The organism is Micromonospora sp. ZG13 (genome assembly GCF_059359355.1).
The window spans coordinates 1-113,612 of sequence record NZ_JCADBQ010000013.1 but is presented as its reverse complement, the minus strand read 5'-3'; the positions used below and the strand labels follow the sequence as shown (position 1 = coordinate 113,612).

Annotated in this window: 102 protein-coding genes and 2 pseudogenes (1 of these 104 running past the window's edge); 26 read left to right on the top strand and 78 right to left on the bottom strand. The window is 73.6% G+C overall.

Translation table 11 applies throughout. The features are described from left to right. The 9 genes from mihF to pyrR all read right to left on the bottom strand — a co-directional run. On the bottom strand, nucleotides 1-160 hold the 5' portion of the coding sequence (gene mihF, locus AC5L34_RS23320; protein WP_007458370.1) for an integration host factor, actinobacterial type. Its footprint begins 158 nt before the window's first position; the window shows 160 of its 318 coding nt (coding positions 1-160); the start codon lies at nucleotides 158-160; its stop codon lies beyond the left edge, outside the window. A 175-nt stretch (nucleotides 161-335) separates the two neighbouring features. Beyond that, entirely contained in the window at nucleotides 336-1,175 is an 840-nt protein-coding gene (gene pyrF / locus AC5L34_RS23315; protein WP_494826957.1) for an orotidine-5'-phosphate decarboxylase, read from the bottom strand. A gap of 109 nt (nucleotides 1,176-1,284) precedes the next feature. Continuing rightward, nucleotides 1,285-2,559 (bottom strand): adenosylmethionine--8-amino-7-oxononanoate transaminase, encoded by a 1,275-nt coding sequence (locus AC5L34_RS23310; protein ID WP_494826955.1) that lies wholly within the window; start codon nucleotides 2,557-2,559, stop codon nucleotides 1,285-1,287. After that, nucleotides 2,556-3,575, bottom strand: a complete 1,020-nt coding sequence (locus tag AC5L34_RS23305; protein WP_494826953.1) for a quinone-dependent dihydroorotate dehydrogenase — start codon at nucleotides 3,573-3,575, stop codon at nucleotides 2,556-2,558. The genes AC5L34_RS23310 and AC5L34_RS23305 overlap by 4 nt, the downstream gene beginning before the upstream one ends. A gap of 97 nt (nucleotides 3,576-3,672) precedes the next feature. After that, nucleotides 3,673-7,056 (bottom strand): carbamoyl-phosphate synthase large subunit, encoded by a 3,384-nt coding sequence (gene carB / locus AC5L34_RS23300; RefSeq protein ID WP_441177282.1) that lies wholly within the window; start codon nucleotides 7,054-7,056, stop codon nucleotides 3,673-3,675. Beyond that, a complete protein-coding gene (gene carA, locus AC5L34_RS23295) occupies nucleotides 7,049-8,212 on the bottom strand; it encodes a glutamine-hydrolyzing carbamoyl-phosphate synthase small subunit (RefSeq protein WP_494826950.1) in 1,164 nt (387 codons plus the stop codon). Before carA ends, carB begins: the two co-directional genes overlap by 8 nt. Further along, nucleotides 8,209-9,486 carry a dihydroorotase gene (locus AC5L34_RS23290; RefSeq protein WP_494826948.1) on the bottom strand — a complete coding sequence of 426 codons (1,278 nt, stop codon included), beginning with the start codon at nucleotides 9,484-9,486 and terminating at the stop codon, nucleotides 8,209-8,211. Before AC5L34_RS23290 ends, carA begins: the two co-directional genes overlap by 4 nt. Next, nucleotides 9,483-10,409 carry an aspartate carbamoyltransferase catalytic subunit gene (locus AC5L34_RS23285; protein WP_210834604.1) on the bottom strand — a complete coding sequence of 309 codons (927 nt, stop codon included), beginning with the start codon at nucleotides 10,407-10,409 and terminating at the stop codon, nucleotides 9,483-9,485. The genes AC5L34_RS23290 and AC5L34_RS23285 overlap by 4 nt, the downstream gene beginning before the upstream one ends. After that, the gene (gene pyrR, locus AC5L34_RS23280; RefSeq protein WP_441177279.1) at nucleotides 10,406-10,990 is read right to left on the bottom strand and encodes a bifunctional pyr operon transcriptional regulator/uracil phosphoribosyltransferase PyrR; all 585 of its coding nucleotides are present in this window, start codon (nucleotides 10,988-10,990) and stop codon (nucleotides 10,406-10,408) included. The genes AC5L34_RS23285 and pyrR overlap by 4 nt, the downstream gene beginning before the upstream one ends. Before the next feature lie 284 nt (nucleotides 10,991-11,274). On the opposite strand from pyrR, the gene bldD reads away from it, so the two are divergent. Further along, nucleotides 11,275-11,763 carry a transcriptional regulator BldD gene (gene bldD, locus AC5L34_RS23275; protein ID WP_013285505.1) on the top strand — a complete coding sequence of 163 codons (489 nt, stop codon included), beginning with the start codon at nucleotides 11,275-11,277 and terminating at the stop codon, nucleotides 11,761-11,763. Between the two features lie 132 nt (nucleotides 11,764-11,895). Here the strand turns inward: bldD and nusB are convergent, their stop codons facing one another. From nusB to AC5L34_RS23250, 5 genes are all read right to left on the bottom strand, one after another. Continuing rightward, on the bottom strand, nucleotides 11,896-12,306 hold the full coding sequence (gene nusB, locus AC5L34_RS23270; RefSeq protein WP_172896683.1) for a transcription antitermination factor NusB: 411 nt from the start codon (nucleotides 12,304-12,306) through the stop codon (nucleotides 11,896-11,898). A 23-nt stretch (nucleotides 12,307-12,329) separates the two neighbouring features. After that, nucleotides 12,330-12,887, bottom strand: coding sequence for an elongation factor P (efp, locus tag AC5L34_RS23265; protein WP_089000969.1), 558 nt, complete (start codon nucleotides 12,885-12,887; stop codon nucleotides 12,330-12,332). A 716-nt stretch (nucleotides 12,888-13,603) separates the two neighbouring features. Next, nucleotides 13,604-14,035: a type II 3-dehydroquinate dehydratase gene (aroQ, locus tag AC5L34_RS23260; RefSeq protein ID WP_494826942.1), complete on the bottom strand. Its 432-nt coding sequence runs from the start codon at nucleotides 14,033-14,035 to the stop codon at nucleotides 13,604-13,606. Next, on the bottom strand, nucleotides 14,032-15,108 hold the full coding sequence (aroB, locus tag AC5L34_RS23255; RefSeq protein WP_441177276.1) for a 3-dehydroquinate synthase: 1,077 nt from the start codon (nucleotides 15,106-15,108) through the stop codon (nucleotides 14,032-14,034). Before aroB ends, aroQ begins: the two co-directional genes overlap by 4 nt. Nucleotides 15,109-15,214: 106 nt before the next feature. Then, complete coding sequence (locus tag AC5L34_RS23250; protein WP_494826940.1) at nucleotides 15,215-16,180, bottom strand: helix-turn-helix transcriptional regulator; 966 nt, start codon at nucleotides 16,178-16,180, stop codon at nucleotides 15,215-15,217. Nucleotides 16,181-16,260: 80 nt separating this feature from the next. On the opposite strand from AC5L34_RS23250, the gene AC5L34_RS23245 reads away from it, so the two are divergent. Beyond that, a complete protein-coding gene (locus tag AC5L34_RS23245; RefSeq protein WP_494826938.1) occupies nucleotides 16,261-16,989 on the top strand; it encodes an alpha/beta fold hydrolase in 729 nt (242 codons plus the stop codon). A 9-nt stretch (nucleotides 16,990-16,998) separates the two neighbouring features. Here AC5L34_RS23245 and AC5L34_RS23240 read toward each other — a convergent pair whose 3' ends face one another. Continuing rightward, nucleotides 16,999-17,502 carry a shikimate kinase gene (locus AC5L34_RS23240; protein WP_441177273.1) on the bottom strand — a complete coding sequence of 168 codons (504 nt, stop codon included), beginning with the start codon at nucleotides 17,500-17,502 and terminating at the stop codon, nucleotides 16,999-17,001. 46 nt (nucleotides 17,503-17,548) lie between these two features. Continuing rightward, complete coding sequence (gene aroC / locus AC5L34_RS23235; protein WP_089000974.1) at nucleotides 17,549-18,727, bottom strand: chorismate synthase; 1,179 nt, start codon at nucleotides 18,725-18,727, stop codon at nucleotides 17,549-17,551. A gap of 146 nt (nucleotides 18,728-18,873) precedes the next feature. Here aroC and AC5L34_RS23230 point away from each other — a divergent pair, with 146 nt between their 5' ends. Then, nucleotides 18,874-20,139 (top strand): cation:proton antiporter, encoded by a 1,266-nt coding sequence (locus AC5L34_RS23230; RefSeq protein ID WP_494827006.1) that lies wholly within the window; start codon nucleotides 18,874-18,876, stop codon nucleotides 20,137-20,139. A 62-nt stretch (nucleotides 20,140-20,201) separates the two neighbouring features. Here the strand turns inward: AC5L34_RS23230 and AC5L34_RS23225 are convergent, their stop codons facing one another. The 20 genes from AC5L34_RS23225 to AC5L34_RS23130 all read right to left on the bottom strand — a co-directional run bounded on the left by AC5L34_RS23225 (nucleotide 20,202) and on the right by AC5L34_RS23130 (nucleotide 45,248). Next, nucleotides 20,202-21,122, bottom strand: a complete 921-nt coding sequence (locus AC5L34_RS23225) for a glycosyltransferase family 2 protein (RefSeq protein ID WP_441177271.1) — start codon at nucleotides 21,120-21,122, stop codon at nucleotides 20,202-20,204. Continuing rightward, a complete protein-coding gene (locus AC5L34_RS23220) occupies nucleotides 21,119-21,733 on the bottom strand; it encodes a glycosyltransferase (protein ID WP_494827004.1) in 615 nt (204 codons plus the stop codon). Before AC5L34_RS23220 ends, AC5L34_RS23225 begins: the two co-directional genes overlap by 4 nt. Nucleotides 21,734-21,807: 74 nt before the next feature. Next, entirely contained in the window at nucleotides 21,808-22,290 is a 483-nt protein-coding gene (locus AC5L34_RS23215) for a glycosyltransferase family 28 protein (RefSeq protein ID WP_089000977.1), read from the bottom strand. Between the two features lie 226 nt (nucleotides 22,291-22,516). Continuing rightward, entirely contained in the window at nucleotides 22,517-23,779 is a 1,263-nt protein-coding gene (locus AC5L34_RS23210; protein WP_494826935.1) for a hypothetical protein, read from the bottom strand. Next, nucleotides 23,776-24,678: a sulfotransferase domain-containing protein gene (locus tag AC5L34_RS23205; protein WP_089000979.1), complete on the bottom strand. Its 903-nt coding sequence runs from the start codon at nucleotides 24,676-24,678 to the stop codon at nucleotides 23,776-23,778. Before AC5L34_RS23205 ends, AC5L34_RS23210 begins: the two co-directional genes overlap by 4 nt. Nucleotides 24,679-24,685: 7 nt before the next feature. Beyond that, nucleotides 24,686-26,311, bottom strand: a complete 1,626-nt coding sequence (locus AC5L34_RS23200) for a lipopolysaccharide biosynthesis protein (RefSeq protein ID WP_494826933.1) — start codon at nucleotides 26,309-26,311, stop codon at nucleotides 24,686-24,688. Next, entirely contained in the window at nucleotides 26,308-27,546 is a 1,239-nt protein-coding gene (locus tag AC5L34_RS23195; RefSeq protein ID WP_494827002.1) for an O-antigen ligase family protein, read from the bottom strand. The genes AC5L34_RS23200 and AC5L34_RS23195 overlap by 4 nt, the downstream gene beginning before the upstream one ends. A 117-nt stretch (nucleotides 27,547-27,663) precedes the next feature. Then, entirely contained in the window at nucleotides 27,664-29,283 is a 1,620-nt protein-coding gene (locus AC5L34_RS23190; protein WP_441177266.1) for a lipopolysaccharide biosynthesis protein, read from the bottom strand. After that, complete coding sequence (locus AC5L34_RS23185) at nucleotides 29,276-29,827, bottom strand: acyltransferase (protein WP_089000983.1); 552 nt, start codon at nucleotides 29,825-29,827, stop codon at nucleotides 29,276-29,278. Before AC5L34_RS23185 ends, AC5L34_RS23190 begins: the two co-directional genes overlap by 8 nt. A gap of 94 nt (nucleotides 29,828-29,921) precedes the next feature. After that, nucleotides 29,922-31,850, bottom strand: coding sequence for a hypothetical protein (locus tag AC5L34_RS23180; protein WP_494827000.1), 1,929 nt, complete (start codon nucleotides 31,848-31,850; stop codon nucleotides 29,922-29,924). 221 nt (nucleotides 31,851-32,071) lie between these two features. After that, nucleotides 32,072-33,772, bottom strand: coding sequence for a CBM96 family carbohydrate-binding protein (locus AC5L34_RS23175; protein WP_441177265.1), 1,701 nt, complete (start codon nucleotides 33,770-33,772; stop codon nucleotides 32,072-32,074). A 153-nt stretch (nucleotides 33,773-33,925) separates the two neighbouring features. Further along, nucleotides 33,926-34,750: a shikimate dehydrogenase gene (locus AC5L34_RS23170; protein ID WP_494826930.1), complete on the bottom strand. Its 825-nt coding sequence runs from the start codon at nucleotides 34,748-34,750 to the stop codon at nucleotides 33,926-33,928. Continuing rightward, nucleotides 34,750-35,952: an endolytic transglycosylase MltG gene (mltG, locus tag AC5L34_RS23165; protein ID WP_441177263.1), complete on the bottom strand. Its 1,203-nt coding sequence runs from the start codon at nucleotides 35,950-35,952 to the stop codon at nucleotides 34,750-34,752. Before mltG ends, AC5L34_RS23170 begins: the two co-directional genes overlap by 1 nt. Further along, a complete protein-coding gene (gene ruvX, locus AC5L34_RS23160; protein WP_357662721.1) occupies nucleotides 35,949-36,410 on the bottom strand; it encodes a Holliday junction resolvase RuvX in 462 nt (153 codons plus the stop codon). Before ruvX ends, mltG begins: the two co-directional genes overlap by 4 nt. 73 nt (nucleotides 36,411-36,483) lie before the next feature. Next, complete coding sequence (gene alaS / locus AC5L34_RS23155; RefSeq protein ID WP_494826927.1) at nucleotides 36,484-39,162, bottom strand: alanine--tRNA ligase; 2,679 nt, start codon at nucleotides 39,160-39,162, stop codon at nucleotides 36,484-36,486. Then, the gene (locus AC5L34_RS23150; RefSeq protein WP_101409215.1) at nucleotides 39,159-39,464 is read right to left on the bottom strand and encodes a hypothetical protein; all 306 of its coding nucleotides are present in this window, start codon (nucleotides 39,462-39,464) and stop codon (nucleotides 39,159-39,161) included. Before AC5L34_RS23150 ends, alaS begins: the two co-directional genes overlap by 4 nt. Before the next feature lie 27 nt (nucleotides 39,465-39,491). Continuing rightward, complete coding sequence (locus tag AC5L34_RS23145) at nucleotides 39,492-39,953, bottom strand: DUF948 domain-containing protein (protein WP_089000990.1); 462 nt, start codon at nucleotides 39,951-39,953, stop codon at nucleotides 39,492-39,494. 150 nt (nucleotides 39,954-40,103) lie between these two features. Continuing rightward, nucleotides 40,104-40,727: a hypothetical protein gene (locus AC5L34_RS23140; RefSeq protein ID WP_441177320.1), complete on the bottom strand. Its 624-nt coding sequence runs from the start codon at nucleotides 40,725-40,727 to the stop codon at nucleotides 40,104-40,106. Between the two features lie 2,708 nt (nucleotides 40,728-43,435). Beyond that, the gene (locus AC5L34_RS23135) at nucleotides 43,436-44,950 is read right to left on the bottom strand and encodes a replication-associated recombination protein A (RefSeq protein ID WP_494826925.1); all 1,515 of its coding nucleotides are present in this window, start codon (nucleotides 44,948-44,950) and stop codon (nucleotides 43,436-43,438) included. 76 nt (nucleotides 44,951-45,026) lie between these two features. Next, entirely contained in the window at nucleotides 45,027-45,248 is a 222-nt protein-coding gene (locus AC5L34_RS23130; RefSeq protein ID WP_089000992.1) for a hypothetical protein, read from the bottom strand. Nucleotides 45,249-45,412: 164 nt separating this feature from the next. Between AC5L34_RS23130 and AC5L34_RS23125 the strand changes: the two genes are divergently transcribed. Then, the gene (locus AC5L34_RS23125; protein ID WP_441177259.1) at nucleotides 45,413-46,153 is read left to right on the top strand and encodes a GNAT family N-acetyltransferase; all 741 of its coding nucleotides are present in this window, start codon (nucleotides 45,413-45,415) and stop codon (nucleotides 46,151-46,153) included. A gap of 110 nt (nucleotides 46,154-46,263) precedes the next feature. Here AC5L34_RS23125 and AC5L34_RS23120 read toward each other — a convergent pair whose 3' ends face one another. The 5 genes from AC5L34_RS23120 to AC5L34_RS23100 form a co-directional block, all read right to left on the bottom strand. Beyond that, entirely contained in the window at nucleotides 46,264-47,613 is a 1,350-nt protein-coding gene (locus tag AC5L34_RS23120) for an MFS transporter (protein ID WP_441177258.1), read from the bottom strand. Next, nucleotides 47,610-48,236, bottom strand: a complete 627-nt coding sequence (locus AC5L34_RS23115) for a helix-turn-helix domain-containing protein (protein WP_441177257.1) — start codon at nucleotides 48,234-48,236, stop codon at nucleotides 47,610-47,612. Before AC5L34_RS23115 ends, AC5L34_RS23120 begins: the two co-directional genes overlap by 4 nt. 92 nt (nucleotides 48,237-48,328) lie before the next feature. Next, the gene (locus tag AC5L34_RS23110) at nucleotides 48,329-49,141 is read right to left on the bottom strand and encodes a sugar nucleotide-binding protein (RefSeq protein ID WP_494826922.1); all 813 of its coding nucleotides are present in this window, start codon (nucleotides 49,139-49,141) and stop codon (nucleotides 48,329-48,331) included. 88 nt (nucleotides 49,142-49,229) lie between these two features. After that, nucleotides 49,230-51,035 (bottom strand): aspartate--tRNA ligase, encoded by a 1,806-nt coding sequence (gene aspS / locus AC5L34_RS23105; RefSeq protein ID WP_357973834.1) that lies wholly within the window; start codon nucleotides 51,033-51,035, stop codon nucleotides 49,230-49,232. 146 nt (nucleotides 51,036-51,181) lie between these two features. Further along, nucleotides 51,182-52,051, bottom strand: coding sequence for a hypothetical protein (locus AC5L34_RS23100; RefSeq protein WP_494826920.1), 870 nt, complete (start codon nucleotides 52,049-52,051; stop codon nucleotides 51,182-51,184). 200 nt (nucleotides 52,052-52,251) lie between these two features. Between AC5L34_RS23100 and AC5L34_RS23095 the strand changes: the two genes are divergently transcribed. Then, nucleotides 52,252-52,923 carry a hypothetical protein gene (locus AC5L34_RS23095; protein ID WP_494826918.1) on the top strand — a complete coding sequence of 224 codons (672 nt, stop codon included), beginning with the start codon at nucleotides 52,252-52,254 and terminating at the stop codon, nucleotides 52,921-52,923. Between the two features lie 7 nt (nucleotides 52,924-52,930). Here AC5L34_RS23095 and AC5L34_RS23090 read toward each other — a convergent pair whose 3' ends face one another. The 3 genes and pseudogenes from AC5L34_RS23090 to AC5L34_RS23080 all read right to left on the bottom strand — a co-directional run bounded on the left by AC5L34_RS23090 (nucleotide 52,931) and on the right by AC5L34_RS23080 (nucleotide 55,212). Continuing rightward, nucleotides 52,931-53,581 (bottom strand): MFS transporter, encoded by a 651-nt coding sequence (locus AC5L34_RS23090; RefSeq protein WP_494826916.1) that lies wholly within the window; start codon nucleotides 53,579-53,581, stop codon nucleotides 52,931-52,933. A gap of 51 nt (nucleotides 53,582-53,632) precedes the next feature. Next, nucleotides 53,633-54,047, bottom strand: a pseudogene (locus AC5L34_RS23085) (MFS transporter); the annotation flags it as partial. 115 nt (nucleotides 54,048-54,162) lie between these two features. Then, on the bottom strand, nucleotides 54,163-55,212 hold the full coding sequence (locus AC5L34_RS23080) for a S1 family peptidase (protein ID WP_363902307.1): 1,050 nt from the start codon (nucleotides 55,210-55,212) through the stop codon (nucleotides 54,163-54,165). A gap of 252 nt (nucleotides 55,213-55,464) precedes the next feature. Between AC5L34_RS23080 and AC5L34_RS23075 the strand changes: the two genes are divergently transcribed. Continuing rightward, entirely contained in the window at nucleotides 55,465-56,295 is an 831-nt protein-coding gene (locus AC5L34_RS23075) for a GDSL-type esterase/lipase family protein (RefSeq protein WP_494826914.1), read from the top strand. Between the two features lie 65 nt (nucleotides 56,296-56,360). Here AC5L34_RS23075 and AC5L34_RS23070 read toward each other — a convergent pair whose 3' ends face one another. Next, nucleotides 56,361-56,837, bottom strand: coding sequence for a winged helix-turn-helix transcriptional regulator (locus tag AC5L34_RS23070; protein ID WP_494826912.1), 477 nt, complete (start codon nucleotides 56,835-56,837; stop codon nucleotides 56,361-56,363). A gap of 56 nt (nucleotides 56,838-56,893) precedes the next feature. Here AC5L34_RS23070 and AC5L34_RS23065 point away from each other — a divergent pair, with 56 nt between their 5' ends. Next, nucleotides 56,894-57,415, top strand: coding sequence for a PaaI family thioesterase (locus AC5L34_RS23065; protein WP_101409204.1), 522 nt, complete (start codon nucleotides 56,894-56,896; stop codon nucleotides 57,413-57,415). A 97-nt stretch (nucleotides 57,416-57,512) separates the two neighbouring features. Here AC5L34_RS23065 and AC5L34_RS23060 read toward each other — a convergent pair whose 3' ends face one another. From AC5L34_RS23060 to AC5L34_RS23050, 3 genes are all read right to left on the bottom strand, one after another. Further along, nucleotides 57,513-58,445 carry an acyl-ACP desaturase gene (locus AC5L34_RS23060; protein WP_494826910.1) on the bottom strand — a complete coding sequence of 311 codons (933 nt, stop codon included), beginning with the start codon at nucleotides 58,443-58,445 and terminating at the stop codon, nucleotides 57,513-57,515. A gap of 69 nt (nucleotides 58,446-58,514) precedes the next feature. Continuing rightward, nucleotides 58,515-59,843, bottom strand: a complete 1,329-nt coding sequence (gene hisS, locus AC5L34_RS23055) for a histidine--tRNA ligase (protein ID WP_441177248.1) — start codon at nucleotides 59,841-59,843, stop codon at nucleotides 58,515-58,517. Nucleotides 59,844-59,928: 85 nt separating this feature from the next. After that, nucleotides 59,929-60,645, bottom strand: a complete 717-nt coding sequence (locus AC5L34_RS23050; RefSeq protein WP_089001006.1) for an MBL fold metallo-hydrolase — start codon at nucleotides 60,643-60,645, stop codon at nucleotides 59,929-59,931. A 325-nt stretch (nucleotides 60,646-60,970) separates the two neighbouring features. Between AC5L34_RS23050 and AC5L34_RS23045 the strand changes: the two genes are divergently transcribed. After that, on the top strand, nucleotides 60,971-61,858 hold the full coding sequence (locus AC5L34_RS23045) for a peptidylprolyl isomerase (RefSeq protein WP_494826908.1): 888 nt from the start codon (nucleotides 60,971-60,973) through the stop codon (nucleotides 61,856-61,858). Between the two features lie 64 nt (nucleotides 61,859-61,922). Next, on the top strand, nucleotides 61,923-62,759 hold the full coding sequence (locus AC5L34_RS23040; RefSeq protein ID WP_441177246.1) for a peptidylprolyl isomerase: 837 nt from the start codon (nucleotides 61,923-61,925) through the stop codon (nucleotides 62,757-62,759). Between the two features lie 96 nt (nucleotides 62,760-62,855). On the opposite strand, the pseudogene AC5L34_RS23035 reads toward AC5L34_RS23040, so the two are convergent. The 8 genes and pseudogenes from AC5L34_RS23035 to ruvC all read right to left on the bottom strand — a co-directional run. Further along, a pseudogene (locus AC5L34_RS23035) lies at nucleotides 62,856-65,186 on the bottom strand (RelA/SpoT family protein); the annotation flags it as partial. 353 nt (nucleotides 65,187-65,539) lie between these two features. After that, a complete protein-coding gene (locus AC5L34_RS23030; RefSeq protein WP_441177245.1) occupies nucleotides 65,540-66,106 on the bottom strand; it encodes an adenine phosphoribosyltransferase in 567 nt (188 codons plus the stop codon). A 101-nt stretch (nucleotides 66,107-66,207) separates the two neighbouring features. Beyond that, the gene (gene secF / locus AC5L34_RS23025; RefSeq protein ID WP_441177244.1) at nucleotides 66,208-67,401 is read right to left on the bottom strand and encodes a protein translocase subunit SecF; all 1,194 of its coding nucleotides are present in this window, start codon (nucleotides 67,399-67,401) and stop codon (nucleotides 66,208-66,210) included. Nucleotide 67,402: 1 nt separating this feature from the next. Further along, nucleotides 67,403-69,334 carry a protein translocase subunit SecD gene (gene secD / locus AC5L34_RS23020; RefSeq protein WP_441177243.1) on the bottom strand — a complete coding sequence of 644 codons (1,932 nt, stop codon included), beginning with the start codon at nucleotides 69,332-69,334 and terminating at the stop codon, nucleotides 67,403-67,405. A gap of 258 nt (nucleotides 69,335-69,592) precedes the next feature. After that, the gene (gene yajC, locus AC5L34_RS23015) at nucleotides 69,593-69,937 is read right to left on the bottom strand and encodes a preprotein translocase subunit YajC (protein WP_172896543.1); all 345 of its coding nucleotides are present in this window, start codon (nucleotides 69,935-69,937) and stop codon (nucleotides 69,593-69,595) included. Between the two features lie 138 nt (nucleotides 69,938-70,075). Beyond that, nucleotides 70,076-71,146, bottom strand: coding sequence for a Holliday junction branch migration DNA helicase RuvB (ruvB, locus tag AC5L34_RS23010; protein WP_441177242.1), 1,071 nt, complete (start codon nucleotides 71,144-71,146; stop codon nucleotides 70,076-70,078). Further along, nucleotides 71,143-71,745, bottom strand: a complete 603-nt coding sequence (gene ruvA / locus AC5L34_RS23005) for a Holliday junction branch migration protein RuvA (RefSeq protein ID WP_089001017.1) — start codon at nucleotides 71,743-71,745, stop codon at nucleotides 71,143-71,145. Before ruvA ends, ruvB begins: the two co-directional genes overlap by 4 nt. Further along, a complete protein-coding gene (ruvC, locus tag AC5L34_RS23000) occupies nucleotides 71,742-72,269 on the bottom strand; it encodes a crossover junction endodeoxyribonuclease RuvC (RefSeq protein WP_089001018.1) in 528 nt (175 codons plus the stop codon). Before ruvC ends, ruvA begins: the two co-directional genes overlap by 4 nt. A 193-nt stretch (nucleotides 72,270-72,462) precedes the next feature. Between ruvC and AC5L34_RS22995 the strand changes: the two genes are divergently transcribed. Both AC5L34_RS22995 and AC5L34_RS22990 read left to right on the top strand, forming a co-directional pair. Continuing rightward, nucleotides 72,463-73,245: a 3-hydroxybutyrate dehydrogenase gene (locus AC5L34_RS22995; protein ID WP_363902274.1), complete on the top strand. Its 783-nt coding sequence runs from the start codon at nucleotides 72,463-72,465 to the stop codon at nucleotides 73,243-73,245. Between the two features lie 14 nt (nucleotides 73,246-73,259). Beyond that, a complete protein-coding gene (locus AC5L34_RS22990) occupies nucleotides 73,260-75,179 on the top strand; it encodes a helix-turn-helix domain-containing protein (RefSeq protein WP_494826903.1) in 1,920 nt (639 codons plus the stop codon). A gap of 81 nt (nucleotides 75,180-75,260) precedes the next feature. On the opposite strand, the gene AC5L34_RS22985 is transcribed toward AC5L34_RS22990, so the two are convergent. Beyond that, nucleotides 75,261-75,869: a TetR/AcrR family transcriptional regulator gene (locus tag AC5L34_RS22985; protein ID WP_101409189.1), complete on the bottom strand. Its 609-nt coding sequence runs from the start codon at nucleotides 75,867-75,869 to the stop codon at nucleotides 75,261-75,263. A 10-nt stretch (nucleotides 75,870-75,879) separates the two neighbouring features. Further along, nucleotides 75,880-77,448 carry an MFS transporter gene (locus AC5L34_RS22980; protein WP_494826901.1) on the bottom strand — a complete coding sequence of 523 codons (1,569 nt, stop codon included), beginning with the start codon at nucleotides 77,446-77,448 and terminating at the stop codon, nucleotides 75,880-75,882. Between the two features lie 827 nt (nucleotides 77,449-78,275). Here AC5L34_RS22980 and AC5L34_RS22975 point away from each other — a divergent pair. The 3 genes from AC5L34_RS22975 to AC5L34_RS22965 all read left to right on the top strand — a co-directional run bounded on the left by AC5L34_RS22975 (nucleotide 78,276) and on the right by AC5L34_RS22965 (nucleotide 80,174). After that, the gene (locus tag AC5L34_RS22975; RefSeq protein ID WP_494826899.1) at nucleotides 78,276-78,875 is read left to right on the top strand and encodes a hypothetical protein; all 600 of its coding nucleotides are present in this window, start codon (nucleotides 78,276-78,278) and stop codon (nucleotides 78,873-78,875) included. A gap of 198 nt (nucleotides 78,876-79,073) precedes the next feature. Further along, nucleotides 79,074-79,436, top strand: a complete 363-nt coding sequence (locus tag AC5L34_RS22970; protein ID WP_494826898.1) for an antibiotic biosynthesis monooxygenase — start codon at nucleotides 79,074-79,076, stop codon at nucleotides 79,434-79,436. Between the two features lie 105 nt (nucleotides 79,437-79,541). Beyond that, nucleotides 79,542-80,174 (top strand): DsbA family oxidoreductase, encoded by a 633-nt coding sequence (locus AC5L34_RS22965; protein ID WP_494826896.1) that lies wholly within the window; start codon nucleotides 79,542-79,544, stop codon nucleotides 80,172-80,174. A 27-nt stretch (nucleotides 80,175-80,201) separates the two neighbouring features. Here AC5L34_RS22965 and AC5L34_RS22960 read toward each other — a convergent pair whose 3' ends face one another. From AC5L34_RS22960 to AC5L34_RS22935, 6 genes are all read right to left on the bottom strand, one after another. Then, nucleotides 80,202-80,831 carry a transcriptional regulator gene (locus AC5L34_RS22960; RefSeq protein WP_441176485.1) on the bottom strand — a complete coding sequence of 210 codons (630 nt, stop codon included), beginning with the start codon at nucleotides 80,829-80,831 and terminating at the stop codon, nucleotides 80,202-80,204. Between the two features lie 76 nt (nucleotides 80,832-80,907). Next, entirely contained in the window at nucleotides 80,908-81,924 is a 1,017-nt protein-coding gene (locus tag AC5L34_RS22955; protein WP_441176484.1) for a branched-chain amino acid ABC transporter permease, read from the bottom strand. Further along, nucleotides 81,921-82,802, bottom strand: a complete 882-nt coding sequence (locus tag AC5L34_RS22950) for a branched-chain amino acid ABC transporter permease (protein WP_441176483.1) — start codon at nucleotides 82,800-82,802, stop codon at nucleotides 81,921-81,923. Before AC5L34_RS22950 ends, AC5L34_RS22955 begins: the two co-directional genes overlap by 4 nt. 7 nt (nucleotides 82,803-82,809) lie before the next feature. Then, nucleotides 82,810-84,066, bottom strand: coding sequence for an ABC transporter substrate-binding protein (locus tag AC5L34_RS22945; protein WP_441176482.1), 1,257 nt, complete (start codon nucleotides 84,064-84,066; stop codon nucleotides 82,810-82,812). A 40-nt stretch (nucleotides 84,067-84,106) separates the two neighbouring features. Beyond that, nucleotides 84,107-84,799 (bottom strand): ABC transporter ATP-binding protein, encoded by a 693-nt coding sequence (locus AC5L34_RS22940; protein ID WP_089001027.1) that lies wholly within the window; start codon nucleotides 84,797-84,799, stop codon nucleotides 84,107-84,109. Next, nucleotides 84,786-85,547 carry an ABC transporter ATP-binding protein gene (locus tag AC5L34_RS22935; RefSeq protein WP_441176481.1) on the bottom strand — a complete coding sequence of 254 codons (762 nt, stop codon included), beginning with the start codon at nucleotides 85,545-85,547 and terminating at the stop codon, nucleotides 84,786-84,788. Before AC5L34_RS22935 ends, AC5L34_RS22940 begins: the two co-directional genes overlap by 14 nt. Before the next feature lie 225 nt (nucleotides 85,548-85,772). Here AC5L34_RS22935 and AC5L34_RS22930 point away from each other — a divergent pair, with 225 nt between their 5' ends. Beyond that, on the top strand, nucleotides 85,773-86,633 hold the full coding sequence (locus AC5L34_RS22930) for an SPFH domain-containing protein (RefSeq protein ID WP_441176480.1): 861 nt from the start codon (nucleotides 85,773-85,775) through the stop codon (nucleotides 86,631-86,633). A gap of 39 nt (nucleotides 86,634-86,672) precedes the next feature. Here AC5L34_RS22930 and AC5L34_RS22925 read toward each other — a convergent pair whose 3' ends face one another. The 5 genes from AC5L34_RS22925 to AC5L34_RS22905 all read right to left on the bottom strand — a co-directional run bounded on the left by AC5L34_RS22925 (nucleotide 86,673) and on the right by AC5L34_RS22905 (nucleotide 91,110). Next, nucleotides 86,673-87,710, bottom strand: coding sequence for an aminotransferase class V-fold PLP-dependent enzyme (locus AC5L34_RS22925; RefSeq protein WP_441176479.1), 1,038 nt, complete (start codon nucleotides 87,708-87,710; stop codon nucleotides 86,673-86,675). A gap of 72 nt (nucleotides 87,711-87,782) precedes the next feature. Next, nucleotides 87,783-88,694, bottom strand: coding sequence for a DUF2268 domain-containing putative Zn-dependent protease (locus AC5L34_RS22920; protein WP_441176478.1), 912 nt, complete (start codon nucleotides 88,692-88,694; stop codon nucleotides 87,783-87,785). A gap of 65 nt (nucleotides 88,695-88,759) precedes the next feature. Further along, on the bottom strand, nucleotides 88,760-90,001 hold the full coding sequence (locus tag AC5L34_RS22915; protein ID WP_441176477.1) for an RNA polymerase sigma factor: 1,242 nt from the start codon (nucleotides 89,999-90,001) through the stop codon (nucleotides 88,760-88,762). A 59-nt stretch (nucleotides 90,002-90,060) separates the two neighbouring features. Beyond that, nucleotides 90,061-90,432, bottom strand: coding sequence for a YciI family protein (locus tag AC5L34_RS22910; protein ID WP_441176476.1), 372 nt, complete (start codon nucleotides 90,430-90,432; stop codon nucleotides 90,061-90,063). A gap of 42 nt (nucleotides 90,433-90,474) precedes the next feature. After that, the gene (locus AC5L34_RS22905) at nucleotides 90,475-91,110 is read right to left on the bottom strand and encodes a DUF998 domain-containing protein (protein ID WP_441176475.1); all 636 of its coding nucleotides are present in this window, start codon (nucleotides 91,108-91,110) and stop codon (nucleotides 90,475-90,477) included. Nucleotides 91,111-91,260: 150 nt separating this feature from the next. Here AC5L34_RS22905 and AC5L34_RS22900 point away from each other — a divergent pair, with 150 nt between their 5' ends. Then, the gene (locus AC5L34_RS22900; RefSeq protein WP_441176474.1) at nucleotides 91,261-91,686 is read left to right on the top strand and encodes a hypothetical protein; all 426 of its coding nucleotides are present in this window, start codon (nucleotides 91,261-91,263) and stop codon (nucleotides 91,684-91,686) included. Between the two features lie 22 nt (nucleotides 91,687-91,708). On the opposite strand, the gene dnaE is transcribed toward AC5L34_RS22900, so the two are convergent. After that, on the bottom strand, nucleotides 91,709-95,239 hold the full coding sequence (gene dnaE / locus AC5L34_RS22895) for a DNA polymerase III subunit alpha (RefSeq protein WP_441176473.1): 3,531 nt from the start codon (nucleotides 95,237-95,239) through the stop codon (nucleotides 91,709-91,711). A 266-nt stretch (nucleotides 95,240-95,505) separates the two neighbouring features. On the opposite strand from dnaE, the gene AC5L34_RS22890 reads away from it, so the two are divergent. Together AC5L34_RS22890 and AC5L34_RS22885 are read left to right on the top strand one after the other, a co-directional pair. After that, complete coding sequence (locus AC5L34_RS22890; RefSeq protein WP_089003569.1) at nucleotides 95,506-96,069, top strand: RNA polymerase sigma factor; 564 nt, start codon at nucleotides 95,506-95,508, stop codon at nucleotides 96,067-96,069. Continuing rightward, nucleotides 96,066-96,635, top strand: coding sequence for a hypothetical protein (locus AC5L34_RS22885; protein ID WP_441176472.1), 570 nt, complete (start codon nucleotides 96,066-96,068; stop codon nucleotides 96,633-96,635). Before AC5L34_RS22890 ends, AC5L34_RS22885 begins: the two co-directional genes overlap by 4 nt. Nucleotides 96,636-96,644: 9 nt before the next feature. Here the strand turns inward: AC5L34_RS22885 and AC5L34_RS22880 are convergent, their stop codons facing one another. Next, nucleotides 96,645-98,246 (bottom strand): serine/threonine-protein kinase, encoded by a 1,602-nt coding sequence (locus AC5L34_RS22880; protein WP_441176471.1) that lies wholly within the window; start codon nucleotides 98,244-98,246, stop codon nucleotides 96,645-96,647. Between the two features lie 196 nt (nucleotides 98,247-98,442). Between AC5L34_RS22880 and AC5L34_RS22875 the strand changes: the two genes are divergently transcribed. The 7 genes from AC5L34_RS22875 to AC5L34_RS22845 all read left to right on the top strand — a co-directional run bounded on the left by AC5L34_RS22875 (nucleotide 98,443) and on the right by AC5L34_RS22845 (nucleotide 104,697). Then, entirely contained in the window at nucleotides 98,443-99,045 is a 603-nt protein-coding gene (locus tag AC5L34_RS22875; RefSeq protein WP_441176470.1) for a hypothetical protein, read from the top strand. Between the two features lie 132 nt (nucleotides 99,046-99,177). Beyond that, nucleotides 99,178-99,519, top strand: coding sequence for a PadR family transcriptional regulator (locus AC5L34_RS22870; protein WP_089001033.1), 342 nt, complete (start codon nucleotides 99,178-99,180; stop codon nucleotides 99,517-99,519). Next, nucleotides 99,516-100,466: a permease prefix domain 1-containing protein gene (locus AC5L34_RS22865; RefSeq protein ID WP_441176469.1), complete on the top strand. Its 951-nt coding sequence runs from the start codon at nucleotides 99,516-99,518 to the stop codon at nucleotides 100,464-100,466. Before AC5L34_RS22870 ends, AC5L34_RS22865 begins: the two co-directional genes overlap by 4 nt. Nucleotides 100,467-100,661: 195 nt before the next feature. Beyond that, entirely contained in the window at nucleotides 100,662-101,948 is a 1,287-nt protein-coding gene (locus tag AC5L34_RS22860; protein WP_441176468.1) for a sensor histidine kinase, read from the top strand. Further along, complete coding sequence (locus AC5L34_RS22855) at nucleotides 101,945-102,664, top strand: response regulator (RefSeq protein ID WP_441176467.1); 720 nt, start codon at nucleotides 101,945-101,947, stop codon at nucleotides 102,662-102,664. Before AC5L34_RS22860 ends, AC5L34_RS22855 begins: the two co-directional genes overlap by 4 nt. A gap of 81 nt (nucleotides 102,665-102,745) precedes the next feature. After that, entirely contained in the window at nucleotides 102,746-103,639 is an 894-nt protein-coding gene (locus AC5L34_RS22850; RefSeq protein ID WP_441176466.1) for an ABC transporter ATP-binding protein, read from the top strand. Beyond that, a complete protein-coding gene (locus AC5L34_RS22845) occupies nucleotides 103,636-104,697 on the top strand; it encodes an ABC transporter permease (protein WP_089001036.1) in 1,062 nt (353 codons plus the stop codon). The genes AC5L34_RS22850 and AC5L34_RS22845 overlap by 4 nt, the downstream gene beginning before the upstream one ends. Nucleotides 104,698-104,921: 224 nt before the next feature. Here AC5L34_RS22845 and AC5L34_RS22840 read toward each other — a convergent pair whose 3' ends face one another. From AC5L34_RS22840 to pgsA, 7 genes are all read right to left on the bottom strand, one after another. Next, nucleotides 104,922-105,671 (bottom strand): YebC/PmpR family DNA-binding transcriptional regulator, encoded by a 750-nt coding sequence (locus AC5L34_RS22840; protein WP_101409175.1) that lies wholly within the window; start codon nucleotides 105,669-105,671, stop codon nucleotides 104,922-104,924. Nucleotides 105,672-105,979: 308 nt separating this feature from the next. Continuing rightward, nucleotides 105,980-106,588, bottom strand: coding sequence for a pyridoxal 5'-phosphate synthase glutaminase subunit PdxT (gene pdxT, locus AC5L34_RS22835; protein ID WP_357661594.1), 609 nt, complete (start codon nucleotides 106,586-106,588; stop codon nucleotides 105,980-105,982). A 107-nt stretch (nucleotides 106,589-106,695) separates the two neighbouring features. Next, nucleotides 106,696-107,613, bottom strand: coding sequence for a pyridoxal 5'-phosphate synthase lyase subunit PdxS (gene pdxS, locus AC5L34_RS22830; RefSeq protein WP_363896040.1), 918 nt, complete (start codon nucleotides 107,611-107,613; stop codon nucleotides 106,696-106,698). Nucleotides 107,614-107,835: 222 nt separating this feature from the next. Continuing rightward, on the bottom strand, nucleotides 107,836-108,336 hold the full coding sequence (locus AC5L34_RS22825; protein ID WP_441176464.1) for a hypothetical protein: 501 nt from the start codon (nucleotides 108,334-108,336) through the stop codon (nucleotides 107,836-107,838). Nucleotides 108,337-108,338: 2 nt separating this feature from the next. Then, on the bottom strand, nucleotides 108,339-109,499 hold the full coding sequence (locus AC5L34_RS22820; RefSeq protein WP_089001041.1) for a glycosyltransferase family 4 protein: 1,161 nt from the start codon (nucleotides 109,497-109,499) through the stop codon (nucleotides 108,339-108,341). A 15-nt stretch (nucleotides 109,500-109,514) separates the two neighbouring features. Continuing rightward, complete coding sequence (locus AC5L34_RS22815) at nucleotides 109,515-110,447, bottom strand: phosphatidylinositol mannoside acyltransferase (RefSeq protein ID WP_441176463.1); 933 nt, start codon at nucleotides 110,445-110,447, stop codon at nucleotides 109,515-109,517. A 43-nt stretch (nucleotides 110,448-110,490) separates the two neighbouring features. Next, entirely contained in the window at nucleotides 110,491-111,123 is a 633-nt protein-coding gene (pgsA, locus tag AC5L34_RS22810; protein WP_334608672.1) for a phosphatidylinositol phosphate synthase, read from the bottom strand. A gap of 252 nt (nucleotides 111,124-111,375) precedes the next feature. Here pgsA and AC5L34_RS22805 point away from each other — a divergent pair, with 252 nt between their 5' ends. Continuing rightward, nucleotides 111,376-113,538, top strand: a complete 2,163-nt coding sequence (locus AC5L34_RS22805; protein ID WP_494826884.1) for an elongation factor G-like protein EF-G2 — start codon at nucleotides 111,376-111,378, stop codon at nucleotides 113,536-113,538. The last annotated feature ends 74 nt before the right edge of the window (nucleotides 113,539-113,612 follow it).

Sequence of the window (113,612 nt, the reverse complement as noted above, 5' to 3'; positions counted from 1 at the left end):
TGCCGACGACGTCGTCGGACTCGGCACGCTCGAGGACGGCTCCGAGGGTGGTCTTGCCCTGCTTGAGCTGCTCCTTCAGCTCAGCACGGGCCTTGCGGATCTCCGCGGCCTTCTCCAGCGCGGCAGCACGCTGTTCGGGGGTCAGTGACGGGAGCGGCACCAGTTCTCCTCAGGTCCCTATCGCGACGGGCGGGACGCACCGCCGCATCTGTGAAACGTGGTGTCGCTGTGAACCAAGGGGTCCGTGGTTCCCAGCGCGGGGAAAACTAGCGTTCGTCGGCGCATTCGGCAACGTGGACGCGCGATGATCTTTACAAAGGTGACCGAGCCGTCAGTCAGTCACCAGTGGCGAGGGCGGCCCGACAGTCGGTCAGCGCCCGGTCGGCGGCGGCGCGCAGCGCGTCCGGATCCGGGCCCGCGCCCAACACCTCGCGCGAGTACGAGGGCAGCACCGCGGGCAGGGCGGAGCCGAAGACGACGCGCAGATCCGCCGCGGTCCCGCCCTGCGCCCCGAGGCCCGGGGCGAGCAGTGGACCGTTCACCGCGGAGAGGTCGTGACCGGTGTCACCGATGGTCGCGCCGACCACCAACCCGAAGCTGCCGAGCGGCTGCGCACCCGCGTTGAGCTGGGAAATCTCGTCGATGACGGCCTGCGCGACGGTGCGCCCGTCGGCGGTGCGGGCGCGCTGCACGGCGGCGCCCTCGGGGTTGGAGGTGAGCGCCAGCACGAAGACCCCGCCGCCGTGCTCGGCGGCCAGTTCGAACATCGGCGCGAGCGCGCCGACACCGAGGTACGGGCTCGCGGTCACCGCGTCCACATGGACCGGGCTGGATGGATCGAGGTACGCGGAGGCGTACGCGGCGACCGTCGAGCCGATGTCACCGCGCTTGACGTCAAGCAGAACGAGCGAGCCGGCCTCGCGCAACTGTCGGATAGTTGACTCAAGAATCTCCATGCCCTTCGAGCCGAACCGCTCGAAAAAGGCCGACTGGGGCTTGACCACCGCGACCCGGTCACCGAGGGCTTCCGTGACCGTCCGGGCGAACCGGTCAAGGCCCCGTACGTCGTCGTCGAGCCCCCAGCGGGCCAGCAGCCCCGGGTGCGGGTCGATGCCGACGCAGAGCGGTCCCCGCTCGGTGACGGCCCGGTGCAGGCGGGCGCCGAAGCTCTCCATCCGGTTCTCTCCCTCTCCTCGGCGCCCCGGGGCGTCCGCCGCCGGGGCACGCTCCTGTCGCGGGCGGCGCGCGCCGCCCGCGTACGGCCGCCGGACCGTGACCGGCGGCTCAGCCGGCGCGCACCGCGGCGGCGACCCCGGCGGCGATCCGGGCCAGGTCGGCGTCGTCGGTGACGTACGGCGGCATGGTGTAGACCAGGTCGCGGAACGGCCGCAGCCAGACCCCCTGGGCGACCGCGGCGGCGGTGGCGGCGGGCAGGTCCACCTCGTGGTCGAGCTGGACGACGCCGATCGCGCCGAGCACCCGCACGTCGACCACCCCCGGCGCGCCGTGCAACGGCTCCAGGCCGGCCCGCAGGCCCGCCCCCACCTTCGCCACCCGCCCCGCCCAGTCCCCGGCCCGCAGCAGGCCGAGGGAGGCGTTGGCGACCGCACACGCCAGCGGGTTGCCCATGAACGTCGGGCCGTGCGCCAGCACGCCGTCGGCGGAGATGCCCCGGGCGACCTCCGCCGTGCAGAGCGCGGCGGCCAGCGTGAGGTAGCCGCCGGTGAGCGCCTTGCCGACGCACATCACGTCGGGCACGACCCCGGCGTGCTCGGCGGCGAACATGGTGCCCGTCCGGCCGAAGCCGGTGGCGATCTCGTCGAAGATCAGCAGCACCCCGTGCGCCCGGGTCACCTCGCGCAGCACCCGCAGGTAGTGCGGGTGGTGGAAGCGCATGCCGCCGGCGCCCTGGACCACCGGCTCCACGATCACGGCGGCCAGCTCGTGGGCGTGCCGCTCGACCGCCTCGACCAGGGCGGCCTCGTAGGCCGCATCGGGCGGGGTGTCGAAACCGCCGGGCGGCACGGGGGCGAAGACCTGCCGGGGCAGCACGTCGCCCCAGAGGTGGTGCATGCCGCCCTCGGGGTCGCAGACGCTCATCGGGTGGAACGTGTCGCCGTGGTAGCCGCCCCGCCAGGTGCCCAGCCGGCGGCGCTGCGGCCGGCCGGTGGCGCGCTGGTACTGAAGGCACATCTTGACCGCCACCTCGACGGCGACCGAGCCGGAGTCGGCCAGGAAGACGTGCTCCAGCCCTTCCGGGGCCAGCTCGACCAGGGTGGTCGCCAGGCGGACCGCGGGGGCGTGGGTGAGCCCGCCGAACATCACGTGGCTCATCCGGGCGAGCTGGTCGGTCACCGCCGCGTCGAGCACCGGGTGCCGGTAGCCGTGGATCGCCGCCCACCACGACGACATCCCGTCGACCAGCTCCCGGCCGTCGGCCAGCCGCAGCCGTACGCCCCGGGCGCCCTCGACCACGTAGGGCGCGCTGGCCGGCGGCAGGGCCGCGTACGGATGCCAGACGTGCGCCCGGTCGGCGGCCAGGATCTCCTCGGGTGTCACCCGTTCGACCCCGCGGCGCGGGCGGCGGCGCGGACCAGGGCCGGGCCGCGGTAGATAAAGCCCGTGTAGAGCTGCACCAGGGCGGCGCCGGCGTCGAACATCCGGGCCGCCGCGTCCGGGTCCACGATGCCCCCGACGCCGATCACCGGCAGCCGGCCGCCGGCCTCGCGGTGCACGAAGGCGACCACCTGGCGGGCACGGTCGGCGAGCGGGCGACCGGACAGCCCGCCGGTCTCCGCGCCGCGCGCCCGGTCCGCCGGGGCGAGACCGTCGCGGGCCAGCGTGGTGTTGGTGGCGATCACCCCGGCGGCGCCCCGGGCCAGGCAGACCTCCAGCAGCTCGGCGATCGCCGGCTCGGTGAGGTCCGGGGCGATCTTCACCAGCACCGGCTTCTCCCCCACCAGCGCCGCCAGGATGGCGTCCAGGTGCGCCCGGTCCTGCAACGAGCGCAGGCCCGGGGTGTTCGGCGAGGAGACGTTGACCGCGAAGTAGTCGCCGTGCGCGCGCAGCGCCCGGTACGAGGCGAGGTAGTCCTGCACCGCCTCGTCCAGCGGGGTCACCTTGGACTTGCCCAGCGAGATGCCCAGCGGCACCCCGAGCGGGCGGGGCAGCGCCGCCAGCCGCGCCGCCAGGGCCTGCGCGCCGGCGTTGTTGAAGCCCATCCGGTTCACCACGGCCTCGCTGTCGCGCAGCCGGAACAGCCGGGGCCGGGGGTTGCCCGGCTGCGGGTGCGCGGTGACCGTGCCGACCTCGACGAAGCCGAAGCCCAGCGCCGGCCAGGCCGGCAGGGCCGCGCCGTCCTTGTCCATCCCGGCGGCGAGCCCGACCGGATTGGGGAACTCGACGCCGAAGACGGTGCGCGGCGCCCGGACGGCGTAGCGGGCCCGCAGCACGGCCAGCGCCGCCGGCCGGCGGGACAACCCCGCCAGCCGGCGCAGCGTCCACTCGTGCGCGGCCTCGGCGTCGCCGCCCCCGATCCGGAACAGCCCCGGCCGCACGGCGCGCTCGAACATCACGACCGGCCACCCCCGTCGATCATGAAGCCGCCGCCGCGACCCGCAGTGCCGGCCGACAGCAACTTCATGATCGACGCGTACGGGCGGGGGCGGCCGGTCACTGCGCGGCCCGCAGGGCGGCGTGCAGCGCGGCGTGCAGTTCCTGGAGCGGGCGCACCTGCATGTCGCCCCGCATCCGCGCCTCGATGCCCATCACCGCCGCCGCCGCGCCCGGCACCGTGGTGATGCACGGGATGTCCGCCGTGACGGCGGCGCTGCGGATCTCGTAGCCGTCGGAGCGGGCGCTCGCCCCCGAGCCCTGCGGGGTGTTGATCACCAGCGCCACGTCGCCGCCCAGGATCAGCGACACCGCGTCCTCGCCCCCGCCGGACTCGTAGTGCTTGCGGATCTGCTCGCAGGCGATGCCGTGCCGGCGCAGCACCTCCGCCGTGCCGGTGGTCGCCACGATCTCGAAGCCGAGGTCGGCCAGGCGCATGATCGGGAAGATCATGCCGCGCTTGTCGCGGTTGGCGACCGAGACGAAGATCTTCCCGGTGGTCGGCAGCGAGCCGTACGCGGCCGACTGCGACTTGGCGAAGGCGTGCCCGAAGGCGGTGTCGATGCCCATCACCTCGCCGGTGGACTTCATCTCCGGGCCGAGCAGCGAGTCCACGCCCTTGCCGGTGGGCGTACGGAAGCGCTTGAACGGCAGCACCGCCTCCTTGACCGCGATCGGGGCGCCGGCCGGCAGCGAACCGCCGTCCCCGCTCGCCGGGAGCAGCCCCTCGGCGCGCAGCTCGGCGATGGTGGCGCCCAGCGCGATGCGGGCGGCCGCCTTCGCCAGCGGCACCGCCGTGGCCTTGGAGACGAAGGGCACCGTGCGGGACGCGCGCGGGTTCGCCTCCAGCACGTAGAGCATGTCGTCCTTCAGCGCGTACTGCACGTTGAGCAGGCCGCGCACCCCGACGCCCCGGGCGATGGCCTCCGTGTAGCGGCGCACCTGGGCCACGTGCGAGCCCGCCAGGGTGATCGGCGGCAGCGAGCAGGACGAGTCGCCGGAGTGGATGCCGGCCTCCTCGATGTGCTCCATCACCCCGCCGAGGTAGACCTCGCCGTCGGCGTCGCAGAGCGCGTCCACGTCGATCTCGATGGCGTCGTCGAGGAAGCGGTCGACCAGCACCGGGTGGTCCGGGGAGATCTCGGTGGCCCGCCCGATGTAGTCGCGCAGCGTGGCGTCGTCGTAGACGATCTCCATGCCCCGCCCGCCCAGCACGTACGACGGACGCACCAGCACCGGGTAGCCGATCTCGTCGGCGATGGCCTTCGCCTCGTCGTACGAGGTCGCCATGCCGTGCGCCGGGGCGCGTAGCCCGGCCCGGGCCAGCACCGCGCCGAACGCGCCCCGCTCCTCGGCCAGGTGGATCGACTCCGGGGAGGTGCCGACGACCGGCACGCCCGCGTCCTTCAGCCGCTGCGCCAGGCCCAGCGGCGTCTGCCCGCCGAGCTGCACGATCACCCCGACCACGCCCGGCCCGCCGGCCGCCCGGCCGGAGGAGTCCTCGGCGTGCCAGACCTCCAGCACGTCCTCGAAGGTGAGCGGCTCGAAGTAGAGCCGGTCGGCGGTGTCGTAGTCGGTGGAGACGGTCTCCGGGTTGCAGTTGACCATCACCGTCTCGTAGCCGGCCCCGCCCGCCCCACCGAGCGGCGCGCTGCGCAGCGCCTGTACCGCGTGCACGCAGGAGTAGTCGAACTCGATGCCCTGGCCGATCCGGTTCGGCCCCGAGCCCAGGATGATCACCTTCGGCCGGGCCGACGGGACGACCTCCGTCTCCTGGTCGTACGTCGAGTAGTGGTAGGGCGTGGTCGCCTCGAACTCGGCGGCGCAGGTGTCCACCGTCTTGTAGACCGGGCGGACGTCGAGGCGGTGCCGCAGCGTCCGTACGCCGTCCTCGGCGGCCAGCTCCGGGCGCAGCGCGGCCAGCTGCCGGTCCGACACCCCGGCCCGCTTGGCCCGGCGCAGCAGCTCGGCGTCGAGCACCGGGGCGTCCACGATCTCGGCGCGCAGCTCGACGAGGGCGGCGATCTGGTCCAGGAACCAGGGGTCGATCCCGCCCGACGCGGCGGTCACCTCGGCGATCGAGGCGCCGAGACGCAGCGCCCGCTCGACGGTGTAGAGCCGTCCGTCGTGCGGCATCCGCAGCGCGTCGAGGGTGTTCTCCTTCGTCGCGCCGGCCGGGTCGGGCAGCGTCCAGAACCCGCCCGCCTTCGTCTCCAGCGAGCGCATCGCCTTGTTCAGCGCCTCGCTGAAGTTGCGGCCCAGGCTCATCGCCTCGCCGACGGACTTCATCGTGGTGGTCAGCTCCGGGTCGGCACCCGGGAACTTCTCGAACGCGAACCGGGGGATCTTCACCACCACGTAGTCCAGGGTCGGCTCGAACGCCGCCGGGGTCTTCAGGGTGATGTCGTTGGGGATCTCGTCGAGGGTGTAGCCGATGGCCAGCTTCGCGGCGATCTTCGCGATCGGGAAGCCGGTGGCCTTCGAGGCCAGCGCCGACGACCGCGACACCCGGGGGTTCATCTCGATCACCACGATCCGGCCGTCGGCCGGGTTGACGGCGAACTGGATGTTGCAGCCGCCGGTGTCCACCCCGACCTCGCGCAGCACCGCGATGCCCAGGTCGCGCAGCCGCTGGTATTCCCGGTCGGTCAGCGTCATGGCCGGGGCGACGGTGACGCTGTCGCCGGTGTGCACGCCCATCGGGTCGACGTTCTCGATCGAGCAGACCACCACGACGTTGTCGTGCCGGTCGCGCATGAGTTCGAGCTCGTACTCCTTCCAGCCGAGCACGCTCTCCTCGATGAGCACCTCGTGCACGGGGCTGGCGGCCAGCCCGTCGCCGGCGATGCGGGCCAGGTCCTCCGGGGTGTGCGCCATGCCGGAGCCGAGGCCGCCCATGGTGAACGACGGCCGGATCACCACCGGCAGGCCCAGCTCGGCGACCGTCGACTCGACCTCCGCCATCGAGTGGCAGACCCGGGAGCGGGGCACCAGGCCCGCCGGGTCGTCGATGCCCAGGCGTACGCCGGCCTTGGCGACGATGTCCTTGAACAGCTGCCGGTCCTCGCCGCGGTTGATCGCCTCGATGTTGGCGCCGATCAGCTCCACGCCGTACTTCTCCAGCACGCCCGCCTCGTGCAGGGCGACGGCGGTGTTCAGCGCGGTCTGCCCGCCGAGGGTGGGCAGGATCGCGTCGGGGCGCTCCTTGGCGATCACCAGCTCGACGAACTCCGGGGTGATCGGCTCGACGTACGTGGCGTCGGCGAACTCGGGGTCCGTCATGATCGTCGCCGGGTTCGAGTTGACCAGGCTGACCCGGATCCCCTCGCTGCGCAGCACCCGGCAGGCCTGGGTGCCGGAGTAGTCGAACTCGCAGGCCTGCCCGATCACGATCGGCCCGGAGCCGATGACCAGGATGTGCTTCAGATCGGTCCGCTTAGGCATGTGTGCGCCCCTCGCTGTGGGTCCGGCCCTCGATGAGCTCGGCGAAGCGGTCGAAGAGGTAGTCCGCGTCGTGCGGACCGGCCGCCGCCTCCGGGTGGTACTGGACGGTGAAGGCGGGCACGTCCTTCGCCCGCAGCCCCTCGACCACGTTGTCATTGAGGCAGACGTGACTGACCTGGACGCCGCCGAACTCGGTCTCGATCACCGCATCGGGTACGACCGCGCCGTGGCGCGCGCCGGGGACCTCGACCGCGAAGCCGTGGTTGTGGCTGGTCACCTCGACCTTGCCGGTGACCCGGTCGAGCACCGGCTGGTTGATCCCCCGGTGGCCGTAGCCGAGCTTGTAGGTGCCGAAGCCCAGCGCCCGGCCGAGGATCTGGCTGCCGAAGCAGATGCCGAACAGCGGCACCTCGCGGCGCAGCACCTCCCGCGCCAGGGCCACCGGCCCGTCGGCGGTGGCCGGGTCGCCCGGCCCGGGCGAGAGGAAGACCGCGTCCGCGCCGGTGGCGAGCAGGTCGTCGATGGTGGAGCCGGCCGGGAGCACGTGGGTGGTGACCCCGCGGGTGGCGAGCCGGCGCGGGACGTTGCGCTTGATGCCCAGATCCAGCGCGGCGACCGTGAAGCGGTGCTCGCCCTCGGCCGCCACCACGTACGGCTGCGCCGTGGTGACCTCGGCCGACAGGTCCGCGCCGACCATCTCGGGGGCCTGCCGTACCCGGGCCAGCAACGCCCGGGGGTCGGTCTCGACGCTGGAGATGCCGACCCGCATCGCGCCGCGCTCACGCAGGTGCCGGGTCAGCGCCCGGGTGTCCACGCCGCTGACGCCGACGACGCCCTCGGCGGACAGCCGCTCCTCCAGCCCGCCGGTGGCCCGCCAGTTCGAGCCGACGCGGGCCGGGTCGCGGACCACGTAGCCGGCGACCCAGATCCGGCCCGACTCGTCGTCCTCGTCGTTGACGCCGGTGTTGCCGATGTGCGGGGCGGTCTGCACCACCACCTGACGGTGGTAGGACGGGTCGGTCAGCGTCTCCTGGTAGCCGGTCATGCCGGTGTTGAAGACCGCCTCGCCGAAGGTCTCCCCGACGCTGCCGTACGCCTCACCGTGGAACGTGCGCCCGTCCTCCAGCACGAGGATCGCGGGCCTCCGCTTCGTCATAGAACAGCCTTTCCGTCCAGGACCGTCGGCTCGCCGCGCAGGAAGGTCGCCACGATGCGACCCGGCAGCGTCATGCGGGCGTACGGGGTGTTGCGACTACGGCTAACCAGCTCCGCCGGCTCGATGGTGCGGCGGGCGGCCGGGTCGACCAGGGTGAGGTTCGCCGGCACGCCGGGCGCCGGGTCGAGGCCGTGCTCCGCCAGCCCGGCGATGCGGGCCGGGGCGCGCGACATCCGCTCGGCGATCAGGTCCCACTGCGGGCCGAGCACGTCGAGGGCGATCGACAGCGCCGTCTCCAGGCCGAGCATGCCCGGCCGGGCGTACGCCCACTCGCACTCCTTGTCCTCCACGGCGTGCGGGGCGTGGTCGGTGGCGACGACGTCGATCACGCCGTCGACCAGGGCCGCCCGCAGCGCGGCGATGTCGGTCGCGGTGCGCAGCGGCGGGTTGACCTTGTAGACCGGGTCGTAGGTCCCGGCACGCTCGTCGGTCAGCAGCAGGTGGTGCGGGGTGACCTCCGCGGTGACCCGGATGCCCCGCGCCTTGGCCTGGCGCAGCACCTCGACGCTGCCGGCGGTGGAGACGTGGCACACGTGCAGGCGGCTGCCGACGTGCTCGGCGAGCAGCACGTCCCGGGCGATGATCGCCTCCTCGGCGACCGCCGGCCAGCCGGTCAGGCCGAGGCGGGTCGAGACCTCGCCCTCGTGCATCTGCGCGCCCTCGGTGAGCCGGGGCTCCTCGGCGTGCTGGGCGATGATCCCGTCGAACGCCTTCACGTACTCCAGCGCCCGGCGCATCAGCCTCGGGTCGGCCACGCAGTGCCCGTCGTCGGAGAAGATCCGCACCCGGGCCGCCGAGTCCGCCATGGCGCCCAGCTCGGCGAGGTGCTCACCGGCCAGGCCGACGGTGACCGCGCCGATCGGCTGCACGTCCACCAGCCCGGCCTCCCGGCCGAGCCGCCAGACCTGCTCGACCACGCCGGCGGTGTCGGCCACCGGCGAGGTGTTGGCCATCGCGCACACCGCCGTGTAGCCGCCGAGCGCCGCCGCCCGGGAGCCCGACTCGACGGTCTCGGCGTCCTCCCGGCCGGGCTCGCGCAGGTGGGTGTGCAGGTCGACGAGGCCGGGCAGGGCGACCAGCCCGGTGCCGTCGACGACGGTCGCCTCCGGGGCGGTCAGCCCGGCGCCGACGGCCGCGACGACGCCGTCGCGGATCAGCACGTCGGTCGGCGCGGCGCCGACGACGCTGACGTTGGAGATCAGGTACGAGCTCACCGGTTGTTCCCCCCGAGCAGCAGGTAGAGGACGGCCATCCGCACGGAGACCCCGTTGGCGACCTGTTCGACGATGGTGGAGCGGGGCGAGTCGGCCACCTCGGGCGTGATCTCCATCCCCCGGTTCATCGGGCCGGGGTGCATGACGATCGCGTGCTCGGGCAGCCGGCGCATCCGCGGGCCGTCCAGGCCGTAGCGGCGGGCGTACTCGCGGGCGGACGGGAAGTAGGAGTCGTTCATCCGCTCGCGCTGCACCCGGAGCATCATCACCACGTCCGACTGCGGCAGCACCGCGTCGAGGTCGTAGGAGACGTCGGTGCCGGGCGCGAGGGCCTGCGCGATGTGCACGGGGATCAGCGTCGGCGGCCCGACCAGGGTCACCTTCGCGCCGAGCGTGGACAGCAGTAGGACGTTGGAGCGGGCCACCCGGCTGTGCAGGACGTCCCCGACCACCGCGACCGACAGGCCGGCCAGCCGCCCCAGCCGGGAGCGCATCGTGTACGCGTCGAGCAGCGCCTGGGTGGGGTGCTCGTGGGTGCCGTCGCCGGCGTTGACCACCGAGCCGTCGACCCAGTCGGCCAGCCGGTGCGGGGCGCCCGAGGCGGGGTGCCGGACGACCACCGCGTCGGCCCCCATCGCCTGAAGCGTCAGCGCGGTGTCCTTCAGGCTCTCGCCCTTGGTCACGCTGGACCCCTTGGCCGAAAAGTTGATCACGTCGGCGCTGAGCCGCTTCGCCGCCGCCTCGAACGAGATCCGGGTCCGGGTGGAGTCCTCGTAGAAGAGGTTGACCACGGTGCGTCCGCGCAGCGCGGGGAGCTTCTTGACCTCCCGGCCGGCGACGGTGGCCATCTCGGCGGCCGTGTCCAGGATCTCGGTGGCGGTGGCGGCGTCCAGGTCGGCGCCGGAGAGCAGGTGCCGGATCACTGGAGGGTCCCCCCGTACAACTTGACCTCGTCGGTGCCGTCGGTCTCCGCGAGGGTGACCTTCACGCTCTCCGCGAGGGACGTCGGGATGTTCTTGCCGACGTAGTCGGCGCGGATGGGCAGCTCGCGGTGGCCGCGGTCGACCAGGACCGCGAGCTGGACGGACGCCGGACGCCCGACGTCGTTGAGCGCGTCGAGCGCGGCCCGCACCGTGCGGCCGGAGAAGAGCACGTCGTCGACGAGGACAACCCGTTTGCCGTCGATGCCGCCGGGCGGCACCTGGGTCGGCCCGACCGCGCGGGTGGCGTGCCGGCGCAGGTCGTCGCGGTAGAGGGTGATGTCGAGCACGCCGACCGGGACGGTGACGTCCTCGAAGGTGCTGATCCGGGCGGCGAGCCGCTTCGCGAGCGGGGCGCCCCGGGTGGGGATGCCCAGCAGCACCGTGTTCTCGGCGCCCTGGGTCTTCTCCAGGATCTGGTGGGCGATGCGGTCGACCACGCGCTGCACGTCGGCGCTGGCGAGGATCACCTTCACCGAGGGTTGTCGCGGCGGCGGCGACTGGGCAGCCGGTGGGTAGGCCACGGCGGACCTCCTTCCCCGCCTCACGGGACGGGTCGTTAAAGGACGTCGGATGCCGGTACCGGGACGCGAGCGGCCCGGACCGGGGCTTCCCGCCACGTTACCAGTGGTCACCGCACTGAGCGCCGCCGGCCACTGACCCCCTGGTCAGCCCGGCGAAATGGGGACAACTCCCCCGGTCATCCCAACGGTAAGGTCACGACCACTTGACCAGTTGTGCCAATCCCCGTACCGTCACGCTCCGTAGCGATCGCTGGGAGAACCCCGAGCAGCACTGGGAGTGTTTAATGCCCTCTGAATACGCCAAGTCTCTGGGCGCCCGCCTGCGCTCCATCCGCCAGCAGCAGGGCCTCTCCCTGCAGGGTGTGGAGGAGAAGTCGAACGGGCGGTGGAAGGCGGTGGTGGTCGGCTCCTACGAGCGCGGCGACCGCGCCGTCACGGTGTCGCGCCTGGCGGAGCTGGCCGACTTCTACCGCGTCCCCGTCTCGGAGCTGCTGCCCGACGGCAGCGGGGTTCGCCACGAGCCCACCAGCAAGATCGTCCTCGACCTGGAGCGGCTCTACGACGAGGCCTCCGAGGACCTGGCCTACGTCGCCCGGTACGCGCGGGCCATCCAGCAGCAGCGCGGCGACTACAACGGCCGCGTGCTCTCCATCCGCGCCGACGACCTGCGCGCGCTCGCGATCGTCTACGACGCCTCGCCGTCCGGCCTGATCGAGCGGCTCACCGAGCACGGTGTGCTGGTGGCCGATCCGCGGGCGTTCTTCGCCAGCTGACCGCGACCACGCGAAAGGGCCCGTGCCGTCCGGCACGGGCCCTTTCTGTCGTACGTGTCGCGTTCCCCACCCGCACCCGCGCCGCCGTCACCCACAGGGTGTGACGCACATCGGCGTGTGACGTGCGCCGCGTCAGCGCGTGGCGTACTCGGCGATACGGCCGAGGATGCCGTTGAGGAAGCGCGGCGAGTCGTCGGTCGACATCTGCCGGGCCAGCTCGACGGCCTCACTGATGGCCACCGCGTCGTCGATCTCGTCGACGTAGAGCAACTCGTAGACCGCGATCCGGGCGAGGTTGCGGTCGACCGCCGGCATCCTGTCCAGCGTCCACCCCTCGGCGTAGCTCGCGATCACCTCGTCGATCCGGTCGAGGTGGGCGGCGACGCCCTCGACCAGGCTCACCGCGTATCCCAGGTGCTCGGGTCGGGGCTTCTCGATCCGCTCGATGTAGCCGGCGAGCACCTCGACCGGCGGGCGGTCCCGCAGGTCGGCCTCGAAGAGCACGTCCAGCGCCCGCTTGCGCGCCTTGCGGCGCGCCGGCATCTGCTGCTTGGGACCCTCGGCCATCAGGCGCGGCCGAGGTAACGGCCGTCGCGGGTGTCGACCTTGATCTTCTCGCCGGTGGTGACGAAGAGCGGCACCTGCACGGTCGCGCCGGTCTCGACGGTGGCCGGCTTGTTGCCGCCGGTCGACCGGTCGCCCTGGAGGCCCGGCTCGGTGTAGGTGACCTCCAGCACGACGCTGGTGGGCAGCTCGATGTAGAGCGGGACACCCTCGTGGGTGGCCACGGTCGCCTCGGCCTCGGGCAGCAGGTAGTTCGCCGCGTCGCCGACCGTGGCGTTCGGCACGGTGATCTGGTCGAACGTCTCCAGATCCATGAAGACGTAGTCCTCGCCGTCGGCGTAGAGGTACTGCATGGTGCGCTTGTCCACGGTCGCGGTCTCGACCTTGGTGCCCGCGTTGAAGGTCTTGTCGACCACCTTGCCGGACAGCACGTTCTTCAGCGTGGTACGCACGAACGCACCACCCTTACCGGGCTTGACGTGCTGGAACTCGACGACGGCCCAAAGCTCTCCGTCGAGGTTGAGTACCAGGCCGTTCTTCAGGTCGTTGGTGGTGGCCATTTCCTGCCTTGATCATCAATTGGCGGACAGACCTGGCAAGTCTACTAGTTGCGCCGAACGCCGCTGCCCGGCGCTGCCCGCGCCCCGCCCGCGCTCCCCCGCCGGACGCGGCGCCCCCACCGGACGCCGCACGCCGCCATCCTCCCGCGAGGCGTCCCGGCGCTGGTCCCGGCGCTCCCCGGTGCGGCCGGCAACGCGGTTCCCGCAGCGACAGCGCACCGGAACGTCACCCTCCGCAGCCGGATGCACCCGTGAGGGATGACCACCCCCGCCCCTTTGCTCTGCAGCCACCGACGCACCACTGACGGTCGGTAACATTCCGAGCTGGCGACGATTTCCCTGACGACGGGAAAACCGCAGGTCAATCCGATGGTGCGAATCCGTATGCAGAGCAAAGCGCCTGAGCGCGGGACGGGTGAGGCGTCCGGACGATTACAGCGGGTAGCGCAGAATGGTGTGACTCAGTGTTACTGGCAGCCGCGCCGCACAGTCGCCCCGGCGGCAGACGGGCCGAGGCGAAGGCGGCTGCGCCTACCGCCGCCGTCCGACGACCGCCGCCTCATGGGGGTCGCCGCCCTGGGTCGCCGATGCGGGCCGGTGCCCCGGGTCGCCGTTGCACAGTCGCCGCAGTTCGCGAATCGCCGCTCCCGCAGGACCCGCGGCTCGTGCCCAGCACTCACCTCCGCACGGGGTGGACGGGGCGGCGGGGGCGGGCGTCAAGCGTTGCGGGCGGCCAGGTGGTGCAGGGCCAGGCGGTAGCCGTCGACCCCGAGTCCGCAGATCACCCCGGTGGCCACGGCCGACACCACCGAGTGGTGCCGGAACTCCTCGCGGGAGTGGATGTTGGAGATGTGCACCTCGACCAGCGGCCCGCGCAGCATGGCGCAGGCGTCCCGGACCGCATACGAGTAGTGCGACCAGGCGGCGGGGTTGAGCACCACGGCGGCGCCCTCGTCGGCGGCGGCGTGCAGCCAGCCCAGCAGCTCGTGCTCGGCGTCGGTCTGCCGGACCGTCACGTCCAGGCCGAGTTCCCGCCCGGTCGACTCGCAGAGCGTCACCAGATCCGCGTAGCTGGTCGCCCCGTAGACGTCCGGCTGCCGGCTGCCGAGCCGGCCGAGGTTGGGGCCGTTCAGCACGTAGACCTTCACGCGGCCACCTGCCGGTAGGCCGCCTCCAGCAGCTCGTCGTCCGGCCCCTCCAGGATCGCGGGCCGGGCCAGCCCCTCCAGCACCACGAAGCGCAGCTGGCTGCCCCGGGTCTTCTTGTCCACCCGCATCGTGGCCAGCAGTTCCGGCCAGGCCCCCGCCGGATAGCCGGTGGGCAGGCCGAGCGCCGCCACGACCCGCCGGTGCCGCTCGGCGGTGGGAGCGTCCAGCCGGCCGGCCAGCCGGGCCAGCTCACCGGCGTAGACGAGGCCGACCGACACCGCGTGGCCGTGCCGCCAGCGGTAGCCCTCCGCCTTCTCGATGGCGTGGGCCAGGGTGTGGCCGTAGTTGAGCACCTCCCGTACGCCCGACTCGCGCAGGTCGCCCGAGACCACGTCGGACTTCACCCGGATCGCCCGTTCGATCAGCTCACGGGTCACCGGGCCCGCCGGGTCGGTGGCCGCCGTCCGGTCCCGTTCCACCAGGTCGAGGATCACCGGGTCGGCGATGAAGCCGCACTTGACCACCTCGGCCAGGCCCGCGGTCAGGTCGGCCGGTGGGAGGCTGTCCAGCGTCGCCAGGTCGGCGAGCACGCCGACCGGCGGGTGGAACGCTCCCACCAGGTTCTTGCCGGCCGCGGTGTTGATCCCGGTCTTGCCGCCCACCGCCGCGTCGACCATGCCCAGCAGCGACGTCGCCACCGGCACCCAGCGCACCCCCCGCAGCCAGCAGGCCGCGACGAAGCCGGCCAGGTCGGTCACCGCGCCGCCGCCGACGCCCACCACCGCGTCGGTACGGGTGAACCCGGCCTCTCCCAGCCGGTCCCAGCACGTCGCCGCGACGTCGATGCGCTTGCCCGCCTCGGCGTCCGGCACCTCGATCAGCAGCGGCGTGACGCCGGCCGCGTGCAGCCGCCCGCCGATCGCGTCGGCCAGTTCCTTCAGCGGGTGCGCGTGCAGCACCGCCACCCGCGTCGCGTCCGGCAGCAGCCCGGGCAGCGCCTCGAGCAGGTCGCGTCCCACCAGCACGTCGTACGGGCGCTCGCCGCCGACCGGGATCCGGGTCACCTCGTCCATCGCCGGCAGCCTAGTCCAGCCGCCCGATCGCCGGCGGGAACTGTCCACTTCGTGGCCACCCGATCGCGTGCCGGGCAGGGCCGCGCGGGCCGCCCCTCGGGCGGGATCACCCGGGCGCACGGGCCGCCCAAGCGGCCAGCCTCCGGGCGTGCGCGGCGACCTCGGCGCGCAGGGCCTCGGGGCGTACGACGGTGAACGGCCAGCCCAGCCCCGCGAGCAGCTGGGCCATCCCGGCCAGGCTCTCCGCGCGGGCGCGCAGCAGCACGCCGCCGTCGGTCGCGCTCAGTTCGGCCACGCTGGGCGGTAGACGGCGTCGGGCAGCGGCCAGGTCGGCCTCCAGCAGCACCTCGACGTCGTGGGCGTACGGGACGCGGGCCAGCGATCGGGTCACCTGGGCGACCGGGTCGAAGCCGTCGGGGACGGCGAAGGTCTGCTCCCCCGGCAGCACCTCCCCGATCCGGTCCAGCCGGAACGTGCGCACCTCTCCGCGCAGGTGGTCGTGGCCCGTGACGTACCAGCGGCCGGAGTGGAAGACCAGCCCGTACGGGTCGAGATCCCGGCGGGTGACCGCGCCGGAGGAGGAACGGTGCTCCAGCCGTACCCGGCGCCGGTGCCGGGCGGCGGCGCCGAGGGTGAGCAGCGTCCCGGTCGCCGGCCGGGCCTGCGGCGCCGATCGCCGCAGGGTGAAGCCGAGGTGCTCCTGCACCGCCGCGAGGCGGTCACCCAGCGTGGGCGGGAGCACCCTGCGGATCTTGGCCAGCGCGGTCGCGGTCGCCGGCTCCTCGGTGCCCAGCCCGAGCCGCTCGGCGGCGACCAGGCCGAGCAGCACGGCGACGGCCTCGTCGTCGGTGAGCATCAGCGGCGGCAGTTTGTAGCCGGGACTCAGCCGGTAGCCGCCGTGGCGGCCCCGCTCGGCGGCGACCGGGATGCCCAGCTCGGCCAGGGTCGCGGCGTAACGGCGCACCGTGCGCCCGTCCACCCCCAGCCGGCGGGCCAGCTCCGCCCCGGTGAGCCGGTGGTGGCTCTGGAGCAGCTCGAGCATGCCGAGCACCCGGGCGGCGGGATGCGACACGGACCACTCCTTCAAAGCGGGCGGAAAGCGTCCGGATTCGATCGTACGGTGGTCGCGGACGACGAGAGAGGGAGGTCGCGATGGCGACGTTCGTACTGGTGCCGGGGTTCTGGCTGGGCGGTTGGGCGTGGCGCGACGTGACCACGGCGCTGCGCGGGCAGGGACACGAGGTCCACCCGGTGACGCTGACCGGGGTGGCCGAGCGCGCCCACCTCGCCGGCCCGGAGGTCGGCCTGGAGACACACACGACCGACATCGTCCGGCTGATCGAGGTGGAGGAGCTGCACGACGTCGTGCTGGTGGGCCACTCCGGCGGCGGGCTACCGGTGACCCAGGCGGCGGACCGCGTCGGAGAGCGGATCGCCCGGGTGGTGTACGTGGAGAGCGGGCCGATGCCCGACGGCATGTCGCAGTTCGACAGCAACCCGCCCGAGGAGCAGGAGCGGCTGCGCGCCCAGATCGGCGACGGGCACCTGCTGCCGCCGCCCGCGTTCGACCCGGCGGAGGATCCGCAGAACCTGACCGGGTTGGATCCCGCCGCGCTCGCGCTGCTGCGGCGGCGGGCCACCGCCCACCCGCTGCGCGCCGCCACCGACCCGGTCCGCCGCACGGGTGGGCGCGCGGTGCCGACGGCCCTGGTGGCGAGCACCTTCCCGCTCGCGGTGGTCGAGGACATGATCGCGCGGGGCCACCCCTTCTTCGCCGGGCTGGCCGGCGGCCGGCTGTACGCGCTGCCCACCGGCCACTGGCCGATGCTCAGCGAGCCGAAGGGCCTGGCCGACGTGCTCGACCGGATCGCCCGCGACTGACGGCCGCTCTCAGCGCTTGAGCAGCGCGGTGATCTCGGCGGCGATCTCCGCCGGTTCCCGCCCGTCGGTGACGACCGTGGCGGTGGCCACCTCGGCGTAGAGCGGGCGGCGCTGGTCCAACAGGTACTTCAGCGTCGCCCGCGGGTTGATCGCCAGCAGTGGGCGGCCCGCGCCGAGCCCGACCCGCTTCACCGCGTCGGACAGCTCGACGGAGAGGTACACCACGGGGTGCCCGACCAGGGCGGCGCGGTTCTCCTCGGCGAGGACCGCGCCGCCGCCGAGGGCGAGCACGCCCTCGCACGAGGCCAGGCCCGCCGCCACCGCCGCCCGTTCGAGGGTACGGAAGTGCTCCTCGCCCTCGTCGATGAAGATCTCGGGGATCGGCTTGCCGGCCAGCCGCACGATGTCCAGGTCGGTGTCGCGGAACTCCACGCCGAGCAGCTCCGCCACCAGCAGCCCGACGGTGGTCTTGCCGGAGCCGGGCGCCCCGACCAGTACGCAGACCGGCGCCATCAGCGGCACCGCCGGCCGGCCGCGCGCCCCGCCCGCCGTCGCGCGCTCACCGGATCACCAGCGCGTCGAGGTAGCCGGCCAGGTTGCGGCGGATCTCGGCGACCGAGTCGCCGCCGAACTTCTCGGTGGCGGCCTCGGCCAGCACCAGCGCCACCATCGCCTCGGCGACGACGGCGGCGGCGGGCACGGCGCAGACGTCCGAGCGCTGGTTGATCGCCGTGGCCGGCTCGCCGGTGGTGACGTCCACCGTGGCCAGGGCCCGGTTGAGCGACGAGATCGGCTTCATGGCGGCCTTCACCCGCAGCGGCTCGCCGGTGGTGATGCCACCCTCCAGCCCGCCGGCCCGGTCGGTGACCCGACGCACGCCGGTGGCGGTGGGGATGATCTCGTCGTGCGCCTCGGAGCCCCGGGAGCGCGCCTGCTGCCAGCCGTCGCCGATCTCCACGCCCTTGATGGCCTGGATGGACATCAGCGCGGTGGCGAGCCGGGCGTCGAGCTTGCGGTCCCACTGCACGTGGCTGCCCAGGCCCGGCGGCACCCCGTACGCCAGCACCTCGACCACGCCGCCCAGGGTGTCGGCGGCCTTCTTCGCGGCGTCGACCTCGGCGACCATCCGGGCGCTGGCCTCCGGGTCGAGGCAGCGCAGCGGGTCGGCGTCGATGCGCTCGGCGTCGGCGGGCGCCGGGCGGAGGCCGGGCTTCGCGGCGACCGGACCCAGCTCCACCACGTGCGAGACGATCTCGACGCCGAGGGCCTGCCGGAGCAGCGCCTTGGCGACCGTGCCGACGGCGACGCGGGCGGCGGTCTCCCGCGCGCTGGCCCGTTCCAGGATCGGCCGGGCGTCGGTGTGGCCGTACTTCTGCATGCCGGCCAGGTCGGCGTGGCCCGGACGGGGGCGGGTCAGTGGCGCGTTGCGGGCCTGGCTGGCGAGCTCCTCCGCGTCGACGGGGTCGGCCGCCATGACCGTGCGCCACTTGGGCCACTCGGAGTTGCCGACGCGGATCGCGACGGGGCTGCCGAGGGTCACCCCGTGTCGGAGCCCGCCGATGACCTCGACCTCGTCCTGCTCGAACGACATCCGCGCACCCCGGCCGTAGCCGAGCCGGCGCCGGGCCAGCTCACCGGCGATCTCCCCGGTGGTCACCTCGACGCCGGCGGGTACGCCCTCCAGCATCGCGACGAGGGCGGGACCGTGCGATTCCCCTGCAGTCAACCAGCGCAACACAGCGGTCAGTCTGTCACGCCCGGTGGCCGCCGCCGTGCGGTGCCCGCCGTGTCCCGCCCTGCGGACGCCACGGTCGGCGGGAAACCGTACGATCAGCGCGGTGCGCCGGGAAGTCTGGTCGGCAGTGACTTCGTCGACCCCGATTCCTGGGAGCCCCGGTGCTGCTCTTCGCGTTCGCCGCCGCCCTGCTGCTGGCGGTCCTGCTCTCGAGCCTGGCCCACCGCACGATCCTGTCCACCGCCGTGCTCTTCCTGGTCGCCGGTTTCGTGCTGGGCCCGGAGACCACCGGCGTGCTGGACATCACCGCCGACTCGCCGATCGTGGCGACGCTGGCCGAACTGGCCCTGTTCACCGTGCTCTTCACCGACGGCATGCGGGTGGGCTGGGCGGACCTGCGCTCGGCGTGGCGGCTGCCCGGTCGGGCGCTGGGCTGGGGCCTGCCGCTGACGCTGCTGATCACCGCGCTGCTGGCGCACTACGTGGTCGGGTTGGGCTGGCCGGAGTCGCTGCTGCTCGGCGCGGTCCTCGCGCCCACGGACCCGGTGTTCGCCTCGGCGCTGGTCGGCAACGACCGGGTGCCCGGCCGGCTGCGGCACCTGCTCAACGTCGAGTCCGGGATCAACGACGGCCTGGCGCTGCCCTTCGTCATCCTGTTCCTGGCCGTCGCGGCCGGCTCGGACGACCTGCACCTGGACGAGCTGGGCCTGGAACTGCTGCTGGGGGTGGTCATCGGGGTCGGGGTGCCGTGGTTGGCGCTGCGTCTGGAGAGGACCCGCTTCTTCTCGGCCTCCACCCAGTACGAGCCGCTGAACGGCGTGGCGATCGGCCTGCTGGTGCTGGCCCTGGGCCAGGTCACCCACGCCAACCTCTTCCTCGCGGCGTTCGCCGCCGGCATCACCGTGGCCACCTTCGGCGAGCGGCAGCGGGAGAGCTTCGAGCACTTCGGCGAGCTGATCGCCGAGGTGTTCAAGTTGGCCGCGCTGCTGGTCTTCGGCGCGCTCATCTCGATCGAGTTCCTCGGCGAGATCTCCTGGCCCGGCTGGGTGTTCGCGGTGCTCGCCATCGTGGTGGCCCGTCCGGTGGCGCTGGCCGTCTCGTTCCTCGGCTCCCGGCTGAGCCGCACCGAGCAGTTCGCCGCGATGTGGTTCGGGCCGAAGGGCTTCGCCTCGGTGGTCTACGGCCTGCTGGTACTCCAGGCAGGCATCCCGGCCGGTGACGAGATCTTCCACCTGGTGGCGCTGACCATCGTGCTGTCGATCCTGGCGCACTCCTCCACCGACATCGTGATCGCCCGGATCTTCGATCCGGCCACGACTCCGGCCTGGTACGAAAAGCTGCGACAGGCTTCGGCCGATCGCCGGGGGCGGCGCGAACGCCGGGTGACCGACCGCCCCGACACGACCCGCCGTTAGGGCTCCCGCGCCCGAGGGCCTGGCCGGTCCGCGCCGGCCAGTGCCCTCGGGCGACGGCGGGCTCAGATTCCCCGGCCGCGCTTGTGCAGGGTGCGCAGCACCGCGTCGGCGCGGACCATCCGCCCGGCCACGGCGAGGGCCAGGTACGCCCTCGGCTCGCGCGGGTTGCGCCGGATGGTGTGCCGGGCCCAGCGCATCGCGCCCCGCCGGTCGCCGGACGCGGCGCGGGCGAAGGCGATCTGCCCGGTGACCCGCGCCTCGCCGGCCGGCTGTGTGCCGAACTCGGGGTAGCGCTCCAGCAGCCACTGCAACGCCTCGGAGATGGTGTCCCAGCGCTGCGCGAAGTAGGACCGCTTGTGCCAGCGCACCAGCACGTACGGCGTGCGCAGGTTGACCAGCGGCGCGCTGCGGGCGGCCCGCAGCAGGAACTCGTAGTCCTCCGCGTAGCTGCCCGGGATCTCCTCGTCGACCAGCCCGAACCCGTCGCGCAGCGCGGCGGCGCGGATCAGGAAGGTCGACGGGTGCAGCTCCGTCATCCGGTCGCGCAGCAGGTCGGCCAGGGTGACCGAGTCCTTCGGCAGCGCCCGGTCGACGGTGTGCCCGTCGTAGCTGACCCGGATGCCGCAGCTGACGAACTCCGCGTCGGGGTGGGCGGCGAGCGCCTCGACCTGGGCGCTCAGCTTGCCGGGCAGCCACTCGTCGTCGTCGTCGCAGAACGCGACGAGCTCGCCGGTGGCGGCCAGGACGCCGCTGTTGCGGGCGCCGGCCAGGCCCGGGGCGCGCTCGTTGCGGATCACCCGGACCAGCCGTCCCGGGCGGGACAGCTCGGCCAGTGCGGCGTCCGGCTCGGACTGGTCGTAGACCACCACCACCTCGATCGTGCCGGGGTGGTCCTGGTCGAGGATGGCGCGCACGGCGGCCCGGAGCAGCTCCGGACGGTCCCGGGTGGGGACCACCGCGCTCACGCTCGGATGTTCGGTCATCGCCGCTCTCCGTTCCGGCCCGACCGCGCCCACGGCCGCCACCTCGTCCCCCGCCGTCGTCCGGTCGACGCGGCCACCAGGTCCTCCACGATCCGCCCCACCTGCTCGACCGCCGCGCGGCGCGCCTCGGACGCGTCCGGGTCGGCCGCGACGGCGTACCGGGACGGGTCGGCGAGGCCGGCGGTGAGCGCCTCGAACAGCGCCTCCCGGGTCTCGGCGAGCGCCACCATGCCGGCCGCGCCCAGGCGGCGGGCGAACAGTTGCTGGTGGTCGTCGACGTGCTCGCCCCGGGTCGGGTCCCGGGGCACGACGATCGGCAGGTGGCCGTGGCGGCGGGCCTCCAGGATGGTGGCCGGGCCGCCGTGGCAGACCACGAGGTGGGCCTCGGCCATCGCGGTCTGGAGTTCGTCGTGGCCGAGGAAGGGCACCGCCCCGGGCACCCCGGGGGCCCGGGTGTGTCCGTGCTGGACGGTCAGCCCGACGTTCTCGCCGACCGTGGGGTGCCACTCCGCGAGCCAGCCGACCAGCCGGTCGAACGGGTGCTTGTCGGTGCCGACGGCGACCAGCAGTCGGGCCCGGGCGAGTTCGCCGGGGTCGCGCGGGCGGGGCACGCGGCCGGCGGGCGCCGGGCGGGGCCGGCCCGGGGCGACCCGGTGCGCGGGGGCGGTTCCGGTGCTCTCGGCGTTCACAGCAGGGTCCCCACGACGGTGGCCTCCGGGTACTGCCGGCGCTGCTCGTCCCACTGCACGAGCATCGCGGAGAGGAACGGCCGGCAGAGCCGGGCGGTCAGGGTCGGGGTGTCGATGCGGTCGTACACCTCGATGTAGACGGTCGGCACCCGCCGGAGCCGGGCGAGCACCACGAACGGGACGGCCACCCCGGCGCCGGTGGTCACCACGGCGGCGACCCGCCGCGAGCGCAGCACCCGCCAGGCCAGGACGGCGTTGCGCAGCAGGTTCGGCACGTTGCGGGTGGTCGGGTGGTGTGCCGGGACCAGTTCCTCGCCGTCGAGCAGCGACAGCGCCTCGGGTGTGTCGAAGGTGACCCAGCACCGTCGCCAGCGTTCGTACCACGGGCGCAGGGCGAGCAGCTGGGCCAGGTGGCCGCCGCTGGAGCCCACCAGGAGCAGGACTCCGGGCTCGCCGGCGTCCTCGGTTGTCGTTTCCACGCGACTCCCCACACGTTCGCTTGGATGTTCGGTGGCCGCCACGCGACAGCAGATCACACGTCCCCCGGCTGGTGAAATAGGGTGACCGGGCGACAAGTCGATCTCCGCGGGTGGCGGATCTGGTGCGCCGTACCGATGGCCGACATCGACGATCGTGACGACCTGGAGTTTCTCCGTCACCGTCCGGAGCCGGCGGCGCGCCGCTGGCTCCGGCGATTTCGGCGGATCAGCCGCTATGTCGTTTCTCGATGACGTCCAGCAGGGCGGGATGCAGCGCCGCGTTCCAGCCGGCGCCGGCGTCGGCCAGCCGCCAGGTGCGCAACCACATCTCCAGCAGGTAGGCGTCGGCCACCAGCCGCCCGGCCGCCGGCCCGAGCCCCAGCCCGGCGCCGTGCCGGTCGAGGTGGGCGTCGACGGCCCGCGCCGCCACGGCGGCCGGCTCGCCCCGCAGCACCAGGGCCCGCTGGAACGCGTCGTGCGCCAGGTCGAAGCCGAGCGGCACGTCCGGCCCGCTGTGCTCCCAGTCCCAGGCGACGAGGCGGCCGGCGTGCACGCCGAGGTTCCAGGGCACCCAGTCGCCGTGCCAGTGCCCGAACTCGACGGCGGTGCCGCCGTGCCGGTCGGCCAGGGCGGCGACCGCGGCGACCGCCCGGGCCCCGTCCGGCGTGCCGGCGGCGGCGCGCCCGGCCTCGGCGGTGAGCCGGGCCAGGAACGCCGACGCCGCCAGCGGGCGCGGCGGCGCCGGCGGGTCACCCCGGCGGGCCACGGCCAGCAGGGCCGCGATCCGCGGCGGGTCGTCGACCGGCACCCCCCGTACGTCCGGCGGCAGCGGCTCGACCAGCGCGACGACCTGCCCGGCGGCCGTGGTCTCGGCCAGCAGGCGGGGCGCCGCCGGGTGGTCGGGCGCGCCGGTCACCGTCGGCAGCTCGCGCAGGGCCGCCGCCTCGGTGGTCACCAGCGCCCGGGTGGCGCCGTTCCAGCCGATCTTCGCGTAGCCGAGGGCCCGGCCGTCGGGGGCGAACAGTTGCAGGGTGGGCTTGTGGTTCGGGTCCGGCGGGCGGACCCCGCAGGCCGCGTACACCGCCGGTCTCCCGAGCGCGGCGCCCAGCCGCCCGGCCAGCAGCGCCTCGTCGGCGGTGACCGGATCGGGCAGCGACACCGTCAGCCGGGGGAACGGGGCCAGGTCGACCGCGCCGACCCGCGCCAGCACGCCGAGCGCGGCCCGCACCGCCCGCACCTTCGGCGGGCGCAGCGCGTTGTACGCCAGCAGCGAGGCCGCCGTGGCGCGGGGCGCGCCGAGCGGCAGCAGGAACCGGGCCCGGGCGAGCGACGGGACGACCGCGTACCGGGCGACCTCGCGGTGCCCGGGCGGCGGCGGGGCGCCCACGGTCAGGGCGATCCGCTCGTCGCCGAACACGGCCCGGGTGACCCAGCCCAGCCCGTCGGTACGGGAGCGGGGGTCGGCGGCGTCGGTCGTACGCGCCGTCACGCGGCCCGGTCCGGCCAGTCGAGTTCCAGCCCCAGCCGCTGCCGCAACGCGTCGTTGTACGGGCGGTAGTACTCGGTCAGCTCGGCGCGTACGGCCGGCTCCAGCGGCGCCGAGCGCCGGTCGTTGTAGACCTTGAAGTCGGGCAGGTCGTGCGGCGGCAGGCCGAGGAAGTCCAGCGTCCGGCGGTAGGTGGACCGGGCGTCGCGGTAGAGGTCCTCGCTGGGCAGGAAGAGGATCTGCTCCCGGTCGAAGCGCTCCAGCCAGGGTTCCAGGTGCTCCAGGTAGCGGCCCCGGGCCCGGTAGGTGTACCAGTCGTACGGCTCGCTGAAGTACTCCGGCTCGGCGATCAGCCGTTCCCGCTCCCCCGCCGTACGCTCGCCCTCGGCGGCCAGCGCGGCGGCGAAGTCGAGCGGCTCGATGCCGTGCGTACGCCGCTCCTTCCAGTGCGAGTACGCCCGCTCCACCGGGTCGCGCAGCAGCACGATGAGCCGCACCGACGGCATCAGCGCGGCGACCCGCTGCGCCGCGAGGGGGTGGAACATGTAGAGCGGCGCCGCCTCGCCGACCCGTACCGGCCCGCCGTGCCGCTTCTCCAGCGCCTCCCGGTGACGCTGGGTGGGAAAGTGCGAGCGGTACCAGGCCTCGCCGCGACGCCAGTGCTCCTCGAAGTAGTGGGAGGACTTGGTGTTCCAGGCCGGGAAGAGCCGGGGCACCAGTGGGTGCTGGATGAGGTAGTTCCACAGCGAGGTGGTGCCGCCCCGTTTGGTGCCGATGATGAGGAAGTCCGGCAGCGGTCGCCGGTCGCTGGTCCGTACCCCGTAGTCGACGAGTGACTCCCGCACCCGCTCCGTCACCTGGGTCGGTACGAGCTGCTTCACCCGGTCTCGGATGGACGGCACGACGACCTCACCTGCCCTTCGTCTCCTCCGGGGCGGGCCCGGTGGCGGCCGGGGCCGCCTCCTGCCGCCCACGGACCTGCACCATGGTCACCCGGATGCGGCGCCGCACCCGGGGCAACGTCAACAAGCCGACGCAGCCGGCGGCCAGCACGCCCAGGGCCACGGCCAGGCCGCCGATCCCCCGGCCGCCGGCCAGCACCCCGATCCCCGCCGCGGCCCCGACCCCGGCGACGGTGGCCGCCCCGGCGCGCAGCATCGCCGCGTCGACCAGGGGCTGGCCGACGACGGCCCGGGCGCAGGCCACGGCGGTGAGGTTCTCGGTGGCGATGCCGAGCGCCCAGGCCAGCGCCGCCCCCGTCGCGCCGTGTGCCGGGATCAGCCACAGGCCGAGCGAGACGGTGACCAGCAGCCCGGCCAGCGTGGCGGCCAGGTGCAGTCCGCTGCGCCCGCCCATCAGCAGCAGGCTCTGTACGTTGCCGACCCCGGTGTTGACCAGCATGGCCAGCGCGAGCACGGTCATCGCGGGGGCGCCGGCGGTGAACTCGGACCCGAAGAGCTGCAGGAAGGCCAACCCGAAGACGGCCAGCAGCAGGTAGACCGGCCAGGACAGCACCAGCCCCCAGGTGGTCAGCTGCCGGTGCACGGCCGCCGCCGCGGCCCGGTCCCCGCGCCCGAGCAGCCGGGACAGCTGCGGCGACACCGCCACCCGCAGCCCCTGCATGGCCAGCTGGCCGGCGAGGATGTAGCGCCCGACCGCGCCGAAGACGCCGGCGTCGGCCGGCCCGGCGAGCACCGACGTGAGCAGCACGCCCACCCACATGTTGCCGGCGTCGATGGCTGCCGACGCGGCCCGGGGCAGCGCGAAGCGCCAGAACGCCGACCAGTCGCCGGGCGCGGGTCGCAGCGCCGCGCCCCGGCCGACGCCGAGCGGGCCGGCCACCAGCGTCAGGCACGCCAGCAGGGCGAGCGCCGCCGGCACCAGCCAGCCGGTCATGCCGGCCAGCAGACCCCCGCCGGCCAGGGCCGCCGCGCCGACCAGCACCGGCCGGGCCACCGGCAGCAGGAAGAACTGCACCCCGACGTACGCCCGGATCGGGCGTACGCAGCGCAGCGCGGCGAGCAGCAGCGTCATGGCCACCACCACCGGCACCGCGGCGAAGCTGACCGTCAGCAGGGCCGTACCGTCGACGCCGGAGCCGCCGAGCAGGCGCGGGGCGAGCGCGTCGGCGGCGAGCACCCCGCCCACGGCGACGGCTACCGCCACCAGCAGCGGCGGGACCAGCGCCACCGGGAGCACCCGGGCGGCGTCGCCCCGGGCGCCGAGGCGCCGGCGCGGCAGCGCCCACATCAGCCCGGTCTCCGCGCCGAGGGTGCACACGGCGGTGGCGACGGTGACCACCCCGATCGCGGCGAAGAACGCCCCGGAGCCGACCGTGCCGTAGCCGCGCGTGATGACGACCGCGAGCAGGAAGCCGAAGAGCCCGCTGGTGGCCGCGCCGACCAGCCCGGCGACGCCGCTGCGGACGCTGCGCCGGGTCTCCGTGTCGTCGGCGGGCGGCGCTCCGCCCGGACCCGACGCGGCGGGCGCGGCGGCCGGGTGGGGGCCGGACGGCCCTCGGGTGGTGGCGGTCATGCGGGTACCGCTTCCGGGCGCAGGGGTCGGGGGCGGTGGAGCCGGGCCGAGGTCTCCCGTTCGGTGAGCGCCATCGCGAAGGCGACCGCGAAGAAGGCGACCGCGAGGTTCTGGTTGGCCATGCCGTAGAAGGGGATCTGCACCAGGCAGACGACCGGCACCACGGCCAGCCACTGCCCGGCGGCGGACGTGGCGCGGGCGCAGATCAGCGCGGCGACCACGAACCAGGCGAGGAAGCACAGCAGCGCGGGGACGCCGTGGCTGAACAGCACCATCCACAGCTGCCCCTGGGTGCCGATCGGCGCCTGGGCGCTGACGGTGTCGACGTTCACCGGCGCGCCGTAGCCGAGCCAGGGCGACTCCCGTACCCGCCGGATCACCTCGACGTAGAGGGAGAGGCGGTCGGTGTTGGTGTCGCTGGACTCCACCCGGTTGCCGATCAGCTCGGTGACCGGGATGAACAGGGTGGTGAGGCTCCCGATGACCACCACCCCGACGATCGACGCGGCCACCCGGACGTTGCCGCGCAGGGCGGCCCGGATGCCGAGCACCGCCAGCCCGGTGCCGAGGCTGAGGAACATCGCCCGGTTGAGCGTGAGGAAGGCCGGCGCCAGCGACAGCGGCAGCGACGCCAGCAGCGCCCAGCGCAGCACGCCACGCCGCCGCAGCATGGTGAAGGCCACCACGCAGGGCAGGGTCATCGCGTACGCGCTGCCGTAGTTGTTGGTGTACGCGAATGGCGCGGCCGGCCGGTAGATCGGGTTCAGCGACCGGGCGCTGTATTCAGCGGTGGTCAGGTGGACCATGTCCTGGATGAACGGGGTGTTGGCCACCCCGCCGGGCAGCAGCACCTCCACCGGGGTGGTCAGCGCGAAGCGGGGCGCCAGCACGCCCAGCCAGCCCAGCGCGACCAGCGCGAACCAGAAGGCGCAGAGCGGTACGAGGACCGCGGCCTGGTCGGGGCGCTCGCGGGCGACCGCGTAGACGTAGACGCCGACCACGAGCGCGGTGAGGTAGAAGGCGAGCCGCAGCGCGAACGTCAGCACCGAGGCCGGCGTCTGCAGCTGGGTGGCGCTGACCACCACGACGGCCAGGAACAGCAGCCAGATCCCGGCGGCCGGGGGCAGCGGCACCCGGCCCCGGATGACCAGCAGCGCGAACAGCAGCGCCCCGAGCAGCGGCCACCCGAGGTAGAACGCGCCGGCCAGCCACCACACCGGCACCATGCCGAACATCAACGCCAGCGGCCAGATCGGCAGCCGCGGCGGGGGCGGCGGCAGGGGCAGCGACGCGGCGCCGCCCGGGCCGCCGGCGGGCTCGGTCGTCGCCGGGGCGCGGGTGACCGGCACGGTTCAGCCTCGGCCGCTACGGGTCAACACGAAGCCGAGCGGGGTGACGCCGGCGGCACGCAGCCGCTCCACGAGCCGGCGCAGGTCGCCCTGCCGGGTGCGGTCCTGCTCGACCACCACGACCGCCGTGCCCTGCCGGGCGACGGCGACGCCGCGCTCGTCGGACTCCGCGGGCGGCGCGTTGAACAGCACCAGGGTGTGGTCGGCGCCCTGCCGCCACGTGCCGAACCGGACGCTGCCCGCACCCACGGACACGGGGTCGGTGCTGGTCACCTTGCCGTTTCCGGCGCTCGCCGCCGAGGCGACCCGGGGCAGGGTCAGCGTGGCGTCCGGGTCGGTGGACGGGCGGGCGCCGATCGGGTGCGGCGACGGGCGACGGGCCGCTGCCGGCTCCGGCGTGCCACCGCTCTTGCCCTCCGTCGTCGAGCCGGCGGGCCGGGGCTTCGGGACGACCGGGCGGGACGGGTCGGCCGCGGCGGGCAGCCGCTCCCGGTCGCCGAGCACGGTGGTCCGCAGTCGCTCGGCGCGCCCGCTGTCGTCGGCGACGAAGACCTCCCGGCCGACGGCGGCCAGCGCCACCGCGAGGCCGGCGGTGATGGCCGTCGGGTCCTCCTCCCGGGCGGTCAGCAGCGACACCCGGGCGGGCTGGCGCACCCGCTCGGCGATGGCCATCGCCACGTACCGGATGTCGGCGTCGACCGCCTCCTTGCCGCCGCGCCACCGGCGGCTGCGGACCGTGCCGAGCAGGGGCAGCCCGGTGGCGTCGCGGCCGTCGTCGACCGACCGGATCCGCCGGTCCATCGACTCCCAGGCGTACGCGAGCACCACGCCGAGCAGCGTCCCGCCGAGCAGGCCGGCGAGCAGGTAGAGCGGGCCGTTGCCGGCGGTGGAGGCCAGGGCCCGCTCGGCGCTCTGGGTGACCCAGCCGGGGTTGACGTCGACGGCGGCGATCTCGGTGCGGGCGGCGTTGAGCTGGGTGAGCTGGTTGTTGATGCCGGTCAGCTCGGTCACCGCCGCGTCGACGCTGCCCTCGCGGGCGTTGTTGATCCGCTTCTGGAGGGCGGCCTGCTGGGCGGCGACCTTGGCGATGCTCTCGTCGTACGAGCGCAGCATCTCCTCGCGCTGCTTCTCGTACATCGTCCGGCGCACGTCCAGGTAGGCCTGGGCGGCGAGGTTGACGCCCTCGACGGCCTGCTCGGCGGTGGGCGCCTGGTAGACGAAGCGCAGGATCTGCCCGCCGGTGGGCACCTCGACCTCGAGGGCGTCGCGCACCTCGCGCGGGTCCATGTCGCCCGAGTCGGCCAGCCGCTGCACCACGTCGGTGCCCGTGGCGATGCCGCTCTCCACGTTCATGTTCACCGCCCGGTCGGCGGCGGCCCCGCTGGGCGTGAACGCGTCGGTGACCACGGGACGCACCGCCACGACCGCGCTGGCGGTGACGGCGGCGGGGACGAGCACCACGTAGCCGATCGCGGCGAGCAGGCCGACCGCGGCGACGGCGCCGACGAGTCGGATGCGGTGCAGCGGTACGCGCAGCAGGTCGGTCAGCGTGACGGTGCGGCCCGGTGTGCCGCCACCGGCGGGAACGTCCGAGGGCCAGGAACCGGGGGAAGCGTCAGTCATGGAACTTCTTCACCGTCTGTTGTGGATTTCCGGCGACCACGACCCGCGGCGGCACGTCCGTACGGACGACCGTGGCGGCGCCCACGACACTGTCCCGGCCGATCCGCACGCCCTTCATCACGAGGGCGTGCGCCCCGACCCACACGTTGTCCTCGATCGTGATCGGGGCGCGGGTGGCCGGGACGGGCGGGTCGTGCCGCTGCTCTGGTGGCAGGTTGTGGAAGTCGTTGTCCAGCAGCTCGCAGTCCGAGAGCAGGCACCGGTCGCCGATCGTGACCGACGTCCAGGTGCCGATCCAGGTGGCGTTCAACAGGCAGTCGGCGCCGACCCGCACCTCGCCGGGCCCGGCGAAGCGGACCAGCTTGTTGATCCGCGTGCGGTCGCCGATGCTCACCCGTACGCCCCGGCGCAACCGGATCCGGCCGCGGATCTCCACGCCCCGACCCAGCGTCAGCCGGGGATAGCGCAGCGTGTACCAGCCGCGCTTGACCGCGAAGACGGCCCGCACCGCGAGCCCTCTGCGGTTGCCACCCGCGCCGACCAACGACCCTCCCCACGTCGTGCGGGCCGGCGACGGCTGATCCGTCGCCGGCCCAACGTGAACAATCTACCGATGTTCCGTTACGAACAGTCGACCGTCACTGCACGGAGAAGAAGGTCGACGGCGTTGACCACGTCACGCCGGCGGCAGCCGGGACCACCGTCGCCGTCGTTCCGTCGACCGCCGGGGCGGCCGTCGGGTCGAACGGCACGCTGCGCAGTGTTCCGTCGGTGGCACCGTACACGATCCGTCCGGCGACCCAGGCCATGCCCCGCACGGTCGACCAGGTCACCCCGGTGGTGGGCAGCGTGAACTCGGTGGCACCGAGGTAGTTGCCGTCGATCTCGAAGTAGCGGTAGTAGAGGCCGCTGGCCCCCGAGCGGGTGTAGTAGAGGCGCCCGTCGAGGTAGAACGCGCCCGTCATCAGCGCCGGGTTGAACCAGTCGTTGTAGCCGGAGGCCTCCCACGGCGCCCCGATCGCGCCGCCGTTGAACAGCGAGATGTCGATCCGGCTGCCCGTGGGGGTGCCGGCGACGGTGTGCGACCAGTAGATCCGGTCGGCCACCCGCCAGGTCGCGCCGGCCGCCGTGTAGTTGGGCTGGCTGACCGTGGTCGGGGTGCCCAGGCTGGCCCCGTCGAACGGCACCTTGGCCAACTCGCCCGCGCCGGTGCCGACGTAGAGGTTGCCGGTGGTCGCGGTCGGCGCGTTCTTCGGGGTGATGGTGCGCCCGCCGGTCAGCGGGAACATCCCGAGGCGGCCGTGGTACTCGTTGCCCATCCCGTCGGAGTTGTGGCCGAAGTAGAGCCCGTCGCTGCCGCGCCAGAGCACCGGCACGGAGGAGCCCCAGTTGCTGGTGCCGGCCGGCATCGACGCGCTGCCGCTGCGGCGGGGGTTCCAGTTGACCGGCATGCCGGTGGCCGGGGTGACCGCGGCGATGCCGAGCCGGTCGATCGCGCCCTTGCCGGCGGTGTCGCTGGCGTTCGGGTTGTTCAGCCAGCGGAAGTGCCCGCCGAGGTAGATGACGTTGTCGGCGACCTCGACGGAGGTGATGGTGTCGTTGCCGGTGTAGTCGACCCAGGTGCCGAGCTGCCCGGTGCCCCGGGCGGCGGTCTCGAAGCGCACCAGCGCGTCGCAGTACGCGGCCGGCCAGCCCGAGCCGCCGTTGGTGCCGACGACGAACCAGCTCCCGTCGCCGCCGAACTTGACGTCCTGCACGTAGTGCACGAAGGTCGCCGGCGCCGCGCACGGCGGCACGAACTTCTCCGTGCTCCAGTCCAGCACCGCCGGGGTGCCGGTGAGGTCGACCAGCGCCATCTGGTTGCGCGGCAGGTCGTTGACGAGCGTGAAGTTGCCGCCGACGGCCAGGGTGCCGCCGTCCGGGGAGACGTCGATCGTCCACACGTACGAGGTGGTCCCGTGGCGCCCGACGGTCGCGTCGACGTTGAAGGTCGGGTCGATCGCCCCGGTCGTGGCGTTGAGCCGGCCGAGCCCCGCGTGCGCGGTGCCGTTGAGCCAGTTGAACGCCCCGGCCACGTAGAGCCAGTTGCCGTGCAGCGCCAGATCGCGGACGGTGCCGCCGTCGGAGCGGCCGACCCAGCTGTCGACGATCGCGCCCGTGGCGGGGTTGAGCGCCACCAGGTTCTTGCGGGAGACGCCGTTGACGGTCTTGAAGGTGCCGCCGACGATCAGCGTGCCGCCCGGCCCGGCGACCAGCGTGTTGACCGCGCCGTCCAGCACCGGCAGGAAGCTGGTCGAGATGGTGCCGGTGGCCCGGTCGTACGCGAAGAGGTAGCGCTGGGTGGTCCACGCCGCGCTGGCGGTCTGCCGGATCTGGGTGAAGCTGCCGCCGACGAACACGGTGGAACCGACCTGCGCGAAGGCGCGGGTCTCGCCGTCCCTGGCGTGCGGTGTGGCGTCGGCCGGATTGGCCGAGACCAGGGTCGCCGGTTCGGGCGCCGGCACCACGGCGGCGGACGTCCCGGTCGGGACGGCCAGCACGGCGGCGGCGGTCACGAGGGCGATCACCGCCGCCCGGGTGCGGAATCCGGCGGATCGCCGAGAGAGCGGGATGTCGGGCACGCTACGCCTCCATGTCGGGAGAGAACCCGCGTAGCGTGCCTGGTCGACCCTGTCTGGCGATATCCGCCGATTGGGCGGTCACTGCATCAGCAACATGACACCGCACACAGCAAGTCGGATGTCCGACTCGCCCGTATCACTCGGGGTCAGACTGTGAACGCGCGGCGTCAGCGGGCGCCCCCGGTGGGCTGCCGCAGGTAACTGTCGCGCCCAGCGCGGGCGAAGCCCGCCACCGACGAGGCGTCGTGGTTCATGGTCATGTCACAGGTGCTCGACCGGCGGGTCATGCCCGGGGAGTTGAAGTAGATCGCCGCCTTGATCTTCGGGTGCGCCTTCAGCGCCGCCGGGAACTCCTCGAACCAGCGCCGCTTCGCGTCCGGGTCGGCCGCGTCGAAGTTGGTGCCGAACTCCGCGAGCATCCGCGGCTTGCCGACCCCGAGACGGTTCTCGTCCAGCCAGCGGTAGAAGCCGCCGATAGTGGTGGCCGGGCTCTTCCAGACCTTGCTGCCGTTGCAGACGTGGAAGTTGTACGGGTCGTAACCGACCCAGTCTACGTACCGGTCACCGGGATAGAGACCGGTGTAGCGGTCGTAGTGACCCGACCAGCCCATCATCGTCCAGACCCAGACCGCGTTCTCGGCGCCCGCCGCGGCGAAACGGTCGTGCACGTGCCGCCAGGCGCGGACGAAGTCGGCGTCGCTGCCCTTGGCCGGCTCGTCCTCCGGCTCGTGGTCGAAGCCCATGAACACCGGCACGCCGGTGTCGCGGATCCGGCCGGCGACCGCGTCGATGGTGGCGTCGTACCGGCCACTGTAGACGTCCTGCCAGGTCAGCACCGTGCCGGAGGAGAAGATCCGCGACTCCCAGGCGAAGAACATCAGCCGCCCCTCGCGCATCTGCTGCCGCTGGTAGGCGTCGGGGAAGGCGCCGTTGCTGCCGGCGTTGGAGAAGTCGTGGTAGCGGTGCACGATGTCGAACTTCCGCCCGACCTGCGCCTCCACCTCGGCGACCGCCGCGCCGTGGTCCCAGCCGTCGCCGGCGCTCGACGGGGAGTACATCCCCCACCAGGCGCCGCAGGAGGGCACCAGCCTGCTCGACACCTCGCCGCACCGGTCCGTACCGCCCGACGGGCTCGCCGACGGGCTCGGGGTGGCGCGGGTGGGGCTCACGCTGGGCGTCGGTCTCGGCGCGGGGCTCGGCGCGACCGTCCGGCTCGGCGACGGCGCGGCGGTGGTCACCACCGGGGTGGGTCGGGTGCCGACGTCGTAGCGGATCTCCAGGCGCGGCCGCAGGTCGGGGTTGCGGTTCTCCGTCGACGCCCAGTAGATCCTCGTCTCGAGGCCGGTCTGCGCCAGCGAGACCGTCCAGGTGCCGTTGCCCTTCACCAGGGCCGAGACGTCCCACTCGTTGAAGCCCTTGGCCACCTTCGAGACGGTGTCCAGGGCCGCCCCCGGCAGCGCCGGCGTCGGCCGGGCCGCGCGGGCGTCCACCGCGGAGGCGTGCGCGCTCACGGTCGCGGCGAACTCCTGCCACGCGTGCACCCGCAGCGTGGCCCGCACGTTGACCGCCGTCGCCGGCAGGGTGGTCACGGCGAACTGGACGACCGCCTCCCGGCCGCCCCGGGGGTTGCCGTCACAGCGGGTCGCGCAGGTCGCCAGCGTCGTCTTCGCCCCGTTGTCGCCGTCCTGCGTCACCATGGTCGCCGTGGTGTCGGCGGTCGCCGGGATCGACAGGTCGTCGGCGGCCAGCAGCGGCATGGTGGTGGCCACGATGCCGGCCACCACCGTGGCGCCGGCCACCCCGAGGACGACGGCCTTGCGTCGCGGGCCGGGGTGGCGGGTGAGGCGGTGCAGTCCGTGCCGAGCCAAGGTGAACTCCCTGTGTGTCGGGCGGTGACGGTCAGCAGCGTAACCACGGCCACGGCGTGACGTGGGGATGACAGCCGGACCTAAGCGCGTCTTAACCGTCGCCTAAGGATGCCCTGGACGACCACAGGGGACACTCCCGCCCCGTCTGAGCACTCAGGCGGCGCGGGCGGCGGCCAACGCGGCGGCCATCGCCGCCCGGGGCGCGGCAACGCCGGTGAAGTGCTCGAACTGGCCCACCGCCTGGGCCAGGAGCAGGTCGAGGCCGGAGACGATCCGGCAGCCGGCCGCCTCGGCCGACGCGGCCAGCGGCGTCGGCCACGGATCGTAGAGCGCGTCGAAGAGCACCGTCCCCGGCCGCCAGGCCACCGCTTCGGCGAGCGGATCCGCCACGCCCTTCGGCACGGTGGAGACCACCAGGTCGGCGCGGCAGCGGTCGGCCGCGTCGGTCCAGGGCGCGCCGGTCATCGGCACACCGACCGCGCGGGCCACCGGGCGCAACTCCTCGACCGCCGCCGGGCGGCGGGCCACCACGGTCACCGCGCCGGCACCGAGCCGCCCCGCCGCGGCCACCGCCGCGCGCGCGGTGCCGCCCGCGCCCAGCACGGTCACCGTGGCGCCGGGGCGCACCCCGGCATCGGCGAGCACCTCGACCATGCCGACCACGTCGGTGTTGTCGGCGTACCAGGAGCCGTCCGGTCGGCGTACCAGCGTGTTGGCGGCGCCGACGGCGGCGGCGACCGGCGAGACCTCGGCGGCCACCGCGAGCGCCGCCTCCTTGCCCGGCATGGTCACCGACAGCCCGGCCCACTCCGGGCCCAGTCCCCCGACCACGCCCGGCAGCTCCGCCGCCGCGCACTCGATCCGGGTGTACGACCACCCGTCCAGCCCCGCCGCCGCGTAGCCGGCGTTGTGGATCACCGGGGAGAGGGAGTGCGCGATCGGCGTGCCGAGCACCCCCGCCCGGCGTACGGCCGTCATCAGATGATCCCGGCCTCCTTGGCCTTGGCCTCGTTCTTCAGGTGTTCCTCGTAGGTCTCGGCGAACTCGGAGTGCCCCTCCTTGTCGATCGCCACGAAGAAGAGCCACTTGCCGACCGGCGGGTCCATCGCGCCCTCCATGGCCTGCTTGCCCGGGTTGTTGATCGGGGTGGGCACGAGGCCGGGCAGCTTTCGGTTGTACGGGTTCTTCGGGTTGTCCAGGTCGGCGGCCGTCATCTGCCCGGACGTCTTGGTCTTCTGCCCGGTCAGCTCCAGGTAGTAGTTGACCGTGACGTCCATTTCCAGGCAGTTGCACGGGAACTCGCCGAACACGCGGTTGTACGCCACCCGGGCGACCTTGCCCAGGTCGTCCTTGTTCCCCGCCTCGGCCTGCGCCAGCGACGCGACGATCAGCGCCTCGTACGGGCTGATGCCGCCGCGCTCCTTCTGCACCCGGTCGGCGAACTGCATCTCACCGGTCACGCTGAGGAAGTTCTCGACCATCAGCTCGATGATGGTCTCGGCGGTCGCCTTCGGCGGGATCTCGTAGGTGTCCGGGTAGAGGAAGCCCTCGATCGACGGCTTGACCTTCTTGCCGTCGCTGCGCTTGAACCACCAGTCCGGCACGCCCCGCGCGATCGGATCCTTCGCCGCCGCCTCGAAGTCCTTCACCGGGATCTTGGTCTCCGCGGAGAGCAGCTTGTAGACGTTCTTCGCCGTCCGGCCCTCCGGGATGGTGACCCCGTTGACGATCCGGTTCTTCAGGTCGAGCATCGCGGTGACCGCGCTCTCGCCGCTCATCTGCTTGCGCAGCTTGTACGTGCCCGGCTGGATGTTCTTGCTGCGGGCGTTCGCCTCGGCGGCCTCGATGAACGCCTTGGCGCTCTTCACCACGTCGGCGGCGACCAGCGCGTTGGCCATGTCGGCGATCAGCGCGCCCTGCTTGATCTCGACCGTCACCTCGCCGGTGCCCGCGCCGTCGTAGTCGGGCGTCACGAAGTAGCTCTGGACGCGGTCGAAGCCGTAGAAGGCGCCGCCGCCGATCGTGCCCAGCAGGACGAAGGCGAGCAGCAGGGCCAGGACCGTCTTGCCCCGCCCGCCACCGCCGGAGCCGCCCTTGCGCTTGCGCACCGCGCCGCGCCGGTGCTTGCCCTTCTCCCCCCGGTCCTGCTCGTCGAACCCGAGGTCAAGATCGTCCATCATCGCGTCCGCCTCCGCTGCGCGTCCAGCCAGCTCTGCAGAATCTCCACCGCGGCAGCCTGGTCGACCACCGCACGTTGCCGTTTCCCTCGGACACCACGCTCGGCAAGCCTACGAGACGCCACGACCGTGGACATCCTCTCGTCGGTGAGCGCCACCGGAACGGGCGCTATTACATCGGCCAGTCGGTCAGCGTACGCCTTCACGTGTACGGCGGCCGGACCGTGCTTGCCGGCGAGATTGACCGGTAGGCCGACGACGACCTCGACCGCCTCGTGCTCGGCCACCAGCGCGCCGAGCGCGGCGATGTCAGCCGGCACCGCGTCCGGGGCGGCCGTGAGGTCACGGGTGAGGGTCACCAGCGGGGTGGCCAGCACGCCGTGCGGGTCCGAGCGGGACACCCCCACCCGGACCTGCCCGACGTCCACCCCGAGCCGGACACCTCGGGACAACTCGCTCACGGTCGGTGACTCCCCCTGAAACGGCGAACCAGGGCGGACCACGCGGGTCCGCCCTGGCCGCTGCGAGCACGTATCACGCGTCGGCGATCGCCTTCTCGACCGTGCGGAGCAGGTTCGGCGCCTCGGCGGCCGGCAGGCCGCCGCCCTGGGCGAGGTCGGGGCTGCCGCCGCCGCGACCGGAGAAGGCCGCCTTGACCAGGTCAGACGCGGCCAGGCCCCGGCTGCGCGCGGCCGAATTCACCGCGACGACCAGCGACGCCTTGCCTCCTGCCCGCGCCGCCACCGCGACGACCGCCGGCCGCGCCGGGTCGATCTTGCCCCGGACCTCCTGGGCGAGGGTCCGCACGTCGTTGCCGGCCGCGCCCTCCGGCGCCTCGGTGCCCACGTACGCGACGCCCCGCACGTCCTTCGCCTGCGCGGCGAGCGCCGCCGCACCGCCGAGCACCAGCTGGGCCCGCAGCTTCTCCAGCTCCTTCTCGGCGTCGCGCAGCTGCGTCACGGTCTGCTCGACCCGGTCGGCGACCTGGTCGTTGGGCACCCGGTACAGCTCGGCGAGGCGGGACACCAGCAGGTGCTCCCGGGCCAGGAAGTTGAAGGCGTCCATGCCGACGAGGGCCTCGACCCGGCGCACCCCGGAACCGATCGACGACTCCGAGAGGATCTTCACCAGGCCGAGCTGGCCGGAGCGGGCCACGTGGGTGCCGCCGCACAGCTCCCGGGCGTAGTCGCCGACCTCGACGACCCGCACCTCCTCGCCGTACTTCTCGCCGAACAGCGCCATCGCCCCGATCCGCCGCGCCTCCTCCAGCGAGGTGATGAAGGCGTGCACCTCCAGGTCGGCGAGGAGCACCTCGTTGACCTGCTGCTCCACGTCGCGCAGCACGCTCGGCGCCACCCCCGTCGGGGTGTTGAAGTCGAAGCGCAGCCGTCCCGGGGCGTTCAGGGAGCCGGCCTGGGTGGCGGATTCGCCGAGGAAGTTGCGCATCGTCTGGTGCACCAGGTGCGTCGCGGTGTGCGACCGGGAGATGGCCCGCCGGCGGGTGGTGTCGATCTCGGCGTAGCCGGTCTCCCCCGCCCGCACCTCGCCCCGAACCACCCGGGCACGGTGCACGATCAGGCCGGGCACCGGCTGCTGCACGTCGAGCACCTCGACCTGGCCGCCGCCCACCGTGATCATGCCCAGGTCGGGCTGCTGCCCGCCGCCCTCGGCGTAGAACGGGGTGGCGTCGAGCACGAGCTCGATCGTGTCGCCCTCGACCGCCGCCTGGCGGGGGCCGTCGACACCGAGCACCGCCCGCACCGTCGACTCCCGGGACACCTCGCCGTAGCCGGTGAACCGCACCGGGCCGCCCGAGTCGAGCACCGACCGGTACGCCGACAGGTCGGTGTGCCCGGTCTTGCGCGCCTGCGCGTCGGCCTTGGCGCGGGCCCGCTGGTCGGCCATCAGCCGGCGGAAGCCCTCCGCGTCGACCGCCAGGCCCTGCTCGGCCGCGATCTCCAGCGTCAGGTCGATCGGGAAGCCGTACGTGTCGTGCAGCTGGAACGCCTTCTCGCCCGACAGCGCCGGCTTGCCGGCGGTGCGGGTCTCGGCGATCGCCGTGTCCAGGATCGTGGTGCCGGCCCGCAGGGTGGACAGGAAGGCGTCCTCCTCCGCGTACGCGTAGTCGGCGATCCGGTCGAAGTCGGCGGCCAGCTCCGGGTACGACGGGGACATGCAGTCGCGGGCCACCGGCAGCAGCTCGGGCAGCGCCCGCTCCTGCCAGCCGAGCAGCCGCACCGACCGGATCGCCCGGCGCATGATGCGGCGCAGCACGTAGCCGCGCCCCTCGTTGCTCGGGGTGACGCCGTCGCCGATCAGCATCAGCGCCGTACGCACGTGGTCGGCGATCACCCGCAGCCGCACGTCGTCCGGGTGCGACTCGCTGGCGACGTGGCCGGACTGGGCGCCGTAGCGCTTGCCGGTCAGCTCGGCGGCCCTGTCGAGGATCGGCCGGACCTCGTCGATCTCGTAGAGGTTGTCGACGCCCTGGAGGATGGACGCCATCCGCTCCAGGCCCATGCCGGTGTCGATGTTCTTCGCCGGCAGGTCACCGAGGATCGGGTAGTCCTCCTTGCCGGTGCCCGGGCCGCGCTCGAACTGCATGAAGACGAGGTTCCAGAACTCCATGTAGCGGTCCTCGTCGACCGCCGGGCCGCCCTCGCGGCCGTACTCCGGGCCCCGGTCGTAGAACAGCTCCGAGCACGGGCCGCACGGGCCGGGGATGCCCATCGACCAGAAGTTGTCCGCCTTGCCCCGGCGCACGATCCGCTCGGTCGGCACGCCGACCGCGCGCCAGATCTCGAACGCCTCGTCGTCGTCGAGGTAGACCGTCGGCCAGATCCGCTCCGGGTCCAGGCCGAACCCGCCCTGCTCCTGGGACTTGGTGACCAGGTCCCAGGCGAGCGGGATCGCCCCGTCCTTGAAGTAGTCACCGAAGGAGAAGTTGCCGTTCATCTGGAAGAACGTGCCGTGCCGGCTGGTCTTGCCGACCTCGTCGATGTCGGGCGTACGGATGCACTTCTGCACGCTGACCGCCCGCCGGTACGGCGGGGTCTGCTGCCCCAGGAAATAGGGCACGAACTGCACCATGCCGGCGTTGACGAACAGCAGGTTCGGGTCGCTGATGGCGGGCAGCGGAGCGGACGGCACCACGGTGTGGCCGTTCGCCTCGAAGTGGGCGAGGTACCGCCGCTTGATCTCCGCCGTCTTCATCGCTGGTGTTCCTCCGGAAAGATCTCTCGGTCGCCGATGCGCGGGTCCTCCCGCAGCTCGGCGAACTGGTCGTCGAACGCCTCGCCATGGGCGAACGCCTCGTGGATCTCCTGCTCGCGCTCGGCCATCGCGATCCGGACGTCCTCCACGAAGCTACGCAGCGACTCCGCCAGCCCGCCAGCGGACTCGGTCACCGTGCTGGCGATGCCGGCCGGGGTGTACGCCTGTGCGGTGCGGGTGGCCTTGCGGACCACCACCACGCCGACGGCCAGCCCGATGCCGAGCCAGAACAACCGCCTCATCTCCGAGCTCCTCCTGGTCGTGCCGGATCAGCGGTTGCCGCGCTTGGCGGCCCGCCGCTGCTGCTTGATGGTGTCGCGCACCTCACGCTCGGTCTCGGCGTGCCGCCGCGCGGAGGCGGCCTTGCGGACGCCGTAGCCGAAGGCGGCCACCTTGACCAACGGGTTGGCGGCGGCGGCGGAGACGACGGTCGCCAGGTTCGCGACGTTGGCGGTGACGTTCTGCGCGTGGCTGGTCATGGTGTCGACCTTGGCGAGCTGGAGGTTGACCCCGTCCAGGGAGGTCTGCACCTGCTCCAGGGCGGTGTTGACGTTCTTCACCGTGGTGTTCACGTCGCCGAGCAGCGGCGCGGTCCGGTCGTTGAGGTCGTTGATCATCCGGGTGGTGGCGTCCACGGTGTGCCGCAGCCGCAGGATGGGCAGCGTCAGGATCAACACCAGCATCGCGAACGCGATCGCCGCGATCAGCGCCGCGACCTCGAAAAAGCCCACGCCTGTCCTCCTCAAGCAGAGTTCCGGGAACCCGACGTCCCCGCAACGCGCGACCGTCCTACCCACCCCGCCGCTCGGCGACCCGGAGGGGTCGGACGGGGGCTGGCGGTCCGCCAGCCCCAGACCCTACCGTCCGTGATGGAAACCGGCTCAGGACGGTGAGGGTGTCGGTGTCGCGAGCGGATCCTCGGTGAGCGTCGGGAAGGGGTCCTCCCCGGTGAGTGACGGGTCGGTGGTGGGCTGGGGCCGGGTCCGCTCATCGTCGATCGCGTTACGGACCTTCACCGACACCAACGAGCCGGAGCACTCCTGCGCAGCGGTCGCCGGGTCGGGCGACGGCACGACGGCCGGCTCCCCGTCCACCGGCGGTGGCACGCAGGCGGGCTCGCGTACCCACAGGTCGAGGGTCAGCTCGTCCCGGCGCCAGCACGTGTAGCTGCCCTTGGCCGGCTGCTCCGGGCAGCGGCTCACCTTCCACGGCCGCCAGCCGTCGTCGGTCAGCGCCCGCTCGTAGACCTGGGCCGTCTCCGCGGGCGGCCGCTCGGACGTGGCCGTACGTTCGCGCAGTCGGCAGTCGAGCAGGCACCACCGGCTGCCACTGACGTCGTCGACGGGCTGGACCGCCGCCCAGCCCGGCACATCCAGCTCGTCGAGGGTGTCGAAGACCGGATCGCGGCTGAGCGTACGGATGCCGAAGTAGAGCGGGATCGCGCCGAGCAGCACGACGCTGACCAGGGCGAGGATGCCCATCCGCAGCCGGCGCCGCTCGCGCATCTGACGGCGCAGTTCGGACCGGGCGCCGCGCAGCCCGCCCGGGCCGGCCGCGTCGTCGTCCGGCGACTCCGGCTCCGCGGGCCGGCGCAGCGCCGGTCCGTCGGTCGGCTCGGCAGGCGGTACGACCGCCGCGGCGGCCCGTGCCACCACGGGTTCGCCCGCCGGCGGCGGTACGGGCGCGACACCCGACGGCTCCGGCCGCCCGGGCTCGCGATGCGGCGGAAGGGCCCGCCCGGCGGCGCGGTCCTCGGGCCCGGGGCGGGGCGCCGGGGCGGCCGCCCGGGCCACCCCCGGCGGACCGACCGGGCCGGGGCGGGGGCCCGCGCCGGACGTCGGCTCGGGTCGGTCCCGCCCGGCGACCGGGGGTCGGACGGCGCCGGGGACCACCCCGGGGCCCGCCGGGGCCGGCGCGGTAGCGGCGGGGCGGACCGGGCCGGTCTGGTCGGTCCGGCCCGGACCGGGCGCCTTCCTTCCCGGGCCCGGGGGGCCCGACGGGGCCTCGGGGCCGTGCGGTTCGGCCGGGCCGGGGCGGCGCGGACCGGGCGGCGCGCCCGGTCCGGCGTCGGGCGGCGGCGGCACGGCGGCGGTGCCGGGGCGCGGCGCGACGGCCCGCGCGGCACCGGACGGACCGACGCCCGGGCTAGCGGCACCCCGCACGGGGCCCGCCGGGCCGGCGTCGGGACGCGCGGCACCCCGGGCAGGACCCGCCGGACCGGCGTCCGGACGCGCGGCACCCCGGGCAGGACCCGCCGGGCCGGCGTCGGGACGCGCGGGGTCGAGCGGGGCCGCGCCGGGGCGCGCCCGACCGGCCGGGGTCGGGGTGCCGGGCAGCGGTGGGCCGGCCGGCGCGGGGCGGGCGGCGCCCCGGGCGGGCGGGCCGGGATGAGGCTCGGCGCCGGGTCGGCCCCGACCTGCCGGGGGCCCGGCCTCGGCGGCGTCGTCGGGTCGCGGCGGCTGCGTGCCCGGCCGCGCCCGGCCCGCGGGGACCGCGCCGGTCTCGGCCCCGCGCGGCGCCGGGCCGGGCGGCACCGCCGCCGGAGCACCCGGAGCGGGCGGCGGTACCGGCCGCTTGATCGTCGGCAGTGCCGGATCGGTGTGGTGGGCACGGCCCGCCTGCCGCAGCCAGTCGGCCGGGCGCTCCGGTCGGCCGGCGCGGGACTCACCGGGCTGACGCCGGCGCCCCGACTCCCCGTCGGCGGGGCGCGGCGCGTGCGCGGGCTCCTCCGCCACGCCCGGTTCCGCCGGGCGGGACGCCCCGTCAGGCGTACGGTACGCGGGCGGCGGACCGCCCACCGTGGCGCGTCCGGCCCGGCCGGAGGTCTCGTCGTCGCCGGCCGCCCGCTGGCCCCGGCCTGCGATTTCGCCGTCGGGCACGGCGCGCCGGCCCGCGATTTCGCCGTCGGGCGCGGCGCGGCGGCCCCGGGCGGCGGGGCCGGCGGGCGGGGTCGCCCCGGCGCCGGTCGGCGCGGCGGGCGCGATGCCGGGAGGCGGCAGCGGCGGGGCGTTGCCCGAAGCCGGTACGGGCGGCGCGTTGCCCGAGAGCGGCACCGGCGGCGCGTTGCCGGAGCGGGGCACCGGGGGGGCCGCTTCCTCGGCGGCGCGGCGTCGACCGGTCGGCGGCGCGGGGCGTCGGTCCCGGTCGGACCCCGCACCGGCCGGCGCGGCGCCGGTCACCTGCGGGGCTGCCGTCGGCAGGGATCCGGTGCCGTCGGCCGGGGCGGGTGCGACGGGGTCGGCCGGACCTCGCCGCATCCGGCCGGAGCGGGGGTCACGGCCCTCGGCCGGCGCCCCGCGCAGCTCGCCGGTCGGCGGTTGGACAGTGCCGGGCGGCGGGACGCCGACCCGGGCGGCGCCCACGGCACCACCCGGTCGCGCGGCGGCCGGCGGCGGGCCGTCCGGCACCGCCGCCCGCCCGTCGGGACGTCGGCCCGGGGGCGCCCCGGCGGGGTGCGGCGCCTCCGGGTACGGGGGCACCGCCGCACCGGGGCGGGGTCCGCCCGGCGCACCCGCGTGGGGGTGCGGGGGCGTGCCTGGCTGCGGTCCGACGGCCGGTCCGGGCTGCGGGCGGGCCCGGGGGTCGGCCTGCGGGTACGCCGGGAAGCCACGCGGATCCGGCGCGACTCCCTGCGGGCCGGCCGGGGTGTTCGGCTGCGGGCCCGTCGGGGCGCCGGCAGACGGAGGCGACGAGGCTGCGACCTGCGGCCCCGTCGGGGCGCCGGGGGTGGGGCGCGGCCGCCGGTCCGGGCCGTCCGGACCGGGTTGGGGGCGGCCGGCGGCCGAGGGCCGGGGGCCGGGCTGGTGCGTCGGGACCGGCCCGGAGGCTGCGGGGCCGGCTGGCCGGGGCGGCTCCGGCGCGCCCGGCCAGGGCCCGTCCACCGGGCGGGGGCGCGGCGGCTCGGCCTCGCCGCGGCGTACCGGGGGCGTGGCGGTCGGGCCGGGGCCGCGATGGGGCGCGGGCCCGGCCGGGCCCGCAGTCGTCGGCTCACCCGGGCGGGGGCCGGAAGGCGAGGCGGGCTCCACCCCGTCGGGGCCCAGCTCGGTGCGCTGCTGCTTGGCCGAGCGCAGGTCGTCGATCCAGCCGAACTCCTCGCCGCTGATCGGCTCCTCGGGCTCGGCCTCGGCCTTGCCCCGCCCCCAGCGGCGCCCCTTGGCGCGGGAGTCGCGCCGCTCGTCCGGGCCGTCCTCCGGTCGCTCCGAACCACGCGATCTCACTGGTGACCCTCCCCGGCGGCGTCTCTGCCGCCCTCTCGCGTCGCGTCGGCGCCGCCCGTTTCCGTCTGTCGGCGGCCGTTGCCGGCCGATCCGTCTCCGACCGCCGCCGGTGTCTCCGGGGGCGCGGCCGGTGCGGGCAGCCCCCGGACGATACGGCGCAGCAGCGGCAGCCGGGTGGCGACCGCGCGCTCCGCGCCGTGCTGGCTGGGCCGGTAGTAGTCGGTGCCGGCGAGGTCGTCGGGGGCGTACTGCTGGGTGACCACGCCGCGCTGGTCGTCGTGGGGGTAGCGGTAGCCGGTCCCGTGCCCCAGCCCCTTGGCGCCCGAGTAGTGCGCGTCGCGCAGCCCGCGCGGCACCGGCCCGCCCCGGCCGGCGCGTACGTCGGCGATGGCCGCGCCGATGGCGGTGGTCGCCGAGTTGGACTTCGGGGCGGTCGCCAGGTGGATCACGGCCTGGGCGAGGTTGAGCTGCACCTCGGGCAGCCCGACGTACTCCACGGCGTGGGCGGCGGCGGTGGCCACGCTCAGCGCTGTCGGGTCGGCCATGCCGACGTCCTCGCTGGCAAAGATGACCAGGCGACGGGCGATGAACCGGGCGTCCTCGCCGGCGACCAGCATCCGGGCCAGCCAGTGCAGCGCGGCGTCCACGTCGGAGCCGCGCATGCTCTTGATGAAGGCGCTGGTGACGTCGTAGTGGGCGTCGCCGGCCCGGTCGTAGCGCACGGCCGCCACGTCGACCGCCTGCTCGGCGGTGGCGAGGTCGATCCGCCCGGCGCCGAGGGCCGTGGCGGAGGCCGCCGCCGCCTCCAGCGCCGTCAGCGCCTTGCGCACGTCGCCGGCCGCGAGGCGTACGAGATGGTCCTCGGCCTCGGTCTCGAGGGTGAGCGCGCCGCCGAGCCCGCGCTCGTCGGCGACCGCGCGGCGCAGCAGGTCGCGCACCGCCGTGTCATCCAGCGGCTGGAGGGTGAGCAGCACGCACCGCGACAGCAGGGGCGAGATGACCGAGAAGTACGGGTTCTCGGTGGTCGCCGCGAGCAGCGTGACCGTGCGGTCCTCGACGGCGGCGAGCAGCGAATCCTGCTGGGTCTTGCTGAACCGGTGCACCTCGTCGATGAAGAGCACCGTCTGCGGGCCGCCGGAGCGGCGCTGACGTCGGGCGGTGTCGATCACCGCGCGCACGTCCTTGACGCCGGCGGTGAGCGCGGACATGGCGACGAAGCGGCGGTCGGTGGCGCGGGCCACCAGGTGCGCGATGGTCGTCTTGCCGCTGCCGGGCGGGCCCCAGAGGATGACCGACATCGGCGCGGTGGCCGAGACCAGTTGGCGCAGCGGGGCGCCGGGCGCGAGCAGGTGCTCCTGCCCGACCAGCTCGTCGATGCTGCGCGGGCGCATCCGGACGGGCAGCGGCGAATCCTCCCCCACCGCCGTGAACCCGTCCACGCCGACGGAACCCGCGGGCGCGGGGGGCGCCGCGGCGGGCTCACCGAGGGAGAAGAGGGCGTCGGACTCCATCACGGGAACAGTACCGGGCCCGGCCGACGGCGCCGGAAGCGCGCCGTCGGGCCGGGCCCGCGATGATCGGTTGCGGTCAGCCGCGGCCGGGGCGCCGGCCCCGATACCACCGGCCGCCGCCCCCGCCGCCACCGCCGCGCGGGCCCCGGCCGACCCCGGCCAGGTACAGGGAGAGCAGCAGCAGGCCGATGAGCACGAGGGTGTTCCAGTTGAACAGGTCCGGGGCACCGAAGTTGGTGTCCAGCAGGTCGATGAGCAGGGCGAAGCCGAAAACGACCGCCGCGAGAATGGCGAGCATGACGTTCCTCCGGTGGGGGTTCCCAGTGGGTCGGCGCGGGATGTACCCAATCGGTCCGCTCGTCAATCTCCAGCGTGGAGCGACCCGCTCTCCGGGCGGCCCTGCCGACTGCCGGGGACCGGGGTACGCCCGCCGGCGGCCCCGGCGCCTCCTAGGCTGGACGCATGATCATCGCCGACCGGGCCCTGGAGGGGCGCGACGCCATCCTGACGGCCGCCGGCCACCACCCGTACGCCCGGCACGCGCTCACCCACGGCGAGGTGCCGCGCGGCTGGCGGCGCGGCGAGGCGGTGGGCTGGCTGCTGCCGGCGGAGCACGGCCCGCGCGGCGGCGCGCTCGGCGCCCCCGGACCGGCGGTCGAACTCTTCGCCGGCCTGCTCGCGCGCGACGCCCTGCGGCCGGGTCAGTGGCTGCACCTGCCGCGACTCGACCCGGCGGCGCTGCCCGGCCGGCTGGCCGTGGCCCGCCACGACGAGTGGGACTTCCTCTGGACCACCCAGGCGTCGCCGCGCCAGCCCGACGAGGAGCGGGTGGTCCGGCTCACCGAGGCCGACCATCCGGCGCTGACCGCCCTGATCGACGAGGCGTTCCCCACCACCACCTCCCGCCCGGGCGACCCGAGGATCGTCGACTGGTACGGCATCCGCGACGGCGACCGGATCGTCGCCTGCGGCGCCGACCGCAGCCGGGGCGACATCGGCTTCCTCGCGGGCCTGACCGTCGCCCCCGACCGGCGGGGCCGAGGCCTGGGCGCGGCGCTGACCGCCGCGATGACCCGGGCCCTGCTCGCCCGCCACGACACCGTGGCCCTCGGCGTCTACAGCGTCAACGTCGGGGCCATCCGGCTCTACCGGCGGCTCGGCTTCGCCGCGAGCCTGGCCCGCAGCTCGGTGCAGCTCGGCTGAGCCGCGCGGTGCGGGCCGGCTCGGCCCGGGGAGCGTTTCTCGCGCATCGTTGCGGCCTGCAGGGTCCCGGCCCGCACCGCCGGGGCAACCGCCCGTCGCCCTGGCGGAAGTCAGGCCGGCGCTCCCCCACCGCCGTCGGCGTTCCCGCTCGTCAGGGCCAGGTCAGCGGCGCGGTCCACGGGCCGCGCCGGATCGGCGGTGGCGTGCTCGCCCGGGCCGGACCGCGCCCGACGTTCGGCCCGCCAGGCGGGCAGGTAGAGCGGGGCGGCGACGGCGAGCACCACAGCGCCCACGAACATCCCGAGGCTGATACTGGTGCGATCGGCCAGGGCGGTCAGTACGACGGCGCCGAGCGCTCCGGCTCCCCCGGCCATCATCGAGTTCAGCGAGATGACACTGGTCCGGTAGGGACCGTCGACCTGACGGTGCAGCAGTCCCATGTGCAGCGGGTTCGACGCGCCGTGCACGGCGTAGCAGGCCAGGTAGGCGATCAGCACCCCGACGGGGCCGGCGAAGAGGCCCATCCCGACGACCGTGACGCCCTGCAGGACGCGCAGCAGCGCGGCGCTCGGTGCGGCGCCCAGCCGGCTCAGCATCAGCGGGGTCAGCGCGGCGCCGGCCGCGTTCGCCAGCCAGGCCACGGAGGTGGCTGGGCCGAGCAGCGCCGCCGCCCGGTCGGCGTCGCCGACGACCTCCGCGAGCCGGACTGGCAGCAACCCCTCGAAGGCGACCATGCCGAAGCCCCAGAACAGCTCCACGGCCACCAGGGCCAGCAGCACCCGGGAGCGGCGCAGCAGCCCGAACGCCTGCCCCACCATCCGGGGTGCCTCGGTGATCGAGGCGCGCAGCGCGCCGGCGCTCCTGGCTGAGCGGGATTCCACCAGCAGAATCAGCAGCGTTACCAACGCCACCGTCTGAAGGGCGATGGCGGCGAGCACCGGCAGGGTCAGCGCGCTCACCGACCCGATCGGGCCGAGCGCGACCAGACCGCCGCTGAGCAGCGCGCCGGCACCGATGGCGACACCGATCACGGTGCCGGCGTAGCCGAGGCCACGCTCGTACTCGGCCTCCGGGTCGGCGGCGAGGCTGGCGTCGACGTACCAGGACTCCAGCGGGCCGCTGTCCAGCGCCCGGTAGACGCCCTGCAGCGCCCAGGACAGGAAGAAGAGCCAGAACGAGTCGGCCACCACGAAGACGGCGAGCGAGATCACGCAGGTCACCCAGGCGGCGACGAGCACGGGCTTGCGGCCGAGCGCGTCGGCGAACCCGCCGGTGGGCAGTTCCAGCGCGAGGACGATCAGACCCTGTGCGGTGGCGACCAGACCGATCTGGGAGAGCGAAAGGCCGCGTTCCTGCATCAACAGGATCATCACGGGGATGAGCAGGCCGGCAGGCAGCCAGCGCAGGCCGTAGAGCACGAGGTAGCGACGCCGGATCTGGCGTACGGACAGCGTGCTCACCGGTCCTCCTCGCCTGACGGGTCCGCGAGCCGCATGTCCGCCAGCAGCGGGAAGGCGGCCAGGTAGATCTGCACCTGCTCCGCACCCGGCTCGGCCGGGTCAGCCTCGCCGTGGAACCGCTCCAGGACCCGCCACAGCTCGGCTGTCAGCGCCGCGAGCCGGTCCGGCGGGACGGTCATGAAGATGTCGCCCATGCCGAGGGCGTCACGCCAGGCCGGCGAGTACTTGTGGCGGACGGCGAACCAGTGCTCGGCGTGCTGGACAAACCACCGGACCTGGTCGCCCTCGATCCACTCGATGGCCGCCCGGGCGTCCGGGTCGTCGTCGAAGTCGCTGGGCTCCCAGTTGGTGACGTCGTGCGCGGCACGCCAGAACCGCTGCCGCCCGGTGCCGAGGTCCGGATCCTCCACGACGAGGCCGACCTCGGCGAGCTGACGCAGGTGGTAGCTGGTGGCCCCGGTGTTGGTGCCGAGCAGTTCGGCGAGGCGGGTGGCGGTCGACGGGCCCTTGATCCGTAGCGCGCCGAGCAGTCGCATCCGCAGCGGGTGCGCCAGCACCCGCACCTGCCGGTGGTCGATCCGGACCTCGCGAGCCGGCTCACGGGCCGCAGAAGAATTCTCCATCCCTGCACAATAAATGTGCACACTTCCTATGCACAAGGGTTGTGCATAGGAAGTGTGCACGGCTGGAAGCGTGTGCGCGCGGTTCCGAGCGGTCAGCGGGTCAGCAGTTCGCGCACCCCGCGCAGGCGGGTGCGGAGCAGCCCGGCGGCGCGGGTGGAGTCGAGGCGCACCTCCGCGGGGCGGAGCATGCCGGCGGCGACCCCGGTGGTGGTCTTCATGCCGGCCGGGTCGATGCCGGTGTGCGCGGCGACCAGCAGGCCCAGTTCCGCGCGGCTGACCGCGTCCGGACCGGCCACGTTGAGCGGGCCGGCGTAGTCGGTGCCGATGAGTTCCAGTACGGCGGCGGCCAGGTCGGTGACGTCGATCGGACAGCGGAACTCGTCGGTGAACAGGCTCGCCCGGCCGGCGAGCGCGTCGTGGCAGAGCTGGATCTGCTTGCTCCCCGCCCCGACGATCAACGAAGTACGCACCAGCGCCGCGCGCGGGTCGAGGACACGGACCGCCGTCTCGGCCGCCGCCTTGGCCGCCCCGTACGGAAACACCGGGCTGGGTGGCTCGTCGTCGCCGTAGGGCTCGGGACGGCCGGCGTGCAGCGCGTCGCTGGAGATGTGCACCAGCCGGGCTCCCGCCTCGGCAGCGGCGTACGCGACGTGCGCCGCGCCGTCCGCGGTGACCGCCCAGTCGCCGTACCGGTAGGGGGTGCCGACGACCGCGTCGGGGCGTACCTCGGCGACCAGCGCGCGGACCGCGACGCGGTCGGTCACGTCCAGGCGACGCGCCGCCACCCCCGGCGCTCCGATCGCCCCCGAGTGGTACGTCCCCACCACCGACCACCCGGCACGCACCGCCTGCCGGCACACCTCCGCACCCATAAACCCACTGCCCCCGACCACGAGCAGTCTCATCCCGCCCCACCTCCAGCGTCGACCATGAAGGTGCCGTCGTGGCACGCCGGCAACTTCATGGTCGACTCACCAGGGCCGGTGGGCCGGGTCAGGTGGGGTCGGCGACCGGGGCGGCCGGGCCGGCCGTGCCGGTGTGCGGGGCGGCCTGCGGCTTGGGCTTGGCGTCGATGCCGGCCTCGGCGCGCTGCTGGGCGGTGATCGGCGTCGGCGCGCCGGTCAGCGGGTCGAAGCCGCCCCGGGTCTTCGGGAAGGCGATGACCTCGCGGATCGAGTCCGCGCCGGCGAGCAGCATGCAGACCCGGTCCCAGCCGAACGCGATGCCGCCGTGCGGCGGGGCGCCGTACTTGAACGCCTCCAGCAGGAAGCCGAACTTGTCCTGCGCCTCCTCGGGGGTGATGCCGAGCAGGTCGAAGACCCGCTTCTGCACGTCGCCCCGGTGGATACGGATGGAGCCGCCACCGATCTCGTTGCCGTTGCAGACGATGTCGTACGCGTACGCCAGCGCGCGGTCCGGCGCCTCCTCGAACCGGTCGACCCACTCGGCGTTCGGCGAGGTGAACGGGTGGTGCACGGCCGTCCAGCCGCCCTCGTCCGTACGCTCGAACATCGGCGCGTCGACCACCCAGCAGAACGCCCAGGCGCTCTCGTCGACCAGCCCGGCCCGCTTGGCGATCTCGATGCGGGCCGCGCCGAGCAGTTCCTGCGCCTCGCGGGTGTTGGCGCTGGCGGCGAAGAAGACCGCGTCGCCCGGCTTGGCGCCGACCGCGTCGGCGAGCCCGCCCAGGTGCTCGGCGGAGAGGTTCTTCGCCACCGGCCCGCGCGCCTCGCCGGTCTCGGCGTCGAGCACCACGTACGCCAGGCCGCGCGCGCCGCGCGCCTTCGCCCAGTCCTGCCAGCCGTCGAGTTCCTTGCGGCTCTGCGCCGCGCCACCCGGCATGACGACGGCGCCGACGTAGCCGCCCGCGTCGATCGCGCCGGCGAAGACCCGGAACGCGGTGCCGCGCAGGTAGTCGGTCAGCTCGGTCAGCTCGACGCCGTAGCGCAGGTCGGGCTTGTCGGAGCCGTAGCGGGCCATCGCATCGTGCCAGGTGATGCGCGGGATCGGCCGGGAGATCTCGTGGCCGGCCAGGTCCTTCCACAGCGCCGAGACGATCGCCTCGCCGAGGTCGATGACGTCGTCCTCGGTGACGAAGGACATCTCGATGTCGAGCTGCGTGAACTCCGGCTGCCGGTCGGCGCGGAAGTCCTCGTCGCGGTAGCAGCGGGCGATCTGGTAGTACCGCTCCATGCCGCCGACCATCAGCAACTGCTTGAACAGCTGCGGCGACTGCGGCAGCGCGTACCAGCTGCCGGGCTGGAGCCGCACCGGCACCAGGAAGTCGCGGGCGCCCTCCGGGGTGGACCGCGTCAGCGTCGGGGTCTCGATCTCCAGGAAGTCCCGCTCGTGCAGCACCGTCCGGGCGAGCTGGTTGGCCCGCGAGCGCAGCCGCATCGCCTTCGCCGGGCCGCTGCGGCGCAGGTCGAGGTAGCGGTAGCGAAGCCGGATGTCGTCGCCGGCCTCGACCTGGTCGTCCACCGGCAGGGGCAGCGGCGCGGCCTCCGAGAGCACCTCCAGCTCGGCGGCGGTCACCTCGATCTCGCCGGTCGGCAGCTCCGGGTTCTCGTTGCCCTCGGGGCGGCGGGTCACCTCGCCGGTCACCCGGACGCAGAACTCGTTGCGCAGCGCGTGCGCGTCCTCCTCGCGGAACACCACCTGGACCACGCCGGACCCGTCGCGCAGGTCGACGAAGATCACGCCGCCGTGGTCGCGCCGGCGGGCCACCCACCCGGCGAGCGTCACCGTGGTGCCGGCGTCCGTCGCGCGCAGGCTGCCGGCGTCATGGGTACGGATCACGACTAGCGTCTCCTCATCTGCGGTACACCGTTACCCCTGGCATTCTGTCAGTCCTGCCGGGCGTGGGTCCGCGCCACCCGTCGAGGGTCATGCTCCGCGTCGAGTGGCCCGTCGGCTCCGCCGACGACGGCGGTGCGCCCGCAGCCTCAGTCCTCCGGGATGTTCCAGGCGGTGGCCCGGAGGACGACCGAGCGCTCGTTGCTGATCGAGACGACCTCGATCAGCACCATCCGCCAGTCGTCGCGCCGCTCTCTGGCCTTGGAGTAGCTGGTGCTGACGCAGAGCCAGCTGCCCTTGCGCAGCGGCACCTCCGCGTTCTCGGCGATCGGCGCGGCGCGGATCGCGTCCGCGCACTCCTGCGGCCGCATGCCGGCGCGCGCCGTCTCGCTGCCGTCAACGCCCGCGCCCAACTGCACGTACGGCGCCCCCGCCTGGCAGTCCGGACTGAACGTCAGATCGGAGCTGCCGAGACCGACGTTCGCCCGCGGCTCGTCGAGGTCGACGTACATCTCGGCGAAGCACTTCGCCGGGTTGAGCGTCAGACTCTGCGCCTCGTACTCCGCCTGGTAGACGGTCCGCTCGTTGAGCACCGGAGGCTGCCCCGGTGAGCGCGGCGCCTCCCCCGGCCCGGTTCCGCCGTCAGGTGCGTCCACCGGATCGCTCGGCGACGGCAGGGAAGACGCCTCGGAACCGGCGGGTGTGGCGGTGGGCACGACGACCGGCGAGCGGGCCGACGCGATGTCCCGCGCCGTGCGTGCCTGGTCGAGCGCCCGCCAGGAGACGACGGCGGAACCGAACGACGCCAGCAGGGCCAGCACCGCGATGCCGAGCACCACCGCGCCGAACCGGTTGCGCCGGGAACCGCCCGGTGCGGGCGCGGACGGGGGACGGGTCGCGCTCGACGCCCACGGGACCTCGGGGCCGCCGACAGGCGGGGAGGGAGGCGTCGTGCCGGGCTGGTGCGGCGTCGCCGGAGGATGCGTGGATGGCTCCTGCGGGGGGTCGGGCTGGTTCACACCTACCACCTCCTGCAATGGCAGAGGTCGATTCGACATCGCCGGGCCGCCAGTGCTCACCGGCTTGAGCCCGCACGTTATCAGGAATGCGTGACACCCCGGGCGGAGTAATCTTCGACAGCGCGAAGGTGACAATACTCCGACAGGCATCTGCGTTGGACCGACACGGCCACGGCCATGGCGAAGGGACGATGCGAGACATGGAAGACTCGGGCCAGAGTCGGGCGGCGAACCCCTTCGTGCGGGTGACCCTGATATTCACCGCGCTGGGTGTGCTGTTCACCGCGCTCACTCTCGCGCGGGACGTCTCCGGCTGGGACCTCGGGTGGGGAAAGGCAGACCGCTCCGCCACACCGACACGTACGCCGGGGGCCGGCCCGGTGAACCCGCCCGGCTCCGGGCCCGCCAAGGTCGCGCCGGCCGGATCGCCGACCGCGGTCCGACTGGACACGCTGCCGGTCGAGGCCGGTGCGGCCAATCTCGTCAAACTGCCGCGGCAACTGGCCGGCCACCCAGAATACGATCGGTCGATCGTCATCAATTGCCCGAGAAACACCGGATCGGACAAGCAGCGGGAAGTCACGTACCGGTTGCAGCGACGCTTTCTCGAACTGACCGCGACCGTCCGGCCGTATTTCCCGTCAGCGGACGACCGCGACGGTGCGGTCCTCGTCTACGCGCAGGTGACGATCCGCGAGAAGGACGACACCGTCACCCGCGTCGTACGGGGGCAGCAGTTCGAGGCACGGATGACCGCCCCCCGCGACCTCGTCGCGGACGTGGAGGGCGCCGACGAACTCGTACTGCGGATCCAGTGTGAGTTCCCGGATGGTGCGGTCGTGTTCACGGGCGCGAGCGTCACCGCCGGCTGACGCCGGGTCAGTCGCGTGGGTCTGCCGGCAGGAGGTGGTTGACCACGATCTCCCCGACGGTCAGCGCCCGGGCCCGCTCCTCGACCCCCCGGTCGGCGCCGGTGAGCCGGCCGCCGTGCTGGCGCAGGTGCTCCTCCCAGGAGGGCACCTGGTAGACCTCGACGTAGCCGTCCGCCCGTTCGCCCGTGCGGAACAGGCCCCAGCGCATCGCCCCCGTACGCCGTCGGGACCTGCCCACCAGGCGCATCGCCGCGACGAACTCCGCCTGCCGCTCCGGCGGCACCGTGTAGGAGACGGTCACCAGCACCGGCCCGGTCCGCGGGTCCGCCGGCAGCGTCAGGTGCGGCTCGGGCCACCAGACCGCCGGGTCCCGGTCGAGGCCCCGGGTCTCGCGCAGCGGCCAGAGCGGCACGCTCGCCGCGCCGACCGCCATCGCCCCGGCCGCCACGCAGAGGGCCACGACGAGGCTGGTCAGCTCGCCGAGCGCACCCCAGGTGAGCGCGCCGAGCGCCTGCCCGCCGGCGAAGACCATCTGGTAGACCGAGAGGCCGCGGGCACGTACCCAGCCGGGCAGGAAGAGCTGCATGGCGGCGTTGACGCTGGACAGCACGGTCATCCACGCCATGCCGGCGGGCACCAGGGCCAGGGCGACCGGCACGGGGCCCGGTGCCAGGGCGAGTACCACCAGGACGGCGGCGGGGCACCAGGTCGGGGATGACCGCCTGCCAGGCCGGCAGGGTCAGCGCCTGGCCGACGCCGAGCGCGAAGGTCAGGGTGAGCAGCAGCGCCGGCGGCATCCGGCCGGCGGCGGTGAGGCCGGTCAGCAGTACGCCGACGGTGGCCAGGAAGCACTGCACCCCGATCAGCAGCCGGCGGCGGTCGAGGGTGTCCGCCAGCGCGCCGGCGGGCAGGGCGAGCAGCAGGACGGGCAGCATGCTGGCGGTCTGCACCAGCGACACCAGGGTCGAGGCGTTGGCCTCGTCGACGAGCAGCCACTGTGCGCCGACGGTCTGCATCCAGGTGCCCACGTTGCTGGCCAGCACCGCCAGCCAGAGGCTGCGGAACGCGGCGAGCCGCAGCGGGGCCCAGGCGGACGCGGGGGCGTCGACGGCGGGCGGGGTCACGGAGGCGCTCACCGGCCGGAACGTACCCCGACCTGCGGGGTCCAGTCCGGCGAACCGGTCGCGGCACGCGGACGGGCCGCCGGGATCACCCGGCGGCCCGCTGCGGTGCGATCGATCAGAAGATGCTGACGCCGTAGCGGCTCAGCGCCTCACCGACCGGCTGGAAGTAGGTCGTGCCGCCGGTGCGGCAGTTGCCGCTGCCACCGGAGGTCAGGCCCAGGGCGGTCGAGCCGCTGAACAGCGAGCCGCCGCTGTCGCCCGGCTCGGCGCAGACGTTGGTGCGGATCAGGCCGGAGACCGAGCCCTCGGCGTAGTTCACCGTGGCGTTGAGCGCGGTGACCGAGCCGCTGCGCAGGCCGGTGGTGCTGCCGGAGCGCTGCACCGACTGGCCGACGTAGGCGTTCCCGGCCGCGGTGATGTCCCGGTAGCTGCCGTTGTAGAGGTAGACGTTGCCGGCGGCGTTGGCGGAGTTGTTGTGCCGCACGATGCCGTAGTCGTTGCCCGGGAAGCTGGTGCCGGTGCGGCTGCCCAGCAGGTTGGTCTGGGCGGAGTTGCTGTACCAGCTCGACGAGATGTTGGTGCAGTGCCCGGCGGTCAGGAAGTAGTAGGTGCTGCCGCTGCGGACGTTGAAGCCGAGGGAGCAGCGACCGCCGCCACCGGCGTAGATGGCCTGGCCGCCGGAGATCCGGGTGCCGAGCACGCCGGCCTCGGACTCGATTCGGATCGCGCCGTTCATCCGCTCGGCGGCGGCCTTGACGCGCTCCAGCTTGGCGCCGGTGACGGTGCTGTCGACGGAGACGACGACCTGGTTGGTGGCCGGGTCGGTCCACCACGCGGTGCCGGGGATCTTGGCGGAGCGGTCCAGCTCCGAGGTGGCCCGGGCCAGCTCGCTGGCGCCGCGCTTGACCAGCTTCGGGGTGGCGCCGGCGGCGCTGACCTGGCGGGCGGCGAGCGCGTCGGTCACGGTGACGACCATCTTGCCGCTGGCGTCGGCGTACGTGCCGGCGGAGCGGTCGCCGAGGCGCTCGGCCAGGCCGGCGGCGGCGTCGGGCGAGGCGAACGAGGGTGCGGCCTGGGCGGGCGCGCCGATCAGCGAGCCGGCGACCATGGCGCCGGCCGCGGCGACGACGGCGGCACGACGGAGCGAGGACCTCGTGGGTCGCATGTAACAAACCTCCAGGGAGGGGGTCTCGGGCCCTCGTCGGGGCGACAAGGGCCTGGATCAGCCCGTCCGGCCTGGGGGAACCAGGCGAGCTGAGTGAAGTATTCACATACTTGAGTAAGTAGGCAAGACCCGACTTTGTCCTTTTCGCCCCGGCTGCCGCGGCCATCGGCCCGAAACATTGTGGACACTGACGCGCATCGATACGCTCGATCCACCGTCCCACCATCCGGTACGCGCGATCCGGAGGCCGCCATGAAGTCCGCCCGACGACTCCTCGCTCCCCTCGCCGCCCTCACCGCCCTCGTCCTGCTGGCCGCCAGCCCGGCCGCCGCCGACCCCGGTCCACCCCCGAACTCGATGGCCAGCCTCGGTGACTCGATCACCCGCGGCTTCAACGCCTGCGGCTGGTACAGCGACTGCACCTCCCGGTCCTTCAGCACCGGCGACTACTCCACCGTCAACAGCCAGTACCTGCGTATCCGCGCGAAGAACACGGCCATCAACGGGCGCAACCACAACGACGCGCGCAGCGGCGCGAAGTCCGCCGACATGTACGGCCAGGCCGGCACCGCCGTCAGCCAGGGCGTCGACTACGTCACCATGCTGATCGGCGCCAACGACGCCTGCACCAGCACGGAGGCGGCGATGACGCCGGTGACCACCTACCGCGCCAACATCGACGCCGCGCTCGGTCGCCTCAAGGCCGGGCTGCCCACTGCCCGGGTGCAGCTGATCAGCGTGCCGGACATCCAGCGGCTCTGGGCCGTCGGCAAGGACAGCGGCAGCGCCCGCAGCGCCTGGTCCCTGTTCGGCATCTGCCAGTCGATGCTGGCCAACCCGACCTCCACGGCGCAGGCGGACGTGGACCGGCGCAACCGGGTACGCCAGCGGGTCGTCGACTACAACACGCAGCTCGCCCAGGCCTGCGCCGCGTACGGGCCGAACTGCGACTTCGACGACAACGCCGTGTTCGGCTACCCGTTCACCCTCGGTCAGCTCTCCACCTGGGACTACTTCCACCCGAACGCCTCGGGCCAGCAGGTCCTGGCGAGCGTCTCGTACGCCGCCGGTTTCGGCTGGTAGCGGGCCCGACCGACGCGCGGGCGGCGACCGCCGTCCGCGCGTCGCGGCACGGGCCCGCCGGCGGTTCAGCCGGCGCGGCGGCGCGCCCCTGGCCCCGGTCGCGGCACCACGTCGCGCGGCCGGACGATCTCGTGGCCGCGCTCGCAGCGCAGCTCGACGCGGACCTCGGCGCCGCAGTCGCGGTGCGCGGCCGTCAACGGCGAGCCCTCCGGGTCGGCCAGGTAGCGGTCCCCCCAGCCGAGGACGGCGACCAGCACCGGCCACAGGTCGAGCCCCATCCCGGTCAGCCGGTACTCGTGGCGCTCGCGGCTGCCGGGCTCCCGGTAGGGCTCGCGCCGCAGGACGCCGCGCTCCACCAGCATCGCCAGCCGGTTGGCCAGCACCTGCCGGGGCACGCCGGTGCGCACCCGCATGTCGTCGAAGCGGCGGACGCCGTTGAAGACCTCGCGCAGGACCACGAGGGTCCACCGCTCGCCGAGAATCTCCATCGCGCGGGCGATGGTGCAGTTCTCCACCGACCAGTCCAGTGCCGCGGGTCTCATGCGCCCCAGGCTAGGTCTGATTGACAGACTCAGCAATGCGCTGCCAGGCTGAGTCCATGACACAGACGCAGGATCCGGCGCGCAGCCGTACCTTCTCGTGGTCCGACCCCGGCATCAACGCCGCGCACGTCGGCCGGCGCGGCGGCCTGGAACTGCTCCGCGCGATGATCGCCGGCGAGCTGGCGGCGCCGCCCATCATGCACCTGGTCGACATGTCCCGCATGGAGGCCGACGAGGGGTGGGTGGCCGTCGAACTCGTCCCGCAGGAGTTCCACTACAACCCGCTGGGCACCGTGCACGGCGGGGTCATCTCCACCCTGCTGGACACCGCCGCGGCGTGCGCGGTGCACACCACCCTGCCGGCCGGGGTCGGCTATACCTCGCTGGACCTGAACGTGAAGTTCCTCCGCCCGGTCACCGTCGCGAGCGGCACCCTGCGCTGCGAGGGCACCGTCCTGCAGAGCGGCCGCCGCACGGCCCTGGCCGAGGCGAAGCTGCTCGACGCGAAGTCGCGCCTGGTCGCCCACGCCACCTCGACCTGCCTCCTCTTCCCCCTGGAGACCCCGCCCACCGAGTAGTCGGATCATGCAGTTGTGGTGCCGGGATCCTGGTGGTCCAGGTGTTCCGTCCCCCGCCACAACTGCGTGATCGACGGCCCTGTCGCGAGGGTCGGGGTCAGCGGGAGGCGAGGCGGGCGGCGCGGGCGTCGCGCTTCTCCTCGAAGCGGGACGCGGCGCGCTCCAGGTCGTCCAGGTGCGCCGCGATCTGGTCGCGGGCGGCCTCGCCGTCGGCGTCGAGCCCCGTCACGTTGAAGACGTCCCACTGGCGCAGCACCGGCGCCACCACGTCGTCGCGGTGCTGGCGCAGGTCGTAGATGCCGGCGAGGGCGATCGCCACGGACTTGCGGGCGAAGCCGTCGATGCCGTTGCCGGGCATCTGGAAGTCGGCCACCACGTCGGCCACCGCCCGCATCGCCTGGCTCGGCGCCAGCTCGAAGGCGGCGGCCAGCAGGTTGCGGTAGAAGACCATGTGCAGGTTCTCGTCGGCCGCGACCCGGGCCAGCAGCGCCTCGCACGCCGGATCCCCGGTGACCCGACCGGTGTTGCGGTGCGAGATACGGGTGGCCAGCTCCTGGAACGAGACGTACGCCAGGGAGTGCAGCACCTCGTCGTCGTGCACGTTGGCGTAGCCGGCGGACATGTGCGTCATCCGGGCCCGCTCCAGCGCCACCGGGTCCACCGCCCGGGTGACGGTGAGGTAGTCGCGGATGGCGGTGCCGTGGCGGCCCTCCTCGGCGGTCCACCGGTGCACCCACGTGCCCCAGGCGCCGTCGCGGCCGAACAGGGTGGCGATCTCGTGGTGGTACGAGGGCAGGTTGTCCTCGGTCAGCAGGTTGACGATCAGCGCGGTACGGGCCACGTCGGGGATCGTCGAGTCGGACTCCGACCACGCCTCGCCGCCCAGCGGGCCGTTGAAGGTGCGCCCCTCGCTCCACGGCACGTACTCGTGCGGGAACCACTCCTTGGCGACGGCCAGGTGCCGGTCGAGGTTCTTCTCGACGACGGGTTCCAGTTCGAGGAGCAGGGCGGTCTGGCTGAGTGCGGTCACGACGATCTCCCTACGGTGGCGTAACTTACGCCACCGTAGGTCCGATCGCGCGTACGCGCCAGTAATGTCTCAGCTGATCAGCGGCCTGAGGTCCGCCCGGGGCGGCGTCCACTCCCCCGCCGCCGCGGCGACCTGCTCGCCGGAACGGATGTCCTTCACCTCGTCGGCCGCGCCGTCCGCCCCGGGGAACCAGACGTACGGGATGCCCCGCCGCTCGGCGTAGCGGATCTGCTTGCCGAACTTCGCCGCGCTCGGCGACACCTCGGTCGGTACGCCCCGCGAGCGCAGCGCCTCGGCCACCCGGTTGCTGGCGGCACGCCGCTCCTCGCTGGTCACCGCGACGAGGACGCAGGTCGGCACGTCGCGCGACACCGACAGCGCCCCGGCGCCGAAGAGCAGCCCGAGCAGCCGGGTCACCCCGATCGAGATGCCCACCCCGGGGAAGCGGGTGGCGCCGGCGCTGGCCAGGTTGTCGTACCGGCCGCCGGAGCAGATCGAGCCGAAGCGCTCGTAGCCGACGAGCTGCGTCTCGTAGACGGTGCCGGTGTAGTAGTCCAGGCCACGGGCGATGCGCAGGTCGGCCACGCACAACCCCGGCGAGTGCGCGGCGGCCGTCTCGACGACCCGGACCAGCTCCTCGACGCCCTCGTCGAGCAGCGGGTCGCTGACGCCCAGGGCGCGTACGGCGTCCGCGAAGGAGGCGTCCGGCGCGGAGATCTCCGCCAGCGCCAGACACCCCTTCGCCTGTGCCTCGCTCGCCCCGGCGGTCTGCGCCAGCAGCTCGGCCACCTTCGCCGGGCCGATCTTGTCGAGCTTGTCCACCGCGCGCAGGGCCGCCTCGGGGTCGGTCAGCCCGATGCCCCGGTAGAAGCCCTCGCAGATCTTGCGGTTGTTGACCTGGATCTTCACCGGCGGGATCGGCAGCGAGCGCAGCGCGTCGCCGATCACCAGCGGCATCTCGGCCTCGTGGTGCGCCGCGAGGGTGTCCCGGTCGACGATGTCGATGTCAGCCTGGAGGAACTCGCGGTAGCGCCCCTCCTGCGGCCGCTCACCCCGCCACACCTTCTGGATCTGGTAGCGGCGGAACGGGAACTGGAGCTTGCCGGCGTTCTCCAGCACGTAGCGGGCGAACGGCACGGTCAGGTCGAAGTGCAGGCCGAGCGCGTCGTCGCCGGCCGGGCCGTCGGTGTCGGCCTGAAGGCGCCGGATCAGGTAGACCTCCTTGGAGGTCTCCCCCTTGCGCAACAGCTGGTCCAGCGGCTCCACCGCGCGGGTCTCCAGCGGGGCGAAGCCGTACAACTCGAAGGTGTCGCGGATCTTGTCGAGGACGTACTGCTCGATCATCCGCTGCGCGGGCGTCCACTCCGGGAAGCCGGAGATGGGCGTGGGCTTGCTCATGATGCTCCGTTCGCGGTCCCGCGCTTCTCGGCGCGGGCGAAGAGTCGGCGCGGCCGGCCACGGCCGCGGGAGTCGGTGCGGCCGGTCAGAGGCCGCGGGCGGGGGCCGCCGGTCGCGCGCCGCCACCCGCCACCTCGACGAGGTACGGGTTGGTCGCGCGCTCGCGGCCGATGGTGGTCGCGGGGCCGTGGCCGGGCAGCACGACGGTGTCGTCGGCCAGCGGGAGGATCTTGTCCCGGAGGCTGGTGACCATCCTCGTCATGCTGCCGCCCGGCAGGTCGGTGCGGCCGATGGAGCCGGCGAACAGGACGTCGCCGGAGAGGCAGAGCTGATCCGCCTCCCAGGACGAGCCAGCGGCCGGCAGTCGGAAGAGCACCGACCCGCCGGTATGGCCCGGGGCGTGGTCGACGGTGATCTCCAGCCCGGCGAGGGCGAGCGTGGCGCCGTCGGTCAGCTCGGCCACGTCCTCCGGCTCGGTGTACGGCAGCCGCCCGCCGAAGAGCGCCCTGAGATCCGCCGACAGCCCCTTGGCGGGGTCGGCGAGCATCTCCCGGTCGCCGGGGTGCACGTACGCGGTGATGCCGCGCGCGCCGCAGACCGGCGCCACCGAGAACGTGTGGTCGAGGTGGCCGTGGGTGAGCAGGACGGCGGCCGGGTGCAGCCGATGCTCGGCCAGCAGGGCGTCGAGCCGGTCGAGCACCCCGATGCCGGGGTCGACCACCACGCACTGCTCCCCCGGCGCGGCGGCCACCACGTAGCAGTTGGTGCCGAAGGCGTCCGCGGGAAAGCCGGCCACGAGCACGTCCGCTCCCCTTCCGTCGAATCCGTTGCCTGTCAGCAGCCTATCGGGCGGGGCGACCGGGTTCTGCGCGTGCGTCCGGGGCGTCCCGCGTGGCGCCGACCCGGGCCCCGTCCCGGGCACCGGGTGCGGCGGCGATCGCGTGCGTCCCGTGGGCCCCACCGGGCGCAGTGACGCGTTCCGATAAACCCGGCCCGGACCTCGTACACCACTTTCCCAGCCGGTAGCCGTACACTCTGGCGGGCGTGTGGCGTGGCGCACCCGCCGTCGAACGGGCGCAGGACGCCCGACCACCGGTGACGACCAGGGTAGAGGAAGGGGAGCACGGGTGGCTTCCAGCAGGGACCGGCAGCGCAAACTGGCGCGGGCCAAGCTCGACCGGCAACTCGCCCGCCGGGCCGCCGCCGTCAGACGCCGCCGGCAGATCCAGGCCGGTGTCGGCGTCGCCGTCGTGCTCGTGCTCATCGTGGCCGGCTCGGCGTGGGCGCTGGGCGCCTTCGACGACGAGCCGAAGGAGAACACGGCCACCGAGGACGTCTGCCTGTGGACCCCGCAGGACGCCACCGCGAACACCAACCTCAAGGACGTCGGCACCCCGGCGACCCAGGGGCTGCCCACCGACGGCGTACGCCCGATGACCGTCACCACCAACCAGGGCGCGCCGATCACCGTCGAGCTGGACCTGGCCGGCGCCCCCTGCGCGGCGGCGAGTATCGCCCACCTGGCCAGCCGGTCGTTCTACGACAACACCAAGTGCCACGAGATCACCGCCGAGGGCGCGGTGCGCTGCGGCGACCCCAGCGGCACCGGGCTCGGCGGCCCCACCTACTCGTTCTACGACGAGAACGTCCCCACCGCGCCGTCGCCGTCGGCGAGCCCGGCGGCCGGCCAGCCCGCGACCTACCCGAAGGGCACGGTCGCGATGGTCGCCAACCCGCCGGGCGCCAACGGCAGCCAGTTCCTGATGTTCTTCAAGGACTTCACGACCGCCGACCCGAAGTACCCGATCATCGGCCGGGTCACCGGCGGGATCGACGTGCTGGCGAAGATCGGTGCCAAGCCGACCGTGGACAATGGGACCGGGGCCAAGGTCAAGCCCAAGGACGACGACGTGGTCGTGCAGAGCCTGACCGTCGGTGAGCCCGGGGCGCAGGCGGCCTCGGCGCCGACGCCGCCCGCCTCGGGCGCTCCGGCGGCCAGCCCGAGCGCCGGCTGACCCGGCCGCCCCACCAACCTCAGCGGCACCGACCGCGCCACAGACAGCCCAGGAGGATCCAGGCGTGACGTCCACCAGAGAGCGGCAGCGCGCGGCGGCGCGCGCCCGGCTCGAGAAGGAGATGGCCGAGCGCGCGGCCAGGGCCCGCAAGCGCCGGCAGACCCAGGCGATCGTGGGGGCCGCTTCGGTCCTGGTCCTCGTCGTCGCCGGCACGGTCTGGCTCGTCACCGCCCTCGGTGACGACGACAAGACCGACACCGCCGGCCCGGCGGCCGGCAACGTGCAGTGCGCCTGGACCGAGGTCCCCACCGACCAGCGGTCCCCGCAGATCAAGGACGTCGGGCTGCCGCCCGTGCAGCAGTCGGCCACGGGCACCCAGACGATGACGATCGACACCGACCTGGGCCCGATCACCGCCACGATCGACCGGGCGGCGGTGCCCTGCACCGCGGGCAGCTTCACCCACCTGGCGGAGAAGAACTTCTTCGACAACAGCAAGTGCCACCGGCTGGTGACCGAGGGCATCAAGGTGCTCCAGTGCGGTGACCCGAGCGCGACGGGCAAGGGCTGGCGCCAGACCGACGGCACCGGCGGCCCGAGCTACCGGCTCGCCGAGGAGAACCTGCCCACCGACAAGCGGCCCCCGTACCCGGAGGGCGTGATCGCGATGGCCAACTCGGGCCAGCCGGGCAGCACGGGCAGCCAGTTCTTCATCGTCTACGGCGACTCGCCGCTGGAGCCGAAGTACACCGTCCTGGGCACCATCACCGGCGGCATGGACCTCGTCAAGCAGGTCGCGGCGGCGGGCGACGACAAGGCGTTCGCGAAGCAGGCCGGTGGCGGCCACCCGAAGAAGGAAGTCACCATCAAGAAGCTCACCATGAGCGCCCCCCAGGGCTGAACCACACCCCAGCCGTACGACGAGCGCCCGCCGGCAGTGCCGGCGGGCGCTCGTCGTTGCGCTGTCCCTCCCGCGGTAGGCGGGCGGGAGGGCGGGTCAGGCGCCGGAGGTGACGCGGTAGGCGTCGAAGACGCCGTCGACCTTGCGGACCGCGGCCAGCAGGTGGCCCAGGTGCTTCGGGTCGGCCATCTCGAAGCTGAACCGGCTCACCGCCACCCGGTCGCGCGTGGTGGTGACCGTGGCGGAGAGGATGTTCACCCGCTCCTCGGAGAGCACCCGGGTCACGTCGGCCAGCAGCTTGTGCCGATCCAGCGCCTCGACCTGGATGGCGACCAGGAAGGTCGACGCCGAGGTGAGCTTCCAGCTAACCTCCACCACCCGCTCGGCCTGCGCCCGCAGGTCCTCGGCGTTGGCGCAGTCGTCGCGGTGCACGCTGACTCCGCCGGAGCGGGTGACGAAGCCGAAGACCGAGTCCGGCGGCACCGGCGTGCAGCAGCGCGCCAGCTTGATCCAGACGTCGCTGACCCCGCGCACCACCACGCCCGGGTCGGCGCTGCTCTGCCGGCTGCGCGGCGGCCGGGTGGCGACGGCGGTCTCGGCGATGTCCTCCGCCGCGCCCTCCTCGCCGCCGTACGCGGCCATCAGCTTCTGCACCACCGACTGGGCGGAGACCTGGCTGTCGCCGACGGCGGCGTAGAGCGAGGCGACGTCGGCGAGGTGCAGGTCGCGGGCGATCGCCATCAGCGCGTCGGAGGTGAGCATCCGCTGCAACGGCATGCCCTGCTTGCGCATCGCCTTGACGATCGCGTCCTTGCCGGCCTCGATCGCCTCCTCGCGCCGCTCCTTGTTGAAGTACTGCCGGATCTTCGTACGCGCCCGCGGGCTCTTGACGAAGCCCAGCCAGTCCTGCGTCGGGCCGGCCGTGTCGGACTTCGAGGTGAAGATCTCGATCACGTCGCCGTTGGACAGCGTCGACTCCAGCGGCACCAGCTTGCCGTTGACCCGCGCCCCGATGCACTTGTGCCCCACCTCGGTGTGCACCGCGTACGCGAAGTCCACCGGCGTCGAACCCGTCGGCAGCGGGATGACGTCGCCCTTCGGGGTGAAGACGTACACCTCCTGGCTGGACAGGTCGAAGCGCAGCGCGTCGAGGAACTCGCTCGGATCGGCCGCCTCCCGCTGCCAGTCCAGCAGTTGGCGCAGCCACGTCATCTCGTCGATGTGCGCCGGCGGGCCGACGATCTGGGTGCCCTTGTGCTCCTTGTACTTCCAGTGCGCGGCGATGCCGAACTCGGCGGTGCGGTGCATCGCGTACGTGCGGATCTGCATCTCGACCGGCTTGCCGGTGGGCCCGATGACCGTCGTGTGCAACGACTGGTACATGTTGAACTTGGGCATCGCGATGTAGTCCTTGAACCGGCCCGGCACCGGCTGCCAGTTGGCGTGGATCACGCCAAGCGCCGCGTAGCAGTCGCGCACCGTGTCGACCAGGATCCGCACCCCGACCAGGTCGTAGATGTCGTTGAAGTCGCGACCCCGCACGATCATCTTCTGGTAGATCGAGTAGAGGTGCTTCGGCCGCCCGGTCGTCTCCGCCTTGATCTTGGCGGCCTTCAGGTCCGTCTGCACCTTCTGGGTGACCTGGCGCAGCAGCGCCTCGCGTTGCGGCTGGTGCTCCCCGATGAGGCGGTTGATCTCCTCGTAGCGCTTCGGGAAGAGCGTGCCGAACGCGAGATCCTCCAGCTCCCACTTGATCGTGTTCATGCCCAGCCGGTGGGCCAGCGGGGCCAGGATCTCCAGCGTCTCCTTCGCCTTCTGCTCCTGCTTCGGGCGGGGCAGGAAGGTGAGGGTACGCATGTTGTGCAGCCGGTCGGCCAGCTTGATCACCAGCACCCGCGGGTCCTTGGCCATCGCGACGACCATCTTGCGGATGGTCTCGGCCTTGGCCGCGTCGCCCAGCTTGACCTTGTCGAGCTTGGTCACCCCGTCGACCAGCAGCGCCACCTCGCCGCCGAAGTCGGCGCGCATCTGGTCGAGGGTGTATTCCGTGTCCTCGATCGTGTCGTGCAGGAGCGCGGCGACCAGGGTGGTGGTGTCCATGCCCAGGTTGGCCAGGATCGTGGCGACCGCGAGCGGGTGGGTGATGTAGGGGTCGCCGGACTTGCGGTACTGCCCGGAGTGCCAGCGGGCCGCCGTGTCGAAGGCGCGCTGGAGCAGCCGCGCGTCCGCCTTGGGGTGGGCGTCGCGGTGGGTCGAGATCAGCGGCTCCAGCACCTCGCTGACCTGCGAGGACTGCCAGGGCGCGTTGAACCGCGCCAGCCGCGCCCGGACCCGGCGGCCGGTGGGCGCGGTGGAGAGCGCGAAGCCGGCGCTCGGAATGTGGTCGCCGATGACGTCGGCGGGGAACGGGAGCACGACCCCCTCGGTCGCCGCGCCCGCGTCGCCGCCCGCCGCGAGCGGCGTGTCGGGGCGTACGGGATCGACCGCGCCGGTCGCGCCGGACGTCTTCTCCGGGGCCTGCGCGTCACCGTTCCGTGCGGTCACCGAGCCGTCCGCGTCGCCTGTCGGGTGCACCGTGCCCTCCACCGGAGGGGCGACATCGTGGGACACCGGCCTCCTCACCGCTCGCCGGGAAGTCACCGACCGTGAGCCGGCCGGCCTGGTCTCGCGCCGCCCGGACGGGTCCCGCCCGGTCAGCAAAGGGCAATGCTACCCGCACGCACGGTGCCCCGCCGCTCCGCCGGACGGTCCGCGCCGGGTCGGCCCGACGGTCGGCCGGCTCAAACGGTCAACAGGGCATGCACCGGACGCGGCGCCAGCCGCTCCCGGCCGCCGAGGAAGCCGAGCTCCAGCAGGACGGTGAAACCGGCCACCGTCCCGCCGGCCCGCTCCACCAGGTCCAGCGTCGCCTCGGCCGTACCGCCCGTGGCCAGCACGTCGTCGACCACCAGCACCCGGTGCCCGGCGGTGAAGGCGTCCTCGTGCACCTCCAGCGTGGCCTCGCCGTACTCGAGGGCGTAGGAGGCCGAGTGCGCCGGGCGGGGCAGCTTGCCGGCCTTGCGCACGGGCACCACCCCGACCCCGCTGGCGTACGCGATGGCCGCCGCGACCACGAACCCGCGCGCCTCGATGCCGACGACGACGTCGAACGAGTCCCGCCCGTGGTACGCCACGATCCCGTCGATCACCTCGCGGAACACGTCGCCGTCGGCGAACAGCGGCATCAGGTCCTTGAACATGACGCCGGGCTTCGGGAAGTCGGGCACGTCGAGCACCCGGCTGGCGACCAGCGCGGCGGCGCTAGGGCCGCTGTCTCCCCGTACCCCGGTGCTGTGGGTCTCCGTCACGGCAGTTCCGTTTCCCTTCACGACGACGGCGTCCTGCATGCTGCTCGCACAGCATGAAGGACGCCGTCGGATCGGTTCCTACCGGGTCTGCCCGGCCCAGCTCAGCGCCGCTTGCCGCCACCCGGGCGGTTGCCACCGCCGCCGGCCGGCCGGCCGCCCCGGGCGCCGGTCGGGCGCTTCCCGGCCGGTCGGGCACCCACTCGCGGCGCGGCACCGGCCAGCTCGGCCGACTCCGGGTCGACCGGCTCGTCGTCGGCCTCCGCGGTGCGCGGGGCGGCGCCCCTCGGGGTGACCTCGCCACGGGCGACGGCACCCCGGCGGGCCAGCACCCGCTTGTTGTGCGCCTGGATGCGCGGCTCGTAGTTCTTGAGCAGCACCAGCAGCGGCGTGGCCAGCAGGATCGAGGTCAGGAACGCCACCGCCATACCGACGAAGAGCACCAGGCCGAGGTCCTTCAGGGTGCCCGCGCCGAGCAGGCCGGCACCGATGAAGAGCAGACCGCCGACCGGCAGCAGCGCGACCACCGAGGTGTTCAGCGACCGCATGAGGCTCTGGTTGATGGCCAGGTTGGCCGCCTCGCCGTACGTCTGGTTGTTGTTGGCGGTGATGCCGCGCGTGTTCTCCTGCACCTTGTCGAAGACCACCACCACGTCGTAGAGCGCGAAGCCCAGGATCGTGAGGAAGCCGATGACCGTCGACGGGGTGACCTCGAAGCCGACCAGCGAGTAGATGCCGGCGGTCAGGATCAGGTTCATGATCAGCGAGGTGACGGCGGCGACCGCCATCCGCCACTCGAAGCGCAGGATCAGGTAGATCATCACCACCGCGATGAAGATGACCAGACCGAGCAGCGCCCGGGAGGTGACCTGGCTGCCCCACGCCTCGCTGACCTGGTTGCCGCTGATGGTGGCGGCGTCGATGCCGAACTCGTCGGCGATCTCGGTCTTGACGGCGTTGGCCTGCTCGGTGTCGAGCTGGGTGGTGCGCACCTCGTAGAACTCGCCGCCGGTGCCGCCGACCTTCTGCGTGGTGACGACCTTGGCGTCGCCACCGGCCGCGGCCAAGGCCTCCTGGACCTTCACCTCGGTCTGCTCCAGCGTGCCGACGCTGGCCGGGATCTGGAACGAGTTGCCGCCGGCGAACTCGATGCCGAGGCTGAAGCCGCGCAGCCCGAAGCTGAGCGCCGACAGCAGGACCAGCGCGAGCGCCACGCTGAACCAGACCTTGCGCCGGCCGATGATGTCGAGGCCGGCCTCGCCGCGGTAGAGGCGGCTCGCGAGACCACTCTTTGCCATCTCAGGCCTCCTTCACGCGCTGGTTGCGGGGCTTGGCCGGCTCGGCCGTCCGCGGCGGGAGCGCCCGACCGAGGCCGCTGACCCGTGGGGACAGGAACGCGGAGGTGCGGGCGAACATCGTCATGATCGGGTGCCGGAAGAGGAAGACCACGACCAGGTCCAGCACCGTGGCCAGGCCGAGGGCGAAGGCGAAGCCCTTCACCGCGCCGACCGAGACCACGTAGAGCACCACCGCCGACATCAGCGTGATCGCGTTGGCCGAGATGATCGTGCGGCGGGCCCGGATCCACGCGCGCGGCACCGCGCTGCGCGGGCTGCGGCCCTCCCGGATCTCGTCCTTGAGTCGCTCGAAGTAGATGACGAACGAGTCCGCCGCCACACCCAGCGAGACGATCATGCCGGCGATGCCGGCGAGGGTGAGGGTGAAGCCGATCTGCCGGCCCAGCACCACCAGCGCGCCGAAGACCAGCAGCGCCGAGAGGATCAGGCTCAGGAAGATGACCGAGCCGAGCAGGCGGTAGTAGAAGAACGAGTAGATGATGACCAGCGCCATGCCGATGCCCGCCGCGAGCAGACCGGCCCGCAGGTGGCTGGCGCCCAGGGTGGCGGTGACGTTCTGCTGCTCCTGCGGCTCGAAGGTCACCGGCAGCGCGCCGTAGCGCAGCTGGCCGGCCAGGGTGCTGGCGTCCTTCTGGGTGAAGTTGCCGGTGATCTGCGAGTTGCCCGTCAGCACGCCCTGGATCTCGGGCGAGGAGACGATCTCGTTGTCGAGCACGACGGCGACGCGGCACTTGCCGTCCTGGCCGAGGGCGGTGGCGTCGCAGGCCTGGCCCTCGTTGTTGAACGCCTCGCGGGTCAGGTTGGTCCACTTGTCCTGGCCGGCCCCGCTGAAGTCGAGGCTGACGACCCACTGGCTGGTCTGGTCCAGCACCGCGCTGGCGTCCTCGACGTCGGTGCCGAGCACCTTCGCCTGGTCGAGCAGGTACTTCGCGGCGCCGTCCTCGCAGGCCACCACCTGCTGGTCGGGGGCGGAGATGGAGGCCGGCGGGCGCTTGTCGAGCTGGGCGCAGCCGATCTGCGGCACGTTGAACTGCATCGTCGCCGGCAGCACCGCGACCTCACGCGCGTCGAGGCCCGCGAACGGCTTGAGCTTCTCCGCCAGCGACGGGTCGGCGGTCAGATCGGCCGGGGCCTGGAGACCGCTGGCGGCGGCCCAGGCGGCGGCGCCGACCTTCTGCTGGACGGCCTTGCGCTGCTCCTCGACGCTCTGCGGCACGGGCTCGCCGCTGGCGCTCGGCGTCGGGGTGGCGGCGCCGGCCGAGGGGGTGGTGCTCGGCGCGGCCGACGCGCTGGCGCTCGGGGCCGGCGCCATGCCGCCCTGACCGCCGCTCGGCGACGCGGTCGCCTTCGGCGCGGCGCTGCCCGACGGGGCGGCGCTGCCGGAGGGCTTCGCGCTGCCCGACGGGGCCGGGGTGGCGCTTCCGGAGGGGGCCGGGGTGGCGGCGGGCGGCGGGGCGGTGGCCGCGCCGCTGCCGTCGGCGGCCTTGAGGACCTTGCGGAAGCGCAGCTCGGCGGCGCTGCCCACCTCGGTCAGGTCGCGGTTCTCACCGGGCAGGGAGATCACGATGTTGCGGTTGCCCTCGGTGACCACCTCGGCCTCGGCGACGCCGAAGGCGTTGACGCGGCTCTCGATGATCTGGCGGGCCTCTTCGAGGTTCTCCGCCGTGGGGGGCTGGCCGTCGACGCTGTTGGTCGCCTCCAGCGTCAGCCGGGTGCCGCCGACGAGGTCCAGGCCGAGCTTGGGCTCGAGCCGGTCCTTCAAGCCGCCGCTGGCGCCGCCCGCGAAGAACACCAAAAGATAGAGGACGACGAAGATGAGCCCGAGCACGGCCAGTTGCCGTCCGGGGCGCATCTGTCCCTGAGGTGGTGCCACGGCTGTCCTGTCTCCCTGTACGGTCGCGCCGCTGGTGCGGCGGGTGTCGGCCGGTCCGGCCGGCGGGTCCGACGGGCCGGCGTCGGAGGCCGGCATCCGGCTCCGGGGCTCGGCGCGGGGGCGCCGGGCGGAACGGGACGAGCCGGCTTCCGGCGTCGGGCCCAACTATCCAGTTTTCACGTCGCCTCCGCTGCCCCGTCGGGGAAAGTCGTCACCGGAGTGCGGCGACCACCACCCCCGTGCGGGCGGGAGCGACCGTCACTCCTTGACGACGTCCGCGTCCTCGGTGACCGGCTCGTCGGCCGGGCGCTCCGCCTGGCTGACGACCCGGGCGATGGCCGGACGGGCGTAGCGGGTCTGCACACCGGGCGCGACCTCGAGCAGGACGGTGTCGTCGTCCACGCCGGTGACCGTGCCGTAGAGCCCACCGATCGTGACCACCTCGTCGCCCGGGGCGAGGGCGGACTGCATGGACTCCGCCTCACGGCGGCGCTTCTGCTGGGGGCGGATCATCATGAAGTACATGACGCCGAAGAGCAGAGCGATCATGAGGATCGGCGTCAGGCTGCCGGCACCCCCGCCGCCCTCTGCTGCGTAAAGCACGGTGAAAGACCTTCCCATTGGCCGCCGTCCCGGCGCGGGCGCGCCGGAGCGGAGGCGGATTCTCACGTCCTGTACAGACCGGCGCGAGTCTAATCCCTGCACCTGGGAACGCCGAATGCGGCACAGATCACGTTCACATCACGGCTGATCGGCGTCCACCGAGAACAGATCGGGCACGGGAGGGGCATCAGTGCCAAATGTACCATTCGGGGGCGTACGGCCCAGGTGCCGCCAGGCGGCCTCGGTCGCGACCCGGCCCCGGGGCGTACGGGCCAGCAGGCCGGCCCGGACCAGGAACGGCTCGCAGACCTCCTCCACCGTGTCGGGCTGCTCGCCCACCGCCACCGCCAGGGTGGACAGGCCGACCGGCCCGCCCCGGAACGAGTCGACCAGCGCGGTCAGCACCGCCCGGTCCAGCCGGTCCAGCCCCAGCGCGTCGACGTCGTACACCGTGAGGGCGGCCCGGGCGGTCTCCAGGGTGACCACGCCGTCGGCCCGGACCTCGGCGAAGTCACGGACCCGCCGCAGCAGCCGGTTGGCGATGCGGGGCGTGCCCCGGGAGCGGCCGGCCACCTCGGCGGCGCCGTCGTCGGTGATCGGCACGCCGAGGATCCGGGCCGAGCGGCGCAGCAGCACCTCCAGGTCGGCCGGCGAATAGAAGTCGAGGTGCGCGACGAAGCCGAACCGGTCGCGCATCGGGCCGGTCAGCAGGCCGGAGCGGGTGGTCGCGCCGACCAGGGTGAACGGCTCGACGTCGAGCGGGATCGCCGTCGCGCCCGGGCCCTTGCCGACGATCACGTCGACCCGGAAGTCCTCCATCGCGCTGTAGAGCAGTTCCTCGGCCGGCTTGGCGATGCGGTGGATCTCGTCGATGAAGAGGACGTCGCCCTCGGCGAGGCTGGTCAGGATCGCCGCCAGGTCGCCCGAACGCTCGATCGCCGGGCCACTGGTCACCCGGATGCCCGAGCCCAACTCGGCGGCGACGATGTTGGCCAGGGTCGTCTTGCCCAGGCCGGGCGGCCCCGACAGGAGGATGTGGTCGGGCGGGGAGCCGCGCCGCATCGCGCCCTGCAGCAGCAGGTCGAGCTGGTCGCGCACGCGGTGCTGGGCGATGAACTCCTCCAGCCGCTTCGGCCGTACGGTGGCCTCCGCGTCCAGGTCGGCGTCGTGCACGTACGCGGAGACCAGCCCGCCGTCGGGGCCCGTCACCGGGTGCGACCCAGCAGCCGGATGGCCTGCTTGAGCAGGACCGGCACCGGCGGGACGTCACCGTCGACGGTCTCCGCCACCGCGGCCACCGCCTGGTCGGCCTGCCCGGCCGTCCAGCCGAGCCCGACCAGCGCCTGCCGGACCTGCTCGGGCCAGGCCCCGCCGGTGACCCCGGCCGCGCCGTCGGCGCCGACCGGCACCGGGCCGACGCGGTCGCGCAGCTCCAGCACCAGGCGCTCCGCGCCCTTCTTGCCGATGCCGGGCACCCGGGTCAGCGCGGCGGTGTCGGCGTTGGCGATCGCCTTGCGCACCGCGTCGGGGGTGTGCACGGCGAGCACCGCCTGGGCCAGCCGGGGGCCGACGCCGCTGGCGGTCTGGAGCAGTTCGAACAGCTGCTTGGCGTCGTCGTCGGCGAAGCCGTAGAGGGTCAGCGAGTCCTCCCGCACGACCAGGCTGGTGGCCAGCCGGGCGGGCTGGCCGATCCGCAGGTCGGCGAGGGTGCCGGGGGCGCACTGCACCGCCAGGCCCACCCCGCCGACCTCCACCACGGCGTGGTCCGGACCGGTCGCGGTCACCACCCCGCGCACGCTGGCGATCATCTGGCTCCTCCTCGTCGTACCCGGTCGGCCGCGGCGGCCAGCTTGGAGCGCGTCCCGCCGCGCCACACGTGACAGATGGCCAGGGCGAGGGCGTCGGCGGCGTCGGCCGGCTTCGGCGGCTCGGCCAGCCGCAGCAGCCGGGTCACCATGGCGGTCATCTGCGCCTTGTCGGCCTGGCCGGAACCGGTCACGGCCGCCTTCACCTCGCTGGGCGTGTAGGTCTGCACGGGCAGTCCGGCACGGGCGCCCGCGAGCACGGCGATCCCGCTGGCCTGGGCGGTGCCCATCACCGTGCGGACGTTGTGCTGGCTGAAGACCCGCTCCACCGCGACGCTGTCGGGCCGGTGCTCGGCGACCAGGTCGGTGAGCGAGCGGTCCAGGTGCAGCAGGCGCAGCGGCAGCTCGTCGGCCGGGTCGGTGTAGACGACGTAGTAGGCGACCAGCGTGCAGGGTCGCCCCGGCACGCCCTCGACCACGCCGACCCCGCACCGGGTCAGCCCCGGGTCGACGCCCAGCACCCGCACGCCGCCTCCTCCCCCAGCCGCCAGCAGTACGTGTGTTCGACACCCTACCGAGCCGGGCGACACCCCGCCGCCGGGGACACGCCGGGCGCGCCGACACGCCGCCCGGGGAGCGCGGCAGCCACACACTCCGGCCGCCGAGTATGTGTCGCCGGCCCATGTGCGCCCGCACACACAGCTCGTAACTTCATGCGCCATGACGGCAGAACCCGTGGCGGTCCCCCACGTCGTACACGTCGACCTCGCTGGTCGTACCGCCCTGGTGACCGGGGGCGGCAGCGGCATCGGCCGGGCGTGCGCCCTGCGGCTGGCCGCCGCCGGCGCCGACGTCCTGGTGGTGGACCGCAACATCGAGGCGGCCAAGGCGGTGGCGGCGGAGGCCGGCGGGCGGGCCGAGGGCGTGGACCTGGCCGACCCGGACGCGGTGGACCGGCTCGACGCCGACGTGGACATCGTGGTGAACAACGCGGGCCTGCAACACGTGGCGCCGGTGCAGGAGTTCCCGGCGGAGCGCTTCGCCCACCTGCACCGGGTGATGGTGGAGGCGCCGTTCCTGATCATCCGCCGGGCCCTGCCGCACATGTACGCCCGGGGCTGGGGCCGCATCGTGAACATCTCCTCGGTGCACGGGCTGCGCGCCTCGCCGTACAAGTCGGCGTACGTCTCCGCCAAGCACGCGCTGGAGGGGCTGTCGAAGGTGGTCGCGCTGGAGGGCGCCCCGCACGGCGTCACCGCCAACTGTGTCAATCCGGCGTACGTGCGCACGGCGCTGGTGGAGAGCCAGATCGCCGACCAGGCCGCCAGCCACGGCATCCCGGAGGCCGAGGTGGTCGAGAAGATCATGCTGGCGCGGGCGGCGATCAAGCGGCTGATCGAGCCGGAGGAGGTGTCCGAGCTGGTGGCGTACCTCTGCTCCCCGCCGGCGGCGTTCATCACGGGCGCGTCCATCGCGCTCGACGGGGGCTGGACGGCCAACTAGTGGCAAGCCGCACAATGTCGGTCATGTCGTCACCGGTGGAGTTCCTGGAGCTGCTCGCCCGCGAGGCCGCCGCGGTGGAGTTCGAGGGGCCGCTCATCGCCGCGCGCGCCGCCGGCGTGCCGCCGGAGCGGCTCGCCGAGCTGGAGCAGGCCAAGACGGTGGCGCTGCGGGTCCGCGCGCTGCTGGAGCGTCGCCGCCGCCGGGAGGTCGAGCTCTCCGGGCTGTACGACACGGTCAGCGACCTGGCCGGGCTGCGCGACCTGGACGACGTGCTGCGCGCGATCGTGCACCGGGCGCGCAACCTGCTCGGCGCGGACGTCGCCTACATGACCCTCGACGACGACGAACGCGGCGACACCTACATGCGGGTCACCGACGGCTCGGTCTCCGCCCGCTTCCAGCAGCTGCGGCTGCCTATGGGCGCCGGCCTCGGCGGCCTGGTGGCCCAGTCCGGCGCCCCGTACGTCACCGCGAACTACCCGGAGGACGACCGCTTCCACCACACCGGCGAGATCGACGCCGGGGTGGGCGAGGAGGGCCTGGTGGCCATCCTCGGGGTGCCGCTGCGGCTCGGCTCGACCTCGATCGGGGTGCTCTACGCGGCCAACCGCTCCGCCCGGCCGTTCGTCCGGGAGGAGGTGGCGCTGCTGGTGTCCCTCGCCGCGCACGCGGCGGTGGCGATCGACACCGCGCGGCTGCTCGCGGAGACGCGGGCGGCGCTGGAGGAGCTGTCGGCGGCGAACACCACGATCCGCGCGCACAGCAGCTCGGTGGAGCGGGCCGCGGCGGCGCACGACCGGATGACCGCGCTGGTGCTGCGCGGCGGCGGCGTGGAGGACGTCGCCTCGGCGGTCACCGACGTGCTCGGCGGGGCGCTGCTGGCGCTCGACGCGGAGGGCCGGCTGCTGGCCCGGGTCGGCGAGATCGAGGAGCCGGACCGGGCGGACATGGTGGAGGCGGTGGCCGCGTCGCGTACGGAGGGCCGCAGCGTGCGCCGGGGCCGGCTCTGGTACGCGGCCGTGGTGGCGGGGGCGGAGAACCTGGGCGCGCTGGTGCTGCGCCCCGACGACGAGCTGGTCGACGCCGACCAGCGGATCCTGGAGCGGGCGTCGCTGGTCACGGCGCTGCTGCTGCTGTTCCGGCGTACCGTCGCCGAGGCGGAGGGGCGGGTCCGGGGCGAGCTGCTCGACGACCTGATCGCCCGGCCGCTGCGGGACACGGACGCGCTGCGTAGCCGGGCCCGCCGCCTCGGGGTGGACCTGGACGCCCCGCACGTGCTGGTGGCGGTCGGCGACGACGCGATCGCCGCGACCGGCTCGGCCCGGCAGCGGGTGCTCTCCTGGGCCACCACGTACGCCTCGACGCGCGGCGGGCTGGCGGCGGCCCGCGACGGGCGGGTGGTGCTGATGCTGCCCGGTCAGGACGCGGGCGGCAGCGCGCGGGCGGTGGCCCGGGACCTGTCGCGGGTGACCGGGCGGCCGGTGACCGCCGGGGCGAGCGGCCCGTCGACGGGCCCGGCGTCGCTGGCCGCGACGTTCGCCGAGGCGGAGCGGTGCCTGACCGCCCTCGGTGCGCTGGGCCGCTCGGGTCAGGGGGCGAGCACGGCCGAGCTGGGCTTCGTCGGTCTGCTGCTGGGCGCGGTCGGCGACGGCGGCGACAAGGACGTCAACCGGTTCCTGACCGCCACCGTCGGGCCGGTCGTCGACTACGACGCCCGGCGGGGCACCGCGCTGGTGAAGACGCTGGAGGCGTACTTCGGGGTGGGCGGCAGCCTGGCGCGCGCCGCCGAGTTGCTGCACGTGCACGTCAACACCGTCACCCAGCGGCTGGAGCGGGTCGGGCAGCTGCTCGGCGCGGACTGGCAGAAGCCGGAGCGGGCGCTGGAGGTGCAGCTGGCCCTGCGCCTGCACCGCCTGCGTACGCCCGCCGCCTGACCACCCGCCGCCTGACACCCGCCGGCGGCGCCTGACCGCCGGCCCACCTGAGCGCCGGCCGCCTCGCCGCGCGGCGGCCCGTCAGCGGGCGCGGATGCCGTCCAGTACGCCGTCGACGATGCGCTGCGGCAGGGTCGGCTCGTCGAGGTCGGGGTGCCACCGCATGACGCGCTGCACCAGCATCGGGCCGGTCAGCATCGCCATGACCACCTCGACGTCGAGATCGGCGCGCAGCTCGCCGCAGCGCACGCCGCGCCGCAGCACCTCGCGCATCATCTCGCGCCGGGGCTCGATGATGTTCTGGTAGAGCTGGTACTGCTCGGGGCTGCGGTTGACCTCCGGCACCAGGCAGGGCATGATCCGCGCCGCCCGTGGGTCGATGTGGTGACCGACCGCCCCGACCAGCAGGATCAGGTCGTCGCGCACCGAGTGGCCGGCGGGCTCCGGCGGGGTGCCCTTGAGCCTCCGCAGGGCGTCGCGCAGCAGCGCTTCCTTGCCGGGCCAGCGGCGGTAGATGGTGGCCTTGCCGACCCCGGCGCGGGCGGCGATCGCCTCGATCGAGATCGCCTCGATCGTGCTGCCGTCGGCCAGCAGGTCGAGGGTGGCCTCGACGATCGCCTCGTCCGCGCGGACGCTCCTCGGCCGCCCGGGGGGCCGAGGAGCGTCGGCGGGGGAAGTCATGTCGGACATTGTGGCGAGGCTAGGCGGTGCCGGCCAACTCGGCCTCCCCCACCGACGCCGGCTCCCCCGGCCGCGCGGCGGGACGGCCGGGCATCCAGCGCAGCACCACCACGATGCCGAGGGCGGCAGTAGCGGCGGCGAGGCCCGCCGCCCAGTGCATCGCGGCCAGGAAGGCGTCGTCGGCGACCGCGATCAGCTGCGGCGCCGCCGGCCCGAGCTGACCCGCGGCGGCGTACGCGCCGGAGATGGACTCGCCGGCCGCCTCGCTCGCCCCGGCGGGCAGGTCCCGCAGGGCTGACTCGACGTCGGCCCGGTAGACCGCGGAGAGCACCGATCCGAGCACCGCCACGCCGAGCGCGCCGGCCACCTGCCGGATCGTGTTGCTGACCGCCGAGCCGACGCCGGCCTTCTCCCGGGGCAGCGCGGACATGATCGATTCCGTGGCCGGGGGCATGATGTTGGCCATCCCGGTGCCCTGGAGGAAGAAGACGACGAGCACCACCCAGATCGGGGTGGTCGCGTCGACGAAGGCGAACACGCCGAGCGCGGCCACGGTCAGTGCCAGCCCCACCGTCGCGACCGCCCGGCCGCCGTAGCGGCGGACCATCGCCGCGCTGCTCGGGGCGAAGATGAGCTGGGCCGCGGCGAAGGGCAGGTAGAGCAGGCCGGTCTCCAGGGGGCTGAACCCGCGCACCAGTTGCAGGTAGAACGAGCTGAAGAACATGACGCCCGTCGCGGCGAAGAAGATCAGCCCGACGATGGCCACCGGAGCAGCGAAGCGGGGCACCCGGAACAGCCGTACGTCCAACGACGGGTGGTCGCTGCGCCGCTCGTACGCCACGAACCAGGCCAGCACCGCCAGCCCGCCGAGGATCGCGGCCCAGACCACCGGGCGGCCGAAGCCGTGCTCGCCGCCGTCGATGATGCCGTACGTCAACGCCACGAGCCCGACCACCGACAGCAGTACGCCGACGACGTCGACGCGGCCCGGATCCGGGTCCCGCGACTCCGGCACGAGCAGCGCCACCAGCACCACACCGAGCGCCACCACCGGCGCGTTGATCAGGAACACCGAGCCCCACCAGTAGTGCTCCAGCAGGGCGCCGCCGAGGATCGGGCCGATGGCCACGGCCAGTCCGACCGCGCCGGCCCAGACGCCGATCGCCCGGCCCCGCTCGCGGGGGTCGAACACGTTGGAGATGATCGAGAGCGTGACCGGCATGATGGCCGCACCGCCGACGCCCATCAGCGCGCGGGCCGCGATCAGTTGCGCGGGGCTCTGCGCGTACGCCGACAGCACCGACGCCAGCCCGAAGAGCACCAGACCGATCAGCAGGAAGCGCTTGCGCCCGGCGCGGTCGCCGAGGACGCCGAAGGTGAACAGCAGGCCGGCGAAGACCAGCGTGTAGGAGTTGATCGACCACTCCAGCTCGCCCTGGCTCGCGCCGAGGCCGTGCACCGGGTCGGCGAGCGTACGCAGCGCGACGTTGAGGATCGTGTTGTCCAGGACGACCACGAGCAGGCTGATCACCAGCACCCCGAGGATCGCCCACCTCCTCGGGTGTCCCGTGTGCTCGTGCGGCGGCATCAGCGTTCTCCCCCCGGCCCCGTTTCGATACGGGCCAGACTCGTAATCCGGGTGTGAGCGTAGGCGGGCGATTATCGATACGGAACCGGTTCGTATCTTATGTGACGGCGGTCACCCCTGTCCTCTTCACGGTTGCGCTACGCCGCTCGGGTGGGTTGCGCGGGCGCGTGTCGTGTCGGCGGGTGTGGGCGTCGGACGGCTGCGACGGGTCGGGGTCCGGATCCGGGAAGATCTTGGTAGGAAGGTGCCCCTCCAGGGGCCGGTATCTACCAAGATCTGCGGCGAGTCGCCGCCGCATCCGAATGCGCGGGGTGTCCGGTGTCGTGGCGGGGTGTCCGGATGGCTTGGTCGGGTCTGGCGGTGTGCAGGTTTCGGTTGGCTGGTGGTGTCCGGTTTGGGGGTGTGGTCGGGGGCATCGTGGGGGCGGAATCGTGGGCGGGGCGGGGTCGTTACACCCTGCGTACGACCGAGCAAGGCCACACGCCAGGCCCCCCCGGCGGGCGAGCGCCAAGGCGATGCCGCCCCGACGCGATGGCGGGCCCCGGGGCCCGGAATGTTGGCGGGCCGGTGGTCGTTACACATGGTCCGGCCGACGTGAGGGCATCCCCCCGCCCCGCGAAACAGCCGGCCTCTTCCGAGCCGCACAGGTTCGAGCATCCGGCCGGGCACGGCCGACCTGATCTTTCCTCCAGCGAGACGCCGGAGATCCCTCCGGTTCGGCTGGAGATCCCCTGATCTTCTTGGGCGCCGGACGGTGCTTGCACCCGCGCGAAAGCCGATCCCCCTTTTCGGCGTGTGGGTGCCAACCCCCGAATGGAGCATCTGTGATGAACACGATCATCCGTAACAGCGTTCTCGGTATCGCCGGTCTCGCGTTCGCCGGTGGTGTGGCCGCCGGCCCGATGACCGACACCACCCACACCCCGAGCGTGGACACCACGGCTGTCGCCGTCGCCGCCGTGCAGGCCGACAAGCCGTCGGTCGACAAGGCGAAGCTGATTCCGCACGGTGTGCAGGGTGCGCAGTCGCGCATCGACCTGTCCGACGAGCAGGTCGCCAACGTCAAGGCGATCATCGCGGCGACGAAGAAGGCCGGCATGGACGAGCGCGCCGCCGTCGTCTCCATCGCGACCGCCCTGCAGGAGTCGAAGCTGGAGAACCTGGGTCACCTGGGTGACCGCAACGACCACGACTCGCAGGGCCTGTTCCAGCAGCGCCCGTCCTCCGGGTGGGGCACGGTCGAGCAGATCACCGACCCCGAGTACTCGACCACCGCGTTCCTCAAGGGCCTCAAGCAGGTCGACGGGTGGCAGGACATGCCCCTGACCAAGGCCGCGCAGACGGTGCAGGTGTCGGCGTACCCGGACCACTACGCCCAGTGGGAGCAGCAGGCCGCCGACCTGGTCGCCGAGCACTGGAACAGCTGACACAGAACCACGGACACCGAACCGCGGACACCGACTTTCCACCACAAGGGGGATCGCTGGCCGGCACCCGAACCCGGGGTGCCGGCCAGCGGCACGTTCATTGACCTTTCCGCGAAGGGCTTGACCTCAAGTTCGGATGAGGTTCGAGGATCTCAGTCGGGATCCACGGTCTCCGACAAGTCCGACACGGGAGTACGCATGAGCCCTGACACCGGCTTCTACTCGATCATCGACTACACGGTCGACGGACCCGACACGCAGCGGGAACTGGTGGCCGCCTTCGCGGACGTTCAGGAGCGGTGGGTTCGCTTTTATCCCGGCTACCAGTCGGCCCGGTTCCACGTCAGCACCGACGGAACCCGCGTCTACAACATCGTGCGCTGGGCGAGCAGGGCGGACTACGACAACTTCGTGGCGACCTCCGACACCGAGGGCCGGATGGCAGCCATCGCCGAGGCGCTGGGCGGCCTGTCCGGCAGGGCCGAAGCCCGGATGAGCGGCATCCCCACCTACACGGTCGTCCGCGAGATCGGGCCCGGCCCGCAGAAGACCGACGCCTGACCTCCCGGCCGCCGACGGCCCACCCGAGGGGTCCCGCGGCCGCGGGAGCCGGATCCGACTCGCCCCGAGCAGCGACCGCAGGTCGTGCCGCACGCGGAGGAACTCATGAAGATCGAGATTTACGCGGACGTGCTGTGTCCCTGGTGCTACATCAGCAAGAGGCGCCTCGCCACCGCCCTGACCGGCATCCCCGACCGTCACCGGATACAGGTCGTCTGGCGCAGCTTCGAACTCGCCCCGCACGAGGGCAGGACTCCAGGCCGGACGGCGGCCGAGGCCATGGCGGACTGGTGGGCGGACGCCGCACCCGCCAGGGTCGCCCGCATCCGTACCCTCGGCGGGGCCGAGGGCCTGGAACTCAACCTGCACCTCGCGCGACCGGTGAACACGTTCGACGCCCATCGACTGGGTCACCTGGCCGCCGACTGCGGCGTCGCCGACGAGATGATGGAACGGCTGCTGCGTGCCTACCACACCGAGGGACTCGACGTCGCCGCCCCGGACGTCCTGGAACGGCTGGGCGTCGAGGCCGGGCTGGACGTCGCCGACGTCCGTACCCTGCTGGCCGGTGACGCCTACGCGGACCGTGTCCGGGCCGACGAGCGCCGCGCCGTGGAGTGCGGCGTCACCGGCGTCCCCTCGCTGGTGATCGACGGTCGGCCCCCGATCTCCGGAGTCCAGGCCCCCGATCGGCTCCGCCGCCTGCTCAGCGGCCGGCCGGCCGTACCCGTGGAATAGGACCGGGGCAGCGACGGCGCGCAGCGGTCAGGGCAGGAGCGGCGCGGCGCAGGCGGCGACGGCGGCGGGCAGCGTCGACAGTCGGGTCGCCGGGTCGCCGAGCGGCTCGATCCAGCCCGGACCGGCGCCGTACACCTGGATCGCCGGGAAGTCGCGGGCGAAGCGCACCAGGCGGTACGCGCGCCCGGTGACCGGCGTCTGGGCCCAGGCCACGACGACGCGCGGCCGGACGCGGCGGGCGGCGCTGGCGAGCGCCGTCCACGGCAGGGCCGGTCCGAGCAGCAGGCTGCCCCGCGTCCGCTCGCGCAGCGCGGCGGCGAGGGCGTGCAGGCCGAGGCAGTGCGTCTCCTGCTCGGCTCCGGCCAGCAGCACGCCGCCGGTGGGCAGCGGGCGGCCCGGTACGCGCCGGAACACGTCCAGGCCGACGCGGACGCCCTCGGCGAGGGCGTGCTCGACGGCGACCTCGATGGCCGTGTGCCCGGGCAACGCGGCCAGCATCGGCACGCAGACCTGCTCCCACAGCGCCGCCGCGCCCCACTCGTCGGCCGCCTCGACGACGAGCGCGGCGACCCGGTTGGCGTCGAGGTCCTCGGCGGCCAGGGAGAGATGCTTGCGCGCGGTCTCGACGGCCTCGACCGGCATGGGATCTGTCAGCACCAGACGTACCCCCGGGTAGACGTTCACTACCAGGGGATTCGTCGGGAGGGTCGCGAATGGATGCGCCCGGGTGCGACTAACGGCGGCGGGACGCCGCCCAGCGTGTGGCGAGGGCCGCGGCGCTGCCCCAGATGCCGCGCCGGAACACGAGGACGACGAGGACGAAGATGCCGCCGGTGACCAGGCCGATCGCCTCGAACCCGGAGAACGACAGCCAGTCCTCCAGGCGGACCAGGATGCCCGCGCCGAGCACCCCGCCCCAGAGGGTGCCGATGCCGCCGAGCACCACCACGATGACCGCCTTGCCCGAGGTGGTCCAGTGCAGCACGTCGAGGGAGACGAAGCGGTGGCCGACGGCGAACAGCCCGCCGCCGAGCCCGGCGATGAAGCCCGACAGCACGAACGCGGTCAGCTTGTAGCGGTGCACCGGGTAGCCGAGCGCGCGGGCGCGGGCCGGGTTGTCGCGGATGCCGACCAGCACCCGGCCGAACGGCGAGTGCACGATCCGCCAGGCGGCGGCCAGTCCGAGCAGCACGATCGGCAGGATCGCGTAGTAGAAGTAGTAGTCGTCGGTCAGGTCCAGCCCGAACAGCTCGCGCGGCACGCCCTGGAGGCCGTTCTCGCCGCGGGTGACGGAGCGCCACTCGTTGGCCACGTAGTAGACCAGCTGCGCGAACGCCAGGGTGACCATGGCGAAGTAGATGCCCGTCCGCTTCACCGCCAGGTAGCCGATCGGCACCGCGAGCAGGGCGGCGGCGAGCGCCCCGGCCAGCACGGCCGCCGGGAACGGCAGGCCGAGGTGGATGGCCGTCAGCCCGGTGACGTACGCGGAGGCGCCCCAGAACGCCGCGTGCCCGAAGGACATCAGCCCGGTGAAGCCGAGCAGCAGGTCCACGGCGACGGCGAACAGCGCCCAGCAGAGGATGTCCACCGCCACCGCCGGGTAGAGCCCGTTGGGCAGCCAGAACGCCACCAGCAGCCCGACGGCGAGCAGCGCGTACCGGACCCAGCCGGGCGCCCGGGTCACGGCGACCAGCCCGGACCTCGGCGCGGGGCGACCGGCGTCGGTCGCGGTGTCGACGATGCTCGTCATGCCGGTGCCTCCTCACGGCCGAACAACCCGGCCGGGCGCCAGAGCAGCACGACGGCCATCACGATGAAGACGATCGTCTGCGACACGATCGGGAAGTCGGACAGGTACGCCTCGCCCCACGCCTGCACGAGGCCGATGCCGAAGCCGGCGGCGACGGACCCGAAGATCGAGCCCAGCCCGCCGATCACCACGACCGCGAAGACCACGATGACCAGGTCGGCGCCCATCAGCGGGTTCACGGCCCGCATCGGCGCGGCCAGCACCCCGGCGAGACCGGCGAGGCCGATACCGAAGCCGAAGACCGGGGTCACCCAGCGCCCGACGTCGATGCCGAAGGCCCGGGTGAGTTCGGGCCGCTCGGTCGACGCCCGGACCACCATGCCGATCCGGGTGCGGGTGAGCACCCACCAGACGCCGACGCAGACGGCGACCGCGAAGCCGAGGATGAAGACCCGGTAGGTGGGGAAGTCGAAGAGCCCGAAGTCGACCGACCCGGCGAGCGCGGAAGGGGTCTCGTACGGGCTGGACTGCACGCCGTAGCGGAGCTTCACCAGGTCCTGGAGGATCAGCGTCAGGCCGAAGGTGAGCAGGAAGTTGTAGAGCGGGTCGAGCCGGGTGAGCCGGTGGATGAAGGCCCGCTCCAGGGCCATGCCGACCAGGGCCAGCCCCACCGGCATGATCACCAACGCCGCCCAGAACGGTACGCCCACCTCGGTGAGCAGCACGTACGCGCCGAAGGCACCCAGCATGTAGAACGCCCCGTGGGCGAAGTTGACGACTCTCAGCATGCCGAAGATGACGGCGAGCCCGAGGGCGAGCAGGGCGTAGAACGCCCCGCTCACCAGCCCGTTGAACGTGTTCTGCAGGAAGCCGGTCATGCCCTGGTCACATCTTGCAGTCCGCCGACGGGGCGCGGAACGCCTCGGCGGCGGGGATGGTCTTGAGGACCTTGACGTAGTCCCACGGCTCACTCACCTCGGACTGCGGCTTCACCTGGGCGAGGTAGGCGTCGTGGACGACCCGGTGGTCCTCGGCGCGGAACCTGCCGTTGCGCAGGAAGACGTCGTCGACCTCCTTGCCTTCCAACTCCTTGACGATCGCGTCGGCATCGTCGGTGCCGGCGGTCTGCGCGGCCTCCAGGTACTGCGTGGCGGCGGAGTAGTTGGCCGCGTGCGCGAAGGACGGCCGGGTACCGGTCTCGGACTGGAACCGGTCGGCGAACTCGCGGTTCTTCGCGTCGAAGTTCCAGTACCAGGCGTCGGTGTAGGTGGTGCCGGCGAGCGCGGCCGGGGTGAGCGAGTGGATGTCGGTGATGAACATCAGGCCGACGGCCAGCCCGACGCCCTTGTCCCGCAGCTTGAACTCGTTGTACTGCTTGACCACGTTGACCAGCTCGGCGCCGGCCTGCATGGTGCCGAGCACCTGCGGCTTCGGGTTGAGCGTCGGCGCCTTGAGCAGGAAGGTGGAGAAGTCGCCGCTGGTGTTCGGGAACGGCGCCCCGTCCTTGCCGACGACCTGCCCGCCGGCGGCGGTGATGGCGGTGGAGAAGCTCTTCTCCATGTCCTGGCCGAAGGCGTAGTTCGGGTAGAGGATGTACCAGTTCCTGCCGACCTGCTCGGTGGTGACCTTGCCCGTTCCGTTGGCCAGCATGTAGGTGTCGTACGCGTAGTGGAACGTGTACCTGTTGCAGCTCTTGCCGGTCAGGTCGGTGGTCGCGGCGCCGATGTTGAAGTAGAGCTTCTTCTTCTCCTTCGCCACGTCGGCCACCCGCAGCGCCGCCGACGAGGTGGGCACGTCGAGGATCAGGTCCACGCCCTGGCGGTCGTACATCTCCTGGGCCTTGCTGTTGGCGATGTCGGGCTTGTTCTGGTGGTCGGCGGTCTCCACGGTGATGTCGCCGGTCACCGCCCTGTCGCCGTGCCTGGCCTTGAAGTCGGCGATGGCCATCTGCACGGCCTTCACCGAGTTCTTGCCGGACAGCTCGGAGTACGCGCCGGACTGGTCGTTGAGCACGCCCAGCACGATCCTGCCGCCGGTCAGCTTCTGGTCGCCGCCCGACCGGGGACCACCGCCGCCGCAGCCCGCGACCAGCACCACCGCCGCCGAAGCGGCGGCCACACCCACCGTCCTACGCATACCCATCCCTCCACCCCGCGCGCCGCGCGGGTCGTCGAATCGGAATTCAGATGCCGAGGTACGACAGCAGCTCCCGCTCCCGGGAGCGCACCTCGGAGTTGTCCATCGCCTCCACGACGCGTCCCTCGGCCAGCAGGTAGTGCCGGTCGGCGACGCCGGTGGCGAAGTGCAGGTTCTGCTCGACCAGCAGCACGGTCACCCCGTGCCGCTTGGCCTCGCGCAGCAGGTCGCCGACCTGCCGCACGAGCAGCGGGGAGAGCCCTTCGGTCGGTTCGTCGCAGAGCAGCAGCCGGGCACCCATCCGCAGGACCCGGGCCAGCGCGAGCATCTGCTGCTCGCCGCCGGAGAGCATGGTGGCCGCCGAGTCGCGCCGCTGGTGCAGGGCGGGGAACGCCTCGTACACGCGCTCCAGCGACCACGGGTCGGGGCCGACCCTCGGCGGCAGGGTGAGGTTCTCCGTCACGCTCAGCGTGGCGTAGCTGCCCCGGTCGTCGGGGACCCAACCGAGCCCCAGCCGCGCCCGCCGGTACGCGGGCAGCCGCCCGACGTCGCGCCCGTCCAGCTCCACCGTGCCGCGCTGGCCGGCGTGCAGGCCCATCACGCAGCGCAGCAGGGTGGACTTGCCGGCGCCGTTGCGCCCGACGAGGGTGACCACCTCGCCGGCGGCGACGTCGAGGCTGACCTCCCGCAGCACCTGCGCCTCGCCGTACCAGGCGGACAGGTTCTCAATGCGCAGCATCGGCGGCTCCCAGGTAGGCGGTGATGACGCGCTCGTCGGCGCGCACCTGCTCGTACGGGCCCTCGACGAGGACCTTGCCGGCCTGTAGGACGGTGACGGTGTCGGAGAGCCTCCCGACGACGCTCATGTTGTGCTCGACCAGCACCACCGTCCGGCCCCGCCGCACCCGCGCGACCAGCTCGACGGTGCGGTCGACGTCCTCCAGGCCCATCCCGGCGGTCGGCTCGTCGAGCAGCAGCACCTTCGGGTCGAGGGCGAGGGCGATGGCCAGCTCCAGCGCCCGCTTGCGCCCGTACGCCAACGCCTCGGCGGGGGCCTCGGACAGCTCGGCCAGCCCGACCATGTCGAGCAGCTCGCCGGCCCGGTCCGTGTAGCGGCGCATGAGCTTCGCCGAGCGCCAGAACCGCCAGCCCAGCCCGCTCCGGCTCTGCAACGCCAGCTCGACGTGCTCCCGGGCGCAGAGCTGCGGGAAGAGGCTGGTGATCTGGAACGACCGGGCCACGCCCAGCCGGGCGACCCGCTCCGGGGGCAGCCCGGTGATGTCGCGGCCGTCCAGCTCGATCCGTCCGCCGCTGGGCCGCAGGAAGCCGGTGAGCAGGTTGAACAGGGTGGTCTTCCCGGCGCCGTTCGGGCCGACGAGCGCATGGACGCTCTCCGCCGCGATGTCGAGGTCGACCCCGTCGACCGCCCGGAAGCCCCGGAAGTCACGGGTCAGCCCGCGGGCCGACAGGAGCGCTCGCCCGGCCATCGCCTACTCCTTCGTAGGTCCGGCGACGACCGGAACGGTGACCGCGGTCACATGGCCGTCGCGTGCTGGAAACCTACGGCGGCGCCGGGACGTCGAACTATGTCGATGGCAGCCACATTCCGGGGCGTCGGGCCGTGCGGAACCCCCACGCCGCGCCCCACCTGCGCCTCACCTTGACCGGTGTCCCTAGGGTGATGGGCCCCTCCCGCGAAAGGTGCCGAGCGAATGCCCTTCGGCTTCACTGTTGCGATCATCTTCGCCGTCGGTCTGGCGATCTCCGGCCTGCTCGCCCTCGCCGCCCCGAACAGGCCCACCAAGCGCACCGCCACCCTGGCGGCACTCGGCTGCCTCGCCGGCGCGCTCGTGTTCATCGTCGGCTCCAGCGCCCACTCCGTGCCGATCCGCTCGGTCGGCATCGTGACCAGCTTCAACAAGCCGACGGGCAAGGTCACCGGCTCGGGCCTGAAGTGGGTCGCCCCCTGGCACAAGGTCGGCGAGTGGGACGCGGGCCGGCAGAAGTACGACCACATCGGCGGCGACCACTGCGTCCGGGTCCGCACCGGCACGCTCGCCGACGCCTGCGTCGAGGTGCTCGTGGAGTGGCAGGTCAAGCCGGAGAACGCGCCGAAGCAGTTCATGGACTACAAGGGCGACTTCGACAGCTTCCGGGGCCAGCGGGTGGGCGTGCAGCTCGACAGCGCCGTCAACGACGCCTTCGCGACGTACAACCCGCTGGAGAAGATCGACGCGAACACCGGCAACCTGAACGTGGACCTGAAGCCCTTCGCCGAGAGCATCAAGTCCAGCGCGGAGACGCGGCTCTCCAGCGACGTCGACATCCTGTCGGTCACGATCACCCGGGTCAACCACGACGACAAGACCGAGGGCAACATCAAGGCGTTCCAGGACAAGCTCGCCCAGACCCGCAACCTGGAGCAGGACCGCAAGAACGCCGCCATCCAGAAGCAGATCACCGAGACGAACGCGAAGGTCGACAAGGTCTCGCGGTGCCTGGAGATCGCCGAGCGCAACGGCAGCAACCCCGGCCTCTGCATCAACCCCGGGATCGTCACCGGCGCCAAGTGACCACCGGCCGGCGTCGACCCGCCCCGGAGGAGCCCCGGTTCAGCCGGTGAGCGCGTCCAGGGCGAGGTCGACGTCGTCCTCGGTGGAGTAGACGTGGAAGGACGCCCGCACCCGGCCGGCGCGTACGGCCGCCCGCACGCCCGCCCGCTCCAGCCGCTGCGCCGCGTCGGGCACCTCGACCGCGACGATGGCGCTCTCCCCCGGCGGCCGGCCCAACCCGGCGAGGAACCGGTTGGCCAGCGCCACGTCGTGCGCGTGCACGGCCGGCACGCCGATCTCGGCGACCAGCTCAAGGGCGGGCGCCGTGCCGACCCAACTGAACCAGGCCGGCGAGATGTCGAACCGGCGGGCGTCGGCGGCCAGGCGCAGCGGCGGGCCGTAGTAGGAGGCGTGCGGGTCCTCCCCCGCGTACCAGCCGGCGGCGTCGGGGCGCAGCCGCTCCCGCAGCGCGGGCGCCAGGTAGGCGAACGCGGAGCCGCGCGGGGACATCAGCCACTTGTACGCCCCGACCGCCACCACGTCGGCCAGGCCCGCGTCGAACGGCAGCCAGCCGCACGCCTGGGTGGCGTCGACCGCGACGAGGGCGCCGTGCGCCCGGGCCGCCGCGACGATCTCGGCGTACGCGGCGACCGCGCCGTCGGCCGACTGCACCAGGCTGAACGCGACCAGGTCCGTGTCGGCGTCGATCGCGTCGACGAGCCCGGCCAGCGGCACGGTACGCACCCGCACGCCCCGCTCGGCCTGCACCAGCCACGGGAAGAGGTTGGAGGTGAACTCGACCTCCGGCACCACGACGGTCGCGCCGGCGGGCAGGGCGGCGGCGACCGGGGCCAGCAACTGCGAGACCGTGCTGCCGACCGTGACGTCGGCGGCCGGCACCCCGACCAGCCCGGCGAAGGCGGCCCGCGCCCGCTCGGTGGCCCGGCCCCAGCCCTCCCACGACGTACGCCCGGCCCGCCAGTCGACCATCGCCTCCTGCACCGCGTCCCACGCCGGCTCGGGCGGGAGCCCGTAGCTGGCGGTGTTCAGCCAACCCGGCTGCGGCTGCCACAACTTCTGCGCCTGTGCGATCTCCACGCCGTCGACGCTAGCCACCCGCGCGGCGGACCGGGACGGCCAATCCGGCGCTCGCGGCCCCTGGTGCTGCCTTCAGGTCGCCGTGCGCAGGGCGTGCAGACCTCGTCGTACCTCGTCGAGCCCCCGGTCGAGGTCCCAGGCGGCGATCTCGTGCAGCGGATGGCGCTCGCGGAGGAGTCGGACCAGTTCCAGGCCGACCAGGTAGCCGCAGCGGCGCGGCAGGTCGCCCCGGTGGACGCTGTCGCGCATGAGGAACCAGGCGGCGTACCGGTCGAGGTCGGTGGCGTCCATGTCGGCGGCGATCCGGTGCAGGATCTCCGGCCAGCGGCGCCGGCAGTCGGCGAGCCACTGCCGGTGTGTGGCGCCCATCCAGAGGTACTCGTCGTCCGGTCGTCGCGGGTCCAGTTCGGCCGTGACCTGGGTGGCCAGCCCTTCGGTGAGCAGCGCGTTGGCGACCCCGTGCTCCGGCCAGTCCCGGATGCGGGCCAGCCGGTCGTGCACCACGTGCGCCACCTCGTGCCGGACCAGCAGTTCGTCGTGCTCCGGCTCGCCGAGCCGCTCGACGGCGAGGAACAGGGCGAGCCGGCCCCGGAACTCGTCGGCCCAGCCGTTGGACTGTTCCAGCCCGACCAGCAGGACACAGTCGAGCGGATCTCCGTCGCCAGGCCAGCCCATCGCCCGGCCCACCCCGGCGACGGTGGCGGGCAGCAACGCGGCCAGCCGCTCCGCGCGCGCGGCGAACACCGCCTCCCGCCCGTGCAGCCGCTCCAGGACACCTTCGAGATCGCCCACCCCGGACCAGTCGCCCTGACGGTCCAGCGTCGCGTACAGGTCGCGGTGGGGTGCCAGGTAGTGCGTCCGCCACAGCTGCGCCCACCGCTGCCGGGGGGCGTGCGCGGCCCGGCGCGCGTACGCCAGGAAGTCCGGCACCAGGTCGCGGACCCGCAGCGGGCTCGCGGCGGCCTCCCCGGCGGGCACGGTCATGCCCGCGATCATGCCGCATCCGCCGCGGCCCCGCTTGATCGCTCGTGGGGATGCTGGTGCGGTGGTCAGTCGAGGCGGTCGGCGCGGTGGAGCAGGTACCGCCGCTCGACCTGGTTGTCCGTCAGGGCGGCGGCCTCGCGGTACAGGGTGGCCGCGCCGGCCGCGTCGCCGGTCGTCTCGAGCAGGTGGGCCCGCACCGCGCGTTCCCGTCGCCGGGTCAGGGGTTCCCGATCCAGCCGGAAGCGCCCGTTGAGGTCGTCGAGCAGGGCCAACCCCCGGGCGGGCCCGTACGCCCGCGCCACCGCGACCACCCGACTCAGCCGTACCGGCGCGGTGGGGTGCAGTCGTTCGAGCCACAGGTAGAGCGCCGCGATCTGCGGCCAGTCGGTGTTCTCCGGCGACCCGGTGCCGGCGTGCACGGCCGCGATCGCCGCCTGCAACTGGTACGGGCCCACCTCGCGCCGGCTCCAGACGCTGTCGATCAGCGCGGTGCCCTCGCGGACGAGGTCGGGGTTCCACCGGGTCCGGTCCTGCTCGTCCAGCGGCACCAACTCGTCGTCGCGGCCGGTGCGGGCGGCCCGCCGAGACTCGGTGAGCAGCATCAGCGCGAGCAGCCCGGTGACCTCGGCGTCGCCCGGCAGGCTGGCGTGGAGCATCCGGGTCAGCCGGATCGCCTCGCGGGTCAGGTCGACGCGGGCGAGTTCGGCACCGGCGGAGGCCGTGTAGCCCTCGTTGAAGACCAGGTAGAGAACCCGCGTCACCGCGATCATCCGGTCGTGCCAGTCGGCGTCGGCCGGCGGGGTGAAGCGGGCGCCGGCACGGGCCAGTTGCTGTTTGGCGCGACTGATCCGGGTGCCCATGGTGCCCTCGGTCGTCCCGTGGGCGTGTGCGATCTCGGCGGTCGTCAGGCCCCCCACCGCGCGCAGCGTGAGCGCGACCTGGGAGGTGGTGCTCAGCGCCGGATGGCAGCAGAGCAGCAGCAGGGTGAGGCTGTCGTCGGTCGCCGGCGGAGGGTGCGCCCGGCGGGCCGGCTCGCGCATGGCCAGCTCGGCCGCCGCGGCCTCCTGCTCGCGCCGGCGCCGGGCCCCCTCGGAGCGGAGCAGGTCGACCATCCGCCGGTAGCCGATCCGGATCAGCCAGCTACGCGGGTTCTCCGGCACGCCGTCGACCGGCCACGCCCGGCTCGCGGTGAGCAGCGCCTCCTGCACCGCGTCCTCGGCGACGTCGAAGTGACCGAAGCGCCGCACCAACGCGCCGAGCACCTGCGGCGCCTCGGTGCGCAGCAGGTGATCGACGTCGGCGGTCACGCCGGCGCCCCCGTTCGTGCCCTCTCCAGGACCTCCGCTCGCGGGCCCGCGCGGGTGGGTCATGCCGTGAAGTCCTCGCCCATGATCGGTCGGATCTCGATCGGCTCACCCAGCACCTCGACGATCCGCGAGGCGATCTCGACGGCCCGTTCCCGACTCGCCACGTCGATCACGGCGAAGCTGGCCAGGACCTCCTTCAGCTCGGCGAACGGCCCGTCGGTGGCGACCATGCCGGACGGGGTCGGGCGGACGGTGGCGCTGACCACGGGGTGACCGAGACCCTCGCTGCCGACGAACTCGCCGGTCTCGGTCAGTTCCCGCTCGAACCTCTGGTACGCGGCGAACGCGGCCATCGCCTCCTCGGACGGGACGTCGGCGGTCGCGGCGTCCCAGGCGGCGGCCGGCGTGTAGCTGAGCAGCAGGTACTTCACGGTTCCTCTTCCTGGTCGGGCCTGGGCCGACGGTACGTGGGGTCAGGCGGGGCGGCGCAGGGACAGGGCGAGGACGGTCGTCCAGGTGAAGGCGACGAGCCCGTTCACGGCGATCTGGATGCTCATCCGGTCCGGCGACATGGGCAGCAGCAGGACGAGCGCGGCGACGCCGTTCAGCACGGCCGGCAGCACCGCCCGGCGGCGCACGTGCCGGACCGCCAGCACGATCGCGGCGACGGCCAGCGCGGTGAAGGCGACGGCTGCCGAGGCCGAGTGCGCGACGCCGTGCCAGGACATCCGCGCGACCGGCCCGTCCGGGGTGCCGACCGGGAAGCCGTACTCCGGGTCCATGGTGAACAGGCCGGCGGCGACCAGCCCGGCGCCGAAGATCCCGACGAGGATCGGCAGCGCCCGCCGGCCGACCCCCGCGGTGAGGGTGCGCCGGATCCCGGCGGCCAGCGCCAGCCCGCCGAGGCCGGCGAGCACGAACGTCGCGATCTGGATCCAGCCGAGGTTGCCGGTGGCGAGCTGGCTGATCGGGTGTCGGGTGATGTCGAAGCCCTCCCGGGTCAACATCTGGACGACGGCCGAGGCGAAGAAGACCGGTCCGGCGAGGGCACCGGCGAGCAACAGGTGGTCGGGCGAGCGGCGGGCAGTGGGGACGGCGAGGGTGGCCATGGGTTCCTCCCTGGTGGGTTCCTGCCGCTACCTCGTGGCTGGCCCCGGGATCTCGACACGACCAGAAAGTGATCGGGGTCACATCGGGCGCGTGTCGAGACCCGCCGGCCGCCTCCGAGGTACCGGCAACAACCCATCAAGGAGGACGAGATGTCTGAGACCCACCAGCCGAGCGCCGACCTGACGGTCCTGGACCGCCTGGTCGGCACCTGGACGGTCACCGGCGGCGCCGAGGGTACCGTGACGTACGAGTGGATGGAGGGCCGGTTCTTCCTGCTCCAGCGCGTCGCGCTCACCCAGTTCGGCCAGCCCGTCACCGGCCTGGAGGTGATCGGCAACCTGCGCCCGTTCGGCGAGCCGGCGGGCGCGGACGTGGTGTCGCGGTTCTACGACTCGACCGGCAACACCCTCGACTACGTCTACGAGCTGACCGGCGACAAACTGACGATCTGGGGCGGCGCGAAGGGCAGCCCGGCGTACTACGAGGGCACGTTCAGCGCCGACGACACCACGGTCACCGGCGAGTGGGTCTACCCCGGCGGGGGCGGCTACCCCTCGACCATGACGCGGGTGTGACCCCGGCCCGGCCCCGCCGGCGTCAGCTGACGTTGGCGGGGCCGAGGACGCTCTTCAGGTCGCCCATCAGCGCGGTGGTGGCCGCCACCCGGAACGGCCCCAGCCGCAGGGTGGTGGTCCGCCCGCCGTTGAGCAGCTTGACGTGCACCTCGGTGTCGCCCGGGTGCAGGACCAGGGTCTCCTTGAGCCGCTCCACCAGCGGCGGGGTGCACCGGTGCACCGGGATGGTCAGGGTGATCGGCTTGCTCCCCGGGGTGCTGCTGACGTCCGGCATGGACATGTCCATCGCCATGATCCGGGGCGTGTCGTCGCGCCGGTCGACCCGCCCCTTGACCACCACGATGGCGTCCTCGGCGATGTACTGCCCGATCACCTCGTAGGTGTTGGGGAAGAAGAGGGTCTCCACGCCGCCGGCGAGGTCCTCCAGGGTGGCCGAGGCCCAGGCCCGGCCCTGCTTGGTGACCCGCCGCTGCACCCCGGAGAGGATGCCGGCGAGGGTGACCACGGCCCCGTCCGGGACGGTGCCCTCCTCCGACAGGGCGGCGATGGTGCAGTCCGCCGCCGCGCCGAGGACGTGCTCCAGGCCGAACAGCGGGTGGTCGGAGACGTAGAGGCCGAGCATCTCGCGTTCGAAGGCGAGCTTGTCGCGCTTGTCCCACTCCCCGTCGCCGATCACCGGCATCACCGTGGTGCTGCTGGTCTCCGCGTCGCCGAAGCCGGCCCCGAAGAGGTCGTACTGGCCGACGGCCTCCTTGCGCTTGACGTCGGCGTACGCGTCGATCGCCTCCGCGTGCACCGTGAGCAGCGCCTTGCGGGCGTGCCCGAGCGAGTCGAACGCCCCGGCCTTGATCAGCGATTCGATGGTCTTCTTGTTGCAGACCACCGCGTCGACCTTGGAGAGGAAGTCGTAGAAGTCGGCGTACTCGCCCTTCTCGTCGCGGCAGCGCATGATCGCGGCGACGACGTTGGCGCCGACGTTGCGTACGGCGCCGAGGCCGAAGCGGATCTCCTTGCCGACCGGGGTGAACGGCCCGGCGGAGGTGTTCACGTCCGGGGGCAGCACCTGGATGCGCATCCGGCGGCACTCCGAGAGGTAGAGCGCCATCTTGTCCTTGTCGTCGCCGACGGAGGTGAGCAGCGCCGCCATGTACTCGGCCGGGTAGTGCGCCTTGAGGTACGCGGTCCAGTACGACACCAGCCCGTACGCCGCCGAGTGCGCCTTGTTGAAGGCGTAGCCGGCGAACGGGACCAGCACGTCCCAGACCTTCTGGATCGCCTCGTCGGAGTAGCCGTGTGCGCGGCAGCCGTCCCGGAACGGGATGAACTCCTTGTCGAGGATCTCCTTCTTCTTCTTGCCCATCGCCCGGCGCAGCAGGTCGGCCTGGCCGAGGGTGTAGCCGGCGAGGATCTGCGCGGCGCGCTGCACCTGCTCCTGGTAGACGATCAGGCCGTGGGTGGGCGCGAGGATCTCCCGCAGCGGCTCCTCCAGCTCCGGATGGATCGGGGTGATCTCCTGGAGGCCGTTCTTGCGCAGCGCGTAGTTGGTGTGCGAGTCGACGCCCATCGGGCCGGGCCGGTAGAGCGCGAGGACGGCGGAGATGTCCTCGAAGTTGTCCGGCTTCATCATCCGCAGCAGGGAGCGCATCGGCCCGCCGTCGAGCTGGAACACGCCCAGCGTGTCGCCCCGGGCCAGCAGCTCGTACGCGGGCTTGTCGTCCAGCGGCAGGGCCAGCAGGTCCAGCTCCTTGCCGTGGTTGAGCTGGATGTTCTTCACGGCGTCGTCGATGATCGTCAGGTTGCGCAGGCCGAGGAAGTCCATCTTCAACAGCCCGAGCGACTCGCACGTCGGGTAGTCGAACTGGGTGATGATGACCCCGTCGGAGTCCCGGCGCATCAGCGGGATGTGGTCGATGATCGGCTCGGCGGACATGATGACGCCGGCGGCGTGCACGCCGGTCTGCCGGATCAGCCCCTCGATGCCCCGGGCCGTGTCGATGACCTTCTTGACGTCCGACTCGGCCTCGTACATGCCCCGGAGCTCGCCGGCCTCGGCGTAGCGCGGGTGCTTGGGGTCGAAGATCCCCTCCAGCGGGATGTCCTTGCCCATCACCGCCGGGGGCATCGCCTTGGTGATCCGGTCCCCGACCGCGTACGGGTAGCCGAGCACCCGGGCCGAGTCCTTGATCGCGGCCTTCGCCTTGATGGTGCCGAAGGTGGCGATCTGGGCGACCTTGTCCTCGCCCCACTTGTCGGTGACGTACTTGATGACCTCGCCGCGCCGACGCTCGTCGAAGTCGATGTCGACATCCGGCATCGAGACGCGCTCGGGGTTGAGGAACCGCTCGAAGATCAGGCCGTGCTGGATCGGGTCGAGGTCGGTGATGCCCAGCGCGTACGCCACCAGCGAGCCGGCGGCCGAGCCACGGCCGGGGCCCACCGCGATGCCCTGGTTCTTGGCCCACTGGATGAAGTCGGCGACCACGAGGAAGTAGGACGGGAAGCCCATCTGGGTGATGACGCCCAGCTCGTACTCGGCCTGCCTGACGTGCTCCTCGGGGATGCCGCCGGGGTAGCGCCGGTCCAGCCCGGCGAAGGTCTCCTTGCGGAACCAGGACTCCTCGGTCTCGCCCTCGGGCACGGGGAAGCGGGGCATCAGGTTGTGGAACTCGAACATCCCGGCGGGGTCGACCTTCTCGGCCACCAGCAGGGTGTTGCGGCAGCCCTCCAGCCACAGGTCGGAGTTGTCGACGGCGCGCATCTCGTCGGCGGACTTGATGTAGTAGCCGCTGCCGTCGAACCTGAACCGGTTCGGGTCGGCGACGTTCGCCGCCGTCTGCACGCAGAGCAGCACGTCGTGCGCCTCGGCCTGGGACTCGTGCGTGTAGTGCGAGTCGTTGGTGACCACGGGCGGGATGTCCAGCTTGCGGGAGATGTCGTGCAGCTCCTGGCGGACCCGGCGCTCGATGCTGATGCCGTGGTCCATGACCTCCAGGAAGTAGTTCTCCTTGCCGAAGATCTCCTGGTATCTCGCGGCGGCCTTGAGCGCCTCGTCGTACTGGCCCAGGCGCAGCCGCGTCTGCACCTCACCGGAGGGGCAGCCGGTGGTGGCCATCAACCCCTCGGAGTTGTCGGCGAGCAGCTCCGCGTCCATCCGCGGCCACTTGACGAAGAACCCCTCGGTGTACGACCGGCTGGTGAGCTTGAAGAGGTTGTGCAGCCCGGTCTTGTTCTTCGCCCAGATCGTCATGTGCGTGTAGCCGCCGCTGCCGGAGACGTCGTCGCTCTTCTGCTCCGGGCGGCCCCAGCGCACCCGCTGCTTGTGGAAGCGCGACTCGGGCGCCACGTACGCCTCGATGCCGAGGATCGGGGTGACGCCGGCGGCCATCGCCTGCTTGTAGAAGTCGTTCGCGCCGTGCATGTTGCCGTGGTCGGTCATCGCCACCGCCGGCATGCCCTGCCGCTTGACCTCGGCGAAGAGGTCCTTCAGCCGGGCCGCCCCGTCGAGCATCGAGTACTCCGTGTGCACGTGCAGATGCGCGAACGAATCGCCCATGCGTGGCGCCCCCCGGGTCGGATCATGGGTTGGTCGAGCTCGGACGGCCTACCCTATCGCCGCCGCCGAACGCGGCTCCAGACGCCGCGCGGACGGGCCGGGCCGGGGTGGCGCGGGTCTCTCCGACCGCCCCGGGGGCGGGCCGCCGGCGGCCGACCGGGCTGCCCGGCGGCCTCCGACAGTCGGTTCCCGGACTCGTGGCGCCGCGTGTGGCGGCGCCGGCCGTAGCCTGGGCGGACGGTATCCGGCGAGCATTGGACGACCTGATGCCCCTCCCGGACGGTGTCGAGGAACTGGCCGCCTCGGCGTCGCGCGGTGACCCCGCCGCGCTCGACGCGCTGCTGGTCGCGGTGCGCCCCGAGGTGCTGCGCCTCTGCGCCCGCCTGCTGCCGCACCGGGAGGACGCCGAGGAGGCGTGCCAGGACACGCTGCTCGCGCTGGCCCGGGGCATCGGCCGGTTCGAGGGCCGCTCGTCGTTGCACACCTGGTTGTACCGGCTGGCGGCCAACCGGTCCCGCTCCACGTACCGGGTGCTGCGCCGGCGCTGGCTGGTGGAGGCGGGCGGCGTGCCGCTGCCGGAACCGGTGGACCCGCGTCGCACGAGCGTGGTCGCCGGAACCCGGCTGGACCTGCTCGACGCGCTCGACGCGCTCCGCGGCGACCTGGCCGAGGCGGTGGCCCTGCGCGACGTCCTCGGGCTGGGCTACCGGGAGATCGCCGGCCTGCTCGGCGTGCCCGAGGGCACCGTCAAGTCACGCATCCACGAGGCCCGCCGGCAGCTTCGTCACCGGCTCTCCGGCGAGCCCGCCGCCGAGCGGGGGCGGCGGTGACGGCGCGACGGCGCGTCGGCGTCGCGGTCGTCGCCCTGGTCGTGGCCGTGCCGGTGGCGGGCTGCGGCGGGGATGTGCCCGTCTCGCCCCTGCCCGTGCAGGCGCCGGCCGCGCCGACAGCGCCGGCCGCCCACTCCCCCGGCCCGCCGTCGGCCACCGCGTCGTCGGCGTCGCCGCCGCGACCGGGCGCCCCCGGCACGTCGGCCGTCGTTCCCCCGCCCCGCCGGCCCCCACCCGCCGCGCGGCCCACGACCGCCGCCGGGCGTACGCCGAGCGCGACGGCGTCGCCGAGCGGACCGCCCGGCACCTGCTTCGGGGCGGTACGCCACGACGTGGTGCTGGCCGAGACCGAGCTGGCGCTGCTCACCTCGCTCTGCTTCGCCACCGGCGGGGTGCTGCGGCTCATCGGCATCGGCCCGGGCGAGGTGGGCGTGGACCGGGAGGACCTGGTCTCCCGCAGCTACGAGGCCGGGGTGGTCGACGTCCGGTTCGTGCGCCCCGGCACCGTGGCCGTGCTGATCCCGCAGGGCGGCACGACGCACACGGTCACCGTGGTGGTGCGGTGACGGGCGGGCTCACCGCACCCGCACCCCGGCCAGCAGGGTGTCGACGAAGTCGGCCCGACCGTTGGCCGGGGGCGTGACCTGCACGTAGATCAGGCCGGCGCGGCCGGGGGCGAGCCCGGCGGCCTCCACGATCTCGGGTCGGCCCTCGTCGCAGGTGAACCGGGCCACCACCCACTCCACGCCCGCCTGGCGGGTACGGCGTACCGGCCAGGCGGCGCACGCCGCGTGCGGACGCTCGGCGACGAATCCGGCCGGGGTGCCGCGTGCCGCGCTGTCGGCCGACAGCCCGACGAAGGCGCCCGGCATGCTCGGGTCGGCCGCCCACCGGTGCGGGTCGGGCGACATCACCAGCGCCGGTTCGAGCCGGCCGTCGGCACCGTACCGGCCGGCCCAGCCGGTGCCGGCGGCCCGCCAGCCGGGCGGCAGCGCGACGGTCAACGGTCCGCTCGTCGCGCTTTCGGCGTCGCGCCCACCGGTCGTGTCGTCCCCGCCCGTGGCCCCGGCTGCGACGAGCGCCAGCACGCCCAGCGCCAGTACGCCGAGACGGCTGCGGGTGACCGCCCGTCCCCGCGCGCGCACCCGCCGGGGCGGGGAGCCGGCCGGCGCGGGGGCGGCTCGCGGGTTCCCCGGTGACGCGCCGGCGACGGCCCGGCCGGGCGACGGTCCGCCCGGCCCGGCTGCCGACGCCACGGGGACGGAACGGTCGGGCGCGGTGACGGCGCGCCGCAGGGCGAGGCGGAAGGCGGCGGCGTCCGGGTACCGGTCGGCGGGTCGGTGCGCGGTGGCCCGGCGCAGCACGGCGAGCACCTCCGGCGGGACGCCCCTTCCCTGCCCCTCGACGCGCTCCCCGTCGCCGCCCCCACCGCCCCGACGCGCCCCGGTCGCCACGTCGCCGGCGCGCCCGTCGAGGCCGTCGTCCGGGGTGGCGGTCGGACCGTCGTCCGGGGTGGCGGTCGGGGCGGCGGCCCGGGGGACGGTGGTGCCGGCGGCCGGGGCGAGGAGTCGCAGGCCGAGGCGGCCCAGGCCGTACACGTCGGCGCGGGTGTCCACGACGGCGAGCGGGTCGTCCTGCTCGGGGGCCATGTAGCCGGGGGTGCCGGCCCGGGCCGTCAGGCCGGAGGCGGCGGCGAGGGCCTTGGCCAGCCCGAGGTCGGCGATGAGCACCCGCTCGCCGTCCGGACCGGAGCGGAACAGGACGTTGCCGGGCGTCAGGTCGCGGTGCACGACGCCGTGGCGGTGCAGGACGGCCACCCCGGCGGCGACCTCGCCCAACAGGTCCAGGGCGACGGACAGGGGCATCGGGCCGGTCGCCAGCCGCTCGTGCAGGCTGCCGCCGTCGGCCCAGGCCATCACCGAGTACGGCCGGCCGTCGGGCAGCTCGCCTGCGGCGTGGACGCGGATCAGCCGCTCGTCGTCGAGCCGGCGCAGCAGGCGGGCCTCGTCGAGGAACCGCTCCCGCACCCGCAGGTCGTGGTGCCAGTTCTCGGCCAGCACCTTGATCGCCACCCGGGAGTCGAGCACCGGGTCGTGGGCCAGCCAGACCGTCGCGAACGACCCCGTGCCCAGCAGCCGCTCGATCCGGTAGGGCCCGATCCGCTCCGGACTGGTCACCGCACCACCCCCGACACCGGCACCGCCGGCCGCCGTTCCGCCTCGACAGTAGACGGCGCGTCGGTCCGGCGGCAGCCCTCGGCGGCGCGGCCGGCGCGCATCCGGGGGCGTGTCGGTCGGGAACCCGACGAACCGATCGGGTCGGCGGGGAGACCAAGAGGACAAGGACACCCGCACCCTCGAGGAGGAGATCCCCGTGCACCGTCTCTCGTACACCGTCGTCACCGCCCTGCTGGCCACGGCCGGGCTCGTGCCGATCACCCTGGCGGCCCCGGCCGCCGCCGCACCCCTGCCGTCCGTCGCCGCCGGGCACCCGGCGGGCCGTCCCGGCAGTGACGCCGCCGCCGACCCCGACGAGGTCCGGATCATCAGTGTCCGGGGCGCCGGACCGTTCCGGATCGGGGCCGACCTGGCTCGCCTCTCGGCGGCCGGCCTCATCGACTGGGTCGCGCCGGGCTGCGCCGGCACGGTCCACACCGGCGTGACCGGGGCCTGGGCGGGCAAGATCCTGCTGACCTTCCGCGACGGGCGGCTGGTCGAGGTGGGCACCGCCACCGCGCCGCCGCGTACGCCCGCCGGGGCGGGGGTGGGCATGTCCTTCGCCGCCCTGGAGGAGATCTACGGCCCGCGCGGCTCGATGATCCGCAACGACGCGGGCGACGCGTCGGCGTACCTGGTGCGGGTCGGTTCCCGGGTGGAGCTGTTCACCGGGCACCCGATCCGGCCCGGGGTCGGCTACCTCCAGGTCGGGCTGGCCTACGTCGTCGAGCGCGGTTTCCGGGAGGGCCGGCCCTGCTGAGCGGCCGGCACCACGGCGGCGGATCCCCGAAGGGGGTCCGCCGCCGCCCGTTTCGCCCGAACACACTGATGGTGGAGCACACGATGTTATGGCGGTGGACGATAGTGTGTGTCACACAGTATCGTGTGACGCATGGTGAGCGATGAGATCCTGCGAACGCACCTCCAGGAGTTGCGTCGGGGAACCGTGGTGGTGGCGAGCCTCGTCGCGCTGCGCCGCCCCGACTACGGTTACGCGTTGCTGCAACGCCTCTCCGACCACGGCTTCCCGGTCGACGCCAACACGCTCTACCCGCTGCTGCGGCGCCTGGAGGAGCAGGGGCTGCTGACCAGCGAGTGGAACACCGAGGAGAGCCGGCCGCGCAAGTTCTACCGGACCAGCGAGGAGGGCGAGTCGGTGCTGGGCCGGCTCCTCACCGACCTCGCCACAGTGCAGACCTCCCTGACCGGGCTGATCGAAGGAGCCGACCGATGACCACCCTGACCGACCGATACCTCGCCGCGACCCTGCGCTCGGTGCCGGTCGCGCGCCGCGCGGAGATCGCCACCGAGCTGCGCGCCTCGATCGAGGACATGGTCGAGAGCCGTGCGGCCGGCGGGCAGGACGCCGCCACCGCCGAGCGGGAGGTGCTCACGGAGCTGGGCGACCCGGACAAGCTCGCCGCCCGCTACGCCGACCGCCGGTTGCAGCTCATCGGCCCGGCCTACTACCTGGCCTGGTCGCGACTGATGAAGCTGCTGCTCAGCTTCATTCCGGCCCTGGCCGGTGTGCTGGTCGGGCTGCTGCAGACCGCCGACGGCGGCGACGTCGGTGACGCGATCGGCGGGGGCATCTCCGCCGCCTTCCAGGTGGCCGTCCAGATCGCCTTCTGGGTGACCGCGGTCTTCGCCGTGCTGGAGCGCACCAAGACGCCCCTGCACCTGCCCGAGTGGAGCGTCGACCAGCTCCCGGAGGACACGACCGACCGGCAGATCACCCTGAGCGACATCGCCGCCTCGGTCACCTTCCTGGCACTGATCATCGCCTACCTGCCGATGCAGCACTTCCGCTCGTTCGTGCCCACCGACGACGGCGAGAACCTGCCGATCCTCGACCCGGCGCTGTGGAGCTTCTGGCTGCCGTTCCTGATCGCGGTGCTGGTGGCCACGATCGGCCTGGAGATCGCCAAGTACCGCACGGGGCGGTGGACCTGGCCACTGGTCGCGGTCAACGCGGTGCTCGGCCTGGCGTTCGCGGCGCCGGTGGTCTGGCTGATGTCGACCGACCGGCTGCTCAACCCCGACTTCGTGGCCCGCTTCGAGTGGCTCGGCGAGGGCGACAACCTGAACCTGGTGGCGACGGCCGTGATCGCCGGCACCGTGCTCGTGACGCTCTGGGACATCCTCGACAGCGCCGTCAAGACGTGGCGTAACCGCACCTGATCCCGTCCACACCACCACCACGGCCCGGCAGGCCCCACGGCTGCCGGGCCGTGGCACGTGCCGGCCTCTGGTGCCCGTGGGCACCGGGCGTACGACCTACCCGCCGGCCGGTGCGGGCGCCACCGCCCGGTGGCCCGAGCCGTCCCGGTCGGGTGCCGGACCGGCGGCGACCGGCGGGATGAGATCCTGACCTGGATGAACAGCGAAGCCGACGAGGACTGGCAGCGGCCGGGGCCCACCCCCGAGCAGCGCCGGCTGGACGTCTACACCGGGCTGGCCGCCACCGTCCTGGCGCTGTTCAGCCTGACCCTGGCCCGCAGCGCCGGCGCGTTCCTGCTCGGGCCGCCGCCATCGGGGCCGGAGCAGATCTTCTGGACCGTCGCGGTGACCCTGCCGCTGATCTGGCGACGCCGGTTCCCCGCCGCCGTCACGCTGGTGGTCTCGGTCGCGTTCATCGCCGCGCAGGCCCGCTCCGCCCCGGAGACGCAGATCGCCTCGTGGGCGCTGTTCGCCGCCCTCTACACGCTGGGCGCGTGGGGCCGGGACCGGCGGCTGTCCCGGCGACTGCGGATCGGCGTCATCGCCACCATGTTCCTGTGGCTCGGGATCTACTACGCGACCACCTACACCACCATCCCCGCCGACGCGTTCGCCCGCGCGGTCGGGCCCGTGCCCCCGTTGCTCGCGGCGATGGTGAACGGGGTACTGGTCAACGGCCTCTACTTCGGGTTCGCGTACTTCTTCGGGGAGACCGCGTGGCTGGCCGCCCGGCGCCAGCACGAGGTGCAGGCGCGGGCCGAGGAACTGCGCCGCTCGCAGGCCGAGGTCCGCGAGCACGCCGTGGTGGGCGAGCGGGTCCGCATCGCCCGCGAGCTGCACGACGTGGTCGCCCACCACGTGTCGGTGATGGGCGTGCAGGCGTCCGCCGCCCGCCGGGTGTTCGACAAGGACCCGGTGAAGGCCCGCGCCGCGCTGAGCGCCATCGAGGAGACGGCCCGCACGGCCGTCGACGAGCTGCGCCGGATGCTCGGCCTGCTCCGCGCCCGCGACGGCGGCCCGGAGCGCGAGAACCAGCCGGGACCGGCCGGCATCGACCAGGTCGAGGCCCTGGTCGAGCGCGCCCGCGAGGCCGGGCTGCGGAGCACCGTCGGGGTGTACGGGGATCCGGGGCCGCTGCCGGAGTCGGTCTCGCAGGCCGCGTACCGGGTGGTCCAGGAGGCCGTGACGAACGCGCTCAAGCATGCCGCCGGGGCGACCGCGCTCGACGTGCGGATCCGCTACCTGGCCCACGAGGTGGAGGTCGACGTGACCGATGACGGACGGGCCACCGGCCCGGCGAACGCCGACGGGCTCGGCCTGGTCGGGATGCGCGAGCGGGTCGCCACCCACGGCGGTGCGCTGGAGATCGGCCCACGCGCGGGCGGCGGCTGGCGGGTGCGGGCCCGGTTCCCGCTGCCGCTGCCGGTGGGGCGGCCCGCGTGAGCGCCGACCACGAGGCGCCCGGGGCCGACCGGCCGATCCGGGTGCTGCTCGCCGACGACCAGCATCTCGTGCGTACCGGCTTCCGGGTCATCCTCGAGGTGGAGGACGACATCGAGGTCGTCGGGGAGGCCGCCGACGGGGAGCGGGCCGCCAGCATGGCCCGGGCGCTGCGCCCGGACGTGGTGCTGATGGACGTGGAGATGCCCGGGGTCGACGGGCTGGAGGCCACCCGGCGGATCACCGCCGGGGACGACGGGCCGGGCGGACCGGCCGTGCTGATCCTCACCACCTTCGACCGGGACGACTACCTGTTCGCCGCGCTGCGCGCCGGTGCCAGCGGCTTCCTGCTCAAGAACGGCACCCCGGAGGACCTGATCGAGGCGATCCGGGTGCTGGCCCGGGGCGACGGCCTGCTCGCCCCGGAACTCACCCGGCGGGTGATCGCCACCTTCGCCCGACCCGGCGGATCCGTCACGTCGGGCGGCCCGCGCACCGCTCCCGAGGCGGCGCTGCGCGACCTGACCCCCCGCGAGCGGGAGGTCCTGGTCCTGGTCGCCGGCGGTGCCAGCAACGGCGAGATCGCCGCCGCCTTGCACCTGGGCGAGGCGACGGTGAAGACGCACGTCAGCCGGGTGCTCGCGAAGCTGGGCCTGCGCGACCGGGTGCAGGCGGTGGTCTTCGCGTACGAGCACGGGGTGGTGCGCCCCGGCGGCTGACCGGTCTCCGCCACGAGGGGGACGGCACGCTCGATCTCGGGACGGACGGCGCGCCGCGCCCGACGATCTAGCGTGGACGCCGTGACCAATGTGCTCCGCCTCGACGGCGTCGACCGCAGCTTCGGCGACCGGCGGGTGCTCCAGAACGTGTCCTTCGACGTGGCCGCCGGCCGGATGACCGGCTTCGTGGGCGGCAACGGCGCCGGCAAGACCACCACCATGCGGATCATCCTCGGGGTGCTCGCAGCGGACGCCGGTGAGGTGACCTGGCGGGGTGCGCCGCTGACCCGCGAGGCCCGCCGCCGCTTCGGCTACATGCCGGAGGAGCGCGGCCTCTACCCGAAGATGAGCGTCCGGGACCAGATCGCCTACCTGGGCCGGCTGCACGGCATGACCGCCGCCGCGGCGGGCCGCAGCACCGACGCGCTGCTGGAGCGGGTCGGCCTCGCCGAGCGCGGCGACGACCTGCTGGAGACGCTGTCGCTGGGCAACCAGCAGCGCGCGCAGATCGCCGCCGCCCTGGTGCACGACCCCGAGGTGCTGGTGCTGGACGAGCCGTTCTCCGGCCTCGACCCGCTGGCCGTGGACACGGTCGTCGCCGTCCTGCGCGAACGGGCGGCCACCGGGGTGCCGGTGCTCTTCTCCAGCCACCAGCTCGACGTCGTCGAGCGGCTCTGCGACGACCTGGTGATCATCGCCGACGGCGTGATCCGGGCCGCCGGCAGCCGGGAGGAACTGCGCGCGACGTACACCTCACCCCGCTACGAGCTGGTGGTGCAGACCGACGCCGGCTGGCTGCGCGACGAGCCCGGGGTGACCCTCGTCGACCTCGACGGCGCGCGCGCCGTGTTCGACCTCGCACCCGGCGCGGACGAGCAGCCGGTGCTGCACGCGGCGCTGGCCCGGGGCCCGGTCCGCGCGTTCCGCCCGGTCAGCCCGTCCCTCACCGAGATCTTCCGAGAGGTCGCCCAGTGAACACCACGCAGGCCACCCGGCTGGTCGCCGCCCGGGAGATCCGGGTCAAGCTGCGCGACCGCACCTTCCTGTTCAGCACCCTGTTCTTCCTGCTGATCGCCGCCGCCGCGACCATCCTGCCGCCACTGCTCTCCGGCGGCCCGTCGAGCGTGGCGGTGACCGAGGCGGCGGCCGGCCCGCTGCGCGAGGCGGGGCTCGAGGTGCGTACGGTCCCCGACGACCGCGCCGCCGAGCAGGCCGTACGCGCCGGCGACGCCGACGCCGCCGTGGTCTCCGGGCCGGCGGTGCTGGCCATGGACGAGGCCCCCGACGACGTGGTGGCGGCGCTGAGCACCCAGCCCGCGGTCCGGCTGCTGGACCCCGACGCGGTGGACCCGGTGGTGGCCTTCCTGGTGCCGTTCGCCTTCGCGTTCATCTTCTTCATCACCTCGCAGACCTTCGGCGTGCAGATCGCGCAGAGCATCGTCGAGGAGAAGCAGACCCGGATCGTGGAGATCCTGGTGGCCGCGGTGCCGGTACGGGCGCTGCTGGCCGGCAAGATGATCGCCGGAACCGTACTGGCGCTCGGGCAGATCGCCCTGGTCGCCCTGGTGGCCGTGATCGGGGTGCAGTTCGGCGACAGCGGCGGGCTGCTCTCGCTGCTGGCCCCGGCGATCGGCTGGTTCCTGCCGTTCTTCCTGCTCGGCTTCGTGCTGGTCGCCGCGATGTGGGCGGCGGCCGGGGCGCTGGTCAACCGCCAGGAGGACATCGCCGGCGTGTCGACGCCGGTGCAGTTGGCGGTCATGCTGCCGTTCTTCGCGGTGGTCTTCCTGAACGACAACGCGACGGCCATGCGTGTGTTGTCCTACCTGCCGTTCTCCGCGCCGACGGCCATGCCGCTGCGGCTGTTCACCGGCGACGCGGCCGGCTGGGAGCCGCTGGTGTCCCTGGCGCTGCTGCTGGTCGCCGCCGCCGCGTTCGTGGCCGCCGGCGCCCGGGTCTACGAGGGTTCGCTGCTGCGCACCAACGGCCGCACCTCGGTGCGGGCGGCGTGGCGCTCGCGCGAGACGCTGGGCTGAGCGACGTCGCGCCCGGCACGCCCCGGCGTGCCGGGCGCCGTCGCGTCCCTGATGGCGTGGCAGCCGAACCACACCTCCCCGCGCAGGATCCCGCGCCGGACGACGCGTCGCCCGGCGCGCAGCGGCCACCGCCGCCCGCCCCACCGCCGCCTCGCCCCGTTGGACCTGAGTGGTCCACGGGAGCAGCGCAACCAGGGCGGGGCGGGACGGCCCGCGGCGTCGGGTCAGCCGACGGCCTCCATCACCTCGTCGCTGACGTCGAAGTTCGCGTAGACGTTCTGCACGTCGTCGCAGTCCTCCAGGACGTCGATCAGCTTGAAGATCTTGCGGGCGCCCTCCTCGTCGAGGGGGACGTTGACGCTCGGGATCAGCGACGACTCGGCCGACTCGTACTCGATGCCGGCGTCCTGGAGCGCGGTGCGGACCGCGATCAGGTCGGTCGGCTCGGAGACCACCTCGAACGCCTCGCCCAGGTCGTTGACCTCCTCGGCGCCGGCGTCGAGGACCGCCATCATCACGTCGTCCTCGGTCGTGCCGGCCTTGGGGACGAGCACGACGCCCTTGCGGGAGAACATGTACGACACCGAGCCCGCGTCGGCGAGCGAGCCGCCGTTGCGGGTCAGCGCGGTGCGTACCTCGGTGGCCGCGCGGTTGCGGTTGTCGGTGAGGCACTCGATGAGCATCGCCACGCCGTTCGGGCCGTAGCCCTCGTACATGATGGTCTGCCAGTCGGCGCCGCCGGCCTCCAGGCCCGAGCCGCGCTTGACGGCGCGGTCGATGTTGTCGTTGGGGACCGAGTTCTTCTTCGCCTTCTGGATGGCGTCGTAGAGCGTCGGGTTGCCGGCCGGGTCACCGCCGCCGGTGCGCGCGGCGACCTCGACGTTCTTGATCAGCTTGGCGAACATCTTGCCGCGCTTGGCGTCGATGACCGCCTTCTTGTGCTTGGTCGTCGCCCACTTTGAGTGGCCGGACATCTGCTACCTCCGTTGCTACCCGCCGTCTGCATCGACCGACCGCGCACGCCCCGCTCCCGCCGGCGCACGCGGTGGTGCCGGTCAGCCCTGCGGGAAAGCCGTGACGGGCAGCTGGCCCCGCCGAATCTCGGCAATCCTACCGACGACCGGCGGGTGGCTGTCACGCGCGGCACGGCGGCGGCCCGCCCCGAGCCGTCCGGACGCCGACGACGGGGGCGGCCGGGCGCCCGTGCCCGGGGGCCCGGCCGACGGCGCGGGCGGGGCCCCTCCCGAGGGAGGAGACCCCGCCCGACGTGCCACGGGAGCGCTCAGCGGGCGGCGCGGACCAGTTCGACGAAGTACGCGTGGACCCGCGCGTCGCCGGTAAGCTCCGGGTGGAACGAGGTGGCCAGCAGGTTGCCCTGCCGTACCGCCACGATCCGGCCGGCGGCCGGGCCCTCGGTCACCGTGCCGAGCACCTGCACGCCGTCGCCGACCCGCTCGACCCACGGCGCCCGGATGAACACGGCGTGGAACGGCCCGCCCTCGACGCCGGTGATCCCCACGGGCGCCTCGAACGAGTCGACCTGCCGGCCGAACGCGTTGCGCCGCACGGTCATCTCGATGCCGGCGAACCCGCGCTGGTCGGGGCGGCCGTCGAGGACCTCGGTGGCCAGCATGATCATGCCGGCGCAGGAGCCGTAGACCGGCATGCCGTCGGCGACGCGCTTGTCGATCGGCTCGCGCAGCTCGAAGATGTCGGCGAGCTTGCTGATCGTGGTGGACTCGCCGCCGGGGATCACCAGCCCGTCCACCTCGTCCAGCTCCTGCGCGCGGCGCACCGGTCGGGCGTCCGCGCCGGCCGCCGCGAGCGCGGCGACGTGCTCGCGTACGTCGCCCTGGAGGGCGAGTACGCCGATGACGGGTGCGTCGCTCATGTCACCGTTCCTTCCGTCGTCGACCTGCGCGGTGGCTCGTAGCTCCGCGGCGGCACGCCCCGCGGCGGTGACCCCTCCGCCGCCCGGGGCGCGGACGGGGCCGTTGCTCACCAGCCGCGCTCGGCCAGCCGGTGCGGCTGCGGGATGTCGTCGACGTTGATGCCGACCATCGCCTCGCCGAGGCCCCGGGAGACCTTCGCCAGGACGTCGGGGTCGTCGTGGAAGGTGGTGGCCTTCACGATCGCGGCGGCGCGCTGCGCGGGATTGCCCGACTTGAAGATGCCGGAGCCCACGAAGACGCCCTCGGCGCCGAGCTGCATCATCATCGCGGCGTCGGCCGGGGTGGCGATCCCGCCGGCGGTGAACAGCACCACCGGCAGCTTGCCGCTCTCGGCGACCTCCTTGACCAGCTCGTACGGCGCCTGGAGCTCCTTGGCGGCCACGTACAGCTCGTCGGTCGGCAGCGAGCCCAGCCGGCGGATCTCCTGGCGGATCTTGCGCATGTGGGTGGTGGCGTTGGAGACGTCACCGGTGCCGGCCTCGCCCTTGGAGCGGATCATGGCCGCGCCCTCGGTGATCCGGCGCAGGGCCTCGCCGAGGTTGGTCGCCCCGCAGACGAAGGGGACGGTGAACGCCCACTTGTCGATGTGGTTGGCGTAGTCGGCCGGGGTCAGCACCTCGGACTCGTCGACGTAGTCCACGCCGAGCGACTGGAGGATCTGGGCCTCGACGAAGTGGCCGATGCGGGCCTTGGCCATGACCGGGATGGAGACGGCGTTGATGATGCCGTCGATCATGTCGGGGTCGCTCATCCGGGACACCCCGCCCTGGGCACGGATGTCGGCGGGCACCCGCTCGAGCGCCATCACCGCGACGGCACCGGCGTCCTCGGCGATCTTGGCCTGCTCGGCGTTGACCACGTCCATGATCACGCCGCCCTTGAGCATCTCGGCCATGCCGCGCTTGACGCGGGCGGTGCCGGTGACGGGGCTGGCGCTAGCGTTCTGGGCAGTGGTTTCGGGCACGGGTCATCGCTCCTCGAACATGCTCGGGGGGTGGCTGCGGAAATGCTACGACGGTCCCAACACCGATCCGACAGCCAATCAGGCCCACGGTGGCCTGCACTGTGGCAGCCGTCACCGCCCCGCGTGCGCCCCGTCCGCTGATCAGGACGCCATGGACCTCGACGCGGCCGGATGACGTCCCTGGGGTCCTGATCACGATGCGCCCTGCCTGCGGCGCCTGCGTCAGTTGGCGGGGACGTCGGCCGGGACGGTGAGCGTGGGGTCGTCGATGTCGAAGTAGCGCGGCCAGGGGCGGCGGCGCCCCATCCGCAACACGCGCACCAGCGGGCGGCCACGCGCCGAGCGCGCGTCGCGCACCAGATCGGTGTGCACCTGGCGGGCCAGGGCCAGCCGCCGGCTCGCGCCGATGACCGCCTCGCAGTCCGGGTCCCCCGGGTCCAGGTCCACCGCCCGCAGCTGGCGGGTGAGGTCGTTCTCGGCCGCCTCCCGCTCGTCGGGCTCGGCGTCCAGCGCGATGCGCGCCGCCGCGTACAGCTCGACGCCGTAGCGGCGCTCGGCCAGGACGGCGGCGGCCGCCGCCCGGCGCAGCAGGTGGGCCTCCAGGGCACGGGCCGCCAGCTCGGCCCGTGCGTGCAGCCGGGCGACCCGGCCGGCGGTCCAGACGAGGTACGCCACGACCAGCCCGACGACCAGAGCCGCGAGCACCCACCAGAAGCGCGACATCGTCAGTCCAGCCCCACCCATTCGGTGTCCATGACCCGCCCGTCGGTGGCCTCGATCGCCGCCGCATACACCTCCAGCACCCGCCGGGCGACCACGGGCCAGTCGAAGGTGGCCACCACCTGGTCGCCGCAGGCGGTCAGCGCGGTCCGGGCGTCGGGGTCGTCGAGCAGGTCGGCCAGTGCGGTACGCAGCGCCGCCGCGTCCCCGGTCGGGAAGAGCCGGCCGGCCCGCCCGCCGTCGAGGACGCGCCGGAACGCGTCGAGGTCGCTGGCCACGACGGTCGTGCCCGCCGCGAGCGCCTCGGTGAGGATCATGCCGAAGGACTCGCCGCCGGTGTTCGGCGCCACGTAGAGGTGCACGCTGCGCAACATCCGCGCCTTGTCCTCCTCGGAGACCAGCCCGAGGAACGTCACCCGGTCACGCAGGTCGGCCGGGAACCGCCCGAACAGGTCGTCGGCGTCGCCGGGGCCGGCCACCAGCAGCCGCAGGCCGGGCCGCTGCCGGGCCAGCTCCACGAAGGCGTCGCGCAGGATCGGGAAGCCCTTGCGGGCCTCGGTGAACCGGCCGAGGAACCCGATCGCCCCGTCGTGGCCCGGCCGGCACTGCCCCGGCCAGCCCGGCAGCGGCTGCGCGTGACTGAACTTCGCCACGGCCACCCCGTTGGGGATCTCCACCGCCCCGCCGTCCATGTGCTCGACCTGCACCTTGCGCGCCAGGGCGCTCACCGCGATCCGGGCCGTGATCCGCTCCAGCACGATCTGGAGCACGCCCTGCGCGGCGGCCAGCGCCCGCGACCGGGTCATCGCGGTGTGGAAGGTGGCCACCACCGGCCCGCGCGCGGAGAGCACGGCCAGCAGCGACAGGCTCAGCGTCAGCGGCTCGTGCACGTGCAGCACGTCGAACTCGCCCCGGATGATCCACCGCCGCACCCGCGCGGTGGAGACCGGGCCGAAGGCGATCCGGGCCACCGAACCGTTGTACGGCAGGGGCACAGCCCGCCCCGCCGGCACCACGTACGGCGGCAGCGGGGAGTCCTCGTCGGCCGGGGCGAGCACGCTCACCTCGTGCCCGAGCCCGATCAGCGCCTCGGCGAGGTCCATGACGTGGTTCTGCACCCCGCCGGGCACGTCGAAGGAGTACGGGCACACGATGCCGATGCGCACGCCTCAACGCCTCCCTTACGCCTGTCCGGCGGCCGGGGAGGGCAGGGTCGGGCCGCCACCCGTGCCGTGCTGGTCCAGCCACATCCGCTGCAACATGTGCCAGTCTTCCGGATGCCGGGCGATGCCCGCCGCCAGACCGTCGGCGATCCGCTGGGTCAGCGACCGGACCCGCTGGTCGAGCGGCCCCTCCTCCGGGCCGGGCAGCGGCAGCGGGCCCTCGATCGACGCGCACGCCGCGTCCGCTTCATACCACATCGAGGCGACGTAGAGGGGCGCCTGCGTACGCAGCGCGAGCAGGGCCGGGCCCGGAGGCATCCGGGTGCGGTGGCCGAAGAACTCGACCTCCACGCCCCGCGCGGAGAGGTCGCGGTCGGCCAGCAGGGGCACCACCGTGCCGGCCCGGACCCGGTCGACCAGCACGTCGAACGCGTTGCGCTCCCCGCCGTGGGTGGGCAGGATCTCCATGCCCAGGCTCCGACGGAAGGCGAGGAACCGCTGGTAGACGCCCTCGGGCTTGAGCCGCTCGGCGACGGTGGTGATCGGCCAGCCGGTCGCCGCGACCCAGGCGCCGGCGGCGTCCCAGTTGCCGGCGTGCGGCAGCGCCACCACCGCGCCCCGGCCGGCCGCCACGTCGGCGGCGAGCTTCTCCTCGCCGTCGAGCCGGAAGCCGGCCAGGATCTCCGCCCGGCTGAGCGCGGGCAGCCGGAACGCCTCCAGCCAGTACCGGGCGTACGAGCGCAGGCCACGGCGCACCAGCTCGTCGAGCTCGGCCTCCGGCAGGTCGGGGCCGACCACCCGGCGCAGGTTCGCGCGCAGTCGGGCCGTACCGCCGCCGCCGCGACGGTGGGCGCGGTCGGCGCCCGCCCGGAACGCCGCCGCCGCGACGGACCGGGGCAGCGCGCGGATGACGCGCCACCCGGCGAGATAGCCGAGCTCGGTGAGGTTCACCGGCGCCGGCCCCCCGGCCACGGCCGACCGGCGCGTGTCGCGCTCACCCCTGTCCGCCCGGGGTGTGCACCCGCTGGGCCTGGCGGTAGACGTGCGCCATCCGCTGGCCGACCGTGAAGATCGACACGGCGGCGAGCAGCCACAGCGCGATCTCCAGCGCGGGGTCGACGCCGACGCCGGTGAGCAGCCCGCCGACGCCGACGATGAGCAGCCGCTCGGTGCGCTCGGCGATGCCCACGTTGCAGGTCATGCCGAGCCCCTCGGCGCGGGCCTTGACGTAGGAGACCAGCCCACCGGCGGCCAGGCAGAGCAGCGCGGCGGCCACGCCGGAGTACTGGTGCTGGGTGGCCAGCCAGTACGCCACCGCGCCGAAGACGGCGCTGTCGGCCACCCGGTCCATGCTCGAGTCGAGGAACGCCCCGAACTTCGTGGAGCCCCCGCTCATCCGGGCCATCGTCCCGTCGAGCAGATCGGTGAGCGCGAAGAAGGTGACTATCAGGGCCCCGGCGACCAGATGACCGCGGGCACCGAAGCCGAGCGCGCCGACGAGCACCCCGAGGGTGCCCGCCACGGTGACCGCGTTGGGAGTTACGCCCGCTCGGAGCAGGCGGCGTGCGACCGGCTCGACGACGCGGGTCATCCCCGCGCGGGCCGACACTTGGAAGATCTTCGCCATGGCGGTCCCACGATAACGGTCGGCCCGTCAGCAGCGGTACGGCCGGTCCGGCGACCCGCGGAAACGGAGCCTTGTGCCGGCCCCGGATCGGGTGTGAGATCGAGCCAGGGACGTGAGCCAGCTCACCCGCCCGCCCGTTGATTACCCGCAACCCGGCACCGCACCGGAGGATGTCGCCGCGGAACCCGACCGGGCCGCTTCCCCGTCGCGCGCGGCGGTCGCCACCAACCACGGCTGAGGGAGGTGCGCCCCATGGCGCAGAAGAGTCAGGAGAAGGGGGCCGCCGGCGGCGCGCCGGTGGTGACCGAGCCCGCCAGGATCCGCAACGTGGTGCTCGTCGGGCACTCCGGCGCGGGCAAGACCACGCTGGTGGAGGCGCTGCTCGCCGCGAGCGGCACCATCGCCCGGGCCGGCGACGTCGCCGCCGGCACCACCGTCTGCGACCACGACCCCGCGGCCGTACGCCAGCAGCGCTCGGTCAGCCTGGCCTGCGCGCCGCTGCTGCACGACGGGATCAAGGTCAACCTGCTCGACACCCCCGGCTACGCCGACTTCGTGGGCGAGCTGCGGGCGGGGCTGCGGGCCGCCGACGCGGCGCTGTTCGTGGTCTCCGCCGTCGACGGCATGGACGCCGCCACCGCCGCCCTCTGGGAGGAGTGCGCGGCCGTCGACATGCCCCGGGCGGTCGCCGTGGCCCGGCTGGACCACCCACGCGCCGACTTCGACGAGGCCGTGGCGCTGTGCCAGCGCGTCTTCGGCGACAACGTGCTCCCGCTCTACCTGCCGATGCTCGGCGACGACGGGGTCTCCACCGTCGGCCTGCTCGGCCTGATCACCCGCCGGGTCTTCGACTACACCGCCGGCCTGCCGGCCCAGGTACGCGAGCCGGACCCGGAGCACCTGCCCGCCATCGTCGAGTCCCGCGACGAGCTGATCGAGGGGATCATCGCCGAGAGCGAGGACGAGTCCCTGATGGACCGCTACCTCTCCGGCGAGGAGATCGGCACCGACGTGCTCGTCGAGGACCTGGAGAAGGCGGTCGCCCGCGGCCACTTCTATCCGGTGGTGCCCGTCTGCGCAGAAACCGGCGTGGGGCTGGACGCGCTGCTGGAGGTGCTCACCGCCGGCTTCCCCTCGCCGCTGGAGCACGAGCTGCCCGCCGTCGCCGGGGTGGACGGCTCCCCCCGGCCGCCGCTGACCTGCGACCCCGACGGCCCGCTGGTCGCCGAGGTGGTCAAGACGACCGTGGACCGGCACGTCGGCCGGGTGTCCCTGGTGCGGGTCTTCTCCGGCACGCTGCGGCCCGAGCAGACCGTGCACGTCTCCGGGCACGGGATGGCCGAGCGGGGCCACCCCGACCACGACGCCGACGAGCGGGTCGGCCACGTCTACACGCCGCTGGGCGCGAGCCTGCGCGAGGTGGGCGCCTGCGTGGCCGGCGACATCTGCGCGCTCACCAAGTCGGGCAGCGCGGAGACCGGCGACACCATCTCCGCCAAGGACGACCCGCTGCTGATCGCCCCCTGGGAGATGCCCGAGCCGCTGCTGCCGGTGGCCGTCGTGGCCCACAGCCGCGCCGACGAGGACGCCCTCGCGCGCAACCTCGCCCGCCTCGTCGCCGCCGATCCGACCCTGCGGCTGGAGCGCAACCCGGAGACCCACCAGCTGGTGCTCTGGTGCATGGGCGAGGCACACGCCGACGTGGTGCTGGAGCGCCTGCGCGCCGGCGGGGTGCAGCTCGACACCGAGCCGGTCAAGATCGCGCTGCGCGAGACGCTGACCGTACCGGCCACGGGACACGGCCGGCACGTCAAGCAGTCCGGCGGCCACGGTCAGTACGCCGTCTGCGACATCGAGGTCGAGCCGCTGCCGCCCGGCGCCGGCTTCGAGTTCGTCGACCGGGTCGTCGGCGGGGCGGTGCCGCACAACTACGTCCCCTCCGTCGAGAAGGGCGTACGCGCCCAGATGGCGCGCGGCCTCGTCGCCGGCCACCCGGTGGTGGACCTGCGGGTGACCCTCGTCGACGGCAAGGCGCACAGCGTCGACTCCTCCGACGCGGCCTTCCAGACCGCCGGGGCGCTCGCCCTGCGCGACGCGGCCGAGAAGGGCCAGCCGGCGCTGCTGGAGCCGGTCGACGAGGTGCTGGTCCGGGTGCCCGACTCCGCGGTGGGCGCCGTGATGGGCGACCTGTCCGGCCGACGCGGCCGGGTGCTCGGCACCGAAGCCGACGCCGAGGCGGAGGGGCGCACCGTGGTCCGCGCCGAGGTACCCGCCACGGAACTGCTCCGCTACGCGGCCGAGCTGCGCTCGATGACCTCGGGCACCGGCACGTTCCGCCGCCACTTCGTCCGCTACGACCCGATGCCCGCCCACCTCGCCGACCAACTCCGCACCACTCCCACCACCCACCCCTAGCCCGTGTTTCATATGTCCCGGAGGTACTGGTTGATGGCCGCGATGGTCAGGGTGGCCTCGTAGCGCACGGCTAG

What these genes read in the sequence shown, in the direction of transcription:
- pyrF (WP_494826957.1), bottom strand. Translation starts at nt 1,175, where the DNA reads ATGGAGAGCTTCGGCGCCCGCCTGCACCGGGCCGTCACCGAGCGGGGA.
- carB (WP_441177282.1), bottom strand. Translation starts at nt 7,056, where the DNA reads ATGCCTAAGCGGACCGATCTGAAGCACATCCTGGTCATCGGCTCCGGG.
- carA (WP_494826950.1), bottom strand. Translation starts at nt 8,212, where the DNA reads ATGACGAAGCGGAGGCCCGCGATCCTCGTGCTGGAGGACGGGCGCACG.
- bldD (WP_013285505.1), top strand. Translation starts at nt 11,275, where the DNA reads ATGCCCTCTGAATACGCCAAGTCTCTGGGCGCCCGCCTGCGCTCCATC.
- nusB (WP_172896683.1), bottom strand. Translation starts at nt 12,306, where the DNA reads ATGCCGGCGCGCCGCAAGGCGCGCAAGCGGGCGCTGGACGTGCTCTTC.
- efp (WP_089000969.1), bottom strand. Translation starts at nt 12,887, where the DNA reads ATGGCCACCACCAACGACCTGAAGAACGGCCTGGTACTCAACCTCGAC.
- aroB (WP_441177276.1), bottom strand. Translation starts at nt 15,108, where the DNA reads ATGGACGAGGTGACCCGGATCCCGGTCGGCGGCGAGCGCCCGTACGAC.
- AC5L34_RS23245 (WP_494826938.1), top strand. Translation starts at nt 16,261, where the DNA reads ATGGCGACGTTCGTACTGGTGCCGGGGTTCTGGCTGGGCGGTTGGGCG.
- AC5L34_RS23240 (WP_441177273.1), bottom strand. Translation starts at nt 17,502, where the DNA reads ATGGCGCCGGTCTGCGTACTGGTCGGGGCGCCCGGCTCCGGCAAGACC.
- AC5L34_RS23225 (WP_441177271.1), bottom strand. Translation starts at nt 21,122, where the DNA reads ATGACCGAACATCCGAGCGTGAGCGCGGTGGTCCCCACCCGGGACCGT.
- AC5L34_RS23200 (WP_494826933.1), bottom strand. Translation starts at nt 26,311, where the DNA reads ATGACCGCCACCACCCGAGGGCCGTCCGGCCCCCACCCGGCCGCCGCG.
- AC5L34_RS23195 (WP_494827002.1), bottom strand. Translation starts at nt 27,546, where the DNA reads ATGTTCGGCATGGTGCCGGTGTGGTGGCTGGCCGGCGCGTTCTACCTC.
- AC5L34_RS23190 (WP_441177266.1), bottom strand. Translation starts at nt 29,283, where the DNA reads ATGACTGACGCTTCCCCCGGTTCCTGGCCCTCGGACGTTCCCGCCGGT.
- AC5L34_RS23170 (WP_494826930.1), bottom strand. Translation starts at nt 34,750, where the DNA reads ATGACGGCCGTACGCCGGGCGGGGGTGCTCGGCACGCCGATCGCGCAC.
- mltG (WP_441177263.1), bottom strand. Translation starts at nt 35,952, where the DNA reads ATGATGGACGATCTTGACCTCGGGTTCGACGAGCAGGACCGGGGGGAG.
- alaS (WP_494826927.1), bottom strand. Translation starts at nt 39,162, where the DNA reads ATGAAGACGGCGGAGATCAAGCGGCGGTACCTCGCCCACTTCGAGGCG.
- AC5L34_RS23150 (WP_101409215.1), bottom strand. Translation starts at nt 39,464, where the DNA reads ATGAGGCGGTTGTTCTGGCTCGGCATCGGGCTGGCCGTCGGCGTGGTG.
- AC5L34_RS23140 (WP_441177320.1), bottom strand. Translation starts at nt 40,727, where the DNA reads ATGCGCGAGCGGCGCCGGCTGCGGATGGGCATCCTCGCCCTGGTCAGC.
- AC5L34_RS23135 (WP_494826925.1), bottom strand. Translation starts at nt 44,950, where the DNA reads ATGGAGTCCGACGCCCTCTTCTCCCTCGGTGAGCCCGCCGCGGCGCCC.
- AC5L34_RS23130 (WP_089000992.1), bottom strand. Translation starts at nt 45,248, where the DNA reads ATGCTCGCCATTCTCGCGGCGGTCGTTTTCGGCTTCGCCCTGCTCATC.
- AC5L34_RS23125 (WP_441177259.1), top strand. Translation starts at nt 45,413, where the DNA reads ATGATCATCGCCGACCGGGCCCTGGAGGGGCGCGACGCCATCCTGACG.
- AC5L34_RS23115 (WP_441177257.1), bottom strand. Translation starts at nt 48,236, where the DNA reads ATGGAGAATTCTTCTGCGGCCCGTGAGCCGGCTCGCGAGGTCCGGATC.
- AC5L34_RS23110 (WP_494826922.1), bottom strand. Translation starts at nt 49,141, where the DNA reads ATGAGACTGCTCGTGGTCGGGGGCAGTGGGTTTATGGGTGCGGAGGTG.
- AC5L34_RS23095 (WP_494826918.1), top strand. Translation starts at nt 52,252, where the DNA reads ATGGAAGACTCGGGCCAGAGTCGGGCGGCGAACCCCTTCGTGCGGGTG.
- AC5L34_RS23080 (WP_363902307.1), bottom strand. Translation starts at nt 55,212, where the DNA reads ATGCGACCCACGAGGTCCTCGCTCCGTCGTGCCGCCGTCGTCGCCGCG.
- AC5L34_RS23075 (WP_494826914.1), top strand. Translation starts at nt 55,465, where the DNA reads ATGAAGTCCGCCCGACGACTCCTCGCTCCCCTCGCCGCCCTCACCGCC.
- AC5L34_RS23070 (WP_494826912.1), bottom strand. Translation starts at nt 56,837, where the DNA reads ATGAGACCCGCGGCACTGGACTGGTCGGTGGAGAACTGCACCATCGCC.
- AC5L34_RS23065 (WP_101409204.1), top strand. Translation starts at nt 56,894, where the DNA reads ATGACACAGACGCAGGATCCGGCGCGCAGCCGTACCTTCTCGTGGTCC.
- hisS (WP_441177248.1), bottom strand. Translation starts at nt 59,843, where the DNA reads ATGAGCAAGCCCACGCCCATCTCCGGCTTCCCGGAGTGGACGCCCGCG.
- secF (WP_441177244.1), bottom strand. Translation starts at nt 67,401, where the DNA reads ATGGCAAAGAGTGGTCTCGCGAGCCGCCTCTACCGCGGCGAGGCCGGC.
- ruvA (WP_089001017.1), bottom strand. Translation starts at nt 71,745, where the DNA reads ATGATCGCCAGCGTGCGCGGGGTGGTGACCGCGACCGGTCCGGACCAC.
- AC5L34_RS22995 (WP_363902274.1), top strand. Translation starts at nt 72,463, where the DNA reads ATGACGGCAGAACCCGTGGCGGTCCCCCACGTCGTACACGTCGACCTC.
- AC5L34_RS22990 (WP_494826903.1), top strand. Translation starts at nt 73,260, where the DNA reads ATGTCGGTCATGTCGTCACCGGTGGAGTTCCTGGAGCTGCTCGCCCGC.
- AC5L34_RS22985 (WP_101409189.1), bottom strand. Translation starts at nt 75,869, where the DNA reads ATGTCCGACATGACTTCCCCCGCCGACGCTCCTCGGCCCCCCGGGCGG.
- AC5L34_RS22980 (WP_494826901.1), bottom strand. Translation starts at nt 77,448, where the DNA reads ATGCCGCCGCACGAGCACACGGGACACCCGAGGAGGTGGGCGATCCTC.
- AC5L34_RS22975 (WP_494826899.1), top strand. Translation starts at nt 78,276, where the DNA reads ATGAACACGATCATCCGTAACAGCGTTCTCGGTATCGCCGGTCTCGCG.
- AC5L34_RS22970 (WP_494826898.1), top strand. Translation starts at nt 79,074, where the DNA reads ATGAGCCCTGACACCGGCTTCTACTCGATCATCGACTACACGGTCGAC.
- AC5L34_RS22965 (WP_494826896.1), top strand. Translation starts at nt 79,542, where the DNA reads ATGAAGATCGAGATTTACGCGGACGTGCTGTGTCCCTGGTGCTACATC.
- AC5L34_RS22955 (WP_441176484.1), bottom strand. Translation starts at nt 81,924, where the DNA reads ATGACGAGCATCGTCGACACCGCGACCGACGCCGGTCGCCCCGCGCCG.
- AC5L34_RS22950 (WP_441176483.1), bottom strand. Translation starts at nt 82,802, where the DNA reads ATGACCGGCTTCCTGCAGAACACGTTCAACGGGCTGGTGAGCGGGGCG.
- AC5L34_RS22945 (WP_441176482.1), bottom strand. Translation starts at nt 84,066, where the DNA reads ATGGGTATGCGTAGGACGGTGGGTGTGGCCGCCGCTTCGGCGGCGGTG.
- AC5L34_RS22940 (WP_089001027.1), bottom strand. Translation starts at nt 84,799, where the DNA reads ATGCTGCGCATTGAGAACCTGTCCGCCTGGTACGGCGAGGCGCAGGTG.
- AC5L34_RS22935 (WP_441176481.1), bottom strand. Translation starts at nt 85,547, where the DNA reads ATGGCCGGGCGAGCGCTCCTGTCGGCCCGCGGGCTGACCCGTGACTTC.
- AC5L34_RS22930 (WP_441176480.1), top strand. Translation starts at nt 85,773, where the DNA reads ATGCCCTTCGGCTTCACTGTTGCGATCATCTTCGCCGTCGGTCTGGCG.
- AC5L34_RS22920 (WP_441176478.1), bottom strand. Translation starts at nt 88,694, where the DNA reads ATGACCGTGCCCGCCGGGGAGGCCGCCGCGAGCCCGCTGCGGGTCCGC.
- AC5L34_RS22905 (WP_441176475.1), bottom strand. Translation starts at nt 91,110, where the DNA reads ATGGCCACCCTCGCCGTCCCCACTGCCCGCCGCTCGCCCGACCACCTG.
- AC5L34_RS22900 (WP_441176474.1), top strand. Translation starts at nt 91,261, where the DNA reads ATGTCTGAGACCCACCAGCCGAGCGCCGACCTGACGGTCCTGGACCGC.
- dnaE (WP_441176473.1), bottom strand. Translation starts at nt 95,239, where the DNA reads ATGGGCGATTCGTTCGCGCATCTGCACGTGCACACGGAGTACTCGATG.
- AC5L34_RS22890 (WP_089003569.1), top strand. Translation starts at nt 95,506, where the DNA reads ATGCCCCTCCCGGACGGTGTCGAGGAACTGGCCGCCTCGGCGTCGCGC.
- AC5L34_RS22870 (WP_089001033.1), top strand. Translation starts at nt 99,178, where the DNA reads ATGGTGAGCGATGAGATCCTGCGAACGCACCTCCAGGAGTTGCGTCGG.
- AC5L34_RS22865 (WP_441176469.1), top strand. Translation starts at nt 99,516, where the DNA reads ATGACCACCCTGACCGACCGATACCTCGCCGCGACCCTGCGCTCGGTG.
- AC5L34_RS22860 (WP_441176468.1), top strand. Translation starts at nt 100,662, where the DNA reads ATGAACAGCGAAGCCGACGAGGACTGGCAGCGGCCGGGGCCCACCCCC.
- AC5L34_RS22840 (WP_101409175.1), bottom strand. Translation starts at nt 105,671, where the DNA reads ATGTCCGGCCACTCAAAGTGGGCGACGACCAAGCACAAGAAGGCGGTC.
- pdxT (WP_357661594.1), bottom strand. Translation starts at nt 106,588, where the DNA reads ATGAGCGACGCACCCGTCATCGGCGTACTCGCCCTCCAGGGCGACGTA.
- AC5L34_RS22825 (WP_441176464.1), bottom strand. Translation starts at nt 108,336, where the DNA reads ATGTCGCGCTTCTGGTGGGTGCTCGCGGCTCTGGTCGTCGGGCTGGTC.
- pgsA (WP_334608672.1), bottom strand. Translation starts at nt 111,123, where the DNA reads ATGGCGAAGATCTTCCAAGTGTCGGCCCGCGCGGGGATGACCCGCGTC.
- AC5L34_RS22805 (WP_494826884.1), top strand. Translation starts at nt 111,376, where the DNA reads ATGGCGCAGAAGAGTCAGGAGAAGGGGGCCGCCGGCGGCGCGCCGGTG.